At 63.4% G+C, this 115343-nt stretch carries 105 protein-coding genes and 1 pseudogene (2 of these 106 only partly in view); 54 read left to right on the plus strand and 52 right to left on the minus strand.

Annotated features, from left to right (window positions below; genetic code table 11):
* Positions 1-874: the 3' portion of an MFS transporter gene (locus QCL65_RS16730; protein ID WP_407310623.1), read on the plus strand. It extends 401 nt beyond the left edge of the window; the window shows 874 of its 1275 coding nt (coding positions 402-1275); its start codon lies off the left edge, out of view; the stop codon is at positions 872-874.
* A gap of 120 nt (positions 875-994) precedes the next feature.
* Positions 995-2704: an OPT family oligopeptide transporter gene (locus QCL65_RS16735; RefSeq protein ID WP_407310625.1), complete on the plus strand. Its 1710-nt coding sequence runs from the start codon at positions 995-997 to the stop codon at positions 2702-2704.
* A gap of 163 nt (positions 2705-2867) precedes the next feature.
* On the opposite strand, the gene QCL65_RS16740 is transcribed toward QCL65_RS16735, so the two are convergent.
* Both QCL65_RS16740 and QCL65_RS16745 read right to left on the minus strand, forming a co-directional pair.
* Complete coding sequence (locus QCL65_RS16740) at positions 2868-3500, minus strand: glutathione S-transferase family protein (protein ID WP_407310627.1); 633 nt, start codon at positions 3498-3500, stop codon at positions 2868-2870.
* A 61-nt stretch (positions 3501-3561) separates the two neighbouring features.
* On the minus strand, positions 3562-4128 hold the full coding sequence (locus tag QCL65_RS16745) for an RBBP9/YdeN family alpha/beta hydrolase (protein ID WP_407310629.1): 567 nt from the start codon (positions 4126-4128) through the stop codon (positions 3562-3564).
* Between the two features lie 192 nt (positions 4129-4320).
* Here QCL65_RS16745 and QCL65_RS16750 point away from each other — a divergent pair, with 192 nt between their 5' ends.
* Positions 4321-4470 carry a hypothetical protein gene (locus QCL65_RS16750; RefSeq protein WP_407310631.1) on the plus strand — a complete coding sequence of 50 codons (150 nt, stop codon included), beginning with the start codon at positions 4321-4323 and terminating at the stop codon, positions 4468-4470.
* 1 nt (position 4471) lies between these two features.
* Here the strand turns inward: QCL65_RS16750 and QCL65_RS16755 are convergent, their stop codons facing one another.
* On the minus strand, positions 4472-5557 hold the full coding sequence (locus tag QCL65_RS16755) for an SMP-30/gluconolactonase/LRE family protein (protein ID WP_407310633.1): 1086 nt from the start codon (positions 5555-5557) through the stop codon (positions 4472-4474).
* 129 nt (positions 5558-5686) lie between these two features.
* Here QCL65_RS16755 and QCL65_RS16760 point away from each other — a divergent pair, with 129 nt between their 5' ends.
* Entirely contained in the window at positions 5687-7012 is a 1326-nt protein-coding gene (locus QCL65_RS16760) for an OprD family porin (protein WP_407310635.1), read from the plus strand.
* On the opposite strand, the gene QCL65_RS16765 is transcribed toward QCL65_RS16760, so the two are convergent.
* The 20 genes from QCL65_RS16765 to QCL65_RS16860 form a co-directional block, all read right to left on the minus strand.
* Positions 7005-7649 carry an RraA family protein gene (locus QCL65_RS16765; protein ID WP_407310637.1) on the minus strand — a complete coding sequence of 215 codons (645 nt, stop codon included), beginning with the start codon at positions 7647-7649 and terminating at the stop codon, positions 7005-7007. The two genes, QCL65_RS16760 and QCL65_RS16765, sit on opposite strands and share 8 nt — an antisense overlap.
* Entirely contained in the window at positions 7646-8428 is a 783-nt protein-coding gene (locus QCL65_RS16770) for an IucA/IucC family C-terminal-domain containing protein (RefSeq protein ID WP_407310639.1), read from the minus strand. The genes QCL65_RS16765 and QCL65_RS16770 overlap by 4 nt, the downstream gene beginning before the upstream one ends.
* Entirely contained in the window at positions 8425-9216 is a 792-nt protein-coding gene (locus QCL65_RS16775; protein ID WP_407310641.1) for an ABC transporter ATP-binding protein, read from the minus strand. The genes QCL65_RS16770 and QCL65_RS16775 overlap by 4 nt, the downstream gene beginning before the upstream one ends.
* A gap of 14 nt (positions 9217-9230) precedes the next feature.
* The gene (locus QCL65_RS16780) at positions 9231-10262 is read right to left on the minus strand and encodes a FecCD family ABC transporter permease (RefSeq protein ID WP_407310643.1); all 1032 of its coding nucleotides are present in this window, start codon (positions 10260-10262) and stop codon (positions 9231-9233) included.
* Entirely contained in the window at positions 10255-11244 is a 990-nt protein-coding gene (locus QCL65_RS16785) for a FecCD family ABC transporter permease (RefSeq protein WP_407310645.1), read from the minus strand. Before QCL65_RS16785 ends, QCL65_RS16780 begins: the two co-directional genes overlap by 8 nt.
* On the minus strand, positions 11241-12164 hold the full coding sequence (locus QCL65_RS16790) for an ABC transporter substrate-binding protein (RefSeq protein ID WP_407310647.1): 924 nt from the start codon (positions 12162-12164) through the stop codon (positions 11241-11243). The genes QCL65_RS16785 and QCL65_RS16790 overlap by 4 nt, the downstream gene beginning before the upstream one ends.
* Positions 12154-14022 (minus strand): IucA/IucC family protein, encoded by a 1869-nt coding sequence (locus QCL65_RS16795; protein WP_407310649.1) that lies wholly within the window; start codon positions 14020-14022, stop codon positions 12154-12156. The genes QCL65_RS16790 and QCL65_RS16795 overlap by 11 nt, the downstream gene beginning before the upstream one ends.
* A 3-nt stretch (positions 14023-14025) precedes the next feature.
* A complete protein-coding gene (locus tag QCL65_RS16800) occupies positions 14026-14799 on the minus strand; it encodes an HpcH/HpaI aldolase family protein (protein ID WP_407310651.1) in 774 nt (257 codons plus the stop codon).
* Positions 14793-16646, minus strand: a complete 1854-nt coding sequence (locus tag QCL65_RS16805; protein ID WP_407310653.1) for an IucA/IucC family protein — start codon at positions 16644-16646, stop codon at positions 14793-14795. Before QCL65_RS16805 ends, QCL65_RS16800 begins: the two co-directional genes overlap by 7 nt.
* Positions 16643-18076, minus strand: a complete 1434-nt coding sequence (locus QCL65_RS16810) for a DHA2 family efflux MFS transporter permease subunit (RefSeq protein ID WP_407316895.1) — start codon at positions 18074-18076, stop codon at positions 16643-16645. The genes QCL65_RS16805 and QCL65_RS16810 overlap by 4 nt, the downstream gene beginning before the upstream one ends.
* Complete coding sequence (locus QCL65_RS16815) at positions 18073-19278, minus strand: type III PLP-dependent enzyme (RefSeq protein ID WP_407310655.1); 1206 nt, start codon at positions 19276-19278, stop codon at positions 18073-18075. Before QCL65_RS16815 ends, QCL65_RS16810 begins: the two co-directional genes overlap by 4 nt.
* Positions 19271-21058: an IucA/IucC family protein gene (locus tag QCL65_RS16820; RefSeq protein ID WP_407310657.1), complete on the minus strand. Its 1788-nt coding sequence runs from the start codon at positions 21056-21058 to the stop codon at positions 19271-19273. The genes QCL65_RS16815 and QCL65_RS16820 overlap by 8 nt, the downstream gene beginning before the upstream one ends.
* 101 nt (positions 21059-21159) lie before the next feature.
* On the minus strand, positions 21160-22548 hold the full coding sequence (locus QCL65_RS16825; RefSeq protein ID WP_407310659.1) for a diaminobutyrate--2-oxoglutarate transaminase: 1389 nt from the start codon (positions 22546-22548) through the stop codon (positions 21160-21162).
* 288 nt (positions 22549-22836) lie between these two features.
* Positions 22837-25248 (minus strand): TonB-dependent siderophore receptor, encoded by a 2412-nt coding sequence (locus QCL65_RS16830; RefSeq protein WP_407310661.1) that lies wholly within the window; start codon positions 25246-25248, stop codon positions 22837-22839.
* 119 nt (positions 25249-25367) lie between these two features.
* Entirely contained in the window at positions 25368-26318 is a 951-nt protein-coding gene (locus tag QCL65_RS16835) for a FecR domain-containing protein (protein ID WP_407310663.1), read from the minus strand.
* Complete coding sequence (locus tag QCL65_RS16840; RefSeq protein ID WP_407310665.1) at positions 26315-26824, minus strand: sigma-70 family RNA polymerase sigma factor; 510 nt, start codon at positions 26822-26824, stop codon at positions 26315-26317. Before QCL65_RS16840 ends, QCL65_RS16835 begins: the two co-directional genes overlap by 4 nt.
* A 141-nt stretch (positions 26825-26965) precedes the next feature.
* Entirely contained in the window at positions 26966-28420 is a 1455-nt protein-coding gene (locus QCL65_RS16845) for an ABC transporter ATP-binding protein (RefSeq protein WP_407310667.1), read from the minus strand.
* The gene (locus tag QCL65_RS16850) at positions 28417-29250 is read right to left on the minus strand and encodes an ABC transporter permease (protein WP_407310669.1); all 834 of its coding nucleotides are present in this window, start codon (positions 29248-29250) and stop codon (positions 28417-28419) included. Before QCL65_RS16850 ends, QCL65_RS16845 begins: the two co-directional genes overlap by 4 nt.
* Positions 29247-30182, minus strand: a complete 936-nt coding sequence (locus QCL65_RS16855) for an ABC transporter permease (RefSeq protein WP_407310671.1) — start codon at positions 30180-30182, stop codon at positions 29247-29249. The genes QCL65_RS16850 and QCL65_RS16855 overlap by 4 nt, the downstream gene beginning before the upstream one ends.
* Complete coding sequence (locus tag QCL65_RS16860; protein ID WP_407310673.1) at positions 30179-31720, minus strand: ABC transporter substrate-binding protein; 1542 nt, start codon at positions 31718-31720, stop codon at positions 30179-30181. The genes QCL65_RS16855 and QCL65_RS16860 overlap by 4 nt, the downstream gene beginning before the upstream one ends.
* Positions 31721-31966: 246 nt before the next feature.
* Between QCL65_RS16860 and QCL65_RS16865 the strand changes: the two genes are divergently transcribed.
* Genes QCL65_RS16865 through QCL65_RS16875 form a run of 3 tightly spaced genes read left to right on the plus strand, consistent with a single transcriptional unit; the run spans position 31967 to position 33590 of the window.
* Entirely contained in the window at positions 31967-32137 is a 171-nt protein-coding gene (locus QCL65_RS16865; protein WP_407310675.1) for a DUF2986 domain-containing protein, read from the plus strand.
* A gap of 32 nt (positions 32138-32169) precedes the next feature.
* Positions 32170-32610 carry a tryptophan-rich sensory protein TspO gene (gene tspO / locus QCL65_RS16870; RefSeq protein WP_407316897.1) on the plus strand — a complete coding sequence of 147 codons (441 nt, stop codon included), beginning with the start codon at positions 32170-32172 and terminating at the stop codon, positions 32608-32610.
* Positions 32610-33590, plus strand: a complete 981-nt coding sequence (locus QCL65_RS16875; RefSeq protein WP_407310677.1) for an alpha/beta hydrolase — start codon at positions 32610-32612, stop codon at positions 33588-33590. The genes tspO and QCL65_RS16875 overlap by 1 nt, the downstream gene beginning before the upstream one ends.
* Here the strand turns inward: QCL65_RS16875 and QCL65_RS16880 are convergent.
* A complete protein-coding gene (locus QCL65_RS16880) occupies positions 33578-35059 on the minus strand; it encodes a putative bifunctional diguanylate cyclase/phosphodiesterase (protein WP_407310679.1) in 1482 nt (493 codons plus the stop codon). The genes QCL65_RS16875 and QCL65_RS16880 overlap by 13 nt on opposite strands.
* The gene (locus tag QCL65_RS16885) at positions 35060-36127 is read right to left on the minus strand and encodes a CHASE4 domain-containing protein (protein WP_407310681.1); all 1068 of its coding nucleotides are present in this window, start codon (positions 36125-36127) and stop codon (positions 35060-35062) included. It abuts the gene before it with no gap.
* A 191-nt stretch (positions 36128-36318) separates the two neighbouring features.
* Between QCL65_RS16885 and QCL65_RS16890 the strand changes: the two genes are divergently transcribed.
* Entirely contained in the window at positions 36319-37107 is a 789-nt protein-coding gene (locus QCL65_RS16890; protein WP_407310683.1) for a transporter substrate-binding domain-containing protein, read from the plus strand.
* Between the two features lie 68 nt (positions 37108-37175).
* Positions 37176-38024, plus strand: coding sequence for a CAP domain-containing protein (locus tag QCL65_RS16895; protein WP_407310685.1), 849 nt, complete (start codon positions 37176-37178; stop codon positions 38022-38024).
* 133 nt (positions 38025-38157) lie between these two features.
* On the opposite strand, the gene QCL65_RS16900 is transcribed toward QCL65_RS16895, so the two are convergent.
* Positions 38158-40707, minus strand: coding sequence for a glycosyl hydrolase family 28-related protein (locus tag QCL65_RS16900; protein ID WP_407310687.1), 2550 nt, complete (start codon positions 40705-40707; stop codon positions 38158-38160).
* Positions 40708-41102: 395 nt separating this feature from the next.
* On the opposite strand from QCL65_RS16900, the pseudogene QCL65_RS16905 reads away from it, so the two are divergent.
* Both QCL65_RS16905 and QCL65_RS16910 read left to right on the plus strand, forming a co-directional pair.
* Positions 41103-42125, plus strand: a pseudogene (locus QCL65_RS16905) (methyl-accepting chemotaxis protein); the annotation flags it as partial.
* Between the two features lie 201 nt (positions 42126-42326).
* Positions 42327-43031 (plus strand): methyl-accepting chemotaxis protein, encoded by a 705-nt coding sequence (locus QCL65_RS16910; protein ID WP_407316899.1) that lies wholly within the window; start codon positions 42327-42329, stop codon positions 43029-43031.
* Positions 43032-43074: 43 nt separating this feature from the next.
* On the opposite strand, the gene QCL65_RS16915 is transcribed toward QCL65_RS16910, so the two are convergent.
* From QCL65_RS16915 to QCL65_RS16940, 6 genes are all read right to left on the minus strand, one after another.
* A complete protein-coding gene (locus QCL65_RS16915; RefSeq protein ID WP_407310689.1) occupies positions 43075-43245 on the minus strand; it encodes a hypothetical protein in 171 nt (56 codons plus the stop codon).
* Positions 43246-43339: 94 nt separating this feature from the next.
* Positions 43340-43708 (minus strand): DUF2784 domain-containing protein, encoded by a 369-nt coding sequence (locus tag QCL65_RS16920; protein WP_407310691.1) that lies wholly within the window; start codon positions 43706-43708, stop codon positions 43340-43342.
* Between the two features lie 26 nt (positions 43709-43734).
* Complete coding sequence (locus QCL65_RS16925; RefSeq protein WP_407310693.1) at positions 43735-44136, minus strand: hypothetical protein; 402 nt, start codon at positions 44134-44136, stop codon at positions 43735-43737.
* A gap of 155 nt (positions 44137-44291) precedes the next feature.
* Positions 44292-44750 carry a GNAT family N-acetyltransferase gene (locus QCL65_RS16930; RefSeq protein ID WP_407310695.1) on the minus strand — a complete coding sequence of 153 codons (459 nt, stop codon included), beginning with the start codon at positions 44748-44750 and terminating at the stop codon, positions 44292-44294.
* Positions 44750-47164 (minus strand): PAS domain S-box protein, encoded by a 2415-nt coding sequence (locus QCL65_RS16935; RefSeq protein ID WP_407310697.1) that lies wholly within the window; start codon positions 47162-47164, stop codon positions 44750-44752. The genes QCL65_RS16930 and QCL65_RS16935 overlap by 1 nt, the downstream gene beginning before the upstream one ends.
* A gap of 141 nt (positions 47165-47305) precedes the next feature.
* Positions 47306-48223, minus strand: coding sequence for a dihydrodipicolinate synthase family protein (locus QCL65_RS16940; RefSeq protein WP_407310699.1), 918 nt, complete (start codon positions 48221-48223; stop codon positions 47306-47308).
* A gap of 207 nt (positions 48224-48430) precedes the next feature.
* Between QCL65_RS16940 and QCL65_RS16945 the strand changes: the two genes are divergently transcribed.
* Genes QCL65_RS16945 through QCL65_RS16965 form a run of 5 tightly spaced genes read left to right on the plus strand, consistent with a single transcriptional unit; the run spans position 48431 to position 52755 of the window.
* Positions 48431-49363, plus strand: coding sequence for a 4-hydroxyproline epimerase (locus QCL65_RS16945; protein ID WP_407310701.1), 933 nt, complete (start codon positions 48431-48433; stop codon positions 49361-49363).
* On the plus strand, positions 49360-50484 hold the full coding sequence (locus tag QCL65_RS16950) for an NAD(P)/FAD-dependent oxidoreductase (RefSeq protein WP_407310703.1): 1125 nt from the start codon (positions 49360-49362) through the stop codon (positions 50482-50484). Before QCL65_RS16945 ends, QCL65_RS16950 begins: the two co-directional genes overlap by 4 nt.
* The gene (locus QCL65_RS16955) at positions 50481-50714 is read left to right on the plus strand and encodes a (2Fe-2S)-binding protein (protein ID WP_407310705.1); all 234 of its coding nucleotides are present in this window, start codon (positions 50481-50483) and stop codon (positions 50712-50714) included. Before QCL65_RS16950 ends, QCL65_RS16955 begins: the two co-directional genes overlap by 4 nt.
* A complete protein-coding gene (locus QCL65_RS16960; RefSeq protein ID WP_407310707.1) occupies positions 50711-51973 on the plus strand; it encodes an FAD-dependent oxidoreductase in 1263 nt (420 codons plus the stop codon). Before QCL65_RS16955 ends, QCL65_RS16960 begins: the two co-directional genes overlap by 4 nt.
* On the plus strand, positions 51973-52755 hold the full coding sequence (locus QCL65_RS16965; RefSeq protein WP_407310709.1) for a helix-turn-helix domain-containing protein: 783 nt from the start codon (positions 51973-51975) through the stop codon (positions 52753-52755). Before QCL65_RS16960 ends, QCL65_RS16965 begins: the two co-directional genes overlap by 1 nt.
* Positions 52756-52903: 148 nt before the next feature.
* On the opposite strand, the gene QCL65_RS16970 is transcribed toward QCL65_RS16965, so the two are convergent.
* On the minus strand, positions 52904-53788 hold the full coding sequence (locus QCL65_RS16970) for a LysR family transcriptional regulator (protein ID WP_407310711.1): 885 nt from the start codon (positions 53786-53788) through the stop codon (positions 52904-52906).
* A 141-nt stretch (positions 53789-53929) separates the two neighbouring features.
* On the opposite strand from QCL65_RS16970, the gene QCL65_RS16975 reads away from it, so the two are divergent.
* From QCL65_RS16975 to QCL65_RS16985, 3 genes are all read left to right on the plus strand, one after another.
* Positions 53930-54256: an antibiotic biosynthesis monooxygenase family protein gene (locus QCL65_RS16975; RefSeq protein ID WP_407310713.1), complete on the plus strand. Its 327-nt coding sequence runs from the start codon at positions 53930-53932 to the stop codon at positions 54254-54256.
* Positions 54257-54323: 67 nt separating this feature from the next.
* Positions 54324-54770 (plus strand): thiol-disulfide oxidoreductase DCC family protein, encoded by a 447-nt coding sequence (locus tag QCL65_RS16980; RefSeq protein ID WP_407310715.1) that lies wholly within the window; start codon positions 54324-54326, stop codon positions 54768-54770.
* A 14-nt stretch (positions 54771-54784) separates the two neighbouring features.
* Entirely contained in the window at positions 54785-55204 is a 420-nt protein-coding gene (locus tag QCL65_RS16985) for a GNAT family acetyltransferase (RefSeq protein WP_407310717.1), read from the plus strand.
* Positions 55205-55218: 14 nt separating this feature from the next.
* On the opposite strand, the gene QCL65_RS16990 is transcribed toward QCL65_RS16985, so the two are convergent.
* Positions 55219-55548, minus strand: coding sequence for a DHCW motif cupin fold protein (locus QCL65_RS16990; protein ID WP_407310719.1), 330 nt, complete (start codon positions 55546-55548; stop codon positions 55219-55221).
* Positions 55549-55797: 249 nt separating this feature from the next.
* Here QCL65_RS16990 and QCL65_RS16995 point away from each other — a divergent pair, with 249 nt between their 5' ends.
* The 6 genes from QCL65_RS16995 to QCL65_RS17020 all read left to right on the plus strand — a co-directional run bounded on the left by QCL65_RS16995 (position 55798) and on the right by QCL65_RS17020 (position 61357).
* The gene (locus QCL65_RS16995) at positions 55798-56781 is read left to right on the plus strand and encodes an aldo/keto reductase (protein ID WP_407310721.1); all 984 of its coding nucleotides are present in this window, start codon (positions 55798-55800) and stop codon (positions 56779-56781) included.
* Positions 56782-56878: 97 nt separating this feature from the next.
* A complete protein-coding gene (locus tag QCL65_RS17000; RefSeq protein WP_407310723.1) occupies positions 56879-58000 on the plus strand; it encodes an NADH:flavin oxidoreductase in 1122 nt (373 codons plus the stop codon).
* Between the two features lie 83 nt (positions 58001-58083).
* On the plus strand, positions 58084-58590 hold the full coding sequence (locus QCL65_RS17005; protein WP_407310725.1) for a methylated-DNA--[protein]-cysteine S-methyltransferase: 507 nt from the start codon (positions 58084-58086) through the stop codon (positions 58588-58590).
* A 9-nt stretch (positions 58591-58599) separates the two neighbouring features.
* Positions 58600-59505 (plus strand): DNA-3-methyladenine glycosylase family protein, encoded by a 906-nt coding sequence (locus QCL65_RS17010; RefSeq protein ID WP_407310727.1) that lies wholly within the window; start codon positions 58600-58602, stop codon positions 59503-59505.
* Positions 59506-59639: 134 nt separating this feature from the next.
* Positions 59640-60068: a DUF2231 domain-containing protein gene (locus QCL65_RS17015; protein WP_407310729.1), complete on the plus strand. Its 429-nt coding sequence runs from the start codon at positions 59640-59642 to the stop codon at positions 60066-60068.
* A complete protein-coding gene (locus tag QCL65_RS17020) occupies positions 60065-61357 on the plus strand; it encodes a PQQ-dependent sugar dehydrogenase (RefSeq protein WP_407310731.1) in 1293 nt (430 codons plus the stop codon). The genes QCL65_RS17015 and QCL65_RS17020 overlap by 4 nt, the downstream gene beginning before the upstream one ends.
* Positions 61358-61400: 43 nt before the next feature.
* Here QCL65_RS17020 and QCL65_RS17025 read toward each other — a convergent pair whose 3' ends face one another.
* Both QCL65_RS17025 and QCL65_RS17030 read right to left on the minus strand, forming a co-directional pair.
* Positions 61401-61988: a glutathione S-transferase family protein gene (locus tag QCL65_RS17025; protein ID WP_407310733.1), complete on the minus strand. Its 588-nt coding sequence runs from the start codon at positions 61986-61988 to the stop codon at positions 61401-61403.
* On the minus strand, positions 61985-62413 hold the full coding sequence (locus QCL65_RS17030; protein WP_407310735.1) for a VOC family protein: 429 nt from the start codon (positions 62411-62413) through the stop codon (positions 61985-61987). The genes QCL65_RS17025 and QCL65_RS17030 overlap by 4 nt, the downstream gene beginning before the upstream one ends.
* 116 nt (positions 62414-62529) lie before the next feature.
* On the opposite strand from QCL65_RS17030, the gene QCL65_RS17035 reads away from it, so the two are divergent.
* Both QCL65_RS17035 and QCL65_RS17040 read left to right on the plus strand, forming a co-directional pair.
* Positions 62530-63465, plus strand: coding sequence for a LysR family transcriptional regulator (locus tag QCL65_RS17035; protein ID WP_407310737.1), 936 nt, complete (start codon positions 62530-62532; stop codon positions 63463-63465).
* A 106-nt stretch (positions 63466-63571) separates the two neighbouring features.
* Positions 63572-64753 (plus strand): MFS transporter, encoded by a 1182-nt coding sequence (locus QCL65_RS17040; RefSeq protein WP_407310739.1) that lies wholly within the window; start codon positions 63572-63574, stop codon positions 64751-64753.
* On the opposite strand, the gene QCL65_RS17045 is transcribed toward QCL65_RS17040, so the two are convergent.
* The 3 genes from QCL65_RS17045 to QCL65_RS17055 form a co-directional block, all read right to left on the minus strand.
* Complete coding sequence (locus tag QCL65_RS17045) at positions 64743-65699, minus strand: threonine dehydratase (RefSeq protein ID WP_407310741.1); 957 nt, start codon at positions 65697-65699, stop codon at positions 64743-64745. The genes QCL65_RS17040 and QCL65_RS17045 overlap by 11 nt on opposite strands.
* Positions 65700-65769: 70 nt before the next feature.
* Positions 65770-66267: a DUF1543 domain-containing protein gene (locus QCL65_RS17050; protein WP_407310743.1), complete on the minus strand. Its 498-nt coding sequence runs from the start codon at positions 66265-66267 to the stop codon at positions 65770-65772.
* Positions 66268-66310: 43 nt separating this feature from the next.
* Positions 66311-67123, minus strand: a complete 813-nt coding sequence (locus tag QCL65_RS17055; protein WP_407310745.1) for a glyoxalase superfamily protein — start codon at positions 67121-67123, stop codon at positions 66311-66313.
* A gap of 78 nt (positions 67124-67201) precedes the next feature.
* Here QCL65_RS17055 and QCL65_RS17060 point away from each other — a divergent pair, with 78 nt between their 5' ends.
* The 4 genes from QCL65_RS17060 to QCL65_RS17075 all read left to right on the plus strand — a co-directional run bounded on the left by QCL65_RS17060 (position 67202) and on the right by QCL65_RS17075 (position 70061).
* A complete protein-coding gene (locus QCL65_RS17060; RefSeq protein WP_407310747.1) occupies positions 67202-67660 on the plus strand; it encodes a metallophosphoesterase family protein in 459 nt (152 codons plus the stop codon).
* A gap of 22 nt (positions 67661-67682) precedes the next feature.
* On the plus strand, positions 67683-68480 hold the full coding sequence (locus tag QCL65_RS17065) for a phosphodiesterase (protein WP_407310749.1): 798 nt from the start codon (positions 67683-67685) through the stop codon (positions 68478-68480).
* Between the two features lie 55 nt (positions 68481-68535).
* Positions 68536-69015 carry a GNAT family N-acetyltransferase gene (locus tag QCL65_RS17070; RefSeq protein WP_407310751.1) on the plus strand — a complete coding sequence of 160 codons (480 nt, stop codon included), beginning with the start codon at positions 68536-68538 and terminating at the stop codon, positions 69013-69015.
* 83 nt (positions 69016-69098) lie between these two features.
* On the plus strand, positions 69099-70061 hold the full coding sequence (locus QCL65_RS17075) for an arsenic resistance protein (protein WP_407310753.1): 963 nt from the start codon (positions 69099-69101) through the stop codon (positions 70059-70061).
* On the opposite strand, the gene QCL65_RS17080 is transcribed toward QCL65_RS17075, so the two are convergent.
* Positions 70058-70459 (minus strand): VOC family protein, encoded by a 402-nt coding sequence (locus QCL65_RS17080; protein WP_407310755.1) that lies wholly within the window; start codon positions 70457-70459, stop codon positions 70058-70060. The two genes, QCL65_RS17075 and QCL65_RS17080, sit on opposite strands and share 4 nt — an antisense overlap.
* A gap of 237 nt (positions 70460-70696) precedes the next feature.
* Between QCL65_RS17080 and tauA the strand changes: the two genes are divergently transcribed.
* The 4 genes from tauA to QCL65_RS17100 all read left to right on the plus strand — a co-directional run bounded on the left by tauA (position 70697) and on the right by QCL65_RS17100 (position 74018).
* Positions 70697-71680, plus strand: coding sequence for a taurine ABC transporter substrate-binding protein (gene tauA, locus QCL65_RS17085; protein ID WP_407310757.1), 984 nt, complete (start codon positions 70697-70699; stop codon positions 71678-71680).
* Between the two features lie 72 nt (positions 71681-71752).
* Complete coding sequence (locus tag QCL65_RS17090) at positions 71753-72541, plus strand: taurine ABC transporter ATP-binding protein (RefSeq protein WP_407310759.1); 789 nt, start codon at positions 71753-71755, stop codon at positions 72539-72541.
* A complete protein-coding gene (gene tauC, locus QCL65_RS17095) occupies positions 72531-73340 on the plus strand; it encodes a taurine ABC transporter permease TauC (protein ID WP_407310761.1) in 810 nt (269 codons plus the stop codon). The genes QCL65_RS17090 and tauC overlap by 11 nt, the downstream gene beginning before the upstream one ends.
* 108 nt (positions 73341-73448) lie before the next feature.
* Entirely contained in the window at positions 73449-74018 is a 570-nt protein-coding gene (locus QCL65_RS17100; protein ID WP_407316901.1) for a LysE family translocator, read from the plus strand.
* On the opposite strand, the gene QCL65_RS17105 is transcribed toward QCL65_RS17100, so the two are convergent.
* The 3 genes from QCL65_RS17105 to QCL65_RS17115 are packed head-to-tail and all read right to left on the minus strand — an operon-like array spanning position 74012 to position 76023.
* Entirely contained in the window at positions 74012-74833 is an 822-nt protein-coding gene (locus QCL65_RS17105; protein ID WP_407310763.1) for an AraC family transcriptional regulator, read from the minus strand. The genes QCL65_RS17100 and QCL65_RS17105 overlap by 7 nt on opposite strands.
* 48 nt (positions 74834-74881) lie before the next feature.
* Complete coding sequence (locus QCL65_RS17110; protein WP_407310765.1) at positions 74882-75250, minus strand: PH domain-containing protein; 369 nt, start codon at positions 75248-75250, stop codon at positions 74882-74884.
* Positions 75251-75282: 32 nt separating this feature from the next.
* Positions 75283-76023 carry a GntR family transcriptional regulator gene (locus tag QCL65_RS17115; protein ID WP_407310767.1) on the minus strand — a complete coding sequence of 247 codons (741 nt, stop codon included), beginning with the start codon at positions 76021-76023 and terminating at the stop codon, positions 75283-75285.
* A gap of 114 nt (positions 76024-76137) precedes the next feature.
* Here QCL65_RS17115 and QCL65_RS17120 point away from each other — a divergent pair, with 114 nt between their 5' ends.
* Together QCL65_RS17120 and QCL65_RS17125 are read left to right on the plus strand one after the other, a co-directional pair.
* On the plus strand, positions 76138-77493 hold the full coding sequence (locus QCL65_RS17120; RefSeq protein ID WP_407310769.1) for an adenylosuccinate lyase family protein: 1356 nt from the start codon (positions 76138-76140) through the stop codon (positions 77491-77493).
* Positions 77494-77545: 52 nt separating this feature from the next.
* Complete coding sequence (locus tag QCL65_RS17125; RefSeq protein ID WP_407310771.1) at positions 77546-78847, plus strand: cation:dicarboxylate symporter family transporter; 1302 nt, start codon at positions 77546-77548, stop codon at positions 78845-78847.
* Here the strand turns inward: QCL65_RS17125 and QCL65_RS17130 are convergent.
* From QCL65_RS17130 to QCL65_RS17145, 4 genes are all read right to left on the minus strand, one after another.
* Entirely contained in the window at positions 78842-79198 is a 357-nt protein-coding gene (locus tag QCL65_RS17130; RefSeq protein WP_407310773.1) for a hypothetical protein, read from the minus strand. The genes QCL65_RS17125 and QCL65_RS17130 overlap by 6 nt on opposite strands.
* Before the next feature lie 67 nt (positions 79199-79265).
* Complete coding sequence (locus QCL65_RS17135) at positions 79266-79955, minus strand: RibD family protein (protein ID WP_407310775.1); 690 nt, start codon at positions 79953-79955, stop codon at positions 79266-79268.
* A 100-nt stretch (positions 79956-80055) separates the two neighbouring features.
* Positions 80056-80514, minus strand: coding sequence for a histidine kinase (locus QCL65_RS17140; RefSeq protein WP_407310777.1), 459 nt, complete (start codon positions 80512-80514; stop codon positions 80056-80058).
* Positions 80515-80713: 199 nt separating this feature from the next.
* Complete coding sequence (locus tag QCL65_RS17145) at positions 80714-81214, minus strand: sigma-70 family RNA polymerase sigma factor (protein WP_407310779.1); 501 nt, start codon at positions 81212-81214, stop codon at positions 80714-80716.
* A gap of 193 nt (positions 81215-81407) precedes the next feature.
* Here QCL65_RS17145 and QCL65_RS17150 point away from each other — a divergent pair, with 193 nt between their 5' ends.
* Genes QCL65_RS17150 through QCL65_RS17160 form a run of 3 tightly spaced genes read left to right on the plus strand, consistent with a single transcriptional unit; the run spans position 81408 to position 85945 of the window.
* Complete coding sequence (locus tag QCL65_RS17150) at positions 81408-82583, plus strand: efflux RND transporter periplasmic adaptor subunit (protein WP_407310781.1); 1176 nt, start codon at positions 81408-81410, stop codon at positions 82581-82583.
* Between the two features lies 1 nt (position 82584).
* Entirely contained in the window at positions 82585-84546 is a 1962-nt protein-coding gene (locus QCL65_RS17155; RefSeq protein WP_407310783.1) for a MacB family efflux pump subunit, read from the plus strand.
* Between the two features lie 7 nt (positions 84547-84553).
* A complete protein-coding gene (locus tag QCL65_RS17160; protein WP_407310785.1) occupies positions 84554-85945 on the plus strand; it encodes an efflux transporter outer membrane subunit in 1392 nt (463 codons plus the stop codon).
* A gap of 114 nt (positions 85946-86059) precedes the next feature.
* Here QCL65_RS17160 and QCL65_RS17165 read toward each other — a convergent pair whose 3' ends face one another.
* On the minus strand, positions 86060-87664 hold the full coding sequence (locus tag QCL65_RS17165; protein WP_407310787.1) for a twin-arginine translocation signal domain-containing protein: 1605 nt from the start codon (positions 87662-87664) through the stop codon (positions 86060-86062).
* A gap of 163 nt (positions 87665-87827) precedes the next feature.
* Between QCL65_RS17165 and pvdM the strand changes: the two genes are divergently transcribed.
* The 13 genes from pvdM (at position 87828) to QCL65_RS17230 (ending at position 101323) form a co-directional block, all read left to right on the plus strand.
* Positions 87828-89192 (plus strand): pyoverdine-tailoring dipeptidase-like protein PvdM, encoded by a 1365-nt coding sequence (gene pvdM, locus QCL65_RS17170; protein ID WP_407310789.1) that lies wholly within the window; start codon positions 87828-87830, stop codon positions 89190-89192.
* Entirely contained in the window at positions 89185-90471 is a 1287-nt protein-coding gene (locus QCL65_RS17175; RefSeq protein WP_407310791.1) for an aminotransferase class V-fold PLP-dependent enzyme, read from the plus strand. Before pvdM ends, QCL65_RS17175 begins: the two co-directional genes overlap by 8 nt.
* A 186-nt stretch (positions 90472-90657) precedes the next feature.
* A complete protein-coding gene (locus QCL65_RS17180; protein ID WP_407310793.1) occupies positions 90658-91842 on the plus strand; it encodes a PepSY-associated TM helix domain-containing protein in 1185 nt (394 codons plus the stop codon).
* The gene (locus tag QCL65_RS17185) at positions 91839-92381 is read left to right on the plus strand and encodes a thiamine pyrophosphate-binding protein (protein WP_407310795.1); all 543 of its coding nucleotides are present in this window, start codon (positions 91839-91841) and stop codon (positions 92379-92381) included. The genes QCL65_RS17180 and QCL65_RS17185 overlap by 4 nt, the downstream gene beginning before the upstream one ends.
* The gene (locus QCL65_RS17190) at positions 92378-92701 is read left to right on the plus strand and encodes a hypothetical protein (protein WP_407310797.1); all 324 of its coding nucleotides are present in this window, start codon (positions 92378-92380) and stop codon (positions 92699-92701) included. The genes QCL65_RS17185 and QCL65_RS17190 overlap by 4 nt, the downstream gene beginning before the upstream one ends.
* Positions 92698-93249, plus strand: coding sequence for a DUF6162 family protein (locus QCL65_RS17195; RefSeq protein ID WP_407310799.1), 552 nt, complete (start codon positions 92698-92700; stop codon positions 93247-93249). The genes QCL65_RS17190 and QCL65_RS17195 overlap by 4 nt, the downstream gene beginning before the upstream one ends.
* Before the next feature lie 39 nt (positions 93250-93288).
* Positions 93289-94215, plus strand: a complete 927-nt coding sequence (locus QCL65_RS17200; protein WP_407310800.1) for a metal ABC transporter substrate-binding protein — start codon at positions 93289-93291, stop codon at positions 94213-94215.
* Positions 94212-94958: a metal ABC transporter ATP-binding protein gene (locus tag QCL65_RS17205; protein ID WP_407310802.1), complete on the plus strand. Its 747-nt coding sequence runs from the start codon at positions 94212-94214 to the stop codon at positions 94956-94958. The genes QCL65_RS17200 and QCL65_RS17205 overlap by 4 nt, the downstream gene beginning before the upstream one ends.
* On the plus strand, positions 94955-95854 hold the full coding sequence (locus tag QCL65_RS17210; protein WP_407310804.1) for a metal ABC transporter permease: 900 nt from the start codon (positions 94955-94957) through the stop codon (positions 95852-95854). Before QCL65_RS17205 ends, QCL65_RS17210 begins: the two co-directional genes overlap by 4 nt.
* Entirely contained in the window at positions 95855-96769 is a 915-nt protein-coding gene (locus QCL65_RS17215) for a metal ABC transporter substrate-binding protein (RefSeq protein ID WP_407310806.1), read from the plus strand.
* Positions 96770-96842: 73 nt separating this feature from the next.
* Positions 96843-97694, plus strand: a complete 852-nt coding sequence (locus tag QCL65_RS17220; protein ID WP_407310808.1) for a formylglycine-generating enzyme family protein — start codon at positions 96843-96845, stop codon at positions 97692-97694.
* Between the two features lie 41 nt (positions 97695-97735).
* A complete protein-coding gene (locus tag QCL65_RS17225) occupies positions 97736-98755 on the plus strand; it encodes a GNAT family N-acetyltransferase (RefSeq protein WP_407310810.1) in 1020 nt (339 codons plus the stop codon).
* A 144-nt stretch (positions 98756-98899) separates the two neighbouring features.
* A complete protein-coding gene (locus QCL65_RS17230) occupies positions 98900-101323 on the plus strand; it encodes a TonB-dependent siderophore receptor (protein WP_407310812.1) in 2424 nt (807 codons plus the stop codon).
* Positions 101324-101428: 105 nt separating this feature from the next.
* Here QCL65_RS17230 and QCL65_RS17235 read toward each other — a convergent pair whose 3' ends face one another.
* A complete protein-coding gene (locus QCL65_RS17235) occupies positions 101429-101755 on the minus strand; it encodes a DUF2790 domain-containing protein (protein ID WP_407310814.1) in 327 nt (108 codons plus the stop codon).
* Between the two features lie 237 nt (positions 101756-101992).
* Between QCL65_RS17235 and QCL65_RS17240 the strand changes: the two genes are divergently transcribed.
* On the plus strand, positions 101993-102208 hold the full coding sequence (locus QCL65_RS17240) for a hypothetical protein (RefSeq protein ID WP_407310816.1): 216 nt from the start codon (positions 101993-101995) through the stop codon (positions 102206-102208).
* A 217-nt stretch (positions 102209-102425) separates the two neighbouring features.
* Here QCL65_RS17240 and QCL65_RS17245 read toward each other — a convergent pair whose 3' ends face one another.
* The 3 genes in view from QCL65_RS17245 to QCL65_RS17255 are tightly spaced (at most 1 nt apart) and all read right to left on the minus strand, a layout consistent with a single transcriptional unit that may run on beyond the window.
* Positions 102426-106502, minus strand: a complete 4077-nt coding sequence (locus tag QCL65_RS17245; protein WP_407310818.1) for an amino acid adenylation domain-containing protein — start codon at positions 106500-106502, stop codon at positions 102426-102428.
* A 1-nt stretch (position 106503) separates the two neighbouring features.
* On the minus strand, positions 106504-114375 hold the full coding sequence (locus QCL65_RS17250) for an amino acid adenylation domain-containing protein (RefSeq protein WP_407310820.1): 7872 nt from the start codon (positions 114373-114375) through the stop codon (positions 106504-106506).
* Positions 114368-115343 carry the 3' portion of an amino acid adenylation domain-containing protein gene (locus QCL65_RS17255; protein ID WP_407310822.1) on the minus strand. It continues 5501 nt past the right edge of the window, so 976 of the gene's 6477 nt are visible here — the last part of the coding sequence; the start codon falls outside the window, past its right edge; its stop codon occupies positions 114368-114370. The genes QCL65_RS17250 and QCL65_RS17255 overlap by 8 nt, the downstream gene beginning before the upstream one ends.

The following is a 115343-nucleotide window of genomic DNA, read 5'->3' on the forward strand; positions in this document are numbered from 1 at the left end:
AGTACCCAGCGCCTGGGTGTTCGTGGCCGAGCATGTGGCCCCCCAGCGGCGCGGCTACGCACTGGGCTTTTTGCAGGCCGGGTTGACCTTCGGCTACCTGCTGGGGGCCTTGACCGCCACGGCGCTGGCGAAGCTGTTCAGCCCCCAGGAAATCCTCGACTACGCCTGGCGCCTGCCGTTTTTGCTGGGCGGCGTATTCGGTGTGGTGGGTGTCTGGCTGCGCCGTTGGCTGAGCGAAACCCCGGTCTTCCTCGCCCTGCGCGAGCAACGCCAAGAAGTGCAGGAATTTGCCCTGCGCACGGTGCTGCGCGAGCACCGTGCAGCGCTGTTGCCCGCCGCCTTACTCACCTGCGTACTCACTTCGGCGGTGGTGGTATTGGTGGTCATCACCCCCACCGTGATGCAGCAACGCTTCGGCATGCCCCAGGCCGATACCTTTGCCTTGAGCAGCCTGGGTATCGTTTTTTTGAATATCGGCTGCGTCCTGGCCGGCTGCCTGGTCGACCGTATCGGCGGCTGGCGCGCGCTGATGCTCTACAGCCTGGCGCTGCCCGTGGGGGTGGCGCTGCTGTACACCAGCTTGATCCACGGCTGGCGGTTTCCAGGCTTAGCCTACGCCTTCGCTGGGCTGGCCTGTGGTGTGGTGGGGGTAGTGCCGTCGTTGATGGTGGGGCTGTTTCCGGCGCACATTCGGGTCTCGGGGATTTCCTTCACCTACAACTTGGCCTACGCCGCTTGGGGCAGTACCACCCCCTTGGTGCTCATCAGCCTTATGCCCTGGAGCCCCTGGGTGGCGGTGGCCTATGCCGCCGTGATGGGAGCCGTCGGGCTGGCCACTGCACAGTTTGTGCGCCGAAACCACGCCCCAGGCTGAACCTTCGGCCCGCTCGGGGCTCATTTGTTGTGGTCGACAGGCCCGTCCATTCCCTCCCCGCGAACCCGCCGCGCTGTGAGGGCCTGTCAGCGGTTCGTTTACACCATTGGGCTGGTACCTATGCCAATCGAGCGTGAACTCAGCCTACGCGCTGTGCTGACCGGGGCCCTACTGGGCATTCTGCTAACCCCCTCGAATGTCTATGCCGGTTTGAAAATCGGCTGGTCGTTCAACATGTCGATCATCGCCCTGCTGATCGGCTATGGCGTCTGGCAAGGCTTGGCCAGGCGCAGGCCGGATGCGCTGCCGTGGACCTTGCACGAGAGCAATATCAACCAGACAGTAGCCTCGGCCGCTGCGTCGATTATCTCCGGCGGCCTGGTGGCTCCGATCCCCGCCTACACCCTGCTCACGGGGCAGCAACTGGACGCCCTACCGATGATCGCCTGGGTATTTTCGGTGAGTTTTCTGGGCATCTGGATTGCCTGGTACCTGCGCCCGTCGCTGCTCAACGATCACAGCCTGAAGTTTCCTGAAGGCATGGCCACCTTGGAAACCTTGCGGCATATCTACAACCACGGCCATGAAGCGGCCACCCGCTTGAAAGTGTTACTCAGCACAGCGTTGCTGTCGGGGCTGGTGAAGTGGTTCGACAGCTTCGTCTGGGCCATCCCCCGCTGGGCGCCCAATGCGGCGCTGGAGCGGCTGACCTTCACCTTCGACCCGTCGCTGTTGCTGGTGGGCTTTGGCGGCATTATTGGTATTCGCGTGGGCCTTACCCTATTGTTGGGCGCGTTATTGGCCTGGGGCGGCCTGGCGCCGTGGCTGCTGGCCAACCGGCTGGTGGAGTTGCCGGCCGACGCCAGCGGCCCACAATTTGCCGCGCTAGTGCAGTGGCTGCTGTGGCCGGGGGTCAGCCTTATGGTGTGTTCCACCCTGGCCGCCCTGGCCGTGCGCTTGCTGCAACTGCGCCAGGGCCGTTCGGCCCAGCGTGGGCGCCGCTGGCAAGCGCCCAGCCCCGGCCCGGTGCTTGGGCTGATGGCGGCAATCGCCTTGGTGGTCGCGCTGCAAGCGGCGTTGTTCGGCATCAACGTGTGGATGGCCCTGCTGACCATTCCGTTGGCCATCTGCCTGGCGGCCGTGGCGGCCCGCGTGGTGGGCGCCACCGGTATCCCACCGATCGGCGCGATTGGCCAGTTATCGCAACTGACCTTCGGCATCGCCGCACCAGGGCAGGTGCCGATCAACCTGATGAGCGCCAACACAGCTGGCGGCGCAGCAGGCCAATGCACCGACCTGATGAACGATTTCAAAGTGGGCAAAGCCATCGGCGCCACCCCGAAAAAGCAGGTAATCGCCCAATGCCTGGGTATTTTCATCGGCAGCATTGTCGGGGTATTGGTGTACCTGACCTTGATCCCCGACCCACAGCAGATGCTGCTCACCGAAGAGTGGCCCGCCCCTGCCGTGGCGACCTGGAAAGCGGTGGCGCAAACCTTGAGCTATGGGCTGGACTCGCTGTCCATCAGCATCCGTTGGGCGATCCTGCTGGCGGGCAGCGCCGGCGTAGTGCTGGGCTTGCTCGACACCCTGCTCCCCGCCCACCGCGCCCGCTACCTGCCCAGCACGGCGGCACTGGGCCTGGCGTTTGTGCTGCCAGCGTCGATCTCATGCATGATGGCATCCGGGGCGGTACTGACTTGGCTGGTCAGCCAACGCTGGCCAAGCCTGACGGAACGCTTCGCAATCACCGCTGCCGCAGGCCTAATCGCCGGCGAAAGCATTACCGGGGTGGGCGCTTCGTTTTGGCAGCTATTGGCTAACCTCTAAAATCGCAAGAATCCACGTCGCAGGGGCAAAAGATCGGGGCCAAGGCCCCTCCTACAATCAGCGACATATTCATATATCGAACATGCCGCCGCCCGTAGGAGGGGGTCTCGCCCCCGAGCTCCTACCGGTCTAAAACATCAAAAGATCGGGGCCAAGGCCCCTCCTACGCGGGTATCAAGAAGCTGTAATCACCACCCTTGGCCAGTGCCGCCTGGTACGCCGGGCGTGCTTGCAGGCGCTTGAGCCAGGCGGTCAGGTGCGGGTATTGGGCCAACTTGCCCTGCACCCCTGCCAGCTCCGCGACGAAGCTCATCTGCACATCGGCACCGCTGAGTTCGGTGCCCACCAGGTAGTCGCGCTCGCTCAGGGCGTTGTCCAGGTAACCCAGGAAATTCGCCAGCTCGCTGTTGATCCGTGGATGCAAAGGCGCGCCCGCCTCACCCAGGCGGCCGACGTACAGGTTGAGCAGCAAGGGCAGCATGGCCGAGCCCTCAGCGAACTGCAGCCATTGCACGTACTCGTCGTAGGCCTCGCTGGCCGGGTCGGGTTGCAGTTGCCCAGCGCCGTGGCGACGAATCAGGTAGTCGACAATGGCACCGGACTCAATCACCGTGCGCGCGCCATCCTGGATGACCGGCGACTTGCCCAGCGGGTTGATTGCCTTGAGCTCCGGTGGCGCCAGGCGCGTTTGCGGATCGCGCTCGTAGCGTTTGACTTCATACCCAACGCCCAGCTCCTCCAGTAACCAAAGGATACGCTGGGAACGGGAGTCAGCAAGGTGGTGAACGATGATCATGGTGGACATCCTTAAAGGGTGAGCAGTATGGACAGTGGCAAGCGCCGAGTAGTGCCAACGTCTAGGGGCGTAGCACTTGCACCTGGGGCGCCAGGCCGCCTGCCAGGCGCGACAGCAACTCGGTGCCCTCGTACCAGGCGCCATAGCCGCTTTGCCCGTTGATGTGCCCAGCACCACTGAGGCACACCAACTCACTGCCCCAGGCGCGGGCGAATTCGGCGGCTCGGGCCTTGCTGACATAAGGGTCATCGTCGCTGGCCACGACGATCGAGGCAAAACTCAAACGCCCGGTGGACATCGGCGTGAACCCATGGGTGCCACTAGGATAAGACTCCGCTTCGGTGTCGCTCGGGGCCACCAGCAAGGCACCACGAACCTGCTCGCTGCGATGCCGCTCGGCCCAGCGGGTCACCAAGGTGCAGGCCAGGCTGTGCGCCACCAGCACTACCGGCCCGTCTTCACGGCGAATCGCCTGGTCGAGGCAGCGTACCCAGTCGTCACAGTGTGGGGTCTGCCAATCCGCCTGCTCGACCCGCTTGAAGCCCTGCCACTGTTCAGCCCACAGGCTCTGCCAATGATCGGGGCCGGAATCGTAAAGGCCGGGCAGTATCAGGATTTTACTGTGCATGGAGACAGGTCTCGTGGCGATGGGTAAAGCGCACAGTAAAGATTTCCGCCAGCGCAGGCAAAATTTAGCGGCTGCCCTGCGGACCTTGACTCAGGTCAACACTTCGCCCATTCGCCTTGGCAACCCCACGCAGAGCGTCTAGTCTGCGGGTTAGCCGTACCGGCGTTAAGGATGATTAAGCGAGGTGATTGTATGTTTGCCCATGAATACATCGGGTTGTCGATTCTGGATGCTGTGCTGTTGTTGAACCTGGTCTTGGTCGGGCTGTTTGCCCTGCAGCGGCTGGGGCGCCTGCGCGGTATCGGCAAGGCGTCGAACCGGCGCCGGTTCGACGCTGCCTAGGTTAAGGCGAAACCACCTTGTACAGCCTGTACGGATACTCGGTGCGATCCGTCGCGCTGTACTTGCCCGTTCGGTTCAACTGCGCCGCCGTCAGGTACAGGTTGCCGGCTGGGTCCAAGGCGAAGGTGTCCGGCCAGGACAAACGCGGGTCGCTAACCAGGCGGGTAACGCTGCCGTCCGGGGACCAGCGATTGACCGCATAATGGATCGAATCGCTCAGATAAACGTTCCCCGCCTGGTCCGCGAGCATGCCGTGGGACACCCCCACTTTGGCGACCCGCTCGACCCGGCTGGCCAGTTGCGTGTCGCTCAGGGCTGGGTTGGCCAGGTCGGCCGTCGCCACCCGATAGAGGTAGTCTTGGTTGATCGCCCGAAAGTAAAACCACTGCCCATCAGCGGTTAAAGCGATGCCATTGACGTCGGATGAAAACGGTTTACCCTCCGCGTCCACTACATCCTGCCCATCGATGTGCAGCCTGTAGCCGGGCTCGGCGCGGGTGACCGTTTGCCCGGCCAATACGCTGCGGGTCGTACCGGTCTTGAGGTCCAGCACGACAATCGCGGCCCGCTTGGGGTCGGACAAATACGCCAGGTTGCGCCGCGGATCGATGCGTACGTCGTTGAGGGCCGTGGAACCCTGGTCGATGTCCTCGAAGCGGTAGACCCTCTCCACCTGAGCGCTGCCCAGGTCGATGCGCAACAGCTTCATACTGGATTGAGCCGGGCCACCCGGGGCCGGCGATGCCGAATCCAGCACCCACAATTTATCGCCCTGGGCCACCACCGCGTGGGCATTCATAAAATGATCGGCAGGCTGATCCGCCCGGTAGGTGTTCCAGGCGGCGTTGGGGTAAGGCCGCTCCTGGCCATCGACGATCTCGGCCACCGCGTAACGGAACTCCTTAGCGCCACTTTGCCGGGGAAAGGTCAGGAATAATCGGCCCTGCTCGGAAAACGTCACGCCTACCGGTTGTCGCGCGCCAAACTCGGCGACCGCCTGCAATGTCCCGCCCGGCGCGGCGGCCAGCGCCAGTGAGGCCGGTAGGGACAGGGCAAACGTGCAGGCTAGAGCCCATGGCTTGATCATTGCAGGTATCTCCTTGCACCAAGCTAAAAGAGGTCGATGGCCGAACTTCGACGGCCGACTCCACTCAGACACCCACGGTATGGACTTTACTGCGTCAGGTACAGACGCAAAGCATCAGGAGCAATAACCATGAAGGCAATGCATTGGAGCGCCATGGCGCTGGCAGTATCCACCGCCCTACCCCAGTTGGCCTGGGCCGGGTTGGTCGACGACCAGGCAGAGGCCACCGGCTTGCTCGAGGGCAGCCACCTCACCGGGCTGCTGCGTAGCTACTACATCAACCGCGACAACCATAACCAGACCGCAGACAACCGCGACTGGACCCAGGGTTTGATCGCCACTTACCGTTCGGGCTTTACCCAAGGCACTGTGGGTTTTGGCGTCGAAGCCTACGGCTACTACGGTTTGAAACTCGATGGCGGCCGCGCCTATGCAGGCACCGGTAACCTGCCCACCGACCGCAACGGCGACCCCGAAGACGACTACGGCTCAGCCGGCGCCAGCGTGAAAATGCGCGTTTCCAAGACCCAGCTGAGCTATGGCAACCTGCAACCGACCGCCCCGGTGTTCGCCGTCGCCGGCACCCGCTTGCTGCCGCAGACCGCCACCGGCATCAGCCTGGCCAGCAGCGAAATCGACGGCCTGGACGTCGAAGCCGGGCACTTCACCGGCACCGACAGCGGCCTGACCAGCAACCACAGCCATGAAATTTACGCGCTCTACGCCGATGTCAGCGCCGACAGCGCCGACTACATCGGCGGCCAGTACAGCATCACCCCGGACTGGGTGGTCAGCCTGTATGGATCGCAATTCGAAGACGTGTGGCGCCAGTACTACACCAACAGCATCTACACCCTGGCCTTGCCCCACGATCAATCGCTGGAGCTGGCCCTCAACCTGTACCGCACCCTCGACCAGGGTCAGGCCAAGGCCGGGGCCATCGACAACACCACCTACTCGGTGTCAGCCGCCTACTCGTTTCTGTCCGCCCACACCCTCACCTTGTCGTACCAGAAAGTGCATGGCGACACCCCGTTCGACTACGTGGCCACCGGTGACAACGGCAACGGCGAAGGCGGCGACTCGGTGCTGATCGCCAACTCCGTGCAATGGTCGGACTTCAACGGCCCCAATGAGAAGTCCGTGGGCCTGCGCTACGACCTCGACATGCAGGCCTACGGCGTGCCAGGCCTGAGCTTTATGGCACGGCACATGCGCGGCTGGGACGTCGACGGCACCCATGCGCCGGCCACCGGCGCCTATGCCGGTAACTACGGGGCCAATGGCAAGCACCACGAGACCGACCTGGAAGCGCAATACATCATTCAAGAAGGCCCCGCCAAAGACCTTTCGTTTGGCCTGCGCCAGGCGTTCCACAGCGCCAACGCCGCCCAGGGCGAAGGCGACCTGAGCGAATTGCGGCTGATCGTCGAATACCCGCTCAATATCATTTAAGCGGGGCGCGGGCGGCCTGCGCGGCCGCCGCGCGCAGCACAAACTCATCGCGGCGCTGGCGGTCAGCCTGCTCCTTGGCCAGTAACTCCGGGAGCAAGGCACGAGCCTCCTCGGCGCTGAGTATGTACACGCCGTCGTCGTCACCGATGGCCAGGTCGCCAGGGTTGACCTGCACCCCCGCCACACTGATGGGCTGGTTCAGTTCGCCGCCCAGGCCCAGGCTACGGGTGGTCAATGCGCTGATGCCCATGGCGAACATCGGTAGGCGATGGCCGCGCAGCGCCTGAACATCGGTCACCGCACCGGCCACCACCACCCCTGCCAGCCCCTTGATCAACCCCGCCAGAGTACGCAGTTCGCCCCAGCAGGCGCAGTGGGGGTCGCCGACGCATTCGATCACCAACACGTCGCCCGCCTCGCAGGCCAACAACGCCTGGCGCAGAATGCTGCCGTCTGGGGTGAACAGGCGCACCGTCACCACATTGCCCAGGAGGCGAATGTCATCGAACAGGGGGCGCACACCGCGCAGATACCCCCGCTCACTGAGGTGCCCCACAGTGGACGCGGCAACCGGCGCGAAAGCGGCCAGGGTGGCCGCGTCGAGGCCTTGGCGGCGCTCGGCCAGGGTGGCGCTCATCGGGCTTTCCTCGGGCGCAACAAGGGGCAGGTCGAGCAATACTCCACCGGCTCACTGGCTTGGTAATAGAAACAGCAAGTGCGCCGAAAGCGCACACTGCGCTGGCCGTCATCGACCAGGGTCAGCGGCCGCCGGAAATGCTTGAGCGGGTTGTAGTTCAGGCCGAACAGCGCCGGGTCGGCCTCCTCCAGCAACCAATGAAAATCCGCGGCGCTACGGGCGCGAATACGCTCGTCGTCAACCTTGGCCAGGCGCCGCTCGTACAGTGAGTAAACCCGCACTGCGGTGTTGTCCCAGAGTATCCGCACCGAGACGCCGCTGACCCGCGCAAAGGTCTGCCACAGCGGCTGCAACAGGCCGCCGAACAGCTCGCCCACCACCTCGGCGCGCCAGGCGTCACGGGCGCCCGGCGGGCAATCATGGGTATGCAGATCGCGCAGCGGCATCGCAGAGGTCCACACGCCGCCCTCGTGCAGCAGTTCCAGCATGGCGTTGTCCAGGGACAAGCGCAGCCCCTTGTCGAAGGCCGACAGGGCATACAGGCACGCCCCGGTGGTCAGAAAGGACAAGCGCTTGCCCAGCAGCGAGGCCGTGACCGCCCGCGAAGGCGAGCGAATCACCGGCGTCAGCGCATCCAGGCGCTGCGCACACAGGGTGTCGTCCAGCAGTTCGCGCGCCAGCAGCGTATGCGAGGGGTCGCAGGCGCTGGCCGGTTTCAGGCGCAGCGCGCCGCTGAGCGCCGCCCATTGCTCGGCGTTGAAGGTTCCCATTGGGCTCACTGGGGCAGCTCCCGACCGAAAGGGATGCACAACGGTGTGCCAAAGAAGGGGTCGGCGATGATCCGGCAATTGAGGTTGAACACCTGTTTGACCAACGCCTCGGTCAGGATCGTCTCCGGGCGCCCCTGGGCGAACGCCCGCTGGTCATGCACGGCGATCATGTGATCGGCATAGCGGCAGGCCAGGTTGAGGTCGTGCAGCACCATCACGATGGTCTTGTTCTGCTGGCGGTTGAGATCGCGCAACAGGTCGAGCACCTCGATCTGGTGGGCCAGGTCGAGAAAGGTCGTGGGCTCGTCGAGCAGCACGATCTCAGTGTCTTGAGCCAAGGTCATGGCGATCCAGGCACGCTGGCGCTGGCCGCCAGACAACGCGTCCACCGGGCGCTCAGCCAGGGCCGCCAGGTCGGTCTGGGCCAACGCCCGGTCGACCATGGCTTCGTCTTGCACAGACCATTGCTGCATCCAGTTCTGGTAAGGGTAGCGGCCCAGGCTGACCAACTGGCGCACGCTAATCCCTTCGGGCGCCACTGGCGTCTGCGGCAGGATCGCCAGCTCACGGGCGATCACCGCCGTAGGTTTGTGCTGAATATCGCTGCCATTGAGGATCACCACCCCCTGCTGCGGCTTCAGCAGGCGGGCGAAGGATTTCAACAAGGTGCTTTTGCCGCAGCCGTTGCTGCCGATCAGCACCGTGACCTGGCCCCGCGGCAGTTGCAGGTCCAATTGGTCGATGATCACCTGGCGTTGATAGCTCAGGGTCAAACCGCGGGTCGCAATGGGAGGCATAAACGTCAGGTTCCTCAGGGGCGCTGTTTGATCAACAGGTACAGAAAATACGGCGTACCGAGCACCGCAACGAAAATCCCGGCCGGCAGGTCCAGGGGCAGAAACAACGTACGCCCCAGGACATCGGCGAGCATCACCAGGTTGGCCCCCACCAGGGCCGCCATCACGGCTTCACCAGCGAAGCCCGGCGCTACCAGGCGCTTGGCAATGTGCGGGGCGATCAAGCCAACAAAAGCGATTGCCCCGCCCCACGCCACCGCCGCCCCGGCCAGGGCCACACTGACCGCCAGCAGGGCGCCGCGTAGGGCCTGCACCCTGACGCCCACGCCTTGGGCCAGGGGGTCGTCCAACTGCTGCACGCGCACGTGGCGTGCCAGCAGCACCAGCAAGCCAACGATTGCCAACAGCCACAGGGCCAACGCGCGCGGCTCCGACCAACTGGCGCCGTAGACGCTGCCGGTCAGCCAGACATAGGCCGAGAGCGCGGTGGTCAAGGAGCTGAACACCAGTACGAAGGTGGTGGTGGCCGCCAGCATTGCCGACACACCGACGCCGATCAGCACCAGGCGCAACGGTGAGGCGCCCTGCTTCCAGGCCAACAAATAGATGGCCAGTGTCGCCAGCCCAGCCCCCAGCATCGCCGCCACCGGCAGCCAGGTCTGGCCAAGGCTGGCGGCGAAAAACGACAGGTAGAGCACGGCGGCAGCGCTGGCGCCGCTGGTAATGCCCAGCAGGTCGGGCGAGGCCAATGGGTTGCGAATGATGCTTTGCAAAATCAACCCGGACAGCGCCAGCGCCGCCCCTACCAACCCAGCCAAAGCGATGCGCGGCAAGCGCAGTTGCTCAACGATAAAACTCAAACTCGGGTCTTGCTCGGTGAACAAAATAGCCAGTACCGCCTGGGGCGACGACAACACTTTGCCCACCGCCAGTGAGCCCCACACCACCAACAGCGTGATGCCCAGCGCGCCCCCCAGACGGCCTAGGGTTGCCAGGTTGAGCTGCCGGGAAAAACGCCCGAGGCGCCAGGTCAACGGCTTATCCATAACGGCCCCCACGGCGCGCCAGCAGGATGAAAAAAGGTGCACCGAACAGCGCGGTCATCACCCCCACGGGCACTTCCTGGGGCAGGATCAACACCCGCCCGAGCATGTCAGCCACCAGCAGCAGTATCGCCCCCAGCACGGCGCAGCCGGGTAACAACCAACGATGGTCGATGGACAGCCCCTTGCGCACCATGTGCGGCACGATCAGCCCAATAAAGCCGATGCTACCCGCCATGGCCACAGCACTGCCCGCCAGAACGATGACCAAAAGGCTCAGCAGCAGGCGAATCAACCCGGTGCGCTGGCCCAGGCCGGTGGCGATCTCTTCGCCCGCGTTGAGCACGTTGATCTGCCCGGCCAGCAGCAGCGCACCGAGCAACCCGGCAGCGGCGCACAGTAACAGAGGCCCGGCCACCGCCAGGGTGCGCTCGGTCAGTGACCCGGCCAGCCACAGCAGCACCGTGTCCAAGCCTTCCTGATTGACCACCAGCAGCGCCTGGCTAAACGCGGTGAACAACGCGGTAATCGCCGCTCCGGCCAGGACGATGCGCAGCGGGTTGAGGCGGCCCTGGCCCATGTTGCCGATCAGCCAGACCAGGCTGCCGGCCGTGGCGGCGCCGAGAAACGCGCACCACAGCCACTGCTCCACCGAGGCCAGGGCAAACAGCGATGAGCACAGAATGATAAAGAAAGTCGCCCCGGCGTTGATGCCGAACAGCCCCGGCGAAGCCAACGGGTTGCGCGTCAGCGCCTGCATCAGCGCCCCCGCTACCGCCAGGCTCGCACCGACCGCCATCGCCAGCACCGTACGCGACAATCGTGTGGTGCTGACCAGCATGTGGTTGACGTTGAGCGGGTCTGGCTGCAGCAGCGCGCTGGCCACCTCGGGCAAGGGAATCCAGCGCGCGCCCACGGCCAAACTGGCCATGGCGCAAACCAGCAACAACGCGGCGGCCAGCGCCAGCTTGAACCCATGGCTCATGCGGCGGCCCCAGGCAATGCCACGCGGGCGATGTCAGTGAGCATGCGATTGGCCCCTAAAATGCCTCCCGACAAACTCCACGCCACGCCATCCACCACCCACACCTGGCCCTGCTGCGGCGCCCGCAATTGCAACCAGAGCGGGTGCTGGATCAGGCTGGCATAGTTTTGCTGGGCGCTACGGCTGTCGGCCCGCAGAAACACGAAGAAGACATCGGCGTTGACCGCCGCCAGGCTTTCGCGGTTGGTCAGTTTCAACGACACCCCAGCGGCAGCCCGGCTGGCTTCGCTCCAGGCAAACCCCAGCTCGCTGAGCACGGAGCCGGCGAAACTGGCCGGCAGGTAGCTGCGAATATGGTCCTCGCGAATATCCAGCACCGCCACGGTCGGCGGCCATTGCCCGGCGAATTGCTGTTGCAGGCGCTCGCGCAGTTGCGCCACGTGCTGACGCCATTGCGTCAGCAACGCCTCGGCGGCCGCCTGGCGATTCAACGCCGCCCCCATCAGGGCCAGGGTCCGTTTGAATTCGAAGACCTCCTGCAACATCACCACCGGCGCGATTTGCTCAAGCAACGGCGCGATTCGCTCATGGCGAAAACGCGAGGCGACGATCAGGTCGGGCTTGAGCATGACGATGTCTTCCAGGCTCGGCTGCGTCTCCAGCCCCACATGGGGCACACCCTCAAGGGCCGCGCGCAGGTAGCGGTACATGGGCTTCTCGCTCCAGGAGTCGACCACCGCGCAGGGGGTCACGCCCAACGCCACTGCGCAGTCCGTGGCGCCCTGAAACAAGGTGACCAGCCGGCTAGGGCTGGTCGTGGCATGGGCTGCCAGCGGCGCCCACAGGGGGCTCGCCAGCAGGCCGAGGGACAAGCGCAGCACGCTGCGCCGGGACGCTGGGGGCAAGGCTTCAGACGTCACGTGACAACCTGTGGAAGGGGTTGACCACCTGGCCTTTGCCAAACGGCATGCTGCCCGGCCCGCCAGCCCGTTCGATCATCGGCGTGAGCAGAAGCTTCTGCGGCCAATGGGGTGCTTCGAACAGTTGTTGCCTGAGCATGGCGCGAGCCTCCTCGGTAAAATCAATGGTCACGAGCAAATCTTCCAGCACCTGGCCCATTTGTTTCCACAGCGCCGTGGCGGGCACGTCGTAGACCTGGGCCAGGGTGTCGATGATCGCCCGCAGGTTGACCTGAATGCCCAAGGTCTGCAACCAGAACAGCAGGTCTTCGGGGCGCTCATGGTACAGGGTATTGGCATGGCCTTTCTTCAACCGATACGCCGGGTCGGCCATACCGTTGCGCTCCAGCCAGGGCACGAAAATACGCAGCGAATCGTGATCGCGCAGCAGCAAGCCCTGGACGTAACCCGCCTTCCACACCAGCACCGCGTTTTGCCCGTGCACCTCGCCGAGCATGCCCAAGCGGAACATGCGCAAGTTGATGTCGAGAAAGCTGTGGCACACCTCGCCGAACAACGCCTGCACCGAGGCAGTGTCGACCGGCAACTGCCGATATTGCAGCCAGTCGTCGAAGAAGTGGCGGCGGCTGCCAGGCAATGGCGTGCCCAGGGCAGCCATGGGCAGCAGGCGAAAATCCGGGTCGTCGAGCAACGCGGCTGGGTAGCTACGCACCATCGCCGCCAGGTGCCGCGGCGCCTCGTCGAACAAGGTGGCGTCAGGCGGCATAAAGGCCCACCATTTATTCTCATCACACAAGTGCAAGCGCTGCTGCAAAGTCGCGTCCAGCGGCAATGCCTGGCGCAACAGGCGCTCGCTCAGGCCGCCGTTGATCATCTTCACCGCCGGCAGATAACGCGAAGCGCCCAGCGAATAGATCGCCATGGGTAACTTCAGGTAGTCGGCGCTGGCAAAACAGGGCGTCATCGAACGCAAGGATGAGGTGGCATAGACCTCGGCCGCGCTGAACGCCAAACGTTGGCAATCGCCCTGGGCAAACGCAGCGCCCAATTGCACGGGCAGCACCTGCGCCAGTTGCCATGGGTGCACCGGTAAGGCGATGTGGCTGTCTTCGAGGCCCTTGGCCCGCATCTCGGCAGTCAGTTCTGCCTGCAGATTGGCGGGCAGTAGGTAGTGGGCCGGGGGATTATGCCGAGGGTCGACTACGCCGCTGCCACATTGCAAAAGCTCAGCAGCCACTGCGACCCAGTTCAGCGCCACCGGCTGGGCGAACTCGGCTTGATAGCGCTGGTATTGCCCGTCGTCCAAGCCTTGCTTGGCCTTGGCCAACGGATGATAAGGCCGATCGCGCAACGACGCCCATTGCTCCATGGTCAGGAAAAACCTGGCGTTGTCTTGGCCCAGCAAATTGTGGGTGTCCACCCGGTGGTCCAAGGACAACGCGGTCTGCCGCACGCTGATGTCCAACACCTCCTGGAACAGCGCAAAGCCCTTCTCGTTGTCCGGGAAGCGTTCGGCGACGCCGCGCAACAGCAGCTCCATGAATCCATGGGGCGACAACGAGGTCCAGCGCTGATCCTGACGCGCCAACACCGGTGTGCCCGGCACCTTCTCCCAAGCCTGGGTGATGCCAGGGCGCAGCGCCACGATGATAAAGCGCTGCTCTTGCGGGTCACAGCACCATTCCCAGACCCGCTGCTCGGCACTCAGGCCGATAAATGCCGGGGCCTGCGGGTGCAGGCCCGGCCATTGCGCGGCGGGCGTGAGCGCCAGTGGCTCAGCGCCGAAAAACTGCTCGGCGAGCAAGCAGTCCACCAGGTCTTGCAGCACGCTTTCGGCGGCCATCGTCGTAAGGTTCATAAATTAGTGTCCTTCTGCACAAGTGGTGGCCAATTTGGCCTGGAGGGCGCGAAAGGCAATACCGCGCTCGTCTCCCAAGACAAAGGTGGTGACCCCACGCGCCTGCCAGCGCCGGTGGTCGTCGGGTTGCCGGGGGATAGCGCAATACGGCACCCCGGCCGCACTGGCCGCAACCCAGGCGGCCTGGAGCGCGTCCTGCACCTGCGGTTGCTCGATCTGCCAGGGCTGGCCGAGGGATTGCGAGAGGTCGGCTGCGCCTTCCAGGATCAGGTCCAGGCCCGGCACAGCAGCGATTTCCCCCGCACAGCGCACGCCTTCAGCGCTCTCCAGCATGGCCACGATCATGATCTGCTCGTTAGCCTTAACCACGTAATCGGCCAGGCTGTGCTTGCCGAAGGCTCCAGGGCGCCCGGCATTGAGGCTGCGTTGACCCAGTGGGTGGTACTTGCAGGCGTGGATGGCTGCTTGCAGCTGTTGCGCACTTTCGATCATCGGCAGGACGATCCCCTGGGCACCGCCGTCGAGCAGGCGCAACAGAGTTTTAGGGTTAAGGTCTGCCACTCGCACCAGCGGCGTCAGGCCATAGCTCTCTGCCGTGCGAATCATGTTCTCCACGGTTTCGGGGTTGATCAGCACGTGCTCCAGGTCAATGATCACGAAGTCGAAACCGGCTTCGGAAATCAGCTCGATGGATGCAGGCGCCGGGATCGAGGCGATCAAGCCATAGGCCGGCGCCCTCGCCTGCAGTTTCAGCTTGAGTTGGTTAGTCCTTAGCATGACGCGGGCCGATGGGCATGCAGCGGGTTGGGCACCGAGGTAAAACGCCGCTCACCATCGCCCAATAGACGACGCTTGGTCAGCTCTTCCACTTCGTAGAACGGCGCGAACACATCGAACAGGGCGAAGCGTTCACGGTGCTGCGGGTGGGCCTGCTGATAATCGAGGATGACCTCGGCGGTCATGCGCCAGAACTGGCGCTCTTCGAGCTGGTAATGCTGTTGCAGGAAGATCGCCATTTCCGCCAGGCAGATGAAAAAGAACGCGTCGCAGGAGAAATCCCGCACGGCATTGAGGTCGTCGGTAAGGATGAACGAGTTGCGGTTCACCTTGGCGTGGCTGGCGGGCACGGGCACCAGGTCGGGGCACAGGTGCGGCCGCGCCAGGTGCTGGGGCGAATAGCGCACACCGTCGTGGAAGTCCTTCAGGGCGATGCGCTGCGGCCAGCCCTGCTTGAGGATCAGCACGATGTTCTGGCCGTGGGACTCCATACCGACCCCTTCGGCATAGAGCATGTGAATGATCGGCGCGACGCTCACCTGCAACAGCTGGCGGGTCCAAGCCTGGGCGCCATAACGGGCGATCCAGGGCTCGATAAAAGGCGCCTGTGCACCTTGCCCGTAACGGTTTTCCACGTGGCTCAAACCGTTGAACGGCACGGCCTGCTCATCCGCCTCCAGGTAAGCATGGATGCTCTCGCGCCAGATCGCCCCCAGGGTTCCGTAGGCCTGGGGCATGCGCGTGGCCGCCAGATGATCGTAGGCAAAACTGACCCCGGCCACCTCCCCCAGAATCACGAAGCCGAGGTCACGCGCCGTGGCGTCGGTGGCGATCAGCTGTTGCAGCCAGTCGGTGACGATAGGTCCATTCATTACCGTATGCCGCGCCAGAATGCGCGTGCTGGAGGTATTGGTCATGCTCAGGGCGAGCTTCACATAGGGGCGTTTTATGTCGCTGACGTTAGCCAGGGTGCGGATCGACTGCTGAGCCTGGTAGCGGTCTTCACCCGCGCCCAGGTAAACCAGCTCGCCACGCGCCAATTCAGCGTAGAAAGTCGGCACCAGGGTGTTTTCCCACTGCCAGGGGTGCACGGGGAGCAGCCAGTAGTCATCCACCGAGCGGCCCTGCTGGGCCAGTTGCATCGCCCATTGCTGCCAGCGCTGGGGGCCATATTCCTGTTGCATGAACGCGCTGAAATCGAGGCGCTGCGAGTGGTTCATGGCCCCACACGTCTTCGCCACGGCCACCCAGACCAGGTGGATCGGCGCGCCGAACTCAGGGCCATAGCGAGCGTTGTCGGCCAGGGAAAAACCAATCCGCGACTTGTAGCACGGGTGGTAGCTGTGGGCGTCCATGAAATGCTGCTCCAGCGCATCGAAGCCCAGCTCATGGGGGGCGCAGGCCGGTTGATAGGGCTGCTGGCGGGCCTGCAGGTCTTTGAGTAGGGTCTGTTCCAGTTCCAGAGCGAAGCGCGGCAGGTGCGGGCTCGCGTGGAACTCACCGAGCAACTCGGACAACGCTTGGTGCACGTCGGGCACCGTGCGTTCGCCGCGGTGGTTCACACGCACCAGGCTGGCGTGGTCGAGGCGGATCAGCTCGAAACTGTGGCCAAGCCTGCCTTCGCAATGGTATTGGACCTGCTCTTGCCGAGCGTCGCTGCCGCACACCACAAAGCGCTGGCGGTGATCGTCGAGGGGCTCGCGGCGGTAGCTCAATACCTGCTCGTACAGCAGGGTTTGCAGCAGTTGCCCTACCACCCGCTGCTGCACTTGCTGATAAAGGCCGGCGTCAACCGTGGCCAACCAAGTGCCGGGAGCGGGCGCTGTAGCGCTGAGGGAAAGAGTCATGTGCGTACCTTGTCAGTGGACGTTAAAGGGGTGGCAGTGGCCTCGTCCGGCGCGGGCGCGGGAAAGCGCCAGGCGCACGGCAACGCCAGCAGAATCAACAAGCCGGTGGCGGCGAACACTTCATCGATGCCCACCAGGGTCGCGGCGGCGCTGTCGCCCCACTCCGGCACCGCGCCCGCGCGCAGTTCCAGCCAGAGCGAGGCCAGCACGATCGCCAGCGAAGCCACCAGGCGGCGAGAAATGTTATTCATGGCGGCGCCCTGGGTGACCATCGGCTCGGGCAACGCGTTGAGGCCTGCGGTGGTCACCGGCAGGTAGGACAGGCCCAGGCCGGCGCCGCGAACCATCATCAGCAGGCACACGGTGACGATCGAACTGTCGCCATCCAATTGCCCCAGGGCCAGGGTGGCCAGGCCGGTCAACGACAGCCCCCAGGCCACCACGCCACGGGCACCGTGGCGGTCCAACAGACGCCCACCCAACTGGCCGAAGAGGCTGGCAAACAGGGCCGTGCAAAGCAACGAGAAGCCGGTCCAGAGGGGGCTGTAGCCCATCACCATCTGCACCAGTAAGGGCAGCAGCACCAGGCATTCGAACATGCCGACCGACTGCACCACGGCGATGATCACGCTCAGGCGGTAACCGCGCAGGGCGAAAATCCGCAGGTTGAGCAACGGCTCGGGCCGACGCAGTTCGACCTGGACGAACGCCACCAGGCAGGCCAGGCCGCCCACCAGCAGGGCCAGGTTGATCGGGTCGAGCAGCGCGTCGGCATGGCGCAACCGGTCGATGCCAATCATCAATGCCGCGAGGCCTGCCGCGATGAGCGCATACCCCGGCCAATCGAACGCTTTGCGCTCACCCGCTGGCGAGTCCGGCAGTACGCCCAAGCCCATGCCCAACGCAAGCAAGCCGATGGGAACGTTCATCAGGAACAGCGCGCGCCAGCTGAACCACTCCAGCAGCACACTGCCGCACAACGGCCCCAGCGCAGGCGCGAGCATCACCGCCGCGCCCCATAGGCCCGTGACCCGGCCGCGCTCATGCTTGGCGTACACCGAAAAAATAATCGCCAACGACAGCGGAATCATCAGCCCGCTGGCCACGCCTTGCACCACCCGCGCAACGATCACCCAGGTAATGGAGCCAGCCTCGGCGCCCAGCAGCGAACCCAGCACAAACAGCAGTACCCCGCCCAAATACAAGGGTTTGCGGCCCAGGCGTTGGGCGAGAAAACTGGTCAGCGGCATGCTCATGCCCATGCTCAACATGAACCCCGCGACGATCCAGGTCGCCAGCACCGGGCCGATGGCGAAGGCCTCGATGAACACCGGCAAAGCTGGGTTCAACGAGCTGTTGCTGAGGCTGACGGTCAAGGTGCCCAGCAACACATTGACCACCACCAGCGCCCGCGGCACCTTGGCACTCACTGGCACGCCCCGCCCTCTTGCACGAACAGCAATGACGGCCGTGGGTGGCAAAGGAAGTCGACGTGGGAAATGTTATAGCCATAGGCGCCCGCCAGGGGCAGCACCAGCAAGTCGCCGATGCGCACATCCTGCAGGGGGTAGTCGCGACTGAGAATGTCCTTGGGCGTGCACAGTTGCCCTACCACGGTCCACGGTTGAGTCGCTGCCGAGGTACTGCGCGGTTGGCGCGGCAGGTGGATCACCGGGTGATCGTGGCCCTGGGCAACAGGCAGGCGGAACTGATGGGTGCCGCCCCGGCACACCACAAAGTGCTTGCCGTGGCTGGTCTTGGTGTCCAGCACGGCTATGGCGTAGTAACCACAGAACGCGCTGATAAAGCGCCCAGGCTCGAAGCGCACGATGGGCGCCTGGGCATCGGCGCCCAGGCGCTGGCCCAGGTAGGTGCACAGGCGCTGCCAGTCGAACTGCTGCGGGCCCAGGTAGTTCACACCGATGCCACCGCCAACGTTGAGGTGGGTGACGGTTTGCGGGTTGGCTGCCAAGGCGCGCCACTGGGGCCAGCGTTGCAAGTAGAGGTCCAGCAATTGTTCGTGTCGCTCCACCTGTTGTTGGTGGGACATGGCGTGCACGTGGAAACCCTTGAGCTGCAGATGGCTGGCTTGATCCACCTGGCGCACGGCCAGGGCCAGCTCCGGCTCGTCGATGCCGAAGGGCGTCGGTGTGCCCGCCATGGCCAGTTTGCTCGACAATGGGGCCGGCAATTGCGGGTTGATGCGGATCAGCACAGCTTGTACCCGCCCGGCCGCCTCGGCCAGGTGCTGCAAGCGGGCAATCTCGTTGAGGCTCTCCACGTGAATGGCTTCGACGCCGTGGCGCAAGGCGGCGCGCAAATCCGAGTCGAGTTTGCCCGGCCCGGAAAACACGTAGGGCTTACGCGTGGCACAGCCCACTACGCGGTCGATCTCGCCGCCCGAAGAAATCTCGAACCCATGCACCAACGGCGCCAGGGCGTCGAGGATTGGCGCCTCACTGTTGGCCTTGATGGCGTAGTACAGCTCGACCTTAGGCGGTAACGCCGCCATCACCGCCCGCACGTGCTGCCGCAAGGCGTCCAGGTCGTGGACGAACAACGCGATGGGGTCTGCACTGCTGGCCTGCGCGCGTTCGATGGCGTGGCGCACCGTGCTCGGTAACTCAGTCATCAGCGGCCTCCTCGCCCCATGGCGACGACAAGCGCACGTAGCCGGCCTGACGGTCGGCGTGGGCGGCCAGGCGCACTTTCAGGTTGGTTTTACAGGCGATCGGTTGGCCGGCGATCAAGTCGTCCAGCTCTGGCGCCGGGCGAATCAACTCGGCGCGCACCCGCGCCAATTGTTGTTCCACCCGCTGCCACATCAACGGTGCCAGGTACGGCCGTTCCCAACTCAAGGCCAGCACCGCCTCGGACAAATTATTCACGAACAAGCAGTAAGAAATGCGCTTCCAACCTTGCTCGCGGGAATACAGCAACGACTGCCGGACCCGCGGGTGCAAGGTGTCTTGCACTTGCTCGATGCCCAAGTCGGCGGTCAACTTGACGCCCTCGAAGTCCCTGAGCAGCAACTGCACCGGGCGCCCGTTGTCGTGGATCAGCACGCTGTTCTGCAGGTGCGGCTCCATCACAATGCCGTGGTTGAAAAACAACGCCAGCACCGGCCGCAGCAACAACGCCTGGTAGTCGTCGAACCAGTTGAGCAACTGGTTATCGCTGGCGGGCCGACCGTTGAAACCTTGCAAAAACCCATGGACCAACGGCCGCAGGTGGATGTCGCGGGCGAACAAGGTGCCGGCCATAACGCTGCAGTCAGCGCCACTGTGACGGCAGAAGTTCTCCCGCAGGATCGCCCCGGTTTGCTCGCGAAACCAATGGTTATCCGCTTCGCTGGCGTCACTCGGTGCCCAGCTCAACGCCCCCGGCTCGGCCACCGACGACAGGCCGCCCAGGCTGGCCGGCTGGGTCTGCTGCAAGCGCCGGAACAGGCGGTCGATGATCAGCGTGCTGTCCAGCTCGTACCAGGCGTTCTTACGCACGCAGTTGGTGATTCGTACGTTCAGCGAACCTTTGATGAAATAGTCATGGCCTTCGATGTACCAGGTGCGCATGGACGCCGTTGGGCTCGCCAGATGACCATGGGGGCCGAGGTCGACCAGCGTGCCACGGGCCAGCAGGCGCTGTACGCGGGGGTCCTGAACGAACAACTGGGCCTGCACCGGGTGCAGGCAGATGATGGCGTGCCCCGGGCGGGCTTTGGCCTGATCGGCGAAACCGTTGAGTACCTGTGCCTCGCTCAGCCCATTGCCAGCCACGTGCAAGCCCTGGTTCGGTACCTCGAACAGGTGCAGACGGGTGCTGGCCTGGAATTCCGGCGCATAGGTTTCCTGGGCCAGGTGCGCAGGCCACAGCCTGGCCTTGGGCGCTGGGTGGTTGGGATGGCCGAACCACAGGCCTTGTTCACTGGCCAGGTAGCTGCTCAGGGGGGCTGGGCAGCCGGGGAGCAGATTGTGGTCGACGATGGCTTCGGTCAGGTAGCGGCTCTGCAACACCTGGCCGAGCAGCTCGGCATTGTGGGCGCAGGTCATGTGCTCGCACGCCGTGAGCAGCTGCTCGGTAAAGGTCGCAAAGTCTGCGTAGGCCCATGGCTGATCAGGGCCAGGCCGGCCGTAGACATCCGACAGATAACGGTGGCTGCCCAGGCTGTCGCGGCGGTCCACCAGCACGAAAAACTGTTGTTGGTTGGGCAGCTCGATGGTCAACGGAATGCCTTTCCACTCCACGCCCTCGAGGTAACTGCCTGGGGCAATGCCATGCATGTCTTCAGGCCAGGTATAACTCAAGCAGTGTTCTGGCAGGGCAAACTCTTTAATAAGGCAGTTCAATAAGGCGTGTGAACTTGCTAACTCGCTGACTCTACGGGAGACCCTAGCGCGATCGGGATTATTCATAATGACTCCGCCATGCCTCGAAAGGCATGGGTTACGTTATTTGCAATAACGATGGGGGATTTTTTATATCGATTTAGCCTGATCCATATGACTTATTGTTATCACTTTCCCTGCGCCGGCCTGGCCTGAGCCAAGGCCGCAATCAATGCCCGGGTATAGCGTTCGATCACCGCGTGGCATTGTTCTTCATCGATAATCAGCGGCGGCAATAAACGCACGACATTGCCTTGCCGGCCGCCGCGTTCTAATAACAGGCCATACTGGAAACACTGTTGCTGAATGATTGCCGCCAACCCTGGGTCGGCCGGAAAACACTGCAAGGCATCCGGGGCCTGGCGCTCGTCGACGATTTCGATACCGATCATCAAGCCGCGCCCGCGCACTTGGCCCATGGCGGGGAAGCGCTGACGCAAGCCCTCCAACTGGTGCTTGAGCCAGGCGCCGCGCTTCTCGGCCTGGGCGGCCAACTCGGCCTCCTGGAGGACTTGCAAGGTAGCGATCCCCGTGGCCATCGCCATCTGATTGCCACGAAAGGTGCCGCTGTGGTTACCCGGTTGCCAGGCGTCGAACACGCGGCGGATGCCCAGCAACGCCAGGGGCAGGCCGCCACCGATGGCCTTGGACATCACGATGATGTCAGGTTCGATGCCCGCGTGTTGGTAGGCAAACATCTTGCCCGTGCGGCAAAAGCCGGCTTGTACTTCATCGAGGATCAACACAATGCCGTGCTTACGGGTGACCTCACGCACTTTGCGCAACCAGGTCAGGGGCGCCGGGTTGACCCCGCCCTCGCCCTGTACGGCTTCGAGGATGACAGCGGCCGGCAACGACACGCCACTTTCGACATCTTCGATAAATTGCTCGAAATAATGGCTCAAGGCCTGGACCCCCGCATCTCCCCCCAGCCCCAAGGGGCAGCGGTATTCGTGGGGATAAGGGAGGAATTGCACACCAGGCATCAAGGTGGCGATGGCATTTTTTGGGCCGGTGTTACCCGTGACCGACAAGGCGCCGTGGGTCATGCCATGGTAGCCGCCAGAGAAGCTGATCACGCTGTTACGCCCAGTAGCGGTTTTGGCGAGCTTGAGTGCGGCCTCTACCGCATCGGCGCCCGAGGGGCCGCAGAACTGCAGGCAGTAATCACGCCCGCCCCCAGGCAAAAGCCCTAGCAAGGCCTCACTGAAAGCGTCCTTTAGAGGGGTGGTCAGGTCGAGGGTATGCATGGGTAAGCCCGAGGCGAGAAAGCGCCCGATGCTGCTGACGATGGCCTCATGGTTATGACCCAAGGCCAGCGTGCCCGCCCCGGCCAAGCAGTCCAGATACACCTTGCCTTCGACATCGGTGACCCAAACACCCTTGGCCTGAGCGATGGCCAAAGGCAACTTACGCGGGTAACTACGAACATTGGATTCAAACTGGCTTTGTCGATTTAAATAATCAGCATTGCTCTTTTGATGCCGACCAGTGTGCACAGCGTTTTCAGTAAACATCTGTTTAACCCTAGTAAGACCTAAAGCGTAATTATTATCATTTCGCTCAACTCGAAGCAAGTTGTTTGAGCCTTTTCAACATGAACTTTCAATCACTGGCATATTGATCTATCGCGCACACTTACCCCGCACCTTAGTTGATGAAATTGAGCGACTTGTTAGATGAGGCGACACTGTGAAGGCGATAAGTTCCACAGTGGCTGTTTTATTTTAATTAAATGATATTCATGTTCTGAATACACCTTTATCGAGGACAACCGGGGCGGCTACGGTGAGCCGCCCAGGTCATTAGAAGCCGACGGTGGCCGACACTAGGTATGTCCGGGGGGTAGACAAGGTCAGGCCCGGCGCACTGTCAGACGAACTGGCGGCCGATGAGAAATAAGTCTTGTCCAACACGTTTTCCACCGTGGCGCGTAGGGTGATCGGGCGGCCTTCGACCTTGAAGGCATAACGCGCGCCGACGTCGTAGCGTTCCCAGTTGTCGATCTTCTGCCGGTTGGCCGCGTCGACGTACTGGGAACCTGTGTGAATGGCCCGTGCATTCAGGGTCAAGCCTTCCACGGTGGGAATGTCCCACTCGGCGCCCAGGTTAACGTTGAGCACAGGCGAGCCGGTCCCGCGGTTACCCTTGAAGTCGTTGGCGCCGGTGCCACTCTTGACCACCTCGCTGTCCAACACCATCACCCCGCCGAGCAGGCGCACGCCGTCGAGCGGCTCACCGAAGGCGCTCAGCTCCAGGCCTTGGTTACGCAATTCGCCGTTAGGCTCGAAGGTGTTATTGGACGTGGCGTACGCGGTTTGCTCGATGCGAAACACACTGGCGGTCATGCCCAGGGTGCCGCGGTCGTACTTGACCCCCGCTTCCAGTTGTTTGCTGGTGAAGGGCGGGAAGATTTCGTTGGCGTTGATGGCGGTGGTCGGTGCGGTTTGCCCTTGGGTCAAGCCCTCCATGTAGTTGCTGTAGAGCGACACCTCATCGGTCAGCTTGTAAACGATGCCCACGGCCGGTGAGACTTTTTGCTCGTCTTCGGCGGCGTCGCGCGCGCCATTGGTCCAGTTGTCCACCTGCACCCGCTGCAAACGCGCACCCAGGGTCAGCAGTACGCGGTCTTCAGCAAGGCTCAGGGTGTCGGCCAGGGCGACGCTGGTGAACAGGTTTTCCGTATGGGTACTGTCGTCCGTACGGGTCGGCGCCCCGGTGGGCTCGGGACGGTCCACGGGGTTGTACAGGTTGCTGATGCTGTTGGCGTAGCGCGTACCCGAGTTGTCGAAATCGAAACTGAAATAGGTGGCGCTCAAATTCACTTCATGCCCGACCGGGCCGGTGTCGAAGCGCTTGCGCAAACCCACCATCGCCGTTTTGACGTCTTCGGTGCGTTGGAACAGCCGTGGCTGTACGGTGAAATTGCCGTTGCTGGCGGTGTTCTGCACGCCATGGCGGAAGAAATCGTAGTCGCCTGAACGCGCGCCGGCGGCGGCATACAGCATCAGGGTGTCGCTCAGGTCGAACTCGCCGCGCAAGGCACCGAAGGTGTCCTTGGAATGGGCGTAGGTCCAGGAGTTGGCGAAGTTGTGCTTGATGTCTTCAGCTTTTGGCACCGTCGCGCCGCGCGCCAGCTCGACCCGCTCTTGCGGGGCATCGGCGTGGCGCTCCTGGCGCCCAAGGTCGAGGGACAAGCGTACCCGCTCGTCACGCAGGTCGAAGCCCACCGCGGCCATCTCGCGCTCGACGCTTTGATGATCCCACTCAGTGTCCCCGGACTGCCGCACCCCGTTGAAACGCACGCCAAAGCGCTGGTCTTCGCCAAAGCGGCGACCGATGTCAATGGCGCTGCCGAACTGCCCTTTGGAGGCATAGCTGCCGGTCACTTCGGTAATGGGGGCATCGGTGGCCCGCTTGGGCTCGATATTGATCCCACCGCCAACGCTGCCCCGCGGCGCGATGCCACCGAGCAGCGCGGCCGGACCACGCAGGATGTCGACCCGCTCGACCATTTCCATGTCGATGGCGTAGGTGGGCAGGACGCCATACAAGCCGCTGTAGGACACGTCACTGTTGAAGAGGCTCAGACCACGGATGGAGAATTGCTCGAAACGCCCGCCGGCCGGGTTGGTGGTACGCACCGTGGGGTCGGCGGCGACCATGTCGCCCAAAGTCCGCGCCTGCTGGTTTTTAACCTGGGTGCTGGTGTAGGACGTCTGGCTGAACGGCGTATCCATGTAATCACGCTGGCCGAGCATCCCCAGGCCACCGGCACGGGCCACTTGACCCCCGGCATACACGGTGTCGGCGCTGCCACTGTTAGTAGCGGTCCCGGTGATCGAGGTGACTGGAATCTGCAGGGCCGCGGACTGCTCCGGCGCGGGCATCACCGTGTAGGCCTGGGCACCGACGGGCGCCAGTTGCAAGCCAGAGCCTTGCAACAAGCGGGCGAAACCCTCCTCCACTGCGTATTCGCCAGAAAGGCCCGGGCTGGTGCGCCCGTTGACCAGGGCGGGGTCCAGGGACAGGTCCACACCTGCCAGGCCGGCGAAGCGAGTCAACGCCGCGCTCAGCGGCCCGGCCGGCACTTGGTAGCTACGCTTGGGCGAACTGTCGGCCCAGCTGGAGGTAACGAACGGCGGGCTGGCCCCCAAGCTCAGCAGCAGGCTCAGGTGCAACAGGGGGCGCAAACGGCAAGGCTTTACTGCGGGCATTGAAGAGGCTCTCTTTTTGGTCACTTACCTGGAATGACAGGCGAGTTAAAAAAAAGGGACATATTGCGGTATGCGTTGAGCGATCGGGGGCGGGAAGAGCTCGGGGGCAAGGCCCCCTCCTACGCCGTGTCTTTGCGTGGTACCAGGCTGACCCAGAAACGGGTGCGGGTTTGCACTTCCAGGGGCAGGCTGGCGGCAAGCAGGTGGAGCACCCGGTCGGTGTCTTCCAGGCGAAAACTGCCGGTAACTCGCAGGCGCTCCAGGGCTGGGTCCCAGCGCAGCAGCCCAGGGCGGTAGCGACTCAGCTCACGCAAAAAAGCGCCCAGGGCCTGGTCCTGGGCCACCAGTACGCCCTGGCGCCAACCCAGTTGCGCCAGGTCGAAAGGTTGCACCGACGCCGCACCCTGGCTGCCCAGGCTCACCTGCTGGCCCGCCCGTAACATCAGCACCGGCCCCTGCAAGGGTTGTAGGCCCACTGCGCCACTGGTCACCGAAACTCTGCAGCCGTCTTCGTCCAGACGCGCGCACACTTCACTTTGGGCCACGCTCAAGCGGCCGTAACGCGTCTCCAGGGACAAGGGCGAAGTACCGCTGACCTTTAGCGCGACTTCGCCCTCCACCAGGGTGATGCGTCGCTGCGCCATGTCGACGTCGACGGCACTGGCGGTATTGAGTTGCAGGGCGCTGCCATCGGCCAGGGTCATTTGCCGACGCTCGCCGGTGGCGGTGCGCAGATCAGCGCGCCACGCCTCCAGCGGCAGTTGCCGGCCTAGCAGCCAGGCCGCCGGAACCAACGCCGTTAGCCCTAATGCTCGTTTGAGCACGACCCGACGGCTGGCCTGCGACCGGTCCAGGGTGGCCAAGGCCAGGGCCGGTGGCAGGTTGGCGAAACGTTGGCGCAACTGCTGCGCCTTTTGCCAGGCCTGCTCGTGGCGCGCCGAGCTGTCGCGCCAGCGTTGCAAGCTGGCGTAGTCACCTTCGTTGGCGGTGCCGGACTCCAATAACGCCAACCACTGCGCCGCGGCTCGCGCGGCTTGCAACGCTTCCGTCGACGGCGCCGCACGCTTCACAGATCGGCCACCAGGCAATGCTCATAGGCTTGCGCCATGTAGCGCTTGATGGTGCGCTCAGACACTTGCAAACGCTCGGCAATCTCCCGGTAGCCCAAACCTTCCAACTGGCTCAGCAGAAATGCCCGGCGCACCGCCGGCGGCAAGCCGTCGAGCAGTTCATCCAAGGCCTGCAGGGTTTCCAACAAGACCCAGCGTTGCTCCGGTGAAGGCACGCTGTCTTGCGGCAATTGCGCGAGAGCTTCCAAATAGGCCTGTTCCAGGCTCCGGCGTTGATAGAAGTTGCTCAGCAGGCGCTTACCCACCGTCACCAGATACGCCCGCGGCTCGCGCACCTCGGCCAGTGCCTGCGGGCTGGCAAATACCCGTAGGAAGGTGTCCTGACTCAGGTCAGCGGCATCCCAGGCATTGCCCAAACGCTGCCGCAGCCAACCCTCCAACCAGCCACGATGGTCGCGGTACAGGTCGTGGAGGCTCTGCTCCTTCGCCATCACTGCATCATTCATGTCAAGGGCCCTGTGCCAGGAAATTATTCAAATGAGACTCATTCTAATTAATGTTGTTCTGGCTTTGAAAGGGCTTTTATGAAAATCGTGACCGAAAAGATACAAAACAGGGTTAGACGCCAGCTGGGGGCACGGCTCGCGCTAAACCGAGCACGCCTTACTGTGCGCTTCTAACTGGCGTTCTGAGGGCGAGTGTTGAGCCACCGCGTCCAAACGAAGGTGGCGGTCCGCCACCGCCTCGATCAAGGCTACGTCATGGCTGACCAGTAACACGGCGGTCTGGTACTCCCTGGCCATCTCCAGCAGCAGATCGATCATCTCCTTCTGAGTGATCATGTCGAGTCGCGAACTGGGTTCATCGGCGAAGATAAACACCGGTTTGAGCAGCAATACCCGCAGCAAGGAAAAGCGCTGCAGTTCACCGCCAGAGACCTGACCGGGGCGCCGTTGCAAAAGCTCCGGCGCAAGGCGCAGGCGCTGCATCAGGCGCGGAATCTGGCCGGCCTCCAGGCGATGCAGGCGCAGCAGATCGTCCAGGTTGCGCCCGAGGGTGAGGGTGGGAGGAAACGCCGCCACCGGGTCTTGGAACAGCTTCTGCATGGCCACCCGCGGTAGCCCCGCTTGGCGTTGCACCGAGCCCTCGCCCGGCGCGATCAGGCCCAGGATGATGTCACCCAGGGTCGACTTGCCGCAGCCCGACGGGCCCGTGACGCCGACCACTTCGCCCGCGCCGATAGCCAGTGAAAGCCCCTCGAACAGCCGCCGCCCGCCTCGCTCGGCACCCAGATCGCGCACCTGCACCACTGGCGGGCCCAGGGGTTGCGCTGGGCGACGGGGCCAGCGCGCGGGGTTGGCAGCCATCAGCAGGCGGCTGTAATCGTGCACCGGCCGGTTGAGGACCTGCTCGGCCGGCCCGCTTTCGACGACCTGCCCTTTGAGCATGATCATCACCTCACCACCCAATTGCCGTGCCACTTCGACGTCGTGGGTGATGATCAGCAACGCGCCACCGTCGGCGAGGCCCGCTTGCAACAGCGCCACCACTTCGCCGATACGGGCGCTGTCCAGGCCCTTGGTCGGCTCATCGGCGATCATCACTTTGGCCCCACCGGCATGGGTCGCGGCAAACGCCAGGCGCTGGGCCATGCCCCCCGACAGTTGGAAGGGGTACTTGTCGCGGGCCTGTTCCAGGCCAAGCCCCGCCAGGCTCTCACCGCCCAGCCGAGCCGCTTCGCGTTCGGGCTTGCCCAGCACGTGGCGGTAGGTTTCACTGACTTGGCTCAGCGCGCGCATTGTCGGGTCTAGGCTCAGCCAGGGTTCTTGGGGCAACACGGCGATTTCCCGTCCCCAAAGCTGTCTACGCGCCAGGTCGGTGCCCTGTTCGCGCAAGCCATTAGCCAACTCGATTTGGCCATGGGCCTGCAGGCCGGGCGGAAGATTACCCACCACCCCTTGGGCGAACAGGCTTTTACCCGAGCCGGTTTCTCCAATGATGGTCAGCACTTGCCCTGGCCATAACGCCAGGGAGATAGGTGCCACCAACTGAGCGGTAGCGCTGCGGATTTCCAGGCCTTGAACATTCAACAGTGGCTTCACGGTTTGCGCCCCCCGGCAATCAGCATCAGTGACAGGACGATAAGAAAGATCACCACGATCGGCATGGCGATGATCGACGGCGCCTCGGCGAAATACGGCAGCAGCTCGGTGATCATCAGGCCCAGCTCGGCGGTCGGCGGGCGTACCCCAACGCTGACGAAGCCCAGGGCCGCGATCGCCATAATGGCTGACGCCGCGCCGAAGGCCGCCAGGGTCGACAGCACCGAAGCCAGCTCCGGCCAAAGATGGCGGCGCACGATGTACAGGGGGCCAAAGCCCAACAGGCGAGTCGCCGCGACGGCGGGCGAAGCCAACACGGTACGCGCCAATGCCCGGGTCATGCGGAAATACTCGACCCACAACACCAACGCGATGGCGGCGTACAGGGCCAGGAATGAGCCGGGATAGATGGCCACCACCAGCAGCACCAGGAGCAACCCTGGGAGCGCGAGGAACAACTCAGCCAGGAGCCCCAGGCCCTTGTCGATGGCGCCGCCGTGCCAGGCGGCGAGAACCCCGAGTACCGCGCCTGGCACAGCGGCGCTGGCAACACTGACCAAGGCCAGGCCCAGGGATAAGCGGAGCGCCGCCGCCAATCTGGCCAGCATGTCGCGACCCAAGTGATCGGTCCCCAGTGGATGACCGGCCATGGGGCCGGCGAGAATGGCGTTGTAGTCTTGCCGGGCCATGTCCGTGTGCCAGAAGCCCGGCACTGCCACCGCGAAGACTACCAGCAGCGCTAGCAGGCCGAAGCCCAGCCAGCGGGAAAACGATCGCCGCCCAGGTGCAGCTTCTGCGATGGCGCTGTCCAGGTTCATGTCCAGGTTCATGCGTCCCTCCGACGTGGGTCGATCATATGGTTCGCCAGGTCGACCAGCGTATTGAGCAACACGAACATCAGCCCCATGGCCAATGCCGCGCCTTGCACCATGGGGATATCCCGCTGGACGATGGCGTGCACCAGGCCGTGGCCGATACCGGGCCAGGCGAACAGCGTTTCGACCACCACCACCCCTTCTATCAGGTACACCAGTTGCACCCCCAGATAGGTCACCACGGGCACGCTAATGTTGCGCAGCCCGTGGCGCATAAAGACCCGGCAGCCGCTCAAGCCCTTGAGGCGCCCGAACGCGTAATACGGCGAACTGGCCACAGCGACCGTCGCATCCCGCGCCACCCGCGAAGAAATAGCGGCGAGCCCCAGGGCCAGGGTCAGGCTAGGCAGTACGCTATGGGCGAAGGTGCCATGCCCGGCCGAGGGCAGGATTGCCAGGGATACGGCGAAGATCAGCACCAAAATCACCCCCAGTACAAAGTGCGGTATGGCTCTGGTCGCGGTGCTGATCAGCAACAGTGCCTTATCGATCCAGCCGCCCTGGCGCAGGCCGGCGAGCACCCCAAGGGCTGGGCCGATAATCACCGACAACGCCACGGCCCCGAGCGCCAGGCGAACGGAGCTGCCCAGCTCATGGGCAACCATCTCGGTGACCGGCTTGCCCGACACCAGCGAGTTGCCCAGGTCCAGCACCAGCAAATGCCCCACCCAACTGACAAACCGTGCCAGCAGTGGTTGGTCCAGCCCCAGCTCGGCGCGTACGGCCTCAGCAGCCGCGCTGTTGACCAAATCGTAGCCATAACGGCCGGCGGCAATCCGATAGGCGGCGTCACCGGGCAGTAAGGTCATCAGCAGAAAAGTCAGCGCCCCGACCAGCAGCGCGACCATCAGTGCTTGCAACAATCTGAACCCCAACAGCCGGATCATTCCGCCCACCGCATCGTGCTAAGCCCAAACGTGCGCTCGAACGGATCGATAGCGGCGCCTGTCACACGCTTTGATACGGCAATCGATTGGCGATACCAGGCCACCGGGATCAGCGGCAGGTCGGCCTGCACCAAGCCGACGATTTCATTACGCAGGCGTTGTTGCTCGGCCGGGTCATCGCTGCTCAGCAAGGCCTGCATCGCTCGAGCGAAACCTGGGTTGTTCCAACCCAAAGGCCCCCACTGGGCACCACCCCCACTGAAATCCGCCAACAGCGTGACCAGGGGGTCGGGCACCAGCGCGTAATTGCGCCCATACAGAGCGAGCTGCAGGGTACCGTCTTTATGGGCGGCGGGGATGGCGCTGGCGTTTTCCACGGCCACTTCGACCTCCACGCCGATCTCACGCAACTGCGCCTGCAAGGCTGTGGCGATCAGCGGCAGTTCGGGACGGTCGGAGTAGGTGAGCAGTTTCAAGCTCAAACGTTTACCGTCTTTTTCCACGATGCCATCGGCCCCCGGCACCCAGCCCTCGCCTTTGAGCAAATCACGGGCCGCTTGCGGATCGTAGGCCAGGGGCGGTAACGAGGGGTCGTGCCAGGCCGCCACGTTGTCGCCGAACATCTGCGTGGCGCCGGTGCCTGGAGCACGTAAGACGGCAGCGGCGATACCTTCGCGCTGGATCGCCAGGCTCAGGGCGCGGCGTACATTGACGGTGGCCGTCGCGCCGCTTCCGGCATTGGCCGCCAGCACCACCACCCGCGGCACGGGCCCCATCAGCACTTGGGTGTTCTGCGCCCGTTGCAAGCGCAAGATGCTGGGCGGGTCGAGCTGAAAGACCAACTCGGCACCGCCGCTTTCGGCCATTAGCGAGCGGGTTTCACCGCGCCCAGCGCCCAGGTAAGTGGTTTTGACGATGCTCGGTTTTACCCCCCAATAGCCATCGAAACGCTCGGCGGCCAAGCGCTGCGGCGGCTCCAATAGAGTCAGCCGGTAAGGGCCGGTGGCGATGATCTGCTGCACATTGCCTTGGTTATCGTAGGCCGCGCTGGCGAGGATATTGGTCGAAGAGTGAGCCAACAGCGCCGGCAGAGGTTTGAACGGCTCGACCAAGCGGATGATCACGTCCTGGCCCTGGGCAGTGATCGATTCGACCCGGGCATTGCTCAGCACGCCCGGCTTGCCCAGGGCAACGTTCAAGCTGTGGGCGGCGACCGCGGCGGTGAGGTCGCTGCCATCGTGAAACTTGACGCCTGGGCGCACTGTGAGGTTCCACTGTTTACCGTCTTCGGAGACCTTCCAGTGCTCGGCCAGAGCAGGCGTCGGTTGGCCCTGGCGGTCAGCGTCCAGCAGCGTTTCGGTGATTTGCATTCTTTGGAAAATAAAGCCTGAGACCGACGGGTCTAGCCCGCCGATCTCAAAGGGCGCCACCACATCGAACACGGTGTCGCTGGCCGCCACTGGGGCTGAGGCCAGACAAAGCCCGGTAATGAAAGCCGCAGTCAGCAGCGTCAGGCACTTGGGAGGGTTGCGTAACATATCGATCCTTAGGGCATGCAGGCCCTGGCGGGCGGGAGGCTGATGGCCGCTGGGGTTAGAACAAGGAGGCGGATATTACATCACGCTATAACATAACATTTAATGCTTAAACTTTTCGTTACAATTGCCTTTGTCGCGCCGCTGTCAGGGCTGGCTCGACGCTTAAAGCGGCCGAGCGAGTAGTCAAACCCGGCCGCCATCGTGCAGAGTAACCAGCATTCGTAACGCTCAAACCAGGCTGGAATCATGAATCGTCGGAAAAAACTAAACCAATTGCTCAAAGCCAATGCCAAAAAAGCCAGTGCCAAGTTGGCCCCTGCCAATAAAAACCCCTATATCAATAAAGCCGACCGCGCGAAGCTGGCGGCCGAAGCTGAAGCCACGGGTGCAGGGGTTTCACCCACGCCGCACGCCTAACCCTTTTCTTCTACAGAGGCCTTCACCACGTGTTGACGTTTTTTATATTCCTGCTGGCCTGCGCCGCCGCGGCCAGCACCGGCATGCTGTTCAAACCGGGGCAGTGGTACGAAACCCTGACCAAGCCGAGCTTCACCCCACCCAACTGGCTGTTCCCAGTGGCCTGGTCGATTATCTACCTGCTGCTGGCCTGGGCGGGCTATCGCCTGAGCCTGATACCTGGCAGCCAGAACGTCCTGGCGTTATGGGCCGCCCAGATTGCCCTCAATACCTTATGGACGCCGGTGTTCTTCGGCGCTCAACGGATTGTCGCCGGCTTGCTGATCCTCACCCTGCTCTGGCTGGTCGTCGCTGCAATGGTATTGATGGCCATACAGCTCGACTTGATCACCGGCTTGATCCTGTTCCCTTATCTGGTCTGGCTGTGCGTCGCCTGGGCGTTGAATTTTTCCATCTTGCGCAGTAACCGCTGATGACCATCACCGATTGGCCAGCCAGCGAGCAGACCCTGGCGCAGGTCCGCCGTTTCAATAAGAGGCTGGCATGGTTGCCGCGCTTTCGCATCCGTAACCGGCTCACCCCACGGGTGATCCAGCTATTACTGCGCGCGGGCCAGATCGGCGGTGCGGGCAAGCTGGCCAGGCATGGACTGACGGCTGAGACAAAAGTCATCGCCGTTGCCGGTGCTTCGGTGCCGTTGCGGATTATCCGGCCACGCGCCCAGTCCAGGGGGGTCGTGCTGGACTTCCATGGCGGCGGCTGGGTCATCGGTAATGCGCAGATGAACGATGACCTGAACCTGGCGATGGTCAATGCCTGCAACGTGACCGTGGTGTCGGTGGATTATCGACTGGCGGTGTCGACGCCCATCCAAGGGCTGTTGGCCGACTGCCTGGGCGCCGCGCACTGGCTGCTGGGCGCAGAGGAATTCGCCGGGCTGCCGGTCATCGTCGTCGGTGAATCGGCCGGCGGGCACCTCGCGGCGGCCACCTTGCTGGGGCTGAAGGCATCGCCCACCCTGCTGCAACGGATCAGTGGCGCCCTGCTCTACTACGGCGTCTACGACCTGACCGGCACCCCCAGCGTGCGCAGTGCCAGCGCCGATACACTGGTACTGGATGGCCCCGGTATGGTCGAGGCGCTTCGCCTGCTCACGCCGGGCCTAGACGACCCCACCCGGCGGCAGCCGCCGTTGTCGCCTTTGTACGGCGACTTCAGCGACTTTCCTGCTGCGCTGATGTTGGTTGGCGAACTCGACCCGCTAAAGGACGACACCCTGCAGTTGGCGGACCGGTGGCGGCAGTCAGCCGCGGTCGAAGCCCACCTGCTGCCCGCCTCGCCCCATGGGTTCATTCATTTCCCCACGGCCTTGGCCCAGGACGTGCTCGCTTATAGCCACCGCTGGGTAACCGCACGGATCGACGCAACGCTGGCGGCCCGTCACGGTGCCTGAAGCGCCCGCAATGTGGCCTCAGGGCCAGACAGCGCCTGGCCGAAAAATGCCCCCTGTAACTGGTCGCAGATCGCCGCACGCAGTTGCTCGAACTGGTCCTGGGTGTCGATGCCCTCGGCTGCCACTTGCAGCCCCAGGCTGCGCCCCAGAGTGACCATCGCGGCGAACAGGGCCTGATCCTGCCCTTGCCCGAGGGTCTCAATGAGGTGGCGCTCGAAACGAATACCATCGAAAGGGCCACCCAGCAGCCCCTGTAATGCGCTGAGGCGGCTGCCGAACTTATCGACGTAAACCGCCACGCCCAATGCCTTGAGCCCGTGCAGGTGGCGCGCGATATTCGGCGAAGGGTCGAGCATGACCTCCTCGCCGATGGCCAGGATCAGGCGCCGTGGGTCTAGCCCGGAACGCGCCAATGCCGGTGGCAACTGGACTGCCATCAAGCCGCTTTTGAAACAGCGTGGCAACACCACCATCGACACCGTCAGCGGTGCCGGCCAGGTCGCGGCTTGCTGGCAGAGGTTGTGCAAAATCCAATGGCCCAGGGCGTCCAGCAACGCTGGGTCTTGCACGCCCGGTATAAACTCCTGCCACCCCAATAGCCCACGTTGGGGGTGCTGCCACTGTAACGACGCTTCGAACCCGGCCAACTGCGACCCACCCGCGCTAAAGCGTGGCATATAGCAAATCTGCAGACCGTCGTTGTGAAACGCTTCGCGCAACGAGGTCTCGTACTGACGCCGCTCCAGCAACGCCCCGTTCATGCCTTCACTGTACTGTCGCCAAGTGCCTCGCCCCGCCCCTTTGGCGCTATACAGGGCAATGTCGGCGCGCTGCAGCAGCGCTTCAGCGTGCCGGCAATCGGCGCCGGACCACGCCGCCCCGATGCTCACCCCGATAAAAACCCGGTGGCCGTCCAGGTGCATCGGCAGGTGCAACTGCTCGATGATGCGCTCACACAACTGTTGCAGTTCGGCCTGGCCGAAGGGGCCGGGTAGTACCACGACAAATTCATCGCCGCCCAGTCGGGCCACCAAGTCGGTGCCACGAATATTTTGTTCCAGCACCTGTGCCACCCGGCGCAGAACGCTGTCGCCGACCGCATGGCCGAGGTGGTCGTTGATCGGTTTGAAGCGGTCCAGGTCCAGGCTCAGCACCGCCAGTGGCGTCGCGCAGGCCAGCTGGGCCTGCAAAAAGTCATACAGCCGGCCGCGATTGGCCAGCCCGGTCAGGGAATCATGCAGCGCCAGATAGCGGATCTGCGCCAGCGCTTCCAGCTCGCCGGTGATATCGGTAGCGGTGCCGCGAAAGCCTTCGTGCCCGCCCTGGATAGCCCGGGCCGACAGCTTGCAGGTGCGGGTTCGTCCATCGTAGTCGGTGTATTGGCAGATCAGCGCAGCCGCAGCAGGCAGGCTGGCTTGCCCGAGCAGCCACTGCGCCAGCGGCTGCGCCGCGCCGTGGGCGCTCAGCACCTATGGCAAACGCTTGCCCAACCAGGCCTGCTGCGGATAGCCAGTGACCTGTTCGAAGCGTTCCGAAAGGTAGCTCAGGCGGTAATCGGCACCCACTTCCCACAGCCAGTCGGAGGACACTTCGGCGATGTTGCGAAAGCGCTCCTCGCTGTGGGCCAGAGCCAGGCCCTGGCGCGTCATCTCGGCGTACTGGCGCTCTTGTTGCCGCAGCATGCGCAAGGCTTGACGCAACACCAGGCCAGCGAACAGGCCCAGAGTCAGCAGCGCGAGCACCAGTAGCGGCAATAGCGTGTCGCGCAGGGCCTTGCCTGGGGTCGCCGGGGTCCACACCAACCGATCGGCAAAAGCGGGGTCCAGCTGCACGCTATTGTGCTCAGCGGCCCGACCGTCGCGGGAGACGTGCGCGTCAGCCAAGGCGAAATCTCGGGCTACGCTGGCCAACGCTTTTTCGTCCAGTACCTTGATGAACAACATGACACTGGGTGGCCCCGCAACCTCTGCGACACTGCCGTCGGTGCCGGTGGTGATCGCCGCCGCCGACACAAAGGCCGGTGCGCCATCACTGTGCATCAGGCGCACGCCCGTGTCTTCCCGGTGTTCGGCGGCCCTGGCCCACGCCAGCAGGCTAGCCAGGTCGCCCTGCAACCAAGTGCGAGCATCGAGCTGAGCGATTTTGCCGTTGAGGACCGAGTAAACGGTGCGGTCATCCGGGCCAATGACCATCACGGCCTGATAGCCATAGAGCTGGAACACACTGCTGCCGACGTTTTCCTGGTTATACGCCCACGCGGGGTCGACGCTGACGTGCAAATCCCGGTAAGCATCGCTCCACTTGGCGTAGTCGCTGAGGTCACGCTGGATGTTCACGCGCACGCCTTCCACGGCTTTTTGCGCGAAAAACAGATTTTGCTCGCGGGCGCTTCGGTCCTGCTCGTGGGTGACACTGAGCAACAGCCCGATGGCCAACATCGACAGGACAACCAGCAACAACACAATCGCCGGTAGCGTGTGCCGAGTAAAGGTGCGCCCCGATAGAACCATTGGGGCAGGCGGCGTGGTGATTTTCATCAGGGTGTTGGTTTACTCGGCATGCAGGCAACTACGAGTATCGCGCCTGACCCATAGGGTATCGGCCTGCTGCCCCAGAGCTTGATATCCCGCGGCTCAAGCGCGCGGCCCCGGGTCACCTGATCAATGTTCGGCCCATATATTGCAACGATGTTGGTGAATCCCCTTGCTGGTCATTTCTGAGAGGTCACATGCCCTATCTATGCCGTGGTTTGTTGTTTGCCCTATGCACCCTGGCGGCCGCCGCAATGCCCGGCCTGGTTCAGGCCGACGCCTTGTCCGAGATCACCCAACGCGGCGTGCTGAGGGTCGCCGTGCCCCAGGACTACCCGCCCTTCGGCTCGGTCGGCACTGACCTAAAACCGCGCGGCCTGGACATCGATATGGCGCAATTGATCGCCGACAAGCTGGGGGTGAAACTGCAACTGACCGCAGTGACCTCGGCTAACCGCATTCCTTTTCTGACCACCGGCAAAGTCGACCTGACTATTTCCAGCCTGGGCAAAACCCCGGAGCGCGAAGAAGTGATCGCCTTCAGTGACAAATACGCCCCCTTCTACATGGGGGTCTACGGCCCTGCCGACGTCCAGGTCAAGACCCCAGCCGACCTGGCTGGCAAAAGCGTCGGCCTGGCCCGTGGCGCCTTGGAAGACATCGAAGTGAGCAAAGTGGCGCCCGCAGGCACTACGGTCAAACGCTTCGAGGACAACAACACTTCGATCTCGGCGTTTCTCGCGGGCCAGGTGCAGTTGATCGCCAGCGGTAATGCCACCATGGTGGTGATCGCGGAGAAAAACCCGCAACGCCCGCCGCTACTCAAGTTCAAACTCAGGGATTCGGGCTGCTATATCGGTATCGCCAAAGATGAAGCCGCGCTCAAGGCCAAGGTCAATCAGATCATCGCGGCGGCCAAGGCCGATGGCACGCTAAACAGGTTTGTCGAAACCTGGCTGAAAGAATCGCTACCTGCCGATTTCTAAAGTCAGGCCCCTCGCCGCACGCCGGCAAATCGCGCATCATGGGCACCTTCTCTTCAGTGGAGCCCTGTATGCGCGCCCTTCCCTTACTCCTCTGCCTTATCGCCTCTGGCCTGGGTTTTGTCGCCCCGGCGGCCCTGGCCAGTGAAGAAAGCCAACTGATCGAAGCCATCAACAGCTACCGCAGCCAAGTGCAACGCTGTGAGGGGCAAGCCTCGGCCGAGCTGCCACCGCTGGCCTCTGACCCGCGGCTGATCCTGCCGGCCAGTGGTAAGACCGACTTGCGGCAGGCGTTGGCCCAGGCCCGCTACCCCATGGTCAATGTTCGCGCCATCAGCCTGGCCGGCCCGCGTGACGCCGGGGCTGCTATGGCGACCATCAAGGAGAGCTTTTGCCAGGTGGCGTTAGACCCACAGTTTGTCGACATCGGCGTCAGCCGTGAGGGCCGTGACTGGCGAGTGGTGCTGGCGCGGCCGTTGTTGAGCGCACGCCTGGGCACCTCCCAAAGTGAGGGCCAGCAACTGTTGGGGCTGCTCAATACCGCCCGCCAGCAGGCGCGCCAATGCGGCGCCCAGGCCTTTGCTGCCGCCCCGGCGTTAGCGTGGAATGACAACCTGGCCAAGGCCGCCGAAGGCCACAGCCGGGCCATGGCCAACCAGAATTTCTTCGACCACAAGGGCCGCGACGGCAGCACCCCAGGCGACCGGGCCGAGCTGGCGGGCTACCTGGGTGGGGCCATCGGCGAGAACATCGCTGCGGGGCAGGACACGCCGGCCAAAGTGGTCGACGGCTGGCTGGCCAGCCCTGGGCACTGCGCTAACCTGATGAACCCACAGTTCAGCGAATTAGGGGCAGGCTACGCGGCGGATCCGCGCAGTGAGGGTGGGATTTACTGGACTGCCCTTTTTGGCGCGCCCTGAAAAGATCGGGGCCAAGGCCCCTCCTACCTGCCATTGACACACCAAACCCACCGTAGGAGGGGGTCTCGCCCCCGAGCTCTTACGTTATGCGCGCATACCCGCCGAAGATCAAAAGATGGGGCCAAGGCCCCTCCTACGCCGTTAGCGGATCCGGCACGCCCAGCAGGGCAATCGGCTCCACCGGCTCAGGGGCGGCCCAGACGAACGAATCGTCCTTGAGCTGCCCACGCAAGTCACCGTCGAGCACCAACTCGAAGTGTTTACCGTCAGCGTCGCCGTCCAGGTCGCGCAAATAGCTGCGGCCTAGATTAGCGTTGTAGCTTAACTTCAGCGTGCCATCTGTGCCGTCACCCAGGCCGGTAAAGCCTAGGGCCGCGACATCGAGGTGATCCTGGCCGACGGTGAAGTCGGTGATCAAATCAGTCGCCCGGGCGCTGTCGGAACGGAAGCTGTCGCTGACCGAACCGAAACGGAACGTGTCCGCGCCCGAGCCACCGGTGAGCTTGTCGCTGCCCGCGCCGCCGATCAGCAGGTCATTGCCGATGCCGCCGTCCAATACGTCGTTACCGGCCAGGCCGCGCAAGGTGTCGTTGCCCCACTGCCCGTGCAGGTTGTCGTCGCCAGTGCTGCCCGTCACGTAGCGGTCCTGGTCAGGGCGCGACGACACCACTGTGGCGCCTTCGGTGTTGGCGAACACCACGTTGGCCATGCTCAAATCGTTGAGGTGGTTACCCTGCAACAGCACTTCGAAGTGGTTGCCGTTGGCATCGGTTTCCAGCGACTTGAGCGCGGTCTTGTCGCCCTGGCCATTGAGCACCACTTTCAAAGTGCCGTCGTAGCCATTGCCCAGGCCGATGAAGCCAAGCGCGGAAACGTCGATACGGTCATTGGACTGCTCATTGAAATCCACGATAGTGTCGCGCAGGGCCGTGCCGCCCGGTACGTCCTTGCGCAGGCTGTCGCCAATCGAGCTGAACACAAAGGTGTCGGCCCCCGCGCCACCGATCAAGGTATCAGCGCCAGCACCGCCGTCGAGGCGGTCATCGCCGGAATTGCCACTGAGCTGGTCATTGCCGGCACCGCCGAGCAGCGTATCGTCGCCCACCGTGCCGGTGATCGAGTCAGCCGCAGCCGTGCCTTTGATCAAGTGCTGGAAGTTGGCGGCGCTCAAGCTATTGACCAGGTTACCGGCCAAAGCCAATTCGAAGCGATTGCCCTGGGCATCGGCGTCGAGGTTTTTCAGGTAGGTGATGTCTTTCTCGGCGTTGTAAACCGCCTTGAGCGTACCATTGTGACCATTGCCAAGGCCGCTGAAACCCAGGCTCGCCGCATCGATGCGGTCGGTGCGGGTGTCGAAGTCGGTGATCAGGTCCGCATAAGACCGGGTCTCGCTGCGGTAGCTGTCAGTCTGTTCGGTGAAGCGGAAAACGTCGCTGCCTGAACCGCCACTGAGCCTATCGGCCCCTGCTCCGCCCACCAGCAGGTCGTCGTTGGCGCCACCGAACAAAGTGTCGCGGCCGGCGCCGCCATACAGCTCGTCACGGGTGATGTCACCGCGCATGAGATCGGCGCCCGGGGTGCCCATGTCGAAGATCACATTGGGGTTCTTCGAGGTATCGCTGTGCACACCGTAGGCCGCCGTATTGCCCTGGGTGGTGTGGCTAATGATGTTCTGGTTGATCAGGTTCGAATCGGTGCCGCTGCGGCTTTCGGCGACGCCATAGGTGGAGTTGTCGCCACCGGTGATAACGTTGAAGCCGATGGTGTTGAAGCTGGTGGCGGAGTTGCCGTCACCCACGATGTACACCTCGGCGGCAGCCGCCGTGCCGCTGCTGTTGCCAAGGTTATTGTTGTGGATCTGGTTGAACGAGACATCGCCATAAGCGCCGTCATTCAGGTAGACGCCATTGCCAGCGTTGCCGCTGATGTCCAGGCCATTGATCACAAACAGCTCGGCTTTCTCCACCGACACGCCATTGCCGCCGTTGCCATAGACCTGGCCACCGATAACGTCCAGGCTGCTCGGCTTGTTCGGTACGCCTACGCCTTCCTGGATGAAAATGCCGTCTTTGCCGTTGCTGTAGGCCTTGCTGTCGGACAGCTCCAGGTCGCCGCCAATGTTGAAACCATGGCCGCCATTGCCATAGGCGCTGTTGTCCTGGAACGCACTGTTGACCAAGCGGTCGGCGACGATACCGTCAAGCCGGTTGCCATGGGCGCTGCTATTGCGCAGCTCGATCTCGCTGGCTTGGCCAGTCAAATCGAGGCCATTGCCATTGAAATTCTGCGCCTGCAGGTCATGCAGGCTCACCCCGGTGGCGCTGCCGTTGACCCAGCCGCTGGCCGAGCCTTGGGTATTTTCGCGGTTGCCGTCCAGGGTCAGGCCACTGGCACCGACGTTGTGCGCCTGGTCGGCGCTGATCAAGGCGTTCACTGCAGCCGGGGTGCCATCAGCCAATTTCAGGGTGGTCTGGGCAACGCCATTGCCACTGAGGCTGACATTGTCTTTGAGGTTCAACGCCGCACCGCTGGAGGCGCTGACGATATAAGTGCCATTGCCCAGCTGGACTTCACCCCCGCCAGCGGCGGCGGCAGCGTCGATGGTCTTTTGCAGTGCGAGGGTATCGTCGGTGATACCGTCGCCAACAGCGCCGAAGTCTTTAACGTTGAAAATACTGCTCATGCCGATTCCTCTAATCCCTGGGGGCGTTGTTCCCGCTGCGCAACTGTCTCGGATACAACAGAGGGAGTGACACTTCGAGGGCACATTATCGAGGTTCGGCGTAGGCGTCAGTTAATTTACGCCAGTGGTATAGAAGTTCCGACGAGTTGCACTTACCCCTGAAAACTAAGACTTTTTTGACGTCAAGCAACTGTTATAAAACGCCTCTAAAGCGGTTCACTAGTTATCGCCGAGTCGGTCCCTGAAGAAATCTTCATCCAAGCCACACCCCGTAAACACAGGACAATAAAGACCATTTAGCCAAGCGGGAGGCCTCCCCCTGATGACTGGCTATCAAGTTGCCAAAGCCCAGGCCGATCTAGGGCCATTCAGAGAAATCCCGAGGCTCCTGCGCAATGAAATCCACATGGCTAGACAACTTGAAGGTCAGTAAGAAGCTGGGAATTGGCTTCGGCGCCATTTTATTGGGAGTACTCACGGTTACGCTGATTGGGTACGCCAGCACCAACTTGCTGGTTGAACGCCTCGACAAAGCTGGCAAAGTCGCTGAACTCAAAGCTGATGTACTCAGCGCCCGTATCGCCGCCCAGGCCTATGCCACCGGGCCCACCGCCGCTGGCGTGCAAACTTATGACAGCGCTTTGAACACCCTCAACCGCAGTGTCGAACAAAGCCTCAGCCTGTTCAGCGTGTCGAGCAACCTGGACATGCTGCAAGACATCCGCGACCAGGTCGGTGGCCTGAAAAAAACTTTCGCGCAGTTGGTGAACGTCAACCAAACCTTCGATGAAGCCCTCAAGCCGTTGATCAAGGTCTCCGACGACGTCAGCGCCACCTTTGAAAACCTCTTGCAAAAAACCATCGACGACACCCTGCGTACGCCCGACGAAACCGGGATCCGCCAGGTGAAAATCGCCGGCGATTTGCGCAACGGCATGACCGGCTTTCGCCTGGTGTTCCGCCGTTACCTAAGCGTGCCTACGGCCGATAACCGCCAGGCGACCTACAACGCTGCCGACGCCCTGATCGCCCAGGTCGCGCAAGCGCGTAGCCAGTTGCCCAGCGAAGCCAGCGCGGCGGTAGATACCGCCCTGGAGGCGCTGAAGCAATACAAGGTGCTGATGACTTCCATCTCGCAGATGCTGCAACAGAGCGAACAGCTGCGTGGCGAACTGCAGCGCCAGTCCATCGCCACCGCTGCCCGTACCGACGAGCTGGCGGCCGCGCAAGTGGCCAAGGCCAAGACCGAACAGCGTACTGCGGTGGTGCAGTTACTCAGCGTCGCCCTGGTGGTACTGCTGATCGGCATCTTCGCCGCCGTCCTGATTACCCGGCAAATCACTCGCCCATTGAACGCCACGGTGATCGCTGCGCGGCGCATCGCCGATGGCGACCTGACCCACGACACCAGCACCTCGCGCCAAGACGAACTGGGCCTGTTACAGAACACCATGCAGCACATGACCGTTGCGTTGCGCGGTTTGATCAGCGGCATTGGCCAGGGCGTCACGCAAATAGCAACTGCGGCCGATGAGCTCTCAGCCGTGAGCAGACAGACCAGTGCCGGTGTCAGCCAGCAGAAGATGGAAGTCGACCAAGTCGCCACGGCGATGAACCAAATGGCCTCCACCGTGCAGGAAGTCGCACAAAACACTGAAGACGCTTCGCGGGCCGCTAAACAAGCCAGCGAACGCGCCGCCCACGGCAGCGGTGTGGTGCAACATGCCACGCGTGAAATTGGCCAATTGGCTGAGGAAGTGGAGCAACTGGGCCAAGCCATGCAGCGGCTGACCCAGGACAGCGATAAGATCGGCAGCGTGATCGACGTGATCAAGGCGGTTGCCGAGCAGACTAACCTGCTGGCCCTCAACGCGGCGATCGAGGCTGCCCGAGCCGGTGAGCAAGGCCGCGGCTTTGCCGTGGTAGCAGACGAGGTACGCTCACTGGCGCAGCGCACGCAGAATTCCACGACCGAGATCGAAGCCTTGATTCAGGCTCTGCAGCAAGGCACAGGCGCTGCGTCAGACCTGATGGACGCCAGCCGCCAGCGCACCGAAGGCACCGTTGGCCTGGCCCGCCAGGCCGAACAAGCGCTGGTGGAAATTACGCAGTCCATCACCACCATCGAGCAGATGAGCCAGCAGATATCCACCGCCGCCGAGGAGCAGAGCGCGGTCACCGAAGAAATCAACCGTAGCGTGCTCAGCGTGCGTGACGTGGCGGATCAATCGGCCGCCGCCAGCGCCCAGAGCGCGGTTTCAACCGCCGAACTGGCGCGCCTGGGCACCGACCTGCAAGGGCTGGTAGCGCGCTTTCGCGTGTAGCTAACCCAGCTGGCGGCCGATGATCGGCCGCCAGGCCAGGCGGCTAAGATTCGCTGTGGATTTCCTGCTCGCTCAACTCCACCGCCAGGCTGGCGGCTTCCTCCTCCGTGGCGACGAACTGCATCTTGCCATCGAGCGGCCCCACTCGAAACACTTGCTCCACGCCGTCCCCGCGCAGTTCTTCGGGGATCTCGCTGCCTTCCAATCGTTTCACGCTGATCGCCATGCTGCGTACCTCCCTAAAGAGTCTCTGACCCTGCAGCCGGTCAAATGCTCATTGTGATTGTGCGGCGCTGGTCAGCCAGCGTTCAGGGGGCCTTGTGCCAGCGCTGGTAAATGCGCCGGTAGATCAGCAGATTGACCGCTAACACCAAGGCGCCCAGTAGCCATTGAATAGCCGGGGTCAAACCGGCCGGGTAGATCAACGGCCAGAGATAGTGTTCGATAAAACTGTCGGCATACCCGGCCTGCCCGGCGGCCTGGCGCATCAGATTTTCCCAGCGGGTCAGTGGGCAACGCCAGTGCATCACTTCTACCAGGACGCCCCAGAGGGCAGCCGGTAGGTGTAACGCTAGCACCGGCCGCCATTTCAGTGCCAGCAGCCCGCCCAATAGCGCAAAGAGGATAAATACCAGGTGCAATAGCACCAAGGCATCAGCGGCGAGTCGGTAGGCCATTCAGGCTCCAGGGACGGCTGAGTGGCTCATGCATCACGCAACAAGTCGTGGGCGTTGAGCAAGCCGTAAGCGACCTCAGGGTGTTGCTCCAAGCCTCGGCGCACCGCCGCCGGAATAGCTTGGCGTGTCTTGCGGCACAGGCCCGGTTGCTCAGCCAGGTGGATGGCAATACCGCGCATGCTTTTGACCTCATTGAGGCCCGGCGCGATGCTCATGCGTATGCCCAACTGCTCGAACATAAGCTGCTGCAGACGCTGCAATTGCGCCAGGCTGTGCACGTTTTCCAAGCGCTCGATCAAGCGCTTTTCCTCAGCGCGGGTCAGCCGCAGGATGCGCGTATCGGCTGCAGGCGCGGCGCTCAATTGCTCCCGGCGGCAGTCGCACAGGCCGGCCGGGCAGGCGCTGCGCAAGCTCGGGTCAGACGTCATAGGGTACTGGCACGGGTTCAGGCTCGATCATGCTCAGCGTTCTCAGCACAAAAGTGAATGGAGGGCAGGCTTGAGCGGTAAGTGGCCGCGAAAGAGGCCTGTGCTCAACCAAAGCGAACAGGCCGGCTCATACTAGCCGAGCCGCCGTAACGGGGCTAGGCCTGGCCCAGCACCCGCTTCATCACCAAGGTACGCTCGGCGCCGTGGTGCTGTTCCCGTTCGAGGGTAAAACCCAAACGGGCATAGAAGCCCTGGGCGGTCACGGATGAAGGCACCCACAAGGTATCGATGCCGCGCCCCCGCGCCGCCTGTTCCAGCAGCGCCAACAGTTGCTGGCCGATGCCCTGCCCTTGCTGCGTTGGCAGCACGAACACGCTACGCACGACATTGCCGTCCAGGCTTGCCGTGGCCAATACCTCTTGCCCACGATAGGCCAGGTAAACATCGCGGCTGGCGATCAATTGGGCCACTTGGTCAGGGCCGAAACTGAGCGCCACTTGCTCGATGACCTGGGCCGGGTAGTCCTGGGCGCTGGTGACGCGCAGGGTGGTCAGAATCACATGACTGACCGCCGCGGCATCGGCGGCTAGCGCCCTTCGCAGTACTACGTCCATCAGCCAGCAGGCCGAGGCTTGGGCGGCGCCAAGCGGATCAGCTTACGCAGGCGCAGGGCCAGTTGCTCGGCCGAGTAAGGTTTGTGCAAGAGCTCGAAGCCGTGCCCGCTGTCCTCAGCCAGCACATGGCTGTAGCCCGAGGTCAACAACACGGGTAAGTCCGGCTGGTCGCGGCGCAATTGCTCAGCCAGGGCAATACCGCCCATGCCCGGCATAACGACGTCAGAGAACACTGCGGCGAAGTTGCCATTGGCGTCTAGAAGCGCCGCCAGGGCGTCCTCGGCATTCACCGTCCAATGGGTGGTATAGCCCAGGTCTTCGAGGATTTGCGTACAGAATTGGCCGACTTCGATATTGTCCTCGACCACCAGCACCCGCTGGCCTGCACCGCCAATCAACAAGGGGGCTGCTTCAGGCTCGCGCTGCCGGGGCCCGTCATCGACCTCGGGTAAAAACAGGGTGAAGGTGGTCCCCACGTTCAGCTCACTGCTCACTTCGACATTGCCACCCGACTGTTTGGCGAACCCGAACACCTGGCTAAGCCCCAGGCCGGTGCCCTTGCCGATGGGCTTGGTGGTGAAAAACGGCTCGAAAATGCGCCCCAGCAAAGCCGGGGCGATCCCACTGCCGGTGTCGCTGACGCTGATGGCGACAAAACCCTGGGTCGAGGCCGCGTGCCCGCGAATGGACGGTAAACCGCCCAAGCGCGTCAGGCGCAGGGTCAGCACACCTTCCTCGTCCATCGCATCGCGAGCATTCACGGCCATATTGACCAGGGCTGTTTCAAACTGGCTAAGGTCGGCATTGATAAAACAGGGGTGGCCGAGCAACTCGGTTTTTACCCGGATGCGCGCGCCGGACAAGGTGTCGAGCATATAGGCGACGCCGCGTACTTTATGGTCGACATCGAAGACTTCCGGGGTCAAGGCCTGGCGACGGGCGAACGCCAACAACTGCCCGGTCAGCTTGGCGGCGCGGTCGACGGTGTCGGAGACCGCCGTTAAATAGCGTTCACGGCGCTCTTCCTGAAGCCCGGGGCGACGCAGGAAATCCACCGACGAACGAATGATGGTCAACAGGTTGTTGAAGTCATGGGCCACGCCGCCGGTCAACTGGCCGACCGCTTCCATCTTCTGCGACTGCCGCAAGGCTTCTTCGGTTTCGCGCAACTCAGTGATGTCCCGCCCGGAACAGTACATGCCGTCCTCAGCGGCCACCGCGACCCATTCCATCACCCGATACTGGCCGTCACTACGGCGCATACGCGCATTGAGGTTGATCAATGGCACGCCGGCGCTCAGATCATTGAACAGCTCATGCACCAGCAAGTGATCGTCTGGGTGCACTAAGGCATCGAAGCTCAGGCCGACCAACTGCTCTTGGGTATAGCCGAAATCGCGCAACCAAGTGGGGTTGACCCGCTTGTAGCGGGCGTCGTGGCCAATGATCAAGAGGAAATCCCGCGACACCGACCACATCCGGTCACGCTCTCGCGTGCTCTCTTCAACACGCTGTTCAAGGGTCGCGGCGAATTCCTGAAGACGCAATTGAGCTTCGCGCCGCTCACTGATATCAGCGACCACTCCGGCCATGCGCACAGGCGTACCGGCTTGGTCGTAATGGGCCCGACCTTTGCTGGAAATCCAGCGCTCGACGCCGTCGACGCCCCTCACCCGTATCTCCAGCTCCAGCTTGCCGGTGCTGCGGGCGCGCTCGATAGCCTCGTGGAACAGCGGGCGATCGGCTTCGACCACATGCGGCTCGGTGCTCTCCACGCCCCAGCTGGCCTGCAACTCGGTGAAGCCGAACATTTGGTCATGGCGCAGCGAACGCACTGATGTGTCGGTGAGCAGGTCCAGATCCCAGGTACCCAGGTCGGCGGCTTCGATGGCCAACTGCAGACGCGCTTCACTGGCCTTTAGCTCTGCGGTGGCGCGCACCCGCTCAGTGGTTTCCGTGGTGAAGCAGAAAACGCCGCCCACTTCGCCGTCATCGGCGTAAATCGGCGAGAAGGAAAACGACCACCAGGTTTGCTCTGGCTCGCCGAAACGCGCCATGGTAATGGGCGCGTCCTCGAAGCGGCTGGCTTGGCCGTTCAAGGCTTTTTCGATCGTTGCCTGTACCGCCGGCCAGGCATCAGCCCAAAGAATACGGATGGGCTGGGCCAGTGCGCCGTGCTCGCGCGGGCCCAGCACCGGGCGGTATGCGTCGTTGTAGAAAAACAGCAGGTCCGGGCCCCAGAGCAGGTACATGCTCTCGGGGGAGTTGAGCATCAGGTTCAGCGCATTGCGCAGCGCAGCCGGCCATTGCTCGGGCGCGCCTAACGCAGTACTGGCCCAGTCGTGGGCGCCAATAGCGGCGCCCATGGCGCCACCGTCTACCGGAAAAACCTTCGTCTTGGGGTGCAGGTGCATAGCGTTCCAGGGCGTTCCATACTGATTGCCGGATTCCTGCGGGCTATTCTAACGCCCAGGCAGCCTCAAGTTACGACCCTGTTCACTAGTCTCGGTTCGAAAAGCCGTATTAAAGGCCAAGCACCTGCATCAAGGTTGCTGTCAGAGGCCTACCTGCGGCAACACCGGGCGCTCGGCCAAGGCTTTGGCGACGATGGCTTGCACTTCGGTCAGTGCCTCGCCTTGCAGCGGCAAGCGTGGCGGCCGTGTCACCGAGCTGCCTCGCCCCACCAGCGCTTCACACAGCTTGATGCATTGCACCAGGTCTGCCCGGGCGTCGAGGTGCAGCAGCGGCATAAACCAGCGGTACAGCGCCAACGCTTCATCGAAACGCTGCTCGCGGGCCAGGCGGAACAGGGTTTCGCCCTCTTTCGGAAACGCATTCGACATGCCCGACACCCACCCCTCGGCACCCACCGCAATGCTCTCCAGAACCACATCATCGAGGCCGGCGAACAGCACGAAACGGTCGCCCACGGCATTGCGCAGGTCGATAAAACGCCGGGTATCGCCGGAAGAATCCTTGAAGCAAACGATGTTCTCGCAGTCTTGCAAGGCGATCAGGATGTCCGGCGTCACGTCGTTTTTATAGATAGGCGGGTTGTTGTAAACCATGACCGGCAGGTCGGTGCCGGTGGCAATACTGCGAAAGTGCGCGGCGGTCTCATGGGGTTTGGCCGAGTAAACCAGCGCCGGCATGACCATCACGCCGTCGACCCCTACCCGTGCGGCTTCACGCACCGTATTGCGGGCAAATTCGGTGGTGAACTCGGCGACCCCGGCGATCACCGGGACCTTGCCGGCAGCGGCGTCCTTGGCCACCTCGATCACCGCCAGTTTTTCCGCCGTGGTCAGGGAGGTGTTCTCCCCCACTGTGCCACACACCACCAAACCCGAAACGCCGTCGGCGACCAGGTTGCGCATCACTTGGTGGGTGGCAAGCAGATCAAGGGAAAAATCGGGGTTGAATTGAGTACTAACGGCAGGGAAAACCCCTTGCCAATGGATGGCCTTGCTCATACTGGTGTCCTCGCGGTGGGCTGCAAGCCACAAGCCTGCGCTTTAGCCTGGGCAGCGGCTTGAGGTTTTTCTCTGCTCACAGGACGAAATCGGCACAGTGAGGGTGCGGCGACTGTGCCGATTTCGTCACCTTGCGTGGTGAAAACCGACAAGCAGCGTAGCCCGCCGGGGGCCAACCTGTAGGTATGACTTGAGCAGGCAGCCACGATGAACAGAATTCAGGTGATCGATTCACATACCGGCGGCGAACCGACCCGCCTGGTCATTGCCGGGTTCCCTGACCTGGGCGCCGGTAGCCTGGCCGAACGCCTGGCCCGGCTGCGCCGTGACCACGACCCATGGCGCCAGGCGTGCATGCTGGAGCCACGAGGCAACGACGTGCTCGTGGGCGCGCTGCTGTGCCCGGCGGAAGCCGCCGATGCCTGCGCCGGGGTGATCTTTTTCAACAACAGCGGCTACCTGGGCATGTGCGGCCACGGCACCATCGGCCTGGTGCGCTCGTTATACCACTTGGGCCGGATCGAGCCGGGCCAGCATCGCATTGAGACGCCAGTGGGCACGGTCACCGCCACCTTGCACGAGGACCTTTCGGTGAGTGTGCGCAACGTCGCCGCCTACCGCTTTCGCCAGGGGGTCGAGGTGCAGGTGCCCGGCCATGGCTCAGTCAAAGGTGACATTGCCTGGGGCGGCAATTGGTTTTTCCTCATCAGCGAACATGGGCAAAGCGTCGAGCTGGCTAACGTCGACGCGCTGACGAGCTATGCCTGGGCCGTGCGGCAAGCCCTGGAAGCCGCTGATATTGGTGGGGCCGATGGCGCCTTGATCGATCACATCGAACTTTTTGCCGACGACCCCGTGGCCGACAGCCGTAACTTCGTGTTGTGCCCCGGCAAGGCCTACGATCGCTCGCCCTGCGGCACCGGCACCAGCGCCAAATTGGCCTGCCTGGCGGCTGACGGGCTGCTGGCCCCCGGTGCGTTATGGCGTCAGGCGAGCGTCGTGGGCAGCCAGTTCACGGCGCACTATGACTGGGTGGACGGCCAGGTGATCCCCACCTTGCGCGGCAGTGCTTATATCTGCGCCGAAGCGACCCTGCTGGTCGACCCCGACGACCCGTTCGCCTGGGGCATTGCCCCGTGAGCGCGAACGCCGACACGGCCGACGTTATCGTGATTGGCGCAGGCATTGTCGGTGCGGCCTGCGCCGAGCATTTCGCCGAACTCGGCCTGCGCGTGCGGGTACTGGACGATGGTCGCGGCGGCGCCACGGGCGCCGGGATGGGCCACCTGGTGGTCATGGACGACAATCCGGCCGAATTGGCGTTGAGCCGCTATTCCCTGGCGCTGTGGCGCAAATTGCGCGAACACATGCCCAGCGCCTGTGGCTACGGCCAGTGCGGCACGCTATGGCTGGCCGCCAATGCCGAAGAAATGGATGTGGCCCGCAGCAAGCAAGCGGCCCTGGCGTTGCAGGAAGTGCCCAGCGAACTGATCGGCCCGGCGCCACTGGCGGCAATCGAACCACTGCTGCGCCCCGGTCTGCTCGGCGCCCTTAAGGTGCCCGGAGACGGCATTCTGTACGCTCCGGCGGTCGCCCAGTGGCTGCTGCAACGCCAGCCACTTATCCAACGCTGCCGCGCCCGGGTCACAGCGGTCGCCGCGCAGCGCGTCGAGTTGGCCGACGGCCGGGTGCTGACGGCGCCCTATGTGGTGGTGGCCAATGGGCTGGCGGCCCAGCAGTTACTGCCCGAGCTGCCGCTACGGGCGAAAAAGGGCCACCTGCTGATCACCGACCGCTACCCCGGGCAAGTTCACCACCAGTTGGTGGAGTTGGGCTATGGCGCCAGCGCCCACAGCAACGCCGGCACCTCGGTGGCCTTTAATGTGCAGCCACGGCCCACCGGGCAATTGCTGATCGGCTCTTCGCGGCAATTCGACAGCCTCGACCCGGCGGTGCAACCGGCCTTGCTGGCGCGCATGCTGCAAAGGGCCGTGGAGTACTTGCCAAGGCTCGCCGACCTGAACGGCATCCGTGCCTGGACCGGCTTTCGCGCAGCATCTCCCGATGGCCTGCCCCTGTTGGGCGAGCACCCTCGGCAGCGCGGCCTGTGGCTGGCGCTGGGGCACGAAGGCCTGGGCGTGACCACCGCCACCGGCAGCGCCCGGGTGCTCGCCGCACAGATGCTCGGCGAGCCGGCCAGTATCGATGTGCAGCCATACTCACCCGCGCGCTTCGCCGTGCCGCTACAGGTCTGCCCATGATTATTTACCTGAATCGGCGCCAGCTGCAGGTACCCGACGGCATTAGCGTCGCGGCCGCCCTGGCACTCAGTGGCGACGAACACACTCGCCTGGCCGTGAATGGCGCGCCACGGGCGCCCTATTGTGGCATGGGGGTGTGCCAGGAGTGCCGCCTGAGCATCGACGGCCGCCGCCAACTGGCCTGCCAGACCCTGTGCCGCGAGGGCATGCAGGTGGAGCGCGAGGCATGACCGAGCAACGCTGCGATCTGCTCATCGTCGGCAGCGGTCCGGCGGGTTTGGCCGCTGCCGCAGCCGCCGCGAGTTCGGGCTGGCGTATCGTCATGGTCGACGACAACGCCCGCCCGGGCGGGCAGATTTGGCGCCACGGCCCTGGCCATCCCCCCTCGGCAGCGCTGCGCCAACGTCTGGCGGTATTGGCCCTGGCCAATCTGCGCTACCTGCCCGCCACGCGCATCGTCGCCAGCTTGGGCACTGGCCGGCTGCTGCTGGAAGACAGCGAACGCGGGTTCGTGCTGGACTACGCGCGCCTGATCCTCTGCTGTGGCGCCCGCGAACGCTTGCTGCCCTTTCCTGGCTGGACCTTGCCAGGGGTCACCGGGGCCGGCGCCTTGCAAGCGTTGCTGAAAAACGGCCTGACCCTGCGCCGCCAGGCACCGCTGGTGGTGGCGGGCAGCGGCCCGCTGTTGCTCGCCAGCGCCGCCAGCGCACGCCAGGCCGGGGCCCATGTGGTCAAGGTGTTGGAGCAAGCCGAGGGGCTGCGGGTGGCAGCCTTCGCCGCGCAATTGTGGCGCTGGCCCGGCAAAGTAGCGCAGGCCGCGGGCTTGGCCACCCGTGCTTACCGCTGCGCGGCCCATGTGCTGGAAGCACTGGGCGAGCGGCGATTGCAAGCGGTGCGTATCCGTGTGGGTGAGCGCGAGTGGGAGCTGCCCTGCGAGCACCTGGCTTGCGGCTATGGGCTGGTGGCCAATACCGAACTGGGCCGGCATCTGGGCTGCGCCGTCAGCGAGGATGCCATCGCAGTGGACGCCCAGCAGCGCACCAGCGTGCCGCAGGTCTATGCCGCAGGTGAATGCACAGGGGTGGGTGGCAGCGAACTGGCGCAAATCGAAGGCCGCATCGCCGGCTTGGTCGCCAGTGACCAGGCCGAACAGGCTCAGCACCTGCAAGCGCAGCGTGACCATTGGCAAGCCTTCGCCAAGCTGCTGCAGCATACCTTCGCCCTCAACCCGGCCGTGTTGCAGTTGGCCCAGCCCGATACGCTGCTGTGCCGCTGCGAAGATGTCCCCCTGCACGCCGTGGCCGGGCAGCCCGACTGGGCCACCGCCAAGCTGCAATCGCGCTGCGGCATGGGCGCGTGCCAGGGGCGTATTTGCGCCACGGCCGCCCAGGCCTTGTTCGGGTGGCCGCTGCCAGCGCCACAGGTGCCCCTGGTGCCGGCCAGAATCGCTACACTGTTGGCTTCCAGCAGCCCGCCCGAGCCGCCTTGATGACCCCAGCCGCCCCGCTGCTCCAACTTCGTCAACGCCTGGCCGCCCAAGCCCCGCAGGACATGCCCAGCCTGCTGGCGGCGCTGGGGCTGATTTTGCCGTTGCTGGATGCCATACCCGGCGCAGTATTTTTCATCAAGGACCTACAGGCGCGCTACTTGCTCGCCAACCTCACCCTGGCCCAGCGCTGCGGCTACAAAGACATCGGCCCCTTGCTGGGCAAGACCTCGGCCGAGGTCTTTCCTGCCAGGCTCGGGCCGGTCTACACCGAACAAGACCAACGGGTGCTGCAACACGGCAGCAGTATCCATGGGCAACTCGAACTGCACCTCTATGGCAGCCGCGAACCTGGCTGGTGCCTGACCGACAAACACCCGCTGCATGGCCGCGACGGGCAGATCATCGGCATGGCCGGGATCTCCGTCGACCTGCAAGCGGCCAGCGATACCCACCCCGCCTACCAACGCTTGGCGGCCGTCGACCGCTACATTCGCGAGCACTATCAGCAGACCATCCGCCTGCAGCAACTGACTGCTCTGGCCGGGCTGTCGGCGGCGCAACTGGAGCGTTACTGCAAGCGCATCTTCCACCTCACCCCACGCCAGATGATCCACAAAGCCCGCCTGGAGCACGCCTCGCGCCTGCTGGAGAGCGCTTTACCTATCACCGACATTGCCCTGCAGTGCGGCTACACCGACCACAGCGCATTCAGCCGCCAATTCAAGGCACTCACCGGGCTGAGCCCGCGGGCGTATCGTGAGGGGCTGGAGGGTGCGGGATAAAGCAAAAGATCGGGGGCAAGCCCCCTCCTACCGCCGGCGACACACCGAATATCGAATAGGCCCCCGACCGCCGGCGGCACACCCAATATCGAATAGGCCGCCGACCGTAGGAGGGGGCCTTGCCCCCGAGCTCTTGAGCGCCAGCCGCTTATCGCGTCCAACACAGCGTTTTGCTCAATTCCTTAAACAGCGTCGACACCGTACGCAGCCTGCGGCAGTCGGGCCGGGTCAATAGCCAGAGCGCGGCGTCGCAGCCCTCCAGGGGTTCGCCCAAAGCCTGCAAACTGCCGTCGCTCAGCATGAACTCAGGCAGCGCGGCCACCCCTAGCCCCGCGCGAACCAACTGCGCCACCCCCAGCATAGAACTGCAGCGGTACGCGGGCAGCAGATCGGGATACTGCTGGCGGCGCCACACCACGGTCGAGTGGTCGGGCAAAAAATCGTCCGGGCCGACCCAGTCCAGTTCCACCCAACTACGGGAGCCCTTGCGCTGTAGGTAATCGGCGCTGGCCACCACTCGATAACGCACGCTGCCCAAGCAAGTGCCCACCAAATGCTGCGGCGGGTTCAGGGTCAGGCGCAAGGCGATATCGGCGTCACGGTGGCTGAGATTGGCAAATGCGCTGGAGGTATTGAGCTCCAGCTTGAGGCCGGGGTAGTTGGGCATGAACTGCCGCAGCGCCGGCACTAGAAGGTCTTGCAGCACAGCTTCCGTGCAGGTTAGGCGCACCGTGCCACTGACAATCGCATGCCCCTGCTGCAGGCTGATCTGCGCCACCTGCAACGCGCTCTCGGCCGCTTCGGCCTGTTGCGCCAACGCCAGCGCCGTTGTGCCGGGCAGGTAACCCGAGCGGTTCTTTTCAAACAAGACCGTGCCGACCGCCGCTTCCAGGCGCCGTATCGAACGGAACACAGTGGACACGTCGACGCCCAACAGCTCCGCTGCCCGCGCCAAGGTTTTACCGCGTACCAGGGCGAGTACCAGGGTTAGGTCGGACTGGGTGATGTGATAGTGCAGCGCTGCATTGATCAATTGCCAAAATGCCCATTTAGCTTGCGATGCTGCAAGGATAATGTGAAACGCGGATTTATTGAAAGGAACTCACAATGAGCGCATCAAGCCATGCCACCTAGGTCAATATCGCCCCCAACCCCACTGAAAAGGACCTCACCCATGCTCTGCGACACCTTTGCCCTGCCCTACTATGTAGTGACTTTCACTTCCCTGCGCACGGCCCACGATGTGGCGGGCTACGCCCAGGCGGCCCAGCGGATGGTCGAGCTTGCGCAGCAGCAGCCAGGGTTCCTGGGCGTAGAGTCGGCCCGGGGTGATGATGGGCTGGGCATTACCCTCTCCTATTGGTCAAGCGAGGAGGCCATCAAGGCCTGGTATGCCCATGCCGAGCACAGCGAAGCGCGCAAGCAAGGCCGAGCGTGCTGGTATCAGCAGTTCACCACCCGTGTATGTCGGGTCGAACGCAACTATGCCCACGGGTTTTGAACTCGGCGCAGAGGGCACTTGCCGCCGGATTCGAGGTCCATACACTACCCCAGCCCAGAGCCGCACAATGACCAGCCCGCGCCTACCCCTCACGCTGTATGTCGACCTCGACTGCCCTCTGTGTGCCCGTGAGGTCAACTGGCTGCGCCGCCACGCCAGCCCTCAGCGCCTGCAATTGGTGGATATCAGCGCCGCCGACTTCGACCCCGCCGCCACCGGCAAAAGCCAGCAGACGCTCAGCGAATGCCTGCATGCCCGCAGCGCCGACGGCCAGTGGCTGACCGGCATCGATGCGACGTTATGGAGTTGGCGCGCCGCTGGCGTCGGCAAGTGGGCCGCACCGTTGGCCTGGAAACCGCTGCGGCCGCTGTTTTTGCTGGCTTACGCCGTGTTCAAACGAGCGCGCCCGCACCTTGCCTGGCTGCCCCACCCGGACGGCGGCCGCCGCTGCAAGGACACTTGCCCACCCGCCAAACCGAACGCCTGCATGGGCGCAGAAGACGATAAGTTATAAGGCCTGGAGCCCCCATGACGGTAATCACCGAATTCGCCAACGACGCCCATCGCCTGGCAGTCGTAGAACTGTGGAAAAACCTGCTCAGCTACCCCACCCCCCATAACGAGCCTGGCCTGGCGATCGAGCAAAAGCTGGCGGCAGCGGACGGGTTGTTTTTCGTGGCGCTGCACGAAGGTGCGCTGGCCGGCACCATAATGGCGGGCTACGACGGCCATCGCGGCTGGCTGTATTCCCTCGCGGTGCAACCTGGCCTACAACGCAAAGGCATTGGCGCAGCACTGGTGGCCCACGCCGAACAAGCCCTGACCACCCGTGGCTGCCTGAAGGTCAACCTGCAGATCGTCACCAGCAACCAGGCTGTGCAGGGCTTTTATGAGCGTTTGGGCTACGTCGTGGAGCCGCGTATCAGCATGGGTAAGCTGCTCTACTGAACGAACATTTCGCTTCAGTCCACCACGAACAATTTGGCCCCGGTGACCGTCGACGAACGATGCCCTTCGCCGTCGTTACCCACCTGGTAGCTGACGCCAGGAGTTAGGGTAAACACCCGGCCATCTTCCAGTTCGGTGTGCAATTCACCCTCCAGGCACAACAAAATATGCCCGCGCCAACACCAGTGATCGGCCAGGTAGCCGCTGCTGTACTCGACCATACGCACCCGCACATTGCCGAACTGGCAGGTGCGCCAATAGGCAGTGCCGGTTTGGCCGGGGTGTACGGTGGGCTCAAGGGTGGACCAGTCGGTGGTGGCGAACGGGATGGCGGTCAGTTCCATGGGGGGCCCTTGAGTGAGAGTGCGTGAGGTTGGCAACCTAGCAACCTCACGCATACCAGGATAGATACAGATCGGCAGAATCGGCGGCATACAGACTTCGCCTGGCCCGGATCACCCCACCGCGCCGGCGTGCGCAAGTTTCGTCATTACCCTGATCTGAGCCACCAGCGTGCCGAACAAAGATCCAAGGGACTTAAACCTTGAACGACGGGTCAATTTTCATACCTTCTATTCAATGAGGAGCACCCGATGAACTACAAGCCCCTAGGCAATACCGGCCTCAAGGTCTCGCCCATAGCGCTGGGTTGCATGACCTATGGCATCCCCGATCGCGGTAACCACCCCTGGACGCTGGACGAAGAACAAAGTCGACCGCTGATCAAGCAGGCGCTGGATTTGGGTATCAATTTTTTCGACACTGCCAACAGCTATTCTGATGGCACCTCGGAAGAAATCGTCGGCCGCGCGCTGCGCGATTATGCCCGCCGCGATGAAATCGTCATCGCCACCAAAGTGTTCTTCCCGTCCCGCCAGGCGCCCAATATTGGCGGCCTTTCGCGCAAGGCAATCATGAGCGAAATCGACAACAGCCTGCGCCGGCTGGGCACCGATTATGTTGACCTGTACCAGATCCATCGTTGGGACTACCACACCCCCATCGAAGAGACCCTCGAGGCATTGCACGATGTGGTCAAGGCCGGCAAGGCCCTGCACATTGGCGCCTCGTCCATGTATGCCTGGCAGTTTGCCAAGGCCCTGTATACCGCCAAAGCCAATGGCTGGACGCCGTTCGTGTCGATGCAAAACCACCTCAACCTGCTCAACCGCGAGGAAGAGCGCGAAATGCTGCCGCTATGCCGGGACCAAGGGATTGCAGTGCTGCCCTGGAGCCCGTTGGCCCGTGGTCGCCTGACCCGCGACTGGAACGCCAGCAGCGCCCGGGAAGACGCCGATGCGTTTGGCAAGACCCTGTACTTGGAGCGAACCGCAGACGCCGACCGCCAGGTAGTCGAGGCCGTCGCCAGCATCGCCCAAGCGCGCGGTGTACCCCGGGCGCAGGTGGCATTAGCCTGGGTCGCGCAGTCGCAGGGCGTCACTGCACCGCTGATCGGCGCCAGCAAGCCCCAGCATCTGCAAGACGCCGTGGCCGCCATGGCATTAGCCCTGACGCCAGAAGAAATCCAACGCCTGCAGGCGCCGTATGTGCCCCACGAGGTGGCCGGGTTCGCCTGATAGCGCCTAGGCTTTGGCTGCGATAGCTCCCGGGTGCCTTATTGATCTCAGGGAGGCGCCCTATACTATGACCACTTATTTCTAACGGAGCGACCTGATGAGTGCTACCCCCCTCGATTCGTTGTTTCAGCCCTTCACGCTTAAATCGCTCAGCTTGAAGAACCGCATTGTCATGGCCCCCATGACCCGCTGCTTCGCACCAGCAGGTGTGCCAAACGAGGCGATCGCCGCCTATTACCGCCGCCGCGCGGAACATGAGGTGGGGTTGATACTGTCCGAGGGCACCGTTATCGAGCGGCCCGGCGCGCGCAATGATCCCGGCATTCCGTTTTTCCACGGTGACGCCGCATTGGCGGGCTGGCAACAGGTGATTGACGGCGTGCACCAGGCCGGCGGCAAAATGGGGCCGCAGATCTGGCACGTGGGCGCAGTGCCCAGTTTTCTCACCGAGTGGACACCCGACAGCGGCATCGAGAGTCCCTCGGGCCTGGTTGCACCGCAAACGCCGCGGGGCGAAGTGATGAGCGACGAGGCGATCGCCGATACCATCGCCGCGTTCGCCAAGGCGGCCGCCGATGCTAAACGGCTTGGTTTCGACACCGTTGAAATCCATGGCGCCCACGGCTACCTGCTGGATCAATTCTTCTGGGATGGCACCAACGAGCGCCCCGACCATTTCAATGGCGCCACTATTGCGGAGCGCTCACGCTTCGCCGCCGAAGTCGTCAAAGCCACGCGAGCCGCCGTAGGCCCTGACTTTCCGCTTATCTTGCGCCTAAGCCAATGGAAGCAGCAGGACTATAAGGCCCGTTTGGCCAGCAGCCCCGACGAGATGGCCGCCTGGCTGGTGCCACTGGTGGAGGCCGGGGTGGACATCCTGCACTGCTCGCAGCGGCGCTTCTGGGAAGCCGAATTTGCCGAACTCGACGGCGAGCAAGGGCTGAACTTCGCCGGTTGGGCGAAGAAACTCACCGGCGCGGCGACCATCAGCGTGGGCTCGGTGGGGCTATCCGGCGACTTTATGGGTGCCTTCAGCGGCGAAAGCTCGCAGCCCGCCAGCCTCGACAATTTGCTGCAACGCTTGGAACGTGAAGAGTTCGACCTGATCGCGGTCGGCCGAGCGCTGCTCAGTGACCCGCAGTGGGTCACGAAAATTCGCAGCGGCGACAGCAGCAACCTGAAAGCCTTCAGCCCGGCGGACCTTGGCGAACTCGCTTAATCACGCACCGGGGGCGGCCGTTGCTTTTGCGCAACGCATGAGTCATCGTCATAGATGCTGCCCCCACTGCCATGAGCCGCGTTATGCCCTGCTTCAGCAAAACCCTACCTTCACCCGTTGGCCTGCTGACACTGGTCAGCAATGACCTTGGGTTGCAAGCCATCCTGTGGGAAACCGAGCACCCCAACCGGGTTCGGCTAGGCGAGCTGACCCCCACGCTCAGCCACCCGGTGCTGGATGAGGCGGCCCGGCAACTGGAGCAATACTTCGCCGGGCAGCGCCAGCAATTCGACCTGCCCCTGGCCTTTAACGGCACCGAATTTCAACAGAAAGTCTGGCACGCGCTGTTGACCATCCCCTTTGGCGAAACCCGCAGCTATAGCCAAATTGCCCAGCAAATCGGCCTGCCCGCAGCGGTACGTGCGGTGGGCGCGGCCAATGGGCGCAATCCGCTTTCTATCGTCGCGCCGTGCCACCGGGTGATCGGCGCAAGCGGCGCGCTGACCGGCTTTGCCGGTGGGCTCACAGCCAAGCAAGTACTGCTCGCGCTGGAACAGCGCGGCGCCATCCAACAGTGCCTGGACCTCTAAGGGCAAGCCATGGACGAACTCGAACTGCCCTTCCAAGCCCCCTTCGACTGGCCGCGCATGCTGCGCTTTTTTCGCGGCCGCGCCAGCGCTGGGGTGGAGGTGGTCGAGGGCGACAGCTACCTCAGGACGATCGAATGGCAAGGCGACGGCGGCCTGTTGCGCGTGCGCCTGGACCCGCAACACAACTGCCTGATCGCCAGGATCGATGGCCCGGCGAGCCGCCATCTGGGCGCCCTGCAACCCAAGCTGAGCACATTGTTCGACCTGCACACTGACCTGCATCAGGTGCACGCCGCATTGGGCCAAGACCCGTGGCTAAAGCGCCTGCTGGCCCAGGCGCCTGGGCTGCGGATCCCCGGCGCTTGGTCCGCCTTTGAACTGGTGGTGCGGACCATCGTCGGCCAGCAGGTCAGCGTCAAGGCCGCGACGACCATCACCGGGCGCCTGGTGCAACGGGCCGGGCGCCCGCTGGAGGTCCCTGGGCACCCTGCCGTGGCCTGGCAGTTTCCAACCCCCAGCGCCCTGGCTGCGGCCAATCTTGACCTGATCGGCATGCCCGGCAAACGCGTGGCGGCGCTGCAAGGCTTCGCCCACGCGGTCGCCGAGGGCCGCCTGGCGATCGATGCCTGCAGCGACCCAGGCGACCTGGCGCAGTTGCGCAAGGCCCTATTAGACATGCCCGGCATTGGCCCCTGGACCGTCGAATACACGGCCATGCGCGCCTGGCGCGACACGGATGCCTGGCCCGCCAGCGACCTGGTGCTAATGCAGGCCATTGCCCGCGAACATCCGCTGGCGCTGAAACTCCCGCAACAGGCCATTCACAGCGCCGCCTGGCGCCCTTGGCGGGCGTATGCGGCCATGCATGTGTGGAATGAGCTGGCGGACCAGGCCGGCGTGCAGCGGGGCGGATAGCCTACGGGTGCTTGGCAGAGACTTTTGCAAAACATTTCTGCAGCACAATAGGCTGAACTATTAGGTCGGCGACGCGATCATTTCCTATGCGCAGTCAATGCGACCCCTGGGTCGCTAAACGATAAGGAGTCGCCGTGACCGTTACCGCCCCCCTCACCTACCGCCACACGCCCAGCCCATTGCACGCCATCTTGCTTGCCGGGGCCGTGCCTTTGTTTCTCGGTGGGTTGCTCAGTGACATTGCCTACTCAAATACCTATCAAATCCAATGGGCCAACTTCGCCGCCTGGCTAATCGCCGGCGGGCTGCTGTTCGCTGGTTTGGCGCTGGTGTTTGCGCTGGTCAACCTGGTACGTGCGGACCACAAGGCCGGACGACCAGTGCTCTACTTCCTGCTGCTCTTGGTGACCTGGGTGCTGGGGCTGGTGAACGCCTTCGAGCACGCCAAGGACGCTTGGGCCGTGATGCCCTCAGGCTTGATTCTATCGATCGTGGTCACGGTACTGGCCTTTATCAGCGCCTGGACCGGGCTGAGCAACTTGCGCAATGGAGGTGCCCAATGAAGTACTCAGGCGCTCTGACTGTTTTGAGCATGGCGCTGCTGGTCAGCGCCTGCGGTGGCGAAGCCGACAGCACCCAAGCCCGTGGCCCGGACCCGAAACTGCCCGAGCCACAACGCGGCCTGCTGCCCAGTATGAAGATTGCCGAACCCGTGGCGTGGGGTGATCAAAAACCCAAGGTCCCTGAAGGTTTCAGCATCAGCGCAATTGCCACCGACTTGAAGATCCCACGCCAAAGCCTGGTCCTGCCCAATGGTGACATCATCATTGCCGAAGGCCGCGGTGGTAGCGCTGCCAAGCTCAAGCCCAAGGACGTGATCGCCAGTTACATCAAGGCCCAGGGTAATACCCAAGTCAAAGGCGGCAACCGCCTGACCCTGCTGCGCGATGCTGACGGCGATGGCACCTATGAGCTCAAGACGGTATTCGCCGAGAACCTCAACGCGCCTTACGGCCTGGCATTCGCCGACGGCAAGCTGTATGTGGCCAACCAGGACGCGCTGGTGCGGTTCGACTACAGCGACGGCCAGACCAAAGCCAACGGCGCGCCGACCAAGGTTACCGACCTGCCTTCGGCGATCAACCACCATTGGACCAAAGCCCTGACCGTCAGCCCCGATGGACGCTACCTGTACGTGGGGATCGGCTCCAACAGTAACGTCACCGAACGCGGCATGGAGGTCGAGATCGACCGCGCCATGGTCTGGCAGATCGATGCCGCCACCGGCGCCCACAAGCCGTATGCCACGGGCCTGCGTAACCCCACCGCGTTGACTATCCAGCCCGACTCCGGGCAATTGTGGACCGTGGTCAATGAGCGCGATGAGCTGGGCCCTGACCTGGTTCCCGACTATCTGACCTCGGTACGTGAAGGCGGCTTCTACGGCTGGCCCTACAGCTACTGGGGCCAAAACGTTGATTCCCGCGCGCAGCCGCAGAACCCGGACAAGGTCGCCGCCGCGATCAAGCCTGATTACAGCCTGGGTTCCCACGTCGCGGCACTGGGGGTGGACTTCTCCCTGCCGGCCATGGGCGAGAAATTCGCCGATGGCGTGTTCGTGGGTGAACACGGCAGCTGGAACCGGGACAACCCGGTGGGCTACAAGGTGATCTTCGTGCCCTTCCGCGATGGCCGCCCGGCCGGCGAGCCGATAGACTTCGCCACCGGTTTCCGTGGCGACGACGGCAAAACCCGAGGCCGGCCGGTGGGCGTGACCGTCGACCCGAAAGGGGCGCTGATCATCGCCGATGACTTGGCCAATACCGTCTGGCGCGTAACGCGTAACCGCTAACGCGCTACAGCGGGCGGCCTGCAACAGGCCGCCCGTTCCCCGCTTAAGGCTTGGCCACGTAGCCTGGCAACCCCTCTACCCTTTCCAACCAGGCGCACACGTGGCGGTACGGCTTTAAGTCAACCCGCCCTTCTGGTGCCAGCACGACATAGGGATAAACCGCGCAATCGGCAATCGACGGCCGGCCGATGGCAAGCCAATCATGCTGCGCCAAATGGCGGTCGAGCCATTCAAGCACCCCTGGCGCCATGGCCAGTGCTGCCGACTGATCCAGCCCATAGCCGAACTTCTCCACCAACCTGGCCGCACACAGGCTGTGCTGAATTTCGTTGGCCGCAAAGGACAACCACTGCACGATGTCGGCCTGGCCTTGAGGATGATTGGGCCACCAGGCCAACCCCCCGTATTCCCCCGCGAGGTACACTAAAATCGCTTGGGAATCGCGCAGGGTGAAGGGGCCGTCTTGCAGGATGGGCAGTTGACCCAGGGGGTTGAGGTCGATCAACGGCGGCTGTTTGTGCGCACCGTTGACGAAGTCGACGGCAATCACCTCTAGGTCGATATTGGCCAGCCCAGCAAACAGTCGGGCTTTGTAGCAGTTGCCTGAAGCGTCGAGGTCATAGAGTTTCATGCAGCACCTGTGTTGAGCAGTTGGTTGAATTCCAGCACGTTGCCGTCTGGGTCACGAATGAACAGGGCGACCCGCCGCGGCCCAATAGGGTGAGGCCCCTCGGTGATAACGATGCCTTGCTGGTCGAGCCAGGCTTGTAACGCGGTCAAGTCGTCGACGATAAAAGCCGGGTGGGTTATGCCGGGCAGTTTCACCGGGGCATCGAGCAGTGTGTTGTAAGCGTTCGGTAGGCTTGCGCCATTGAAAATCAGGTTGATCCGAACCCCATCGGGGCTGAGCATTTCATTGGCCTCGAACCGGGCAAAACGTGCGGTTTCAGCGAAGCCCAAGGCTTGATAAAACGCCAGGGCGCGGCTTTCATTGCTGACCCGAATACCGATATGGTCGTATGCAAGAATTCGCGCCGGGTTGGCTGGCCGGTTCATAGTGTCGAAGCTCCAGTGAACGTTGGGAGCCTGCAGTGTGAACGGCCGCCCGCGTCACACCTATGGCGTAGACCTGACAACACCTATGCATTCATCGCACTAATCCGAAGGTGGCCATGGACAAGCTCAAGGCAATGAGCAATTTCGTTCGCATCGTCGACAGCGGCAGCTTGAGTTCAGCGGCCCAGTCGACTGGGCAGTCGGTGGCGTCGTTGGTGCGCTCGCTGGCGGCCCTGGAACGCTACCTGGGGGTGCGCCTGTTGAACCGCACGACCCGGCGCATGGCCCTGACCGACGAAGGCGAAGCCTACCTAGGCTGGAGCCGGCGCATGCTGGCCGACTTCGACGGCATGGAACAGCAGTTGCAAATGCGTGACGGCAAAGTCCGTGGCCTGTTGCGCATCACCGCGCCGATAGAGTTCGGCCAGCGCTTCATTGCCCCATTGGTCAATGGGTTCCTGCAGGCCCATGGCGACATGGCGGTGGAGTTGAGCCTGGATGACCACATCGTGCCGCTGGTGGATCAGCGCCTCGACATCGCCTTGCGTATCGGCCACTTGCCCGACTCGGCCATGGTCGCGCGACAGGTCGGCACGACCCGCCTCGTCACTTGCGCCAGCCCGGCCTACCTGCAAGGGGCTGCCCATCTGGATAGCCCGGCGGCATTGGCGGCGCACCCGTGCATCGTCCTTAATTCACAAGGCCGGCAGTGGTATTACCAGGACGACGGCAAGGAATGCCTTCAAGACATCGTGCCAAGGCTGCAGTGCAATCAGGTGCGCTCGGCGCGCCTGGCCTGCGTGGAAGGCTTGGGGATTACCCGCTTGATGCATTATCAGGTGGCTGATGAACTGGCCCAGGGGCGTCTGATTCGGGTACTGCAGCGCTTCGAAACGGCGGACATACCCATCCAGCTGGTCTACCCCCATGGGCTGCAACTGTCACCGCGGGTCAAAGCGTTCGTCGACTGGGCCCAGCCCCAACTGGAGCGAATAATCCCCAACCCCGCCAGCCCAGCCACCTGCGGTCAACCATCTGTATGTCTGCTGTAGGAGGGGGCTTGCCCCCGATCTTCTGCCCCTGCCAACACAATCCAATAGTTGACCGCTAGGTCATCTATCCCTAGGGTAGCCGACCCTGTTCCAGCCCGAGTTGACTATGACCGCCCGTTCTAAACTGCCCCCAACCGTGTATTTGTTGGGGCTGACCATTTTTTCTCTGGTGACCGCCGAGTTTATGATCGCCGGGATGATGCCGGCTCTGGCCGACGCGTTTTCCGTGAGCCTGGCGCAGGTGGGCAACTTAATCGCGTTTTACGCCCTGGGCATGGCGCTGGGCGGCCCCCCGGTCACGGTCTTGCTGCTGTCCAAAGGCATCAGCAATCAGCGTGCACTGGTGGGGCTGCTGGCGATCTACGTAGCCGCCGGCGCCTTGGCTGCCGCCGCGCCGAGCTATGCAGTGCTGGCCCTGGCGCGGGTCATCATGGGGGTGGTGAGCGCGGCCTGTATCGGCCTGTGCATGACCGTTTGCGCCAGCCTGGCAGCGCCTGAAGCCCGCGGTCGAGCGGTATCGGTGGTGCTCGGCGGGCTGATGCTCTCGCCCGTGGCCGGGGTGCCCATGACCGCCTGGATCGAGCACCACTATGGCTGGCGCGCCAGTTCCTGGCTGGTGGTGCTGCTGGCCCTGGCCTGTACCGCGCTGGTCGCGACACTGCTGCCCAAGGGCGAGCCAGGCAGCGAGCCCGCGCTGGGCCGGCAATGGGCCGACCTGAAGAGCCGCAGCCTGTGGGCCGCCTACGCCACCAGCGGCTTGATCATCGGCGCCACGTTCGCCGCATTCAGCTACTGCACGCCGATCCTGATCGAAGAAGTCGGCATCGCGCCGGGCAATGTGGCCCCTTGGCTGGCCCTGTATGGCGTGGCTAACCTGGTCGGCAACATGCTGATCGGGCGTATCGCCGACCGCCACACCATGGCTGCATTGGGCTGGGGCCTGGGTGTGATGGTATTGGCACTGGGCGGTTTCGCCCTGGCCGGCGACCTGCGCTGGTTGAACCTGAGCTGTTTTATCGCCCTGGGGTTGACCGGCGTCGCCCTCAATCCGGCCATGGTCGCCCGGGTGATGCGCGCGGCCGAACCCGGTGCGCTGGTCAATACCCTGCACACCTCGGTGATCACCGCCGGGTTAGCCTTTGGAAGCTGGGCCGGCGGCACCGCCATCGACGCCGGCTACGGCCTGCGTGCGCCCTTGTGGGTGGGGGCCGGCATGGCCCTGCTCGGGCTGCTTAGCCTGGCCCGGCCAGCGGCCGCTCGGCGGGTGGCCACCTCGCTTAGCCAATGACCTGCGCGTACACCGCGCGGTCCACATTGCCGCCGGAGAGGATCACCCCCACGGTTTTCCCGGCCATCGCCTCGCGCTCTTGCAGCAGCGCCGCCAGGGCGGCGGCACCGGCGCCTTCCACTAGGTTGTGGGTATCGCTGTAGTACACGCGCATGGCTTCGGCAATCTGCTCTTCGCTCACCGCAACGATGCGCGCCGCACCCGCCGCGTATACGGCGAACGCCGCCGGTATGGGCCGGCGCACGGCAAGGCCGTCGGCGAAGGTATTGGCCGAGGCGGTTTCACACAACGCGCCGCTGTCGAACGAGCGCTTGGCGGCATCCGCCTGGCTCGACACCACCCCCACCACCTCGGTGTTCAAGCCCAAAGCATCACGCACGGCGATCACCCCACACACCCCCGAGCCACAACCGATTGGCACGTAAACAGTGTGCAGCGGCGGCGCCGCGCCAAACAGCTCCAGTGCATAGCTGGCAACGCCCTTGACCAGCTCATCGTGATAGGGCGGAACCAGGTACAGCCCCTGCTGTTCGGCCTGGCGCGCGGCCTCTTCGCGGGCTTCGTCGAAGTCCTGGCCATGTTCGATGACCTCACCACCAAAGCCACGCATGGCGTTGTTCTTCTCCACCGAGTTGCCCCGCGGCACCACGATCAGCGCGCGCAGCCCCGAAGCCGTGGCGGCCATGGCGAGGCTTTGCCCGTGGTTGCCGCGGGTGGCGGTGACAATCCCACGGACCGTGGGGTGAGTCTGTTTCAGCCAATGCATAAAGGTGATGCCACCGCGCACCTTGAACGCGCCGGTGGGGGTATGGTTTTCATGCTTGACCCACACCGTACAGCCCAACCGTTGGGCCAGTAGCGGCCAAGGGTACTGGGCGGTGGCGGGCATCACTTGGTAAACCAAGCGGGCAGCAGTTTCAAGGGCGTCGCGGGTTAATCCATGCATGGCGTGGCTTCCTGATTTTTTTCCGCAGTATAGGCACAGTGGCGCGCAAGAGGGTCAAGCCGGCCGTGATTCAGGCCGGCAGCACAATGTAGTCATTGCCCTGCACCACCCCCCTATGGGGGCCTTGCACCAGATGGATATAACGGCCGCTCACGCAATCGATAGGCAGGCAGTCGTCAACGTCCAGCAGCGCATCGGTGTGCGGCTTGTGCCAATGGCGGAGCATCTGCTGCTTGCCCTTGGCTTTGGCCTCGGCTTTGTTTTGCGCCACCACCAACAGGTAATGGTGCGCCTCGCCAAACGTCTGCTTTTCATAACCTCCCAGGTTGATAAAGTACAAACGCGGTGCGTCCGGCCGTGGCGCCAGCGGGCTGAGTTCGACTTTCCATTGGTCGACGCCATCGACCTGCATCCAGGCATCGACGTGCAAGCCTGCGGGGCTGCCGAACCAACCTTGGCGTAGCTCGGGGTAAGCCGCCGCCAGGCTGTCGGCAACCACGAAGACCACGTCGTGCACTTCGATTTTGGCTTGCGGGTGCTTGCCGCCCAGCATGACTACCCACAGCATCGAAGGCTCCTCGCGGCCTGCACCAAGCGGGGTTGACGCCCCATCACGCCGGCACCGGTTCGCTGAAGCGGATACGGTTGCCGAATGGGTCAGTCACGGTCATCACGTGGCCCCAGTCGAGTTGTTCAATTTCAGGTTTCATGAAGCGATACGCCTTGGCGATCAGTTCCCGCTGCAGGGCTTGAACGCCACGCATGGTGACAAAGGTGCAGCTACCAGGGCTGGCATCGCCATGGTGTTCGCTCAGGTGTAGCGTTAGGCCCGCGCGCGAGACCTGCATGTAAAGGGGCATGTCCGCGCCAAAACGGTGTTCCCAGTCGAGCTGGAAGCCGAGAAAGTCCAGATAGAATTCCTTGGCTTTGTGGGTATCGAACATGCGCAAGATCGGCGCCGTCTGGGTGAACGCAATGCCCGCCTCGCTCAGACTGGGCTGGCCGTCCAAGCGCTTTTTCATAAAGTAACGTTGGTGCCCTGGCGGGTGTTCCGGCAATTCGCCAAAGACGCTGAAGCCCAGGCGCAGGTAAAAGTCCAACGCCTGGAATGAAAAGGTGTCGAGCCAAAGGCCCACGCACCCGCGTTGCCGAGCGATGTCTTCGGCCATATTCATCAGCTGGGTGCCCAGGCCTTGCCCACGGGCGACCTCCGGTACGACCAGCATCTCGATAAACAGCCACTGGCCAAACACGCTGGCATCCAGGCCACCAATGGCCTGCCCGGCTTGGTCCTTGATGAGCAACGCGATTTTTTCCGGGTCGGCCAAACCTGCAGCGGTTTGGTTATACGCCCGCAACGGCGTTAAGATCGCTTGGTGGTCCGCCTCACTCGGCGCGTCCATGACTTCAATGTTCAAGCTCACTGCATTCCTCGCTCGCTGGCTTCTGTAAAGTGGCAGGCCATAGTAGCCGTTTTGGCAAAAGCATAACCGGGAGCCCCTATGAAAGTTGGCGTGATTTCCGATACCCACGGCCTGCTTCGTCCTGAAGCCATCGCGGCACTGGCCGGTTGCGAGCGAATCATTCACGCCGGCGACATCGGCAGCCCGGAGATTCTTCAGCAACTGGCGGCCATCGCCCCGCTGCAGGTGGTGCGCGGCAACAACGACCTGGACGCGCCGTGGGCGGCCGAGTTGGCCGATGAGCTGCACTTCGACCTGGCGGGCTGGCAAACGCTACTGGTGCACGACATCGCCGACGTGCCAGCGCAGCTCGACGCTGCGGTGCGCCTGGTGATCACCGGCCACTCCCACCAGCCGAAGATCCAATGGCGCGGCGAGCGGCTGTACCTCAACCCTGGCAGCGCCGGGCGCCGGCGTTTCAAATTGCCGGTCACCCTGGCGCTGCTTGAGGTGGGGGACACGGCGCTTGAGCCGCGGTTGGTCGCCCTGCTGGAATAAACCTGCCACGGAGAACACCGGCATGCTGATTGCCCATCTATCGGACCTGCACATCAGACCCCAGGGCATGCTCTACCAAGGCCTGGTCGACTCCAATAGCCAGTGCCAGCAAGCCATCGAGCATCTCAACGGGCTGTGGCCTCGGCCGGATGTGGTGATCGTCAGCGGCGACCTGGTGGACGAAGGCTTGCCCGCCGAATATGAGATGGCCAGAACGCTATTGGACCGCATCGAACAGCCGCTGCTGTTGATCCCCGGCAACCATGATGACCTCACGCTGTTCAAAGCCAGCTTCGCCCAGCGCATGCCCATGGCTGGCACTGGGCCCGCCCACTTTGTCGCCGGGAGCCTGGGCCCGGTGCGTATCATCGGCCTGGACATCAGCGTGCCCGGCGAGCACCACGGCGACATGACGCCAGCGGCTCAGGCCTGGCTCGACGCGACCCTGGCCCAGGAACCCGAGCGCCCGACCCTGGTGATGCTGCACCAGCCGCCGTTTCTCAGCGGCATTCCCTATATAGACACCTACGCGTGCCGCAACGGCCAACGGCTGGCCGAGGTGTTAGCGCGGTACCCGGCGGTCGAGCGAGTGGTATGCGGGCACATTCACCGGCACATGCTATTGCGTTTCGGTGGCACCCTACTGTGCACGGCGCCCAGTACCACCACCGCCATTGCTTTGCGCCTCGATGCCCAGGCTGAGGCGGCGTCCTATGTGGAGCCACCGGCCCTGCTGCTGCACCATTGGAAAGCGGACACCGGGCTGATCACCCATTGGGTACCCATCGGCACTTTTGCCGGGCCGATGGCGTTCGCTTGAGGGGTGTAAAGCGCGCAGGTCAGCCATTTATCACCATGCCTCAAAGGAGCTATACATGTTTCAGATAGATTGGCTGGATCGGCACATGGTCCACTGCAACTTAATGGCGGAGTGGGTCTATCAAGCATTCCCTTATGAGTATGCCGAGCAAACCTTGGCCAGTTGGCAACAGGTGTTTGCCGATGGTCAGCACGATGGGCAGTGGAAGTGTTTGATCGCTATGGCGCAGGGCCAACTCTTGGGCGGTGCCACATTGGCACGCAGCGACTTGGAGTCCCGACCCGAGCTGGGCCCTTGGCTGGCCTGTGTCTACGTCACCCCAGCCGCCAGGCGCCGGGGTATTGCGGCACGGCTGATCGAGGGTATTTGCGAACAGGCACAGGCAACCGGTAGTCCCACGCTGTATTTGCATACCTACGATCAACGCGATTACTACCGCACGTTGGGCTGGCAAGTGGTGGAGCCATTCGAGGCGTGGGGGCGGGTGCACTGGCTAATGTCACGCAGCCTGAATGCAGACTATCAGCGCCCCTAAACGGGTGGTTTCGCTCCCCCAAAATGACAAAAACCACTACCCTGCCTGCTCGTAAAGCTGTGCAGCCTCTGTGTAGAGCCCTCGTGAATAAACACCAGCTTGAGCAACAGCAAATCCCGATCTATTTCGCCGCGGTCGCGGCAGCAGCCGTGGGCGGCCTATTTGCCCCAGGCATAGCCCCAAGCCTAAGCACCCTCGTTACCCCGGCCATCGCCGTATTGATGTATGCGATGTTCCTGCAAATCCCCTTTCTCGACCTGCGCCAGCGCTTGGGCAACGGGCGTTTTATGGCCGCTTTGCTCATGGCCAATTTCGTTTTAATCCCGCTGCTGGTCTGGGCATTGACCCAAGGTCTGAGCGGGCACCCGGCCATTTTCGTCGGCGCGTTGCTGGTGCTGTTGACGCCTTGCATCGACTACGTAGTGGTGTTCACCCACCTTGGCAAGGGTGACGCGCGCCTGACATTAGCCGCCACGCCTGTATTGCTGTTGCTGCAACTGCTGCTGTTACCCCTCTACCTTGCCGTGATCGTGGGCCCCAGCGCAGCGGCCGTGATCGCGGTCGGCCCCTTCGTTGAGGCTTTTGTCCTGCTGATCGCCCTACCACTGCTGCTGGCAGTCGCCAGTGTCGCAGGCGCCAAGCGCTCGCCCCTGCTGGCACGCTGGAACAGCGCCTGGGCCTGGATGCCAGTGCCCGCCATGGCGGCGGTGTTGGTGGTGGTGGTCGGTGCGCAAATTGCTGCGCTGGCGAGTGACTTCGACCGCTTACTGCCGGTTATTCCGGTTTACCTGGCCTTTGCCTGCCTTGCCCCGCTGGTAGGGGCTGCCGCGGCGTGGGCCTGCAAACTGCCGCCCGCCGCTGCCAGGTCCGTCGCGTTCAGCGCGTCGACGCGCAATTCCCTGGTGGTACTGCCGCTGGCCCTGGCGCTGCCGGAGGATCTACGCGGGCTGGCCGCGGCGGCCGTAATCACCCAGACCCTGGTCGAGCTGGTGGCGGAGCTGCTGTATATCCGCGTGGTTCCTACCTGGATTTGGCCTAAAGCCTAGCCGAATGCTGCGGTGTGCACGAAGCAGAGCTTGTTGCCCTCTGGGTCTCGACAGTAAGCCGCGAAGAAGTCTTGGCCATACTGCGGCCGCAACCCGGGCGGGCCCTCGTCGCCCGCGCCATGGTCCAGCGCGGCCTGCCAGGCGGCTCGTACCTGCGCTTGGGTGTGGGCGGCAAAACTGACCTGCACGCCATTGCCGCAGCTCGCCGGTAAACCATTGAACGGCTGCTGCACGTAAAACTGCGGCCAACGCTGGTCGGGCCGCTGGAAACCTGCGCCAGCCGGGCCGCCATCGTGTTCATCGGGCATACGCACCAAGCCCAAATGCGACAGCACGGCCTGGTAAAAGGCAACCATGGCCGCGAGGTCACGCGCGCCGATTTGGATATGGCTGAACATGCTTTTCTCCACAGGCGGCTGCACCGCGATACGGTTCGTCAGGCACGTGATGCCTGCGGGGTTTGGTTGAATCATAGTCGCCAACCCACCGAATGGCACTGGCTCACAGCTCTATGCTAAGCGCTAAATGTTATTGGTTTTCTGTTTCTTATAGCCATAAATTATCTTCGTCAGCGCCATAGTGGCGCTCCAGCACCTTGCCTCAGATGCAGCGGTGCCATTGGCGAGGAGTCCAACGTGAAACGCACCATCAAAGCTTTGTTACTCGCAGTCGCAACCGCTGGCGCCGCGCAGACCCATGCCGCAGATATCGTCATCGGCTACCAGACCGGCGTGGATCCGTCGAAAGTGGCCCAAGTTGACGGTAGCTATGAAAAAGCCATTGGCGAGAAACTCGACTGGCGTCGCTTCAACGCAGGCCCCGAAGTGGTCACCGCCCTGGCCTCCGGTGACGTACAGATCGGTAACCTGGGTTCCAGCCCGCTGGCTGCCGCCACTTCGCGCAAATTGCCGTTGGTGACCTTTCTCGTTGCGGCGCAGATCAACGCCGCAGAGGCCCTGGTGGTGCGCAACGGCAGCGGCATCGATAAGCCGGAGCAATTGATCGGCAAAACCATTGCCACGCCCTTTGTGTCGACATCCCACTACAGCCTGCTGGGCGCCCTCAAGCACTGGAACATCGACCCAAGCCAGGTGAAGATCGTCAACCTCAACCCGGCTGAAATCAACGCTGCCTGGAAGCGTGGCGACATCGACGGGGCCTTTGTCTGGTCGCCGGCGCTTGGAGAAATCAAGCGAAACGGCAAGGTGCTCACCGACGCTGCCGAAGTGGGTAAATGGGGCGCGCCGACATTCGAAGTCTGGGTGGCGCGCAAGGATTTCGCCGAGAAGCATCCTGAAGTGCTGGCCAAGTTTGCCGGTGTGACCCTCGCTGCTTTTGCCGATTACCAGGCCCATGCCGGCCAATGGACCGCCGACTCGGCCCAAGCGAAAAAGATCGCTAAGCTGATCGGTGCCAACGCTGCCGACGTTCCCGAACTGCTCGCCGGCTCCGCCTACCCGAACGCCCAACAACAGCTCAGCGCCGACCTACTCGGTGGCGGTACGGCCAAGGATATCGCCACCACCGCCGAATTCCTCAAAGAGCAAAAACGCATCCCTGCGGTGTTGCCGGATTACTCGGGGTATGTGAGCAGCGAGTACGTGCGCCAGGCCCAATAAGCGCCCGCAGTACATCCAAACCGGGTTTTGCCCCTCCTCGCAGGGGCCTTTTTACACCACGAGGTATGCAGCATGAGCCGACTGAACGCCGAGCGCGCCCACCTTAGCTTCAACCGCCGCGGCCAGCGCCAAGTCATTCTGGAGGGCTTCGATCTGCAGGTCGACAAAGGCGCGTCGGTGGTGGTGCTCGGCCCGTCCGGCTGCGGCAAATCCAGCCTGCTGAACGTGCTGGCCGGTTTCCAGCCTCTAGACAGCGGCCGGGTGCACATCGACGGGCGCACCCTGGAAGGCCCGGGCGGAGAACGCGGCGTGGTGTTTCAGGATGACGCCCTGATGCCCTGGCTCAACGCCCTCGACAACGTCGCCCTGGGCTTACGCTTACGCGGCCTGAGCAAAGCACAACGGCACGCCCGAGCGCTGCAAGTGCTGGAGCTGGTGGGCCTGGCCAGCCATGCCCAGCATCGCATCAGCGAGCTGTCCGGCGGGCAGCGTCAGCGCCTGGGTTTGGCTCGCGCACTGGCCGTCGACCCCGACTTTCTGCTGCTCGATGAACCCTTTGGCGCCCTCGATGCGCTGACCCGCGAGCGCATGCAGTTGCTCTTGCTGGATGTCTGGAAACGCACCGGCAAGGGCTTGTTCCTGATCACCCACAGTGTGGACGAAGCGCTGTTTCTCGCCACTGACCTGATCGTGCTGGACGGCCCGCCCGCGCGCGCGGTGATCCGCCGCCAACTGCCGTTCGCCCGCCGTTATCTCGCCGGTGAAGCGGTGCGTTCGATCAAGAGTGACCCTGCTTTTGGCCAATTGCGCCAAGAGCTGCTGGATATCTTCCTGCACGAGGCTGCCGACCATGCCGTCTGAAGTATTGCGTTCCACGCCCACGGTCCAGAGCCGCCGCTTTGCCATCGACCGGCGCCGCGTCGCCGCCTTTACGACCCTGGCAGGTCTGGCCACGCTCTGGTGGCTGGCCACGCATTTGGGCTGGGTCGACACGGTGTTCCTCCCAGCCCCCGAGCAACTGCTGGTGGCGCTGCAGAGCCTGCTGCAGGACGGCTACCTGGATGTCACGCTCTGGCAGCACATCGGCACCAGCCTTTGGCGCGTATTGATCGCCCTACTGGCTGCGGTACTCACCGCCGTGCCCCTGGGGTTGGCCATGGGCTTGAACCCGACCCTCAACGCTGCGCTCGACCCTCTGGTGGAATTCTATCGGCCGATCCCGCCGCTGGCTTACCTGCCGCTGATGGTGATCTGGTTCGGCATTGGCGAGCTGTCCAAGGTGCTGCTGATCTACCTGGCGCTGTTCGCGCCGCTGTTGATTGCCACCGTTGGTGGCGTGCGGCGGGTCGATAAGGCGCGTATCCAGGCGATTCGCTGCCTGGGCGCGAATCGCCTGCAGGTGGTGCGCCATGTGATCCTGCCCAGCGCCCTGCCGGATATCCTCACGGGCCTGCGCATCGCCTTGGGCGTTGGCTGGTCGACGCTGGTAGCGGCCGAACTGATTGCCGCCAACCAGGGCCTGGGCTTTATGGTGCAGTCCGCCGCGCAGTTTCTCGCCACCGACGTGGTGGTAGTCGGCATCCTGCTGATTGCCTCGATCGCCTTGGCCCTCGAGCTTGGCCTGCGGGCGCTGCAAAAACGCTTTGCCTCGTGGAGCTAAGGTAATACCCGCTAAGGGTGGTTTTGTTCAATACCGCCCCACGCCCCAGGGCTACCGTCAGCACTCGATGACTAACGGAGTAGCCCGATGCTAAGTGTATTGATTTCCATGGCCGCCTTTGCCCTGGCCGCTTCCATTTCGCCGGGGCCGGTGAATATTCTGGCGCTCAGTTGCGGCGCGCAGTTTGGCCTGGGCCCCAGCTTGCGCCACGTGCTGGGGGCCACAGCGGGCTTTGTGTTGTTGCTGTTGTTCACCGGCTTTGGCCTGCATGAAGTTTTGCAACAGTGGCCGGTGCTGACGGACGTGGTGCGCTGGGCCGGGGTGGTGTTTCTGTTGTACCTGGCCTGGAAACTTGTGCGCGATAACGGCCAAGTGAATGTCACCGCAGCGACCCGCGCGCCCTCCTTCACCCAGGGTGCTCTGATGCAGTGGCTGAACCCCAAGGCCTGGCTGGCCGCTATCGCGGGCATGGGCGCTTTTGTGGCCGATGGCGAAGGTGTAATGATCTGGGTGTTCGCACTGATCTACTTCGTAGTGTGCTATGGGTCCGTGGCCAGTTGGGCCTTCGCTGGCGCGTATATGGGCCGGTACCTGCATAACCCTCAGCGCGTTCGCCTGTTCAACCGCTGCATGGCAGCGCTGCTAGTTGGCTGTGCACTGTCTCTGCTGATTTATTGAGGCTTGTATTGGCCAGGCGTCGCCGCCAAGTGCTTTTTGAACACCCGCTGAAAGTGCGCCTGGTCGGCAAAGCCGGTGTCCAGGGCGGTCTGGGCGATGGAGGCGCCTTGGCGCAGTTGGGCCTGGCCGTGCTGGATGCGCCGGTTGATCAGGTAGGCATGGGGCGTCATGTGGTAGTGCTGCTCGAACGCGCGGATCAGGTACGCCTCCGATAGGTTGGCGGCTTCACAGATATCGGCTAGCCGCAGCGTCTGCAGAAAGTGCTCGTCGATGTACTTGGCTGCGCGGGTCACTTTGGGGTTGACGCCTTTGAGCGCCAGCGGCGCACCGCCGAGCAGGCGCTGCAGCTCCACGAAGAAGGCAACGGCCGCCTCGTGCTTGGGCAAACTCGCCTGAGCCGGATCGACCAGTTGCCCATACAGCGCCAGCAACGCGCGAAACAATGCCGGTGACTGGCAGTAACTGGCGGCCAACGGCTGGAACGCTTGCCCCCCGTTGCCCTCTTCGTCACTGTGCTGAACCGCCGCTAGCCACTGCGCATCGACATACATCATCACGTAGGACCAGGGCTGATCATCGATCGGATTACAGGCGTGGACCTCGCCCGGGTTCATCAGCACCACGCTGCCCGCGCTGATGGTGCGAGAGGTTTTCTCGTGCAGATAGGTGCTGGTGCCCGCCACCACGGCGCCAATGGAGAACACCGTGTGGGAGTGGCGGGCATAGCAAACCTGGCGGCCATCCTCTACCCAACGCGCCTCGATAAAAGGCAGCTGCGGGTCTCTCCAGAACTTGGGCGCGGTATCGGTGGACATCACAGCATTAGCCTCCCTTTACAGTCATTGGAGCAGCACCCGCCGCGGTCAAAACAGGTGCTTGGAAATAAGCTTGGATATCTCGATCATGGAGGTCTTGCCGGTGAATTCGAATTTCACTTTGCCCAGTGACGAGAAGTAGATTTCCAACTCAGAGTCCAAGTCAAAAGTGCCTGAGGTCTCGACAGAATAAGCCACGATGTTTTTGTACGGCAACGAAGTGAAATCCTTTTTGCTCCCCGTCAGCCCTTGCACATTGACCGCGATAATCCGCTTGTTGGTGAACACTACACCGTCACGCATGGATTTATAGGCATCGATGACCTGCTCGTCATCCAGCAACAGGGCACTTACGCGGTCGGCGTATTCGTTGTTCTGCTTGAGCTTGAAAAAACCTTTGTTGTTGAAATCGATCATGCCTACAGCCCTCTGTTTTGCACCGAGAAACATCAACCCTTCGGGGCTTTTTCGCGGCGCATCTGGATCGTCAAGGTAAAGCGGTCGTCGGGGTGTAAGGTCTCTGACACCACCATTAGCGCACCGCTGTCGTCACGGTAGTGACGTTGAATGTTGAGCCCCGGCGCGCCCTCTTGGGCGTTCAGCTCGCGGGCTATCTGGGCACTGAGCAGCACCGCGCGGACCTGCTGGTCGACCACATCGATATGCAGCCCATAGTGCTGCTCGATCAAGGCCGCAATCAACTCGTCGGGGTGTTGTTCGGCCAGTTCGATGACGTCTGCATACGCTTTGGGGGCGTACACGTCAGTCCAGCATAACGGCGCGGTGGGGTGGTCTTGATCGACGCGAATGCTCGACACGCAAAAGTAGTGCTCGCCCGGGTTCAAACCCAAGCGCCGGGCCTGGGCGGTGTCGGCCACGAAATGCTCGATGCGCTGGATACGCCGCACCTGGGTTTCAGCCAGGTGCACCAGGTCTGACACCGAGGCCAGCGATTGCGAATACCCGGCGCGGGGGGTTGCCGCCTCCACTCGCGTACCTACGCGCTTGCGCCGCGACACCAGGCCCTGGCTCTGTAATTGGCCGATGGCCGCGCGCACCGTGTGGCGGCTCACATCATACAGCTCACACAACTCGAACTCGGTGGGTAACAGCGTCCCCACTGGATAGCGCCCGCTGGCAATGCCCTCAATCAGGTGCTTGGCCACTTCGGCATAGCGCGTCTGGCTCATTCCTTTCGTCAGCCCCGTGGCGTTGTCGAGTTGACAGTGTATCAGTGTCGGCGTAAATAATATGTACGTACATAATAATATGTACGACCAATAACAACATATCAGGTAATGCCTATGTCCAGCACCGTCTTTGACTCCGCCCTGTTTCGCGACATGTTCGGCACCGCCGAAATGCGCGGTGTGTTCTCCGACCAAGCCCTGATCGAGCGCTACATTGAGGTTGAAGTGGCCCTAGCCCGAGCCGAAGCGCGCTGCGGGGTGATTCCAACCGACGCCGCCGAGCAAATCGCCGCGCTGGCCCAGTATGGGTCTCTGGACCTAGCGCACATGCAGCATGAAACCGAAATCGTCGGTTACCCGATATTGCCGCTGGTGGAGCAACTGTCGAGCTTGTGCGGCGAAGCCGGGCGCTACGTGCATTGGGGTGCGACCACCCAGGACATCATGGACACGGCGGTGGTCTTACAGGTACGCGCCGCTCTGGCCCTCGTTGAGCGAGATATCCAAGCGTTGCGGGGCCTGCTCGCGGGGCTCGCCCAACGTTACCGTGATACCCCCATGGCCGGCCGCACGCACTTGCAGCACGCGCTGCCGATTACGTTCGGCTACAAGTGTGCGGTCTGGTTGAGCATGTTCGACCGCCACGCCGAACGCCTGGTCGAACTGCGACCGCGGGTCGAGGTTGGGCAGTTTGCGGGCGCGGCGGGCACTCTGGCTTCGCTGGGCGACAAAGGCCTGGAGGTGCAGCAAGCGCTGATGGCAGAGCTCGGTTTGGGCGTGCCTCAAGCTACCTGGCACGTAGCCCGCGACGGCCTGGCGGAAACCCTGAACTTCCTTGGCCTGGTGACCGGCTCCCTGGGCAAGATCGCCCTGGACGTGATGATGATGATGACCAGCGAGCTCGGCGAGGTGTATGAGCCCTTCGTCAAAGGCCGAGGCGCCAGCAGCACCATGCCGCAAAAGCGCAATCCGATTTCCTGTGAATTGATGTACGCCGCGGCCAAGGGCGTGCGTCAGCACGCTGGGCTGATGCTCGATGCAATGATTCAGGACTTCGAGCGCTCCACCGGGCCGTGGCAGGCGGAATGGATCGCCATCCCCGAAGCCTTTGCCCTCAGCGGTGCATCCCTGGCCCAAGCGAAGTTCATGTTGGCGGGCCTGGAAGTGAAACCCGAGCGCATGCGCAAGAACCTCGACATGACCCAGGGTTTGATCGTTGCCGAAGCCGTGATGATGGGGCTGGCCCCTGCCCTAGGCCGCCAAGTCGCCCATGACGTGGTCTACGCCGCCTGCCGCCTGGCCAATGACCAAGGCTTGAGCCTGCTCGACGCCTTGCTGGCCCAGGGCGAAGCCACCGCGCAGTTAGACCTCGATACCCTCAAAAATCTGACCGACCCCGCGCAATACCTGGGCCTGGCCCCACAGATGGTGGACCGGGCCTTGGCTCGCGAGGGCTCGGTCAAGCGCTAGGTTGTAGCCCGCTGGTCACTCGTCCCCCAATAACAACAACGAGACCTCCTACATGTCCATTCAGAGCAAAAAACCGTTCTACAAGGACCTGACTTTTCAGGTGATAGCCGCCATGGTGCTAGGCATTGCCTTTGGCTTCCTGGCGCCGGAGTGGGCTGCCAAGTTCAAGATTCTCGGCGATATTTTTCTCAAGCTGATCAAAACTGCCGTGGCGCCCCTGGTGTTTTTCACCGTGGTGCACGGTATTGCTTCGGCGGGCGATATCAAACGAGTGGGTAAGGTCGGCCTGCGCGCATTGATCTACTTCGAAGTGGTGTCCACCCTGGCCCTGGCCATTGGCCTGGGTTGGGGCAATCTGCTGGACATCGGCTCCGGCATGCACGATGCCCACCCTAGCAGCGCAACCGCCGCCGCAGCGACGGCCGCTTTGGCGAAAAGCAGCTCGCCTGCGTCCACCATGGACTTCATCTACGGGATATTCCCGGACAACTTCGTCGGCGCCTTCGCTGGTGGACAGTTGCTTCAGGTGCTGGTCATTTCCGTGTTGTTCGGCTTCGCCTTGCTGGCGCTGGAGGCAAACAAACGTGCGGTCATCGAGGAAGGCTTGAGCCGTATATCCGAATGTTTTTTCGAGTTCATCAACCTGATCATGAAGTTCGCCCCACTGGGCGCCTTTGGCTCCGTCGCCTACGCCGTGGGCAGCAATGGCACTGCGGTATTGATGTCCTTGGCCAACCTGGTGTTGATGTTCTACGTGGCCGTCGCTTTCTTTATCTTCGTGGTACTGGGCATCGTGTGCCGCCTTGCCGGGTTCAGCCTGTGGCGGTTCCTGCGCTATATCAAAGATGAAGTGTTTATCGTGCTGGGCACGGCATCGTCAGAAAGTGCACTGCCCCGGCTGCTGCAAAAACTCGAGAAGTTCGGCTGCTCCAAACAAAGCGTGGGCTTGGTGTTGCCCACCGGCTATGCCTTCAATCTGGATGGGACGTCGATCTATATGTCGCTGTGCGTGCTGTTCATCGCCAACGCCTACGGCGTGCCTCTGAGCTGGGAGCATCAGCTGGGCATCATCGCAATCATGCTGGTGACCTCCAAAGGCGCCGCAGCGGTATCCGGAGGTAGCTTCGTGGTATTTGCCGCAACGGTAACGGCCGTGGGGGTGTTGCCGACCGAAGGCTTGGCCTTGCTGTTCGGCGTCTACCGTTTCATGTCCATGGCGATTGCCACCTGCAATACCATCGGCAATAGCGTAGCCACAGTAGTGGTCGCCAAATGGTCAGGCGAGTTTACCGAGCAGACCGCCCAGGCCGAATACGCCCGGGTCCTCGGCCGCCAACCCCAGGCAGCGCTATAGGCACGTCGCCAGGGCCGCCCAACGCCGGTCAGCCAACCCGTCCTGACCGGCGGTGACATAAAACTCGACCGTGGTCGCCCCGGCGCGCGGCTGGATATCGGCAAAATATTCAACGCCGCGGGTATATACGGTCAGGCGGCCGGAGCTGGCGCTGTGCAAAAAGGCTTCGGTCTCGCTCCCGAAAAGATCCTGGTTTTGCCAGGTGAATTCGCTGCATTGGGCCACCTGTTGCGGGCTCTTGGCGCTGGTCAGGGTCTTGTAGGGCTGCCCTGCTCGGGCATGGTCCATACTCTGCCCAGCACAGCCGGCCAAGCCTATCGCTATCGCCAGCACGGCAAATTGGCGCTTCATGGCGTCGCTCCTCGCTAAAAGCCCGTCACTCTAGCGACGGGCCCCGCCTGGGACAAGCAGGGCAGCCTCAGGATGCCTGTTTGTAGCGCAACCAGACTGCCCCACCCTCTTGCACGTCCGCCGCAGTGAGGGTCAGGTAAGCCGGCTGGGTCCAGGCCTTTGGCGCCACCTCGAACGAGGCCGGATGCTCACCGCGACCATCGATCAACGGCAAAATGATCACGCTCACTTCATCGACCAGCCCGGCATTGACGAACGCGCCACTGACATGGGGCCCGCCTTCGACAATCAGCCGTTGCGCGCCCAGTTCCTTGGCGAGGATATCCACGACCCGTTGCAGGTCGATCTCCCGCTCGCCGGCAAAGATATAAGACACCTTGATCGATTGCAGGTAGGCCAGGTAGTCGTCACTCACCGCTTCGGTGACCACTTCGACCACGTGGGAATCGAGGGCTTGGTTGCTCTTCCAGGCCACCTTGCCATGGGGGTCGATCGACACCGCGTACTTGGCCGCATCGCGATCGGCAAAATAGTGCGTGCGGGGGATGGGCGAGCGCGCCAGCCCTTTGGGGTAGGTGTCGCCATGGGAGATTTCCTGCATGGTCACCCGCCCACAGATCCAGGCATCGAACGCGAATCGTTCGGCCAATTTTTCATACAGCGTATTGGCGTCTTTCATAAATGGGCGCGCCCAACCGTCGGTCAAGGCATGGCCGTCGAGGGAGGACATCATGTGGCAAATAATATAGGGCTTCATGCAGGCTCCGGAACGTGGCAGTTAACACTTAATGCCGACCGGAGGTTTCCTGCGCGAGTTCAAAAGATTGCAGGCCGCCTGACGGCGGCCATGTTCTGATTCAAGAGGTGGTGCGGCCGACATAACGCCGGCGGTTCAAGCGCAAGCCCAACTTGGCAATGCCATTGGCGCGAGCGTCCTGTGGCGAGTCCACCGCGTCCATAAAGCTTTTGAGGGTGTCGATATCGGGCAGTTGGGTCAGGGACACGTTGATTGCGCCCTGACTATCGCTCAGGTCCGGCAGCTCCAGCTCGGCACTTTGATACAACAGGGCATGCCGGATTTCCGGGTTGCCCTGGCAAAAACGCGGCAGGTCGACACCCGCCCGGCGGGCCAGGTCGCTGTTGGCGATAAGCAGGTCAAACGGCTCTATCGCACTTTCGACCATAGTCAGGAGCTGCTCGAAGGAATGCACGGGCGCCACCCGAAAGTAGCCCAGGCGGTTGAGCATCTGCTCCAGGTGCAAGACCTGCTCGTGGCGTTCGGCAGCTAGAAGAATTCGTAACGATTTGGTCGGCATGATCGGAGTCCGAGCTGGGTGAACGCGAAGGACGATCCGTGACCACTGCATCGTCGCTGCCGAGCTGACCGAAGGTCGAGCCCGGGCCGGGCCGGTCAGCTATCCAATGACCGCAGAATAACGGGCTAGAGCATACACGGGCCCGGCCCGGCTGGGCATACCGACTATCGGACAGAAATTGCGTTTTAAGATATATCGGCTAAAGGGGTGCCGACTCACGCATTCGCAGCCGGCAATGTTTCATCGCATTGACGATGTTTTTTTCCACGACGCTGCGCGACACATTCAGACGTTCGGCGATTTCTATATAGGAGAGGCCTTCGAGCTTGCGCAGTAAAAAACTCTGCCGGCAGGGTTCGCTCAGCTCGGCCAGCGCCTTACTGAGCAGGTCCAGTTGTTGGTGGTGATCCATGGACGCCTGGGGCGGGGCCATGAAGAAACGCTCGTCGAGGTCTAACACCTCCAGCGGCTCGGCCTTGCGCCGCAGGCTGCGGCGGTGGCCGTCGATCACCAGGTTGAGCGCGGTCTGGTAGAGGAACGCCCGTGGATGCTCGATGGCCGTCGTGGCATCCCGCTCGAGTACGCGTACACAGGCATCGTGGGCGATGTCTTCGGCCGCGTGGCGATTGCCCAGGCGTGCGCTCAGGAAGCCCACCAATTCGCGGTAATAGTTTTCTAAAAGGGCACCGGGAGAGGACATCGACGGCAACTTCCTTGACGGTTCGATAGCGGAGCGCAAGTACGCCAGCACATGATGGCACCTCGTGATAACACGAATTATAATGATTCTCAAAAATATAAGAACCCCGCAGCCTAAGTTTCCACGGCCCAACAGTTAAATTTCTCTGCCGCAGGTGCGTCTTACTGGCAGTTTCCTCTGCCCGGAACCCTGCATGAGTCGTCCCCGCCAGCCCCGCCGCGCCCTGCTTACGCTGCTTTGCCTGATCCCGCTGCTCACTGCGGCGACCTGGCAATGGCTGCCGCACGCTGCGGGCGAGCGCCCTACCGTTGCCGTCGGCCGCGCCGACATTGAAGCCAGCGTAACCGCCCTCGGCACCCTGCAGCCCAGGCGTTACGTCGATGTCGGCGCCCAGGCCTCCGGGCAGATCCGCAAGCTGCATGTTGAAGTGGGCGACGAAGTCACCCAGGGCCAGCTCCTGGTCGAGATCGATCCAGCTACCCAGCAAGCGCGCTACGACGCCGAGCGCTATGCCATCGAGCAGCTCCAGGCCCAGGTGCGCGAGCAACAGGCCGAACAACGCTTGGCCCAGCAACAGTGGCAGCGCCAACAGCGCCTGGCCGCCGATGGCGCGACCCGGGCGGAGGAGGTGCAAAGCGCGCGCGCCAAACTCGACACCACCCAGGCCCGCGTCGATCAGCTAAAGGCTCAAGTGCTGCAAGCCCAGGCCAGCATGCGCAGCGCCGAAGCAGAATTGGGCTACACGCGTATCTATGCACCCATGAGCGGTACCGTGGTCGCGGTCGATGCCCGTGAAGGGCAAACCCTCAATGCCCAGCAGCGCACCCCGCTGATCCTGCGCATCGCGCGGTTGTCGCCCATGACCGTTTGGGCCGAGGTGTCCGAGGCGGACATCGGCCAGATCAAGACCGGCATGCCGGCCTATTTCACCACCCTGGGTGGCAATCAGCGGCGCTGGCGCAGCACCGTGCGGCAAATCCTGCCGATCCCGCCCAAGCCGCTGGAACAACTCAGCCAGGGTGGCGGCAGCCCAACCGCCGCCGGCCAAGGGGCGAATAACCGGGTGGTGCTGTACACCGTGCTGCTGGACGTCGACAACGCTGATAACGCTCTGCTCGCGGACATGACCGCCCAGGTCTTCTTCGTTGCCGGTAGCGCCAGCAACGTCCTTACCGCTCCGATTGCCGCGTTGCAACAGCAGCCCGGCGAGTCGGGCCGGCAGATCGCGCAAGTGTTGCGCGAAAACGGCCAGGTCGAGCAGCGCCCGGTGCGTACCGGGCTCAGCGACCGCCTGCGGGTGCAAATCCTCGACGGCCTGCATGAGGGCGAGCGCCTGCTGATCGGCCCTGCGGCCGGTCATGAGGGCTGACATGAGCACGCCGCTGATCGAACTGCGCGACATCCGCAAAGCCTACGGCGGCGTCGATACGCCACGGGTGGAAGTGGTCCGCGGCATCGACCTGAGCATTCAGGCGGGCGAGTTCGTCGCCATCGTGGGCAGCTCCGGCTCGGGCAAATCGACCTTGATGAATATCCTCGGCTGCCTCGACCGGCCGACCTCGGGGACTTATCTGTTCGCCGGCCAAGACGTGGCCCAACTCGACACCGACGAACTCGCCTGGCTGCGCCGCGAAGCCTTTGGCTTCGTGTTCCAGGGCTACCACCTGATCGCCTCGGGCTCGGCCCAGGAAAACGTTGAAATGCCGGCCATCTATGCCGGCCTCAGCGCCACCGAACGGCATACCAGGGCCCAGGCGTTACTGCATCGCCTGGGCCTGGCCGAGCGCACCGGCAACCGCCCGCACCAGCTTTCCGGCGGCCAGCAGCAACGGGTGTCGATTGCCCGCGCGTTGATGAACGGCGGGCATATCATATTGGCCGATGAGCCCACCGGCGCCCTGGACAGCCACAGCGGCGCCGAAGTCATGCTGCTGCTCGACGAGCTGGCGGCCCAGGGTCACGTGGTCATCTTGATCACCCACGACCGCGAAGTGGCCGCCCGCGCCCGGCGCATTATCGAAATTCGCGACGGTCAGGTGGTGGCCGACTACACCGCAGGCAACCGCGCGCCACCGAGCACGGGCGCTTTACAGGCCGAGGATCTGCGCCAGCGCTTGGCCCAGAACGCCAACCTCAGTGGCGCCTGGCGGGCCGAACTGCTGGACGCCCTGCGCGCGGCCTGGCGAGTGATGTGGGTCAACCGCTTTCGCACGGCACTGACATTGTTGGGGATCGTCATCGGCGTCGCTTCGGTCGTGGTCATGCTGGCCGTGGGTGAAGGCAGCAAACGCCAGGTCATGGCGCAGATGGGCGCGTTCGGTTCGAACATCCTTTACCTCAATGGCAGTTCACCGAGCCCGCGGGCGCCAAAAGGCGTGATCACCCTGGACGATGTCGCAGCCCTCGCCACCCTGCCCCAGGTCAAGATGATCATGCCCACCATCGGCAACTCGGTGACCGTGCGCCGGGGCAATCTTGACCAGGTCAGCTACACCGGTGGCAACAACACGGATTTTCCGGCCATCTACAACTGGCCGGTGGTCGAAGGCGCCTTTTTCACCCAAGCCGACCTGGACCGCGCGGCCCCGGTAGCAGTGATCGGCATGAAGATCCGCGAAAAGCTGTTCGCCGGTATCGACCCGATCGGCCAGTACCTGTTGATCGAAAACGTGCCCTTTCAGGTGGTCGGCGTACTCGCCGCCAAAGGTGCCGCATCGGGCGACCAGGACAGTGATGCGCGCATTGTCGTGCCCTACTCCGCCGCCGCCGTTCGCCTATTCGGCAGCCAATACCCGGAATACGTAACGTTGGCGGCCAACGACGGGCGCCGGGTCAAAGAAGCCGAAGATGCAGTCAGGGCACTGCTGCTCAAACTGCACAAAGGTGTAGCGGACTTCGAGCTGACCAACAACGCGGCGATGATCCAGGCCGAGGCTCGCACGCAGAACACGCTGTCCCTGATGCTGGGGGCGATTGCCGCCATTTCCTTGCTGGTGGGCGGTATTGGGGTGATGAACATCATGCTTATGACCGTGCGCGAGCGCACCCGCGAGATCGGCATCCGCATGGCCGTTGGCGCACGTCAGCGGGACATCTTGCGCCAGTTTCTCACCGAAGCGCTGATGCTCTCGTTGGTGGGCGGGGTGGTCGGCGTGCTGCTGGCGTTGCTGATCGGCGCCGTGCTGATCGCTAGCCAGGTGGCCGTGGCCTTTTCGCTATTGGCCGTGGGTGGCGCATTCGCCTGCGCGCTCATCACCGGCGTGATATTCGGCTTTATGCCGGCGCGCAAAGCCGCCGGGCTCGACCCGGTCACCGCCCTCTCCAGTGAATGACGCCGCCATGAAACCCGTGCCGCTCTACCTGCTCCCGCTATGCCTGGCACTGGCGGCCTGCGCCCAAGTCGACGCCCCGGCCGATCGCACAGTGGCCACCCCCGCCAGTTGGCAATTCGCCCAATCGACCCAGCCGCAGAATGATGCCCGGCAATGGTGGCGCCAGTTCGCCAGCCCTACCCTGGAGCGCTTGATCGAACAAGCCCAAGCCGGCAACCACGACCTGGCTGCCGCCACCGCACGTATTCGCCAAGCCCAGGCCGTCGCCACCGTCGCCGGGGCAGCGCTGCTGCCCGAAGTGACCTGGGGGGCGAACGTCGGCCGCGAGCATTTGCTGCGGGGTGACGGCTACGGCCAGCTCAATGCGTACGGTGACCATCGAATTTACAACACCTATGACGGTGCGCTGAGCGCCAGCTATGAGGTGGACTTCTGGGGCGGCAACCGCGCTGCCCGTGCCAGTGCGCTCAAGGGCGTCGAAGCCAGCCAATATGATCGAGCAGTGGTGCAATTGAGCGTACTGGGCGGGGTTGCCGAGGCTTACTTGAAAGCGATGGCCCTGGATGAGCAAGTACGCATCGCCGCACTCAACCTGAAAAATGCCCAACGCGTCCAGGCCCTGGTCCGCAGCCGAGCCGACGCAGGCTCGGCCAGCGCTTTGGAGCTGGCCCAGCAAAATGGCTTGGTGGCCGCCCAACAGCGGCAAGTGCCGTTGCTGCGCCAGCAAGCCGATGAAGCAATGCTAAGCCTGGCGACCTTGCTCGGGCGGCCGATCCAGGGCCTGACGCTGGGTAGCGAAGCGTTCGCCCAACTGACCTGGCCCAGCCTTGGCGCTGGCGTGCCCAGCGAACTGCTCAGGCGTCGCCCCGACATCGCCGCAGCCGAAGCCAAACTCGCCGCGGCCGAAGCCGACGTGCAAGTGGCGCGCGCAGCCATGTTGCCCAAGCTGAATTTGACCGCAAGCTTTGGGACTGGCGCCGAGCACCTGTCAGAAACCTTGCGCAATCCGTTCTACCGACTGGCCGCCGGCCTGGTCGGCCCCGTGTTCGACCACGGCCGGCTCGACGCCAAACGCGAGCAGGCCAGGGCCAAGCGCGAGGAACTGCTGGAAGACTACCGAGGCAGCATCGTCCAGGCCTTCGCCGACGTGGAAAAAGCCCTGGTAGGCATCCGCTATTTGGATCAACAGCGCCAGTGGCAAGAAGAGGAACTGCAGCAAGCGCAGCGAGCCTTCGATTTGGCGCAAAATCGCTACCAGGCCGGCGCCGAAGACCTGCTGACCGTGCTGGAAACCCAACGCACGCTGTATGCCGCGCAAGACCTGCAGGTACAACTGCGCCTGTCGCGCCTGACGGCCAGTGTAGGTTTGTACAAGGCCCTAGGCGGAACCTGGCAGTAGGAGGGGCCTCAGCCCCGAGAGGCCGCCACGCGGCCGGTTTCGCGTTCCGCGCCGTCTGTTACGGCGTAAAGATCAAAAGATCGGGGGCGAGCCCCCTCCTACCCGTTTGGGGTATCAGGCCTGGCCGATATGCCGTGCATACCAAGGCCGGCGTGGCACGCGCTTGAACAGGCCGTCCAGCAAGTCTTCGTGGCCGAAGATAATCTTCAGGGCCAGCTTCATGACTTCCGGGTCCATCTCCACCGTTTTACCCGCCAACACCCCAGGGGCGGTGCTGCAACCGTGGGTGTCCGGGCCGAGCCAGGGGTCGTCGACCTCGACCCAGCGCCCCGGCGCAAACCAGGCTACGCCGTTAACCTGCAAACGCTGCAACTGGCCAGGGTTGAAACGCTCATGGGCGCGGTACCAGTCTTCGATCCTGTCGTCGATCCAGCCATGAAACCCCCAGAACACCGGGTTCACATGGGAAGAAAACGGGTCACCGAGAAAATCGTTTTCGGCGCCGAACCAGCGCGGCGCGAAGTCCATCGGGTGCCGGGCGAACGGCACCGGCGCGTCGTTCGAGGGGTCACGGGGCACCGAGGCCCAGCGCATGTGCAGCCAGTCGTGCAGGCCCAGCTCCATCTCCGAGCCCAACTGGCCAAGGGTCAGTCGCGACAGGTAGCGCAAGTCTCGATAGCGCGACTCCCACACCTCGAAATTGCTGTGAAAGGTTTCCGCACTTTTGATGTCACTGACCCACTGGCTGTACGCCACGTCTGCCCCAGCGCTCCAGCTGGGCGGCAGCGCCATGCCGTCGTGGTTATCGAAATAGCGGGCAAAACCGACCGGGTCGCGTTGCAGTTCCGGCTGCGGCAACGGAAAGTGCGGCCAAGAAGGCAGTGGCTGCAGCGCCCGGGCCATCCCCAGCATATGCCGGTGCATAAATAAAAAATCCACGCCCGAGCCATTGCGGTCCTTGTTAGGGCCCCGGGCATCACGCTCCCGATCGCGGGGCCCGGCTTGCCAGCCGATGCCGCGCAAGGCCTGGCGGCGGTCCTCAGCCAGGCTATGCCATTTATCCCGCGAGGCATGCCAGAGCTGATGGAACAGGCGATGCTCCGGGCTGATCAAGCGCTGCAACAGCGGCGGGCTCAGGCCAATGCGCTGGCGGGCCTCGGGAAACAGCCGCTTGCTAGCGACCATCTGCAGGTCCAGCTCTGGCCAACTGAGGGGGCGATCCAAGCGCAGCAGGCGGCCGCTGAGGGTGGCGTTACCGGCGTTGGCGTAGTTGGCCCAAACCTCATCCAGGCTCAATTGGCATTCATACAGCGCCGGTTCATCGTCCCGGCTAAGGCGCCAATGCAAAGCGGCCGGCTGCGCCTCAGCCAGGTCGCCGAGCAAGCGGTAGGCCGGTTCAGCACCGGCGCGCAGGCGCTCGCCGTGGTCCAGACAACCGCGCACGGCACGGCCACGGGGGGCGATGTCGATAAACAACGTTAGGCCGTCAACGGGCAGCCCGGGTAAATCACGGTCAGCGCCCAGCAAACGCACGTCCCACACCCCGCGCAATGCATCGGCCAGGCGCCGGCCTGCAGCGTCCGGCAACTCAACGCTGGCTTCGCCCGGGGTCGGCGGACGCAGGTCACGGGTGAGCTCACGGTGTGCGTAGTACAGCGCCGGGGCGGCCGCGCCGGTCACTGCCAGCGTCGCCATGAACCCGCGTCGAGAAATCGTCATTGCCCTACCTGTGTCAGCCATGGAGCAGGCCGTATCCCAGCTAGAACGTGTACTTGCCGGCGAAATTTAAGCGTGCTCGGTAAATTTTCCCGGGCCCGGCTCGTTATCCGGGGAAACGCAAAAGGCCCCACCGCGCCGAGCGGCGAACCTGATTGAGAAGGCAATGACTAGAAAAACTTTGTACGCCAGCCTCGCGCTGCTGCTGGTGCTGGCCCTCGGCGGCACGCTCTTGGCCTGGTACATCGTGCAGCAGAACAACGCTGGCTACCCGATCAAGATCGTCAAGCAGGCCGAGGAACTGCAGGAACGGATCATTTCGTTCGACAGCCACATTACCCTGCCCCTGGGCTTCGGCACCGAGGGCAGCGAAGCCGACCGCGATGGCCGCAACCAATTCGACCTGGTCAAGACCGCGCGCGGGCGCCTGTCGGGCGCCGCGTTAACGATCTTTGGCTGGCCGGAAATCTGGAACGGCGCCAACGCCCCTCACCGCCCCACCACCGGCTTTCTCGCCGAGGCCCAGCACCAACAAGAGGTTCGCTACAAGGCCATCACCGGCATGGTGCGCGACTTTCCCAACCAGGTCGGCATCGCCTACACCCCCGACGACTTCCGCCGTCTGCACGGCGAAGGCAAGTTCGCCATCGTCCTCAGCATGCTCAACGCCTACCCCCTGGGCAACGACCTCGACGCCCTCGACCGCTGGGCTGCGCGGGGCATGCGCTTGTTCGGCTTCAGCTACATCGGCAATAACGCCTGGGCCGACTCGTCCCGGCCACTGCCATTTTTCAACGACACCCCGGACGCCTTCGACGGCCTCTCACCCCTGGGCAAGCGCGCGGTTCAGCGCTTGAACGACTTGGGGGTGGTGATTGATGTGTCGCAAATGTCAGCCAAGGCCCTGGTGCAAACCGCGCAACTGAGCCGCACGCCGCTGGTGGCCTCGCACTCGGTGCCGCGGGCGTTCGTCGACATCCCGCGCAACCTGGCCGACAAGGAACTGGAGCTGATCAAAAACACCGGCGGCGTGGTGCAAGTGGTGGGCTTCCCGGCGTACCTCAAGCCCCTGAGCGCCGCCAGCCAGGCCAAACTCAATACCTTGCGCAGCGAGTTCGGCCTGCCGCCGTTGAGCGACCCAGCCATGGCCCTAATGCCGGGCGACCCGGTGATTGCGGCGTGGTCAGAGGCCAAGTTCGGCCAGTACGCCTCACGCCTCTACGCGATTCTGGAAGAGGAACCCAAAGCCAGCCTCAAGGACTTTGGCGACGCCATCGATTACACCGTGCGCAAGATTGGCATCGACCACGTCGGCATCGCTTCGGACTTCAACGAAGGCGGTGGTCTAGAGGGCTGGAAGGACGTCAGCGAGACCCGTAACGTCACCGCCGAGCTGCTCCAGCGTGGCTATTCAGAGGCCGACATCGCCAAGCTTTGGGGCGGCAATTTTCTGCGGGTCTGGGAGCAGGTGCGCCTGGCGGCCCGCCCCGCTGACAGCGCACCGAGCCAGGGTGGGCACGATCATGAGTGACCGCCGGACCTTCCTCAAACAGGCCGGCCTGCTGGCCGCCAGCGTACCGTTGGGCGCGAGCCTGGGCCTGGCCAACGCCGCCAGCAACGCCGCCAGCAACGCCGCGGCCGGCGACAAATGGCAGCGCTTGCAGCAGCAGTTCAGCCTGGACCCAGCCTATATCCATTTTTCTAACTTTCTGGTCACTTCGCACCCCCGCCCGGTGCGTGAAGCCATCGAGCGCCACCGTGCCTGGCTCGACCGCAACCCCGGCCTGGCCATGGACTGGGACCGCGAAGAAACCTGGCAGCACGAAGCACGGGTGCGCCAAGCAGCGGCGGATTACCTACAGGTACGCCCCGCCCAGATCGCCCTGACCGGCAGCACCACCGAAGGCCTGGTGATGCTCTACGGCGGCCTGCAAGTGCGCCCGGATCAAGAGATCCTGACCACCGTGCACGAGCATTACTCGGCCTACACCACCTTGAAGTTCCGCGCGCGCCAACAAGGCACCCAAGTGCGCAAAATGCGCCTGTTCGAGACCCCGCAAGGGGTTTCCAGCGACGAGGTGCTGAGCAACATCGACCGTCAGATCCGCCCCAACACCCGGGTGCTGGGCATGACCTGGGTGCACTCGGGCAGCGGCGTCAAACTACCCATCGGCGAAATCGGCGCCTTGGTGGCACGGCACAACCGCGAGCGCGCCGAATCCGAGCGCATCATCTATGTGGTCGACGGTGTGCATGGGTTTGGCGTGGAGAACGCCAGCTTCGCCGAGCTCGATTGCGACTACTTTATCGCCGGCACCCACAAATGGATGTTCGGCCCGCGCGGCACCGGCATCGTCTGCTCGCGCAGCGATACGGTGAAGAACCTGGTGCCCAGCGTGCCGACGTTTTCTCAAGACAATGACTTCGCCACCAGCCTGACTCCTGGGGGCTACCACGCATTCGAACATCGCTGGGCCCTGGACGAGGCCTTTAAACTGCACCTGCAACTGGGCAAGGCCGATGTGCAGGCGCGCATTCATCAGCTTAACGACTATTTGAAACAACGCCTGGCCGAACAGCCTTGGGTCGAACTGGTGACGCCCCGCCGCGCAACCTTTTCAGCAGGTTTCAGCTTCTTCAGGGTCAAGGGCCAGGACAGCGACAAGATCGCCGCCGCACTCATGGCCCGCAATGTGGTGGTGGACGCCGTGAATCGAGACGTCGGGCCGGTGGTCCGCACCGCGCCTGGCCTGCTTAACAATGAGGGCGAAGTGGACCGATTTATGGCCCTGCTGACCGCCGTACGGTAGGTCGCGGAAACATTTGCTTGCAAGTGCCCTTCCGCTTTCGCCCGGCTGATTCGTCTATAGTAATAACGTATATCGAATCGTTCTCGTTTCGATGCGCATCATTTAGAATCAACGCAGGCCGCCGGGCTGCCCCTGGGCATACCGGCGGCCTTGGTTCGCCCCCTCGAAATCAAAGATGCCGCCTTCATGTCAAAAAAGTCACGTTCAAAAATCTGGTTCCTGGTGCACAGCTGGCTGGCTCTGCCGATTTGGTTCTTCGTCCTGATCGTCTGCGTTACCGGCACTCTGGCGGTGATCAGCCAGGAAATCGTATGGCTGGCCAACCCGGACGTGCGCGCGTCTAAACCTACGGACGACGCCCAGCCCATGAGCCTGGATACCATCCTGGCGACCATGAAAGCGGCGCAACCGGACATCATCGTGCAATCGCTACGCCGCCCCGACGAGTCACACTTCGCCCTGATGGCCCGGGTCAGCTACCCCGACGGCAGCTCGCCGACGCTGTACGTCAACCCCTACACCGGGGTCATTCAAGGCAAAAGCCCAGCGTTCGACTTCGAAGCTTTCACCCGCGCCCTGCACGGCTGGTGGCTGGTGCCCTTCACCAACGGATTTAGTTGGGGCTGGTACCTGGTGTCGCTGTTGGGCTTGCCCATGCTCGCGTCGCTGGTCACCGGGCTGGTGGTCTACAAAAAATTCTGGAAGGGCTTTCTCAAACCAACCCTGCGCTTTCGCCAGGGCGCGCGCATATTCTGGGGTGACTTTCACCGCCTCAGCGGGATCTGGTCGATCTGGTTTATCGCGGTCATTTCCATTACCGGCGTGTGGTTTCTGATCAAAGCGATTCTGTTCGACAACAACATTTCCATCTCCACCGAACCCGTGCTGCCGGTGATCGCCCGCCAAGACGTGCCCATCACCCGCGATGCCCAGCCGGCCCCGCGGATCAGCCTCGACCAGGCCGAACAGATCGCCAACGGCCGCATCAGCGGCCTCGATGCGCGCTTCATCGGGCTGCCGTTCAATGCCTACGGGCACTATTCCATCTCTGGCCGCGGCTGGTACCCGCTGATGTTCCAGAGCGCCGAAATCAACCCTTATAACGGTAATGTCGAGGCCACGCGGTTGCTCTCCGACCGTTCTGGCCTGGAGTTCGTCACCGAGTCCATGCGCCCGCTGCACACCGGCGACTTCGGCGGTATCTGGATCAAACTGGTGTGGTTCTTCTTCGGCCTGCTGCTCAGCATGATGGTCCTCAGTGGCTTGCTGATCTGGACCAAACGCACCGCCCAGGCCACCAGCGCCGCGCTCAAGCGCAGCTACCGTACCCAGCCGCTTGAAGCCCGGAAAACCGTGGAGAGCCGCCCATGAGCAAATCCCTCAGTGTCGCCCCGCCCTCGGCCAGCAAGCGTTGGTGGCTGAAGTGGCGCTTTCACCTGAACATCCTGTTGCTGCTGATCCCCCTAGGCTTTATGCCCAAGTACTTTGCCGACATGGCGCTGTTCCGTGGCGACAGTGGCCTGGGCGAGCGCATCGTCGGCGACGTCGCCGTCGGCCCCTGGTCACTGCGCCTGGCCGAACTGCGCAACGCCGCACCCACCAAGGACGGCCCAGCGGGCTACATGAAAGCCTTCAACGCGGCGCTGTGCGATGCCTGCCTCGACCAGGTCAAAGCCACCTACCTGCGCATCGGCAAGCCCCGTAGCCTGCGCGCTGCGGGCTCGATCTTCTTCGGCACCGGCTACCGCATGGGCACCATCATGCCGGTGCCGGCCAAGACTCCCGTCGACGCTGAACTGTGGATCACCATGGAAGGCTGGGACGGCGCCATGCACCAGGCATCCATCCCCCTGCAACAAGCATCGCCGGCCACGGTCGCCTGGCTGCAAAAACAAGGAGGCACGCAATGAACACTCCCCTACTGCGCTGGGCCAGCGGGTTCGGTCTGGCCCTGTTGGCCGCCACCGCGCAAGCCCACAACCCGATGTGCGAATGCAAGGAAGTCGCTGGCGAGCAGATCCAATGCACTGGCGGCTTTTCCGATGGCAGTGGCGCCCCAGGGGTGACCCTCGACGTCATCGGCTATGACGAAACCGTCTTGGTACCCGGCAAGTTGGGCCCCGACTCGAAACTGACCTTCAACAAGCCCGCCAGCGAGTTCTACGTGCTGTTCGACGCGGGCCCCGGCCACGTGGTGGAAATCGATCACGCGGATATCTCGCCACCATGACCAGCCAAGTCATCCGCCCAGCGGGCGCCAGTCATGAAACCCTTTACGTGCTGTTGCTGTGCGCCTGCATTCTGCTGGGTGCCGGCGCCGTGGTGCTGTGGCACCAGGAGCCCGCCGTGGCGGACAACGTGCAGGCCTACCAAGTGGATGCCCGCCGCGACCTCAGCGCTGGCGAACAAGGCTTGTACGCCGACCTGCGAGTGACCCTCGACGAAATTCAGCTGCTGCTCAAAGAAGAGCAGCACCCGCCGGCGGTCGAGCGCCTGGCCGACGAAGGCTTCGCGCCATTCGCCAGCGACGCCAGTTCCGTCAGCCGTGGCGGCCACCACTGGGCACTGCTCAACGAGCAGGCCTACCTGGGCCTCAGCGAGCGGCCTGAGGTGGCCGGCACCTTGTTGTTACGCCTGGGCCACAACGACGTCTGGCTCAACCGCAATGCCCAAGCCAGCGCCCCGGCCGACCTGAGCGACCCGGCTCTGATCGCCAGCGGCTGGAAGCAGATCGTCACCCAATACGATGCCGGGGTCACCCGCCAGCACCGTCATTGAGCCTTTGCCCTTGCCCCCTTTGTCTTTGTCGAGAAGCCCATGCCCCTGTCTTCGTTGATCCCCCGGCGCGTCGTGCTCGCCGGTTTGTGCGCCCTGCTGTTGGCACCCTTGGCCCACGCCGCGCAGCCAGCTAAAAAACTACGCATCGGTATCACCTTGCACCCCTACTACAGCTATGTGGCGAATATCGTCGGCGACAAGGCTGAAGTGGTCCCCCTGATACCCGCCGGGTTCAACCCCCACGCCTACGAGCCGCGCGCCGAAGACATCAAGCGCATCGGCGACCTCGACGTGGTGGTGCTCAACGGGGTCGGCCACGACGACTTCGCTGACCGTATGATCCAGGCCAGCGAAAAACCCGACATCCCGGTGATCGAATCGAATGCCAACGTGCCGCTGCTGGCCGCGACGGGCACCATGGCCCGTGGCGCGGGTAAGGTGGTCAACCCGCACACCTTCCTCTCCATCAGCGCCGCAATCCTGCAGGTGAATAATATCGCCCGCGAGCTGGGCAAGATGGACCCCGACAACGCCGCGACCTATACCGCCAACGCCCGTGCCTACGGCAAGCGCCTGCGCCAGATGCGCGCCGATGCCCTGGCCAAGCTGACCCAGGCGCCCAATGCCGAGTTGCGCGTGGCCACGGTGCACGCTGCCTACGATTACCTGCTGCGCGAGTTTGGCCTGGAGGTCACCGCAGTGGTGGAACCGGCCCATGGCATCGAGCCGAGCCCCAGCCAGTTGAAAAAGACCATCGATGAACTGCGTCAGTTGGACGTCAAGGTGATCTTCTCGGAGATGGACTTCCCGTCCACCTACGTCGAGACCATTCAACGTGAGTCCGGGGTCAAGCTGTACCCGCTTTCGCACATCTCCTATGGCGAATACAGCGCCGACAAATACGAAAAGGAAATGGCCGGCAACCTCAACACGGTGGTGCGCGCGATCCAGGAGGCTGGTGCATGACCGCCCAGCAAACCCTGGCCGTCGGGCCTGCCATCGCATTTTCCAAGGTCAGCCTGGAACTGGGCCGCACCACCATTCTCGACAACGTCAGTTTCGACGTGCGCGCGGGCAGTATTCACGCCCTGGTCGGCCCCAATGGCGGCGGCAAGAGCTCGCTGATCAAGACCCTGCTCGGGCAGATGCCCCACCAGGGCAACTTGAGCCTGCACTGGCCGGGCGCGCCCGACACCATCGGCTATATCCCCCAGGCGCTGGAGTTCGACCGGGGTCTGCCCATGACCGTTGACGACTTCATGGCAGCCATGTGCCAACGCCGCCCGGCCTTCCTCGGGCTTTCATCCAAGGTGGCCCCAGCCATCGACGCAGCGCTGGCGCGGGTCGGTATGCTCGACAAACGTAAAAGGCGCATGGGCGCGCTCTCGGGCGGCGAACGCCAGCGGGTGCTGCTGGCCCAGGGTTTGATTCCACCACCGCGCCTGCTGGTGCTGGACGAGCCCATGTCGGCCCTGGACGAAGCCGGCATTCAAGTGTTCGAACGGTTATTGGCCGACTGGCGCCAGGCTGGGGTCACGGTGCTGTGGATCGAGCACGACTTGGCTGCGGTCCAGCGCCTGGCCGATCGCGTCACCGGCCTCAACCGGCGCCTGCTGTTCGACGCCCCGCCCGCTGCGGCGCTGACCCCGGAACGCTTGCTCAGCCTGTTCTCCACCCACCCGCGTAGCCCGGAGGCGGCGCCCCTATGAGCTATGAAAGTTTTCGTCTGATGATCCAGGGTTGGGCCTCGGCCGGCTACCTGCCGGAATCCCTGGCCTACGGTTTCGTGGTCAATGCCTTGCTCGCGGGTTTGATGATTGGCCCGGTGCTCGGCGGCCTCGGCACCCTAGTCGTGGTCAAGCGCTTCGCGTTCTTCTCCGAGGCGGTCGGCCATGCGGCGCTCACCGGCGTGGCCATCGGTATCTTGCTCGGCGAGCCCTACACCGGGCCCTATGGCAGCCTGTTCGGCTTTTGCCTGCTGTTCGGCATTTCCCTTAACTACCTGCGCAACCGCACCGGGCTGGCCCCGGATACCCTGATCGGGGTGTTCCTGTCGGTGTCCCTGGCCCTGGGCGCCAGCCTGTTGCTGGTGCTGGCAGGTAAAATCAACGTGCACATTCTGGAGAACGTCCTGTTCGGCTCGGTGCTGACGGTCAACGGTAACGACTTATTAGTACTCGGCGGCGTCGGCCTGCTGGTGCTGGGCCTGAGCCTGCCGTTGTACAACCGCATCATGCTGGCCAGCTTCAATCCGCAACTGGCCGCGGTGCGCGGCGTGGCGGTAAAGACCCTGGATTACCTGTTCGTGATCCTGGTCACCCTGATCACCGTGGCGGCGGTCAAGGTCATTGGCGCGATCCTGGTGGGCGCGCTGCTGGTGATCCCGGCCGCGGCGGCGCGCTTGCTCAGTCAGTCGCTCAAGGGGTTCTTCTGGTTATCGGTGCTGATCGCTACGGTCAGCACCCTGTGCGGCATTCTTCTGCCGATCATTTTCGACCTGCCGGTGCCGTCAGGAGCGGCGATCATCCTCGTCGCCGGGCTAGCCTTCGCCCTCTCCGCCATCGCCCGCGGCACCGTGCCCGCCCTGAAAGGAAACCTCGGATAAATGCGCAAGCCTATCAGCCAATTCGCCCTTGCCCTCGTGGCTGCCAGCCTGTTCAGCCAGGTTGCGCTGGCGGCAGACACGGCCAAGCCCGTGCGTGTCCTGGCCTCGTTGCCGATTACCTATGGCCTGGCCTCGGTGCTGCTGAAAAACACCGATGTGCAACTGGAGCAGGCGGCCCCCGGTAACCTTCCGGGCAGCCGCCAGAGCGCCTATTTCAGCGGCCGTGGTGCGCCAGCCCTGCAAAAACTGGCCAGTGGCGCCGACGCTGTGATCGGCCTGCGTGCCCTCTGGCCCGACGACCCCTTGTACCCCATGGCTCGGCGCAGCAACATTCGCATCGTTGAAATCGATGCCGTACGCCCTATCGATGGCAGCCTGCCCGGCGTGGCATTACAACCCGGTGCTGCCCACGAGGGCCTAAACAGCCAACCGTGGCTGGCCAGCCAGAACATGGGGCGCATGGCCGACGTCATCGCCGCCGACCTGGTACGCCTGGCCCCGGCCGCGAAAAAGCCCGTGGATGCCAACCTCGCCGCGCTCAAGCAGCGCCTGCTGAAACTCAGCGCCGAGAGCGAAACGGCCCTGGCCCAGGCCGACAACCTCACGGTTTTCAGCCTCTCCGAGCGCCTGGGCTACTTGGCCAGCGGCTTGAACCTCGACCTGCTGGGCAGCGATTCGCGCCCCGACACCGAATGGAGCGCCGATGCCCTGCAAGACTGGCAAAAGCAACTGCAGGCCAACGACGTGAAAGTGGTGCTGGCCCACCGCGAACCGGCCGAGCCGATCAAAGCCGCCATCGGCGCGGCAGGCAGCCAACTGCTGGTACTGCCCACCGACAGCGCCGACCCAGTGGCAGAGCTGGAAGGCAACGTCGGCCTGTTGGTCAAGGCCCTGACCACCGCGCCCAGCCGCTAAATTCAACCTCGGCTCAACCGTTATCCAAGCATCCCAGACCGTTCCCCAACGGTCCTTGATGACGAGGAGCCGAATGAAACCGCTTTTTTCTCTGTGGGCCGTGAGCGCCTTGATGTTCGCCGGCCACGTACAGGCCGCTCCAGCGCCTGGCCAGGTATTAAAAGACTGTAAAGACTGCCCCGAGATGGTCGTGCTGCCGGCCGGTAGCTTTGTCATGGGTTCGCCCGAAGACGAACTGGGCCGCCAGGAAGACGAAGGCCCGCAGCACACCGTGACCTTCGCCAAGCCGTTCGCCATGAGCCGCTACACGGTCACCGCCGGCGAGCTGGACGCCTGGATCAAAGCCACCGGGGTGGTAATCGCCAATGGCGACGACCGCCCAGGGCGCCTGTGCGAGGCCAGCAAGCCGCGCTATACCCAAGGGCCGCGCCAGCCGGCCGTATGCGTGAGCTACGCCGATGTCGAGGGCTATGCCCAGTGGCTGTCGAAAAGCACCGGCCAGCACTACCGCATGGTCAGCGAAGCCGAACGCGAATACGGCGCCCGTGCCGGCTCCACCGGTGCGTTTCCGTTCCCCTTCGACAAACCCGGCGAATACCAGATCAGCCAGCATGCCAACACCTACGGGCCGGCCGATGGTTACAGCTACACCGCGCCGGTAGGCAGTTTCCCAGCCAACGCCTTTGGCTTGTACGACATGCACGGCAATGTCTACGAATGGGTTGCCGATTGCCTACACCCCAACTACCAAGGCGCGCCCAGCGACGGCAGTGCGTGGACCGAGGGCGGCAACTGCGAGATCGCCCATATGCGCGGCAACGACTGGGGCGAAGCGCCGGTGTTCTCCCGCTCGGCCAACCGTAACGATCGCTACAAACGTACCCGTGGCGATTACCTGGGCTTCCGCGTTGCGCGCGAACTTTAACCGGCTGCAGGCACCTTCCCCCACACGCAGGAGACACCGCTATGACCGCAGCGCCCTTTCGCCTTCCCCTGGGCCCTGACCGCAGCGCCGTCGTGCACCTCGCCGACGAGGGCCGCGGCCACCTCGACCTCAGCGGCTACGCGCCCCTGGCGTTTGAGCTGGGCGCCGAGCGCCTGGAACTGTCCGCGCTGCCGCCGGGTTACCCCCTTGAGGCCCTGCTGGCACTGCTCGCCAATCGCTTCTGCAGCAGCAGCCGCGTGCGCTCGGTGGCGCTGCGCATGCCCGGCGACGAAGACTTGGCCATCGCCGCCCTGCGCCAAGGCTTGTTCGATACCCTCGAACACTGCGCCGACGGGCATATCCAACTGTCGTGCCGGCGGCAAACCTTCTGGCAGCAACCCTTACCGTGGCTAACCGCCCCCGCCAGCGCTCACACCGCACCGCACTATGTGTTCAGCGGCGAAAAACGCCACCCCCAGCGCCCGCCTATCCCCAGTGGTGAAGTCTATCGGCGCTACCTGCCAGGCTTGAACACCACGTTCAGCCTGCGCACCATCGACCCGGACCGCGACCTGGAGGTGTTCAACCGCTGGATGAACCTGGAACACGTGGCGTTTTTCTGGGAGCAGGCCTGGGGTTTGCGTGAGCACGCCGACTACCTGGCGCAAATGCTCGCCGACCCACGGGTGCATCCCTTGATCGGCTGCTACGACGATGAGCCCTTTGCCTACTTCGAAGTCTACTGGTGCGCCGAAGACCGCATCGCCCCCTACTACGACGTGCACGCCTACGACCGTGGCTGGCACGTGGTGGTGGGCGAAAGCAAGCATCAGGGCATTGGCAAACTGCGCGGTTGGTTCCGCTCGCTGATGCACTACATGTTCCTCGACGACCCGCGCACCCAACGCATCATGGGCGAGCCGCGGATCGACCATGACCGCCAGATCGACTTCCTCAAGTCCCAGGGTTTCGGCCACTTGAAGAACATCCAACTGCCGCACAAAAAAGCCGCGCTGCTGCGCCTGGAACGGGAAACCTTCTTCGACGAGCACCCGCTATAGCACTGCGGGAGTTCGGTTTCGGCCGCTAGTTCCAGCGCTTTGCAGATTTTTTTCCGGTTTTGCCGTGGTCCAGCGTCACATACTCGAATTGGGAAGCACTCTCATTTGCAGTGAAGTGCCCACACAACACTAGAAGAGCAGGAAATGATGCCAGCACGCCATGGACCCGTCCCTTTCTCGACCGCGCTCAAGTTGCACCGCGCTTTTCGCCTCAAAACCACGTCCAGCGCCCTGGGCCTGGCCTTGGCCATGCCCTTCGCGGCGCAGGTACAAGCCCAGGAGATCGAGTTCGACATTCGCGCCCAGGCCCTACCGGGCGCGCTGCAAGCGTTTGGCCGCCAGGCCGGTGTCGAGGTGCTTTATAGCCAGGACACCGTGCAGGGCAAGAACAGCAAAGCCGTGAAAGGCAAAATGCAACCGGGCCAAGCCCTGACGCAACTGCTTGGCGGCACTGGCATCGCTTACAGCCTGCAGGGCAACGTCATCACCCTGACCGCTCCGGCCAGCGGCGGCGCGCTGGAACTGGGCGTGACCAATATCAATGGGCTAGCCAATAACCCCACCACCGAAGGCTCGGGCTCCTACACCAGCGGGCCGATGTCCACGGCGACCAAACTGTCCTTGAGCCAGCGGGAAACCCCGCAATCCACCACGGTGATCACCCGCCAGCGCATGGACGACCAGGCCATGGTCACCCTGGAAGACGCCATCCGCGCCACCCCCGGCGTGACCCTGCAAAAATTCACCGCAGCCCGGCCGTTGATCTACTCGCGCGGCTTCCAGGTCGACAACCTGATGTACGACGGCCTGCCGACCATCTACGACGGCGACTTCCTGCCCTCCCCCGACCTGGCCATGTTCGACCGCATAGAAGTGGTGCGCGGCGCCAACGGCCTGACCCAGGGCTCGGGCAACCCGTCGGCGGCGATCAACCTGGTGCGCAAACGCCCGACCCGCGATCCCCAAGTGAGTATCACCGGGTCAGCGGGCAGCTGGGACAACTACCGCACCGAACTGGACGCCGGCAGCGCACTGACCGAAAGCGGCAACGTGCGTGGGCGCATGGTAGCCAGCTACAACGACAAACAAAGCTTCCGCGACGTCGAGTCCACCGAAGCCAGCTTGCTCTACGGCATCACCGAGTTCGATTTGAGCGACAGTACGATGCTGACCGTGGGCGGGTCTTATCAGAATGATAATAACAACACCTCTTGGGGGGGCTTGCCGGTGAGCCCCATCGACGGCAGCGACCTGGGCTTCTCTCGGTCGACTTATCTAGGTAACAAGTGGGAGTATTACGACAAAGAAAGCAAAAGCGTCTTCACTGAAATCAACCACGAACTGGACCACGGCTGGAATCTGCGCCTGGCCGCCATGAAAACCTGGACAACCCTGGACAACCTGGGCTCATTCGTACGGTTTCGGGCGAACAATTGGGAACAACGTACCCTCAAGCAACATTCCACGTTCGAACAGAGCACCTACGACGCCTTCGCCAGCGGGCCTTTCCAGATGTTGGGCCGAGAACATGAATTGGTGGTGGGCGGTAGCTGGCGCAAGTCAGTGAAGGATACTGCTGGTGGTTATGCCAACATCCCAACCGACCCTTTTAACTTTGACCCAGGCGCAACACCGAAACCGAGCAGCTTTTCAGTGATGCCGTTTGCGACTAGCACTGACATTGATCAAAAGGGCCTTTACGTCACGACCCGCTTGAATATCGCGGACCCGCTGAAAGTTATCCTGGGCGCGCGGGTAGATTGGTATCAGTTCGATCAAGACCTGGCCAATGGAGCGCCCGCTATCTTGGCCAACAACAATTACAAAGTGCAACGCAATATCACCCGCTATGCCGGGGTGATCTACGATCTCGATGATAATCATTCGGTCTATGCCAGTTACACGGATATCTTCCAGCCTCAAGTTGAGCTAGCCTCCGACCGTTCGACATTGAAACCCATCACCGGGGAAAACTACGAGGTGGGTATCAAGGGCGAGTACTTCGACAAAACCCTGAATGCCAGCGCCGCGCTGTACCAGATCGACCAAGTTGGCCGCGCTACTGAGGTCAGCCCTTGCGTCAGTGGCGATGCCATCTGCTATGCAGCTTCCGGCAAGGTACGCACCCAGGGCATCGACCTGGAATTCAACGGCGCCATCACGCCGAATTGGCAGGTAGGCGGCGGCTACACGTACGCCGAAACCCGCTTCAACAGCGGCCCCCAGGAAGGCGGCACCTTCGACCCCGACCTGCCCCGCCACGTCTTCAAGTTGAACACCAACTACCGTCTACCCGGCGACCTGGAAAAATGGCGCGTGGGCGGTGCCGTGTATAGCCAGAACGGCATCTTCAACAAGGACGGTGCAGCCTATATGGAGCAAAGCGGCTACACCCTGGTGGACTTGATGACCAGCTACCAGGTCAACAAGAACCTGCTTACCCAGTTCAGCCTGAACAACGTGTTCGACAAAACCTACTACGAAGGCCTGGCCTCGTACCGCATCGGCGGGCGCAGCGTCTACGGCGCACCGCGTAACTTCACGGTATCGGCCAAGTACACTTTTTAGGGCAGCCTGGAAAAGCAAAAGATCGGGGGCGAGCAAGAGATCGGGGGCGAGCCCCCTCCTACGGGTGGTGGCATATTTGAATGGCAAATATGCCGCTGTCGTTGGTCATTTCTCACCTTGGCGATTGCTGATGGTTTGGTAGCGGATCGTATGAAGCTTGCCGCTGGAGTCTTCATAGGTCAGCAACTGCGCAACGACGTTGCGCGAGTGCCCCTCTGGCGAGCGACGGACAACCTTGGCGATATCCAGCTGCATACCGTAAGCGTAATCCACCACCGCCGGGACACTTTTCTGTAATCTTTCGGCATATTTCTCAACCGCCAGCTGATGTTCATTTAATACGCCCTTAATCAATGTATTATCGGAGAAAGCAAGCGAAGACATTGATGAACAGCTAATAACCGCAAACATTAGGCCTTGTACGATACGCATAACGGGCTTCCATTTGAGTGAGGGCTAAAATTAACAGCCCGCGCTCACTTACAACGCTATTTAACTGTTACCACTTATAAGTCACCCCACCCGACACCTGCGCTAAGCTGCGCGCTGGTTAAATACTGTAAACATTCGCCGACCCTCTTGTGAAAACCATAAGGTAAGATCAGCCCCACTGCCCAGGTAGCTTTGTAGCACCCCTCGGCAATCTTACTGACTGAATTGGATATCACTATGAAGTTTTTTAAATCTTTGGTGTTAGCGACCGCTGTCGTCTCTGCTACGGCGGTAGTTGCAGAGGACGGTAGCGAAAGGTCGAACCAAATGCTGCTCACCCTGCGTTTGGCACAAGAAGCGCGAATGGAGCATCAAAACAACAATCAGCTAGCACAGCATGTTTTGATTGACGATCAATCCAGCGATAACGGGTTAAAACAAGCTGACTGCTAACTTGGGTTCTGCATCATTCACCTCAGATAGTTCCCTACTCCCTTGGTTGAGGTGAATACTTTAAGCGCTCTCTGAGCGCTTTTTTTACATCTATAACAAACCGAATAAATCCCCGTAGGAGGGGCCTCGGCCCCGATCTTTTGATCCTGGCGATTACACAAACACCGTACAACCCACAACCGGCCGCTAACGCGGCCTCTCGGGGCCAAGGCCCCTCCTACGGTCGGCGCGGTGGTGTCAACTGGTCCAATAGCGCCTCGCTTCGCACGATCTGCCAATGGCTGAGCGGCAACGTTGTGCTGCTCGCCAGATGCGGTAGGCCCTGCTCGAAGGCTGCGCGGATGGCCGCCAGGTCGCTTCGGGCGGCCCACCAGCAATGGGTTGGGGCGTGGACGCTGGGCAGTTCGCGCAGTTGCCCGGAGAGCTGGCGCAGGGTCATGCCGACGCTGAACAGGTGCGCCAACTCGGCGGCAGGAAAGCGCGCGTAATCCGAGGCGCTGGCAATGCCTTGGGCTTGCAGCGTAGCGATGCTGGCTTGCAGGGCATCCAGGTCGAGCGCGCCGCTGCGGTCGAAGGCCGCGGGGGCCAGGTCCGCCGGGACGTGCTCGAACAGGTGCTGCAAGAAGCCGTGCAGCTCCGCTTCGTTGGCCGCAGGAGGAACCACCGCTACGGGCAAGTAGCTGTCCACCAGGCCGAGAAACTCGACCCGCTGGCCCTGCCCTTCCAGCTCGGCGGCGACCAGGGTCGCCAACGCGCCGCCCAGGGACCAGCCCAGCAGGTGGTAAGGCCCTTGGGGCTGGCATTGGCGAATGCGCGTGGCGTAGTCCGCCGCCATGGCTTGCAGCGAATCGGCCTGCCAGGTGGGGTCGAACAACAAGCGGCTCTGTAGCCCGTAAAGCGTGCGCTGGCCGTCGAGGCGGCGGGCCAGGGCCTGGTAGTCGAACACGGTGCCGTAGGCCATATGCAAGCAAAACAGCGGCGTGCTGCCGGGCACCTCGCGGTTCAGCGCTAACAGGCAATCGCCCGAGCGCGGCTGGGCGCTAGCGGCGCACAGTTCGGCGATGGTCGGGCGGCTCATCAAGTCGCGCAGGCTCACCCGCAAGCCCACCGTCGGCTGCCCCTCAACCAGGCTGACCACCCGCAACGCCTGCAACGAATCACCGCCCAGCTCGAAGAAATTATCAGTGATACCCACCTCTTCCAAGCCCAGCACCTGCTGCCAAATAGCAGCGAGGCAGTGCTCGGCGGCGTTACGCGCAGGCACCCTGGGCGGGCGCTGCTGCGGCACCGGCGCCGGCAAGGCGCGGCGGTCGAGTTTGCCGCTGGGGGTCAGCGGCCAGGCATCGAGCAGGATGATCTGCGCTGGCACCATGTAATCCGGCAAGCGGGTTTTCAGGGCCTGCTGCAATGACCCGGGCTGGGTGGCCCCAGCAGCGATGACATAGGCCAGTAACTGGCTACCCTCCGCGCTCGCACAGGCCAGCACTAGGGCCTCGGCCACGCCCGGTTGAGCGAGCAAGCAGGCCTCGATTTCCTGCAATTCGATGCGCAGGCCGCGGATTTTTACTTGGTGGTCGATGCGCCCCACGTAGCTCACCTGGCCGCTCGGGTCTGCACTGACCAGGTCGCCGGTACGGTACAAGCGCCCGCCGCCGACCGGGTCGAACGGGTCAGGCACAAAGCGCTCAGCGGTCAAGCCAGGGCGCCCGTGGTAGCCCCGGGCAAGGGAATGACCAGCGATGTGCAACTCGCCGCGGGCACCAGCAGGTAGCGGTTGCAGCGAGGCGCTCAAGGGGTAGAAGCGCACGTTGGCAATCGGTTGCCCCAGCGCCAGGGTAGGCTGCGCGTAATGCGCTGGCAGCACCTGGAGGCAACTGGAATCGATGGTGGCCTCGGTGGGCCCGTAGAGGTTGACCAGTTGCCCTGACCAGCGTTCGGCCAGGCTCTGGGCCAATCGCCCGCTAAGGGCTTCACCCCCGCAAAAGAGTAAGCGCAGGCTCGCTAGCTGATGCGGTTCGGCAGCCCCCAGCAGCGCTTGCAGCAACGACGGCACCAACTGCAACACCGTGATGCGCTGAGCCTCAACCCACCGCCACAGCGCCCCCAGCCCCTGGGGGTCGTTGGCCGGGGCCAGCACCAGTTGCGCGCCGCTAAGCACCGGTAGCCAGAACTCCCACACCGACGCATCGAAACTGCAAGGGGTCTTTTGCAGCACACGGTCCGCGCTGTTCAAGGGAAACTGCGCGGCCATCCAGGCCATGTGGTTACTCAACCCGGCGTGCCGCACCGCCACGCCTTTGGGTTGCCCGGTGGAACCGGAGGTATAGATCACATAAGCCAGGTGCTCGCCCTGCACGGCCACTGGCGGGCAGGTCGAGGGGTAGTCGGCCAACCGCGCGCGCTCCTGTTCGGGCAGCAATACAGTGACCCCAGGGCAGTGCGGCAGCTGCGCCTGCAAATGCGCTTGGGTCAGCAGCACACGGGCGCCGCCGTCTTCAATCATAAAACCCAGGCGCTCGCGAGGGGCATGGGGGTCGAGCGGCTGATAGGCGCCACCGGCTTTAAGGGTGGCGAGCAGGCCGACCACCAGGGTCAGGCTCCGCTCGGCGGCGATGGCCACCAATTGATCAGGGCCGACGCCGCAGTCGATCAACCAGTGGGCCAGGCGGTTGGCCTGCTGGTCCAGCTCGGCGTAACTAAAGGTTTGCCCATCGACCAGCAGCGCGGGCGCCTGGGGGCTGCGCTCGACCTGGCTGGCGAACAGTTGCTGCACCGGTTGTGTCAACACCTGGCGCAGCGGCCGGCTGCACTGGCTGAGGGTGCGTTGCTGTTCCTCAGGGCTCAATATCGTTAGCAGGCCCACGCGCTGCTGCGGCGCCGCGACGATCGCCGCCAGCAACTGCTGCCAATGGCCGGCAAAGCGGCTGATGGTGGCGGCATCGAACAACTCGGTAGCGTAGCCCAGGGTGGCGTGGATGCCGTCAGGGGAGTCAAACGTGTTCAGGGTCAGGTCAAACGCCAGGCGGTCGCCCTGCTGGCTTAGCTGCTCCAGGCGCAGGCCGGGCAACTCAAGGGTTGCGGCACTGCGCTGGGCGGCGGTCTGATGATTGAACAGTACTTGAAACAGCGGCGTATGCCCCAGGCTGCGCTGGGGCTGCAAGGCTTCGACCAAGCGCTCGAAGGGTAAATCCTGATGCTGCTGAGCGCCCAGCACGGTTTGTTTGACCTGGGCCAGCACCTCGGTAAAGGGTTGCTGGTCGTCGATTTGCGCCTTAAGCACTTGGGTGTTGACGAAGAAGCCGATCAAGCCCTCGGTTTCGGCGCGGTTGCGGTTGGCCACCGGCACGCCGACGCGGATATCCGGCTGCCCACTGTAACGCTGCAGCAGGGTTTGAAAGGCCGCCAGCAGCAGCATAAACAGGGTCACCCCCTGCTGTTGCGCCAGTTGCCGCAAGCCCGTGCACAGCGCAGCGGGCAAGCTCACCGGTAGGCTGGCGCCATGGCCATTGAGCTGCGCCGGGCGCGGGCGGTCCAGAGGCAGCTCGAGCAGCGGCTGCTCACCGCCCAGTTGGCTCATCCAGTAGCCGAGCTGCCGCTCGGCCTCGCCGGCTTCCATCCAGGCCCGTTGCCACAGCGCGTAGTCGGCATATTGGATCGGCAGCGCCGGCAGTGACGCGGTTTGCCCCTGGCACCGAGCCGCGTAAAAGGCCAGCAGCTCCTGCACCATCACCTGCATCGACCAGCCATCAGACACGCTATGGTGCTGGGTCATGATCAACACATGCTCAGCCGCCCCCAGGCGCAGCAAACGCACACGCAGCAGCGGCCCCTGGCGCAGGTCGAACGGGCGCCCCACTTCGCTGGCGATCAGCTCGCGCAACTGCGCTGCGTCCAGGGCGCTCATGGGTTCAACCCTGATGTTCAAGCAGGCATTGGCCTGCAGCACTTGTAGAGTGTCGCCCTGATTTTGGCAAAAGACCGTGCGCAAGGCTTCGTGACGCTCCAGCAAACAATCGAAACTGTGCTGCAACGCCGCCACGTCGAGGCTGCCGTGCAAGCGCAGGGCCACGGGGATGTGATAGGTGCTGGCATGGGGCTCCAGTTGCCAGAGAAACCACTGCCGCTGCTGCGCGTAAGAGGCCGGAATACGCTCGAAGTCGCCACGGGTCTGCGGGATGGGGAACTGCCCCAGGCTTTTGCCTTTGGCCGCAAGCTTTTGCAGGAACACCTGGCGCTGGGCCAGTGGCAGCAACACAAAGCGGCGAGCGATGTCTAGCGGGGCGTTAGCCTGCATATCACACCGCCTCCAGGTCGGACAGAAGGTCACTGAGTTCGTCCAGTTCAGCGCTGCCCTCACCTGCCTCGGCCTCCAAGGCCTGCACATAGGCCGCCAGGGTCGGCGCTTGGAACAGCAGGGCAATCGGCAGGTCGCGGCCCAGGGCCAGTTGCGCCCGCGAAGTGGCCAAGGTGGCCAGCAACGAATGCCCGCCCAACTCGAAGAAGTTGTCCTGTAGGCCCACCTGTTGCAGCTTCAGTACCTGCGCCCAGATCTCGCCGATGCGGCACTGCAGCTCGCTGACCGGCGCCTCGTAGGCCTGTTGCAGGGCACTGCTGTCCGGCCTTGGCAGGGCCTGGCGGTCGAGCTTGCCGTTGGCCGTCAGCGGCAGTTGCGCGACGAACACCAGATGAGTCGGCAGCATGTACTCCGGCAGCTGTTGGCGCAGGCTGGCGCGCAGGGCATCGCGACGTTCCAGCTCGCTGCCCGCTTGCGCCGTACTCACCAGCCAAGCCAGCAACTGCGTATCGCCGTTGGCTGTCTCGGCCAGCACCACCGCTTGTTGCACCCCAGGCTGGCGCAACAGGCAAGCCTCGATTTCGCCCAGTTCGATACGGAACCCGCGCACTTTCACCTGCTGGTCGATCCGCCCCAGGTAATCCACGCCACCGTCCCAGCGCCGCCGCGCCAGGTCACCGGTGCGGTACAGGCGCCCCCCCGGGCTGCCTGCGGGGTCGGGGATAAAGCGTTGCGCGGTCAGGCCAGGGCGGCCGTGGTAACCCCGGGCCAACCCTGCCCCGCTCACATGCAGCTCACCGGCGGCGCCCTGGGGCGCGGCCTGGGCATCCGGGCCGAGTACGTGCCAGGCCAGGTCGTCGATGGCAACGCCGATCGGGCTGCCGCTCAGCGCCAGGTCGGCCTGGCGCAAAGGCCGGTAGCTGACGTGCACGCAGGTTTCGGTGATGCCGTACATATTGATCAACTGCGGCGCCTGCTCGCCGAAGCGTTCGAACCAGGGTTGCAGGCTGCGCACCTCCAGCGCTTCGCCGCCAAACACCACGTAGCGCAGGGCCAGGGCCGGTACGCTGGGCGCCGCGCAAGCGGCCCACATCAACTGACGGAAGGCCGACGGTGTTTGGTTCAACACACTGACACGCTCGCGCACCAGCAATTGGCAGAATGCATCCGGCGCCAGCGCCACCTCGCGGGGCACGATCACCAGGCGCCCGCCGTGCAGCAGCGCGCCGAAAATTTCCCACACTGAAAAGTCGAACGCGTAGGAATGGAACAGCGTCCAGACATCGCGCTCGTTGAAGCCGAACCAATGGTCGGTGCCCTGGAACAGCCGCACCACGTTGCTATGGGGCAGCAGTGTGCCCTTGGGCTGGCCGGTAGAGCCGGAGGTGTAGATCACATAGGCGAGGTTATCCGGATGCACGGGGCGCCCGAGATCGCTGGCCTGCTGGGTGGTATCGAGCAATAGCGTAGGGTCCAGCGCCAGGCCGCGTACGCCCGTTGGCAGGGCCAGTTGTTCGAGCAGCATTGGCTCGCCCAAGACCAGTTCGATACCGCTGTCGGCCACCATATAGGCCAGGCGCTCGCTGGGGTATTCCGGTGCCAGGGGCACGTAAGCGCCGCCGGCCTTGAGGATCGCCAGCAGGCCGACCAACATTTCCAGGCTACGCGAGCAGGCCAGCCCGACCCGTACCTCCGCGCCCACCCCCTCGGCGAGCAAACGCCGCGCCAGGCGGTTGGCCTGGGCGTTCAGCTGGCCGTAGCTCATCTGCTGCTCGCCCAAGGTCAGTGCAATCGCCTGCGGAGCGCGGGCCGCGTGCGCCTCGATCAACTGGTGCAGGCACTGCTCCTGAGGGTATTGACGGCACGGGCGGGCTAGCGCGGGGGCCGCACTGCCCAGTTGCCCCAGGCACGCCTCGGGCTGCGCCGCCAATGCCAGCAGTAACTGTTGAAAGTGCTCGCTCAAGGCCTGGATCGCGACCTCGTCGAAGTGTTCGCGGGCGTAGCTGTAGTGCACCGTTAAGCGCTCGCCCAGGCCCACGGCGAGGGTCAGCGGGTAGTTGGTCAGCTCGTGGCTGTGCACCGGCCCGAAACTCAGGCCCGGGGGGGCCGCCTGTTGCAGGGCTTGGGCTACGGGGTAGTTTTCGAACACCAGCAAGGTGTCGAACAGCGCCGCCACCCCGGCCCAGCGCTGGATTTCGAACAGCGCGCTGTGCTCGTGCTCGCGCACCACTAGGTTTTTCCCCTGGACCTGCTGCAGCCACTGGCTGACACGCAGTTGCGGCGAGGGTTCGGCAATCACCGGCAGGGTGTTGATAAACAGACCGATCTGTTGCTCGGCGCCTCGCAGTTCAGCCGGACGCCCCGCCACTGTCGCCCCGAAAGCCACGCTGGGTTGCCCGGTATAACGCTGCAGCACCAGCAGCCAGGCGGCCTGCACCAGGGTATTGACGGTCACCCGCTGCTGCCGCGCAAACTCACCCAGGGCCAGGGTCTGGCCAGGCTCCAGGCGCAAATAGTGGTTACCAAAGCCATTGCCCGGGCACTCGGCGGGCAGCGCCTGGGCCAACAGCGTGGGCGCAGCCAACTGCGCGGTTTGTGCGCGCCAGAAAGCTTCGCTGGCGGCAGCATCGCGGCCGTGCAGCCAGGCGATGTAATCGCAATAACGGCTGAGCGGCCGCGGCACGGCTTGGCCGCCGTAGCGGGTCAAGACTTCGCCGAGCAACTGCGAGTTGCTCCAGCCGTCCATCAGCAAATGGTGGCAGGTGAAAATCAGTTGGTGTTGCTGCTCATCGACCCGCACCACTTGCAAATTCAACAGTGGCGCCTGTACCAGGTCCAGGCCCTGCTGACGTTGCTGCTCGGCCAGCTGTTGCAAGGCCTCGTCGAGGTTGCTGCGCCCGCGCCAGTCATGCACCTGCAACGGCAGGCGCACCTGGCGCCAGACTATTTGCAGCGGCTGGTCCAACCCTTGCCAGACAAACCCGCTGCGCAGCACTTCATGGGCGTCGAGGGCGGCCTGCCAGGCCGCGCGGAAGCGCTCGACATCGAGGCCGTCGATGGCTACCTGCAGCTGGTTCAAGTAATGCCCCGGTTGCGGCGCGTACAGGGTGTGGAAGAGCATGCCCTGCTGCATGGCCGACAACGGGTAAACATCCTCGATGGCCGCGACCGGCACCGGCAGGCTGTCCAGTTGCGCCTGGCTAAGGCTCGCCAGGGGAAAGTCCGACGGCGTGAGGCCGCGATTTTGCGCTTGGCAGCAGTGCTCGATCAGCCCCATCAACTCCTCGACATAGGCATCGGCCAAGGCCTGCATGGCCGCCATGTCGAACACCTCGCGGCTAAAGCTCCAGCCCAGGTTTAATTGGCCGTTGTACACCTGGCCATTGATTACCAACCAGTTAGGCAGCGGCGCTTGCGCATCCTGCTCATCACCCGCCCGCTCCGGCGCCGGGCGCCACAGGGCGGCCTCGGCATCATCGCTGAAACTGCCATCGAACTGGCCCAGGTAGTTGAAGGTGATGCGGGGCGTCGGTAGCCCGGCCAGCACCTGCTGGGTCTCGGCGGGGCCCAGGTAACGCAGGGCGCCGAAGCCCAGGCCTTTATCGGGGATCGACCGCAGTTGTTCCTTGACCGCTTTGATCGCCGCGCCAGGCGCTTCGCCCGCAGATAAACGCACCGGGAAGACGCTGGTGAACCAGCCGACCGTGCGGGTCAGGTCGATGTCATCGAACAGCTCTTCACGGCCGTGGCCTTCGAGTTGAATCAGGGTATCGGCGTGGCCGTTATGGCGGCTCATGACCCGCGCCAGGGCGGTCAACAACAGGTCGTTGACCTGGGTCCGGTAGGCCGCCGGGGCCTGTTGCAATAGCCGCTGGGTCTGCGCTTGGCTGAGGCTGCAGCGCACACTGACGAGGTCTCGGTTGAGCTGCGAACCCGCCGCATCGCGGCATGCCAAGGCCACCTCGGCGTCTTGCAGTTGCGTCTGCCAATAGGGCAATTGCGCGGCGAAGCGGCCACTGTGGGCCGCTTGGCTAAGCTGCTCGGCCCACACCTGCGACGAGCTGGTCTTGCTCGGCAGGCGCACGAGCTGGCCTTGCAAGGTTTGCTGGTAGGCCGTGTGCAGGTCCTCCAAGAGGATGCGCCACGACACCCCATCCACCACCAGGTGGTGGATGGCCAGGAGCAAGCGCTGGCTGCCGTCGGCGAAGGTTGCCAACACCGCGCGCAGCAAGGGGCCTTGTTCCAGCCTCAAACTGCGTTGGGCTTCATCGCCCAGGGCGTGCAGTTCATCGGCGCCCTGCAGGCGCGCCTGCCACAACAGGTCGGCGTCCGCCTGAGCGGGCCGGTAGGTGGCCGCCCAGGTATCGACGCCTGGCGTGAAGGCCAGACGCAAACCATCGTGATGGGCGACGAGACCGTTCAACGCGCGCTCTAGCGCGGCGGCGTCGAGGGCTTGGGCGGGTTTGAGCAATACCGATTGGTTCCAATGGGCGCGCGACGCGATGGGCTGTTGGAAAAACCACTGTTGCACCGGCAGCAACCGCGTCGCGCCGGTCACCGGCGCCTGCTCGATCGGTCGGGCGTCGTCACGTCGGGCGACGCTGGCCAAGCCTTGTACGGTCTGGTGCTGGAACAGGTCGCGGGGGGTGAAATGAATACCTGCCTGGCGCGCCCGGCTGACCACCTGAATGGAAATGATGGAGTCACCGCCCAACTCGAAGAAGTTATCGGCCAAACCGATCCGCGGCACCTTCAGTACCGTCTGCCAGATCTCGGCGATGGCCTGCTCCAGCTCGCTGGCGGGCGCTGCATAGGCCTGCAACAGCAGGCTGACATCGGCCGCTGGCAAGGCCTTGCGGTCAAGCTTGCCGTTGGCGGTCAACGGCACCCGCTCGATCACCAGCAGGTGCGCCGGCACCATGTAGTCCGGTAGGTGTTGCTTGAGTTCACGGCGGATCTGCTCACGCAAATCGGCCTGGGCGGCGGGTTGCGCGTCGAACCGCTCGGGAACCACGTAGCCCACCAGTTGCAGGCCATTGGCGCCCGGCTGGGCCAAGACCACCGCTTCCTGGACCTGAGGATGGCGTAGCAACTGCGCTTCGACTTCCCCCGGTTCGATCCGAAAGCCACGGATTTTTAACTGCTGGTCAACCCGCCCCAGGTACTCGAACACCCCGCCTTCACGGCGCCGCACGCGGTCGCCGGTGCGGTACAAACGTGCGCCTGGGGCGCCAAAGGGGTTGGGCACGAAGCGCTCGGCCGTCAGCCCCGGGCGGTCCAGGTAACCCCGGGCCAGGCCGGCCCCGCCCAGCAGCAGCTCACCGCTGACGCCACTCAACACCGGGCCCAGGGCGTTGTCCACGACATACGCCTGGCGTTCGCCGCAGCATTCACCAATGGGCGCGTAGGTGCTCAGGCACCGGTCGCTGGCGCGGGTTTTCCAGACCATGGGGGTGACCACCGTTTCGGTCGGGCCATAGCCATTGATCATCAACTGCGGGCGCAGGAACCTTTGCACCCGCTCGAAGCTGGCTTTGGGCATGGCGTCGCCGCCAAAACTGTACAGCCGGACCGGCGGCGGGTTGCCGACGCGTTCAGCGTGCTCTGCCAGTTGCTGCAGGTAGACCGGAGGGAAGCCGGCCATGGTCACGCCGTAGTCGCGGATCGCCGTGTAGGTTTGCTCGGGGGTCCACAGGTGGTCGTCGCGAAGCAACAGGCTACCGCCCTGGATCAAGGTGGTCAGCCAGCGCTCGTGGGCGCCGTCGAAGGCAAACGAGAGAAAATGCAATTCGCGGTCGGCCGCGGTCATCTCGTAGCTGTGCGCCGTGGCCAGGCAATGCATTGCCAAAGGGCCGTGCTCAACGCAGACGCCTTTGGGCTGGCCGGTGGAACCTGAGGTGTAGATCACGTAGGCCAGGCTTTGGGCCGGGCTGTTCAGGTTGGGAGCCGCGTCGCCATAAGCGCCCAGCCAGGCGTCGCCGCTGTGCAACGCCAGGCGCTGCACGCTGCTGGGCACCGTGACGCTATCGAGCAGGCCGGGGCGTTCCAGCAACAGGCTGACGCCGCTGTCGGCCAGCATATAGGCCAAGCGCTCGGGCGGGTATTGCGGGTCGAGGGGCACGAACGCAGCGGCGCTTTTCAGCGTAGCCAACAGGCCGACCACCATGTCCACGCCGCGCTCGGCGGCCACCGCCACGCGCACCCCAGGCCCGGCACCGGCGGCCAGCAGATACTGCGCCAGGCGGTTGGCGCGTTGTTCGAGTTGGCCATAGCTGAGTTGCTCGCTGCCGCACAGCAAGGCCACGGCATCTGGGGCCGCGGCAGCGCGTTGGGCGATCAGCGCGTGTACGCTGTGTTGGTAAGGGTACTGGCCAACGCCCCGGCCCGCCTCGGCCGCCAAGGCAGCGCGCTCGGCGGCGCTGTGCAGCGGCAACTCGCTGAGGCGGCGGCCGGGCTCGTGCAGGGTCGCTTCAAGCAAGCGCAGCCAGTGCTCGGCCAAGCGCTCGACGCTGGCCGGGTCGAACAGGTCCAGGGCATAACTCAGGGACGCCCCCAGGCCTTGTGGATCTTGCCAGGTGTTGAGGGTCAAATCGAAATGGGTGCTGCGGTTCTCGACCGGCAGGCGCTCGACCTCAAGGCCGGCCACCCGCTGCGCCTGCCCGGGGGCCTGCACCTGATGGTTGTACATCACCTGGAACAACGGGCTGTGGCTGAGGCTGCGCTCGGGCGCTAGGGCTTCGACCAGTTGTTCGAAGGGCAAGTCCTGGTGGGCTTGGGCATCCAGCGAGGCCTGTTTCAAGTCGCCCAGCAAGCTGATGAAGGTGGTGTGCAGGTCGAACTCCGCCGCCAGCACCTGGGTATTGACGAAGAAGCCAATCAGCCCTTCGGTTTCCACCCGGTTACGGTTGGCCACCGGAACCCCGACGCGTACCTGGGGCTGCCCGCTGTAGCGGTGCAGCAAGGCCTGGAACGACGCCAGCAACCACATAAACACGGTGGCCCCGTGGGCCTGGGCCTGGCTGCTCAGGGCCTGGCCCAGGGCGGCGGGGATGGCAATGCGCAGGGTCGCCCCGGCACGGCTCTGCAAGGCCGGGCGCGGGCGGTCGGTGGGGATCTCCAACACCGGGTGTTCCTCACCCAACTGCGCCTGCCAATACTGCAACTGCCGGGCCTGCTCGCCCGCCTCCATCCAGCGGCGCTGCCACAGGGCGTAGTCGGCGTATTGGATCGGCAGCTCGGCCAGGGCCAGGGGTTGGCCTTGGCAATAAGCGGCATAGCCCTGCACCAGCTCATCGGCCATGATCGGCAACGACCAACCGTCACAGACGATATGGTGCACCGCCAGGGCCAGCACCTGCTCACCGTCGCCCAGCTGCAGCAGGCCGGCGCGCAGCAAGGGCCCGTTGGCCAGGTCGAAGGGTTGTTGCACCAGGGCATCGATAAACGCCTTGGTGCCCGCCGGCGCCGCTTCGCCGGCGGCCAGGGTCTGCCGGCCGAGGCTGAACGACATGGATTCATCGACCACCTGCAGCGCCTGCCCTGCCACTTCGACGAAGCGTGTGCGCAAGCTGGCGTGGCGAGCGATCAGGGCCTGGAAACTGTGCTGCAACGCCGCAAGGTCCAACGGGCCTTTGAGGCGCAGGGCCAAGGACAGGTTGTAGGCGCTGCTGTCGGGGTCCAACTGCCAGAGAAACCATTGCCGCTGCTGGGCGAACGACAGTGGCAACTGCGTCTGGCCAACGCTGATGCGCGGGATCGGCAGGTTCGCCGGCGAAAGGTCTTCGTCATGCATTTTCTGCAGGTACAGGCGGCGCTTTTCCAGCGGCAGCTTGAGGAAGCGGGTGATGATGTTCAAGGCTGCGGCATTACTCATCGAGCGTCTCCAGCTCTTCAGCGAACAGGTCGAGCCTGCGCAATTTATCGTCCAGCCCAGCACTGTCGGCGAGCGGCAGGCTGGCGCAGAAATCGGCCAGCACCGGGTGTTGAAACAGGGACTGCGGTGTCACCTTGAGGCCCAGCGCTAGTTGCACCCGGGCAATCACCGAGAGCACCAGCAGGGAGTGGCCGCCGAGCTCAAAGAAGTTGTCGTGCCGCCCTACCCGCTCCAGCTTCAGCACATCGGCCCAGATCGCCGCCAGTTGCTGCTCCACTTCGCTGCTGGGCGCCATGTACTCGGCCTGGGCGTCGCGGGCATCCGGTACCGGCAAGGCTTTGCGGTCGAGTTTGCCGTTGGCGGTCACCGGCAGGCTGGCCAGGTTGAGCAGATGGCTGGGCACCATGTAGTCCGGCAGGCGCTGTTGCAGGTGCGCCTTGAGGCTGGCGCTGTCGGCGCCGCCCACCCAGTAGCCCACCAGTTGCTTGCCGGCCGGGCCGTCGATGTCCAGCACCACTGCTTCACGCACCTCGGCGTGTTCCAGCAGCCCGGCTTCGATTTCACCCAGCTCGATGCGCAGGCCACGGATTTTCACTTGGTGGTCCAGGCGCCCGGCGTATTCCAGTACGCCCTCGCCGCGATAACGGGCTAAATCACCACTGCGGTACAGGCGCCCGCCATGGCTGGCGAACGGGTCCGGCACGAAGCGTTCGGCGGTCAGCGCCGCGCGCCGGTGGTAACCGCGCGCCAGGCCGATGCCGCCCAGGTACAGCTCACCGTTGCAGCCGGGCGCGGCCACCTGCAGTTCGGCGTCGAGCACGTGGGTTTTGAGGTTGTCGATGGGCCGGCCGATGGGCACGCTGATGCGTTCTTGCGCCTGGCAGGTCCAGTGGGTGACGTCGATGGCCGCTTCGGTGGGGCCGTACAGGTTGTACAGCGCCGTGGCGGGCCATTGCGCCTGGGCTTGT

It is taken from the genome of Pseudomonas sp. nanlin1, from assembly GCF_045571515.1.
GTDB lineage: Bacteria > Pseudomonadota > Gammaproteobacteria > Pseudomonadales > Pseudomonadaceae > Aquipseudomonas.

Coding starts and splice junctions, on each gene's coding strand:
- QCL65_RS17115 (WP_407310767.1), bottom strand. CDS start 76,023: ATGAGCCAGACGCGCTATGCCGAAGTGGCCAAGCACCTGATTGAGGGC.
- QCL65_RS16780 (WP_407310643.1), bottom strand. CDS start 10,262: ATGGATAAGCCGTTGACCTGGCGCCTCGGGCGTTTTTCCCGGCAGCTC.
- QCL65_RS16830 (WP_407310661.1), bottom strand. CDS start 25,248: ATGCCCGCAGTAAAGCCTTGCCGTTTGCGCCCCCTGTTGCACCTGAGC.
- QCL65_RS17065 (WP_407310749.1), top strand. CDS start 67,683: ATGCTGATTGCCCATCTATCGGACCTGCACATCAGACCCCAGGGCATG.
- QCL65_RS17050 (WP_407310743.1), bottom strand. CDS start 66,267: ATGCTGTGGGTAGTCATGCTGGGCGGCAAGCACCCGCAAGCCAAAATC.
- QCL65_RS17010 (WP_407310727.1), top strand. CDS start 58,600: ATGGACGAACTCGAACTGCCCTTCCAAGCCCCCTTCGACTGGCCGCGC.
- QCL65_RS16775 (WP_407310641.1), bottom strand. CDS start 9,216: ATGCCTCCCATTGCGACCCGCGGTTTGACCCTGAGCTATCAACGCCAG.
- QCL65_RS16740 (WP_407310627.1), bottom strand. CDS start 3,500: ATGATCATCGTTCACCACCTTGCTGACTCCCGTTCCCAGCGTATCCTT.
- QCL65_RS17005 (WP_407310725.1), top strand. CDS start 58,084: ATGCCCTGCTTCAGCAAAACCCTACCTTCACCCGTTGGCCTGCTGACA.
- QCL65_RS17150 (WP_407310781.1), top strand. CDS start 81,408: ATGAGTCGTCCCCGCCAGCCCCGCCGCGCCCTGCTTACGCTGCTTTGC.
- QCL65_RS17100 (WP_407316901.1), top strand. CDS start 73,449: ATGGCCGCCTTTGCCCTGGCCGCTTCCATTTCGCCGGGGCCGGTGAAT.
- QCL65_RS17040 (WP_407310739.1), top strand. CDS start 63,572: ATGACCGCCCGTTCTAAACTGCCCCCAACCGTGTATTTGTTGGGGCTG.
- QCL65_RS17070 (WP_407310751.1), top strand. CDS start 68,536: ATGTTTCAGATAGATTGGCTGGATCGGCACATGGTCCACTGCAACTTA.
- QCL65_RS16755 (WP_407310633.1), bottom strand. CDS start 5,557: ATGATCAAGCCATGGGCTCTAGCCTGCACGTTTGCCCTGTCCCTACCG.
- QCL65_RS16805 (WP_407310653.1), bottom strand. CDS start 16,646: ATGACTCTTTCCCTCAGCGCTACAGCGCCCGCTCCCGGCACTTGGTTG.
- QCL65_RS17130 (WP_407310773.1), bottom strand. CDS start 79,198: ATGAAGCGCCAATTTGCCGTGCTGGCGATAGCGATAGGCTTGGCCGGC.
- QCL65_RS17210 (WP_407310804.1), top strand. CDS start 94,955: ATGAGCTATGAAAGTTTTCGTCTGATGATCCAGGGTTGGGCCTCGGCC.
- QCL65_RS16815 (WP_407310655.1), bottom strand. CDS start 19,278: ATGACTGAGTTACCGAGCACGGTGCGCCACGCCATCGAACGCGCGCAG.
- QCL65_RS16860 (WP_407310673.1), bottom strand. CDS start 31,720: ATGTTACGCAACCCTCCCAAGTGCCTGACGCTGCTGACTGCGGCTTTC.
- QCL65_RS17110 (WP_407310765.1), bottom strand. CDS start 75,250: ATGATCGATTTCAACAACAAAGGTTTTTTCAAGCTCAAGCAGAACAAC.
- QCL65_RS17245 (WP_407310818.1), bottom strand. CDS start 106,502: ATGCAGGCTAACGCCCCGCTAGACATCGCTCGCCGCTTTGTGTTGCTG.
- QCL65_RS17200 (WP_407310800.1), top strand. CDS start 93,289: ATGCCCCTGTCTTCGTTGATCCCCCGGCGCGTCGTGCTCGCCGGTTTG.
- QCL65_RS17120 (WP_407310769.1), top strand. CDS start 76,138: ATGTCCAGCACCGTCTTTGACTCCGCCCTGTTTCGCGACATGTTCGGC.
- QCL65_RS17090 (WP_407310759.1), top strand. CDS start 71,753: ATGAGCCGACTGAACGCCGAGCGCGCCCACCTTAGCTTCAACCGCCGC.
- pvdM (WP_407310789.1), top strand. CDS start 87,828: ATGACTAGAAAAACTTTGTACGCCAGCCTCGCGCTGCTGCTGGTGCTG.
- QCL65_RS17230 (WP_407310812.1), top strand. CDS start 98,900: ATGATGCCAGCACGCCATGGACCCGTCCCTTTCTCGACCGCGCTCAAG.
- QCL65_RS17205 (WP_407310802.1), top strand. CDS start 94,212: ATGACCGCCCAGCAAACCCTGGCCGTCGGGCCTGCCATCGCATTTTCC.
- QCL65_RS16875 (WP_407310677.1), top strand. CDS start 32,610: ATGACCATCACCGATTGGCCAGCCAGCGAGCAGACCCTGGCGCAGGTC.
- QCL65_RS17195 (WP_407310799.1), top strand. CDS start 92,698: ATGACCAGCCAAGTCATCCGCCCAGCGGGCGCCAGTCATGAAACCCTT.
- QCL65_RS16920 (WP_407310691.1), bottom strand. CDS start 43,708: ATGGCCTACCGACTCGCCGCTGATGCCTTGGTGCTATTGCACCTGGTA.
- QCL65_RS17025 (WP_407310733.1), bottom strand. CDS start 61,988: ATGAAACTCTATGACCTCGACGCTTCAGGCAACTGCTACAAAGCCCGA.
- QCL65_RS17145 (WP_407310779.1), bottom strand. CDS start 81,214: ATGTCCTCTCCCGGTGCCCTTTTAGAAAACTATTACCGCGAATTGGTG.
- QCL65_RS16940 (WP_407310699.1), bottom strand. CDS start 48,223: ATGAGCAAGGCCATCCATTGGCAAGGGGTTTTCCCTGCCGTTAGTACT.
- QCL65_RS17220 (WP_407310808.1), top strand. CDS start 96,843: ATGAAACCGCTTTTTTCTCTGTGGGCCGTGAGCGCCTTGATGTTCGCC.
- QCL65_RS16825 (WP_407310659.1), bottom strand. CDS start 22,548: ATGTTTACTGAAAACGCTGTGCACACTGGTCGGCATCAAAAGAGCAAT.
- QCL65_RS17135 (WP_407310775.1), bottom strand. CDS start 79,955: ATGAAGCCCTATATTATTTGCCACATGATGTCCTCCCTCGACGGCCAT.
- QCL65_RS17190 (WP_407310797.1), top strand. CDS start 92,378: ATGAACACTCCCCTACTGCGCTGGGCCAGCGGGTTCGGTCTGGCCCTG.
- QCL65_RS16925 (WP_407310693.1), bottom strand. CDS start 44,136: ATGACGTCTGACCCGAGCTTGCGCAGCGCCTGCCCGGCCGGCCTGTGC.
- QCL65_RS17175 (WP_407310791.1), top strand. CDS start 89,185: ATGAGTGACCGCCGGACCTTCCTCAAACAGGCCGGCCTGCTGGCCGCC.
- QCL65_RS16760 (WP_407310635.1), top strand. CDS start 5,687: ATGAAGGCAATGCATTGGAGCGCCATGGCGCTGGCAGTATCCACCGCC.
- QCL65_RS16855 (WP_407310671.1), bottom strand. CDS start 30,182: ATGATCCGGCTGTTGGGGTTCAGATTGTTGCAAGCACTGATGGTCGCG.
- QCL65_RS17105 (WP_407310763.1), bottom strand. CDS start 74,833: ATGTCCACCGATACCGCGCCCAAGTTCTGGAGAGACCCGCAGCTGCCT.
- QCL65_RS17035 (WP_407310737.1), top strand. CDS start 62,530: ATGGACAAGCTCAAGGCAATGAGCAATTTCGTTCGCATCGTCGACAGC.
- QCL65_RS16985 (WP_407310717.1), top strand. CDS start 54,785: ATGACGGTAATCACCGAATTCGCCAACGACGCCCATCGCCTGGCAGTC.
- QCL65_RS16820 (WP_407310657.1), bottom strand. CDS start 21,058: ATGAATAATCCCGATCGCGCTAGGGTCTCCCGTAGAGTCAGCGAGTTA.
- QCL65_RS16765 (WP_407310637.1), bottom strand. CDS start 7,649: ATGAGCGCCACCCTGGCCGAGCGCCGCCAAGGCCTCGACGCGGCCACC.
- QCL65_RS16745 (WP_407310629.1), bottom strand. CDS start 4,128: ATGCACAGTAAAATCCTGATACTGCCCGGCCTTTACGATTCCGGCCCC.
- QCL65_RS17165 (WP_407310787.1), bottom strand. CDS start 87,664: ATGACGATTTCTCGACGCGGGTTCATGGCGACGCTGGCAGTGACCGGC.
- QCL65_RS17140 (WP_407310777.1), bottom strand. CDS start 80,514: ATGCCGACCAAATCGTTACGAATTCTTCTAGCTGCCGAACGCCACGAG.
- QCL65_RS17020 (WP_407310731.1), top strand. CDS start 60,065: ATGAAGTACTCAGGCGCTCTGACTGTTTTGAGCATGGCGCTGCTGGTC.
- QCL65_RS16795 (WP_407310649.1), bottom strand. CDS start 14,022: ATGAACCTTACGACGATGGCCGCCGAAAGCGTGCTGCAAGACCTGGTG.
- QCL65_RS17225 (WP_407310810.1), top strand. CDS start 97,736: ATGACCGCAGCGCCCTTTCGCCTTCCCCTGGGCCCTGACCGCAGCGCC.
- QCL65_RS16955 (WP_407310705.1), top strand. CDS start 50,481: ATGATTATTTACCTGAATCGGCGCCAGCTGCAGGTACCCGACGGCATT.
- QCL65_RS16965 (WP_407310709.1), top strand. CDS start 51,973: ATGACCCCAGCCGCCCCGCTGCTCCAACTTCGTCAACGCCTGGCCGCC.
- QCL65_RS17185 (WP_407310795.1), top strand. CDS start 91,839: ATGAGCAAATCCCTCAGTGTCGCCCCGCCCTCGGCCAGCAAGCGTTGG.
- QCL65_RS17235 (WP_407310814.1), bottom strand. CDS start 101,755: ATGCGTATCGTACAAGGCCTAATGTTTGCGGTTATTAGCTGTTCATCA.
- QCL65_RS16990 (WP_407310719.1), bottom strand. CDS start 55,548: ATGGAACTGACCGCCATCCCGTTCGCCACCACCGACTGGTCCACCCTT.
- QCL65_RS17030 (WP_407310735.1), bottom strand. CDS start 62,413: ATGAACCGGCCAGCCAACCCGGCGCGAATTCTTGCATACGACCATATC.
- QCL65_RS16750 (WP_407310631.1), top strand. CDS start 4,321: ATGTTTGCCCATGAATACATCGGGTTGTCGATTCTGGATGCTGTGCTG.
- QCL65_RS16840 (WP_407310665.1), bottom strand. CDS start 26,824: ATGAATGATGCAGTGATGGCGAAGGAGCAGAGCCTCCACGACCTGTAC.
- QCL65_RS16900 (WP_407310687.1), bottom strand. CDS start 40,707: ATGAGCAGTATTTTCAACGTTAAAGACTTCGGCGCTGTTGGCGACGGT.
- QCL65_RS17000 (WP_407310723.1), top strand. CDS start 56,879: ATGAGTGCTACCCCCCTCGATTCGTTGTTTCAGCCCTTCACGCTTAAA.
- QCL65_RS16945 (WP_407310701.1), top strand. CDS start 48,431: ATGAACAGAATTCAGGTGATCGATTCACATACCGGCGGCGAACCGACC.
- QCL65_RS16975 (WP_407310713.1), top strand. CDS start 53,930: ATGCTCTGCGACACCTTTGCCCTGCCCTACTATGTAGTGACTTTCACT.
- QCL65_RS17250 (WP_407310820.1), bottom strand. CDS start 114,375: ATGAGTAATGCCGCAGCCTTGAACATCATCACCCGCTTCCTCAAGCTG.
- QCL65_RS17045 (WP_407310741.1), bottom strand. CDS start 65,699: ATGCATGGATTAACCCGCGACGCCCTTGAAACTGCTGCCCGCTTGGTT.
- QCL65_RS17155 (WP_407310783.1), top strand. CDS start 82,585: ATGAGCACGCCGCTGATCGAACTGCGCGACATCCGCAAAGCCTACGGC.
- QCL65_RS16885 (WP_407310681.1), bottom strand. CDS start 36,127: ATGAAAATCACCACGCCGCCTGCCCCAATGGTTCTATCGGGGCGCACC.
- QCL65_RS16890 (WP_407310683.1), top strand. CDS start 36,319: ATGCCCTATCTATGCCGTGGTTTGTTGTTTGCCCTATGCACCCTGGCG.
- QCL65_RS16785 (WP_407310645.1), bottom strand. CDS start 11,244: ATGAGCCATGGGTTCAAGCTGGCGCTGGCCGCCGCGTTGTTGCTGGTT.
- QCL65_RS16850 (WP_407310669.1), bottom strand. CDS start 29,250: ATGAACCTGGACATGAACCTGGACAGCGCCATCGCAGAAGCTGCACCT.
- QCL65_RS16935 (WP_407310697.1), bottom strand. CDS start 47,164: ATGCACCTGCACCCCAAGACGAAGGTTTTTCCGGTAGACGGTGGCGCC.
- QCL65_RS16995 (WP_407310721.1), top strand. CDS start 55,798: ATGAACTACAAGCCCCTAGGCAATACCGGCCTCAAGGTCTCGCCCATA.
- QCL65_RS16800 (WP_407310651.1), bottom strand. CDS start 14,799: ATGCTAAGGACTAACCAACTCAAGCTGAAACTGCAGGCGAGGGCGCCG.
- QCL65_RS17125 (WP_407310771.1), top strand. CDS start 77,546: ATGTCCATTCAGAGCAAAAAACCGTTCTACAAGGACCTGACTTTTCAG.
- QCL65_RS17080 (WP_407310755.1), bottom strand. CDS start 70,459: ATGTTCAGCCATATCCAAATCGGCGCGCGTGACCTCGCGGCCATGGTT.
- QCL65_RS16980 (WP_407310715.1), top strand. CDS start 54,324: ATGACCAGCCCGCGCCTACCCCTCACGCTGTATGTCGACCTCGACTGC.
- QCL65_RS16865 (WP_407310675.1), top strand. CDS start 31,967: ATGAATCGTCGGAAAAAACTAAACCAATTGCTCAAAGCCAATGCCAAA.
- QCL65_RS17060 (WP_407310747.1), top strand. CDS start 67,202: ATGAAAGTTGGCGTGATTTCCGATACCCACGGCCTGCTTCGTCCTGAA.
- QCL65_RS16910 (WP_407316899.1), top strand. CDS start 42,327: ATGGCCTCCACCGTGCAGGAAGTCGCACAAAACACTGAAGACGCTTCG.
- QCL65_RS17160 (WP_407310785.1), top strand. CDS start 84,554: ATGAAACCCGTGCCGCTCTACCTGCTCCCGCTATGCCTGGCACTGGCG.
- tauC (WP_407310761.1), top strand. CDS start 72,531: ATGCCGTCTGAAGTATTGCGTTCCACGCCCACGGTCCAGAGCCGCCGC.
- QCL65_RS17240 (WP_407310816.1), top strand. CDS start 101,993: ATGAAGTTTTTTAAATCTTTGGTGTTAGCGACCGCTGTCGTCTCTGCT.
- QCL65_RS16895 (WP_407310685.1), top strand. CDS start 37,176: ATGCGCGCCCTTCCCTTACTCCTCTGCCTTATCGCCTCTGGCCTGGGT.
- QCL65_RS16735 (WP_407310625.1), top strand. CDS start 995: ATGCCAATCGAGCGTGAACTCAGCCTACGCGCTGTGCTGACCGGGGCC.
- QCL65_RS16930 (WP_407310695.1), bottom strand. CDS start 44,750: ATGGACGTAGTACTGCGAAGGGCGCTAGCCGCCGATGCCGCGGCGGTC.
- QCL65_RS17215 (WP_407310806.1), top strand. CDS start 95,855: ATGCGCAAGCCTATCAGCCAATTCGCCCTTGCCCTCGTGGCTGCCAGC.
- QCL65_RS17180 (WP_407310793.1), top strand. CDS start 90,658: ATGTCAAAAAAGTCACGTTCAAAAATCTGGTTCCTGGTGCACAGCTGG.
- QCL65_RS16960 (WP_407310707.1), top strand. CDS start 50,711: ATGACCGAGCAACGCTGCGATCTGCTCATCGTCGGCAGCGGTCCGGCG.